This is a genomic window from Cyclobacterium sp. 10D3-21, assembly GCF_055809755.1.
The window spans coordinates 6,035,001-6,150,343 of the sequence record NZ_CM147924.1 but is presented as its reverse complement, the minus strand read 5'-3'; the positions used below and the strand labels follow the sequence as shown (position 1 = coordinate 6,150,343).

Here is a 115,343-nt window from a genome sequence, read left to right as displayed (position 1 = left end):
AGCCTGAATACGAGGAATTGAGGAGGAGTTTATTTGCAGCGCTTCAACAACTGCAGGGACGATTAAATGATAAGTTGGAATTAAATAATATGGATTATGTCTTTTAAAAAGGTGGTTATCGGCTCTTTCTTTCCTACTCATTTTACTTTGAATAAATCACTGTGGGTATTGATCCTTTTATTTTCTTGTAATAGGGGGAATAATGAAGGCTCAAAAGAAATCAATCCACCGAATATAATATATATAATGGCTGATGATCATACCAGCCAGGCATTTGGGGTATATGACAGTCGATTGGCAAGTCTCAATCCGACACCTACATTGGATAGTTTGGCCAAATCAGGTATGCTCTTTGAAAATTGTTTTGTTAACAATTCTATATGTGTACCCAGCAGGGCCGCAGTCCTGACTGGTCAGCGTGCCCAAACCAATGGCGTCATAGATTTAGAAGGAAGCCTTCCACCGGAGAAACAATTTTTGCCGATGGAATTAAAAAAACTAGGCTATCAAACAGCTATAATAGGTAAATGGCACTTGAAGGAAGAGCCTGCTTCCTTTGATTACTATAAAGTGCTTAACCAACAAGGGACTTATTTTGACCCGGTTTTTAGGGTTCAGGGAAATGAATCCTGGCCATCGAATGAAGTTCAATATGAAGGGCATTCTTCTGATGTGATCACAGATCAGGTAATCAACTGGATTGAAAAAGAAAGAGAAGAAGACAAACCCTTTTTTCTAATGTATCATTTTAAAGCGCCACACGATGATTTTGAAAATGCTCCCAGGTATGAGGATTATTTGGAAGACGTATTTATCCCAGAGCCTGAAAGTCTATATGACAATGGCAACAATGGTTCAGAAGCTACACGAGGAAAAAATGATAGTTTAACGAGATATATAGGGTCTTCTGTTTCACATAGGAACTTGATAAGAAATCAAGCCATGAATATTTGGCAAGGGCCAAATTATAAAAACTATCGAAATGCAGAAGACATTTCACCCAATGAATTGGTGAAATGGAAAATGGATGAAGAAGAAAAAAAATACACTTCAGAAGTCTACCAAAGCTACCTGAAAAAATACCTGCGATGTGTCAAAGGTATTGATGACAATATGAATAGGTTCCTGGCCTATTTGAAGGCCAATGGATTGCTTGAAAACACAATAATTGTATATACCAGTGATCAGGGTTTTATGTTGGGAGAGCATGACTATATTGATAAACGCTGGATGTACGAGGAGTCTTTGAGAATGCCTTTTTTCATCAGATTTCCTGAAAAGATTAAAGCCAACACGCGGACAGATGCCATTATTAACAATACTGATTTTGCGCCTACTTTAATAGAACTTGCAGGTGGAGTGAAACCAGATTATATGCAGGGTAAAAGCTTTAAGGCTATTCTAGAAACAAATCAAGAGCCTGACGATTGGCAAAAATCTACCTACTACAGGTATTGGATGCATTTGGCACATAGACATGGAAACCCTGCACATTTTGGAGTGAGAACCAAGGAATATAAATTGATTTTTTATTACGGGAAATATTGGGTGGACACCGATAATCCCGAGGCGGATTGGAACAAGGAAAGCTGGGGGAATGATTTCACCACGCATACCCCAGTTGCATGGGAGTTTTATGATTTGAAAAATGATCCCAAAGAGATGAATAATTTGTATGGTAATCCTGATTATAAGGATACCATAGGTCATTTGAAAGAGGAGTTGAAAAGGCTAAGGGTGGAGCTAAATGAAACCGATGAGAATTATCCGCATATACAAAAAGTAATAGACAAACATTGGAATGACTAATTCCCAGTAGAAATTAGTACAGTTTTGCTTCTTGGGGCATTTTCCTAAGAATTGTATTTATGAAAAAACGGAATAAAATGAAAGCCATAGGATTTAGAAAATCACTTCCAATATCTGATAAGGATAGCTTTATCGAGTTTGAAACCGATCAGCCAAGCCCCTCGGGGTTTGATTTGTTGGTGAAAGTGGTTGCTGTATCCGTGAACCCAGTAGATTTTAAAGTAAGGCAAAATGCTGCAAAAGAGAATAGGTTGGATGATCCCAAGATTATCGGTTATGATGCCGTGGGTCAAGTTGTAGCAATAGGTGACAAGGTCAGTCTTTTTAAGGAAGGCGATGAAGTTTACTATGCCGGAGATCTTACCAGAAGTGGGAGCAATGCAGCTTTTCAATTGATAGATGAGCGAATTGTAGGGGCAAAGCCTAAAACTTTAAGCATGCCCGAAGCCGCAGCACTTCCATTGACAGGATTGACTGCCTGGGAGGCTATTTTTGACCGAATGAAAGTGGATCCAAAAACAACTAAAGGAAAGTCAATTCTTATTCTTGCAGGAGCTGGTGGAGTGGGCTCCATTGCCATACAAATTGCAAAACAGGTAGCCGGGCTGACGGTGATTGCAACAGCTTCGCGGGTAGAAACCGAAAACTGGTGCAAATCTATGGGAGCGGATTTTGTTGCGAATCACCATGAGCTCAAATCAGGTTTAGAGAAGATTGGTCACAAGGAGGTGGATTATATTTTGGACTGTGTGGACATTAATGGATACTGGGAAACCCTAATTGATATTGTTAAACCGCAAGGCCATATTGTCACCATTACTGGTAGCAATGAACCGTTAAACCTGATGTTGCTTAAAAACAAAAGTGTGTCCTTTTCCTGGGAATTCATGTTCACACGCTCCATGTACACTACGGACGACATTATCAGACAGCATGAAATCCTTAGTGAGATTGCTGATTTGGTGGATAAAGGTCTTTTGAAGTCAACCTTAAAAACAGAACTGAAAGGGTTCTCAGTGGAAAACTTTAAAAAATCACATGAGATGCAGGAGTCGGGAAAATCAATTGGCAAAACTGTCATAACGTTTTAGGAAAATTACTCCAGATTTGGGACTGGATTTTAATTTCCACTATTTGAAAATATGGCTTCAATCAAAACAAAACTAGCAAGGGCTGGGATCAATACATTTTTCTTTTTGTTGCTTTTCACTATTTTATTGGCCTACCTATTCCCTGAATGGGGAGCATCTAATGGTAGTATTAGCATAGATAGGTTGACCTATTATGGGGTTTCATTAATCTTTCTCTTTTATGGAATGAAAATTAGTCCTTCCACCCTGAAAATAGGCTTGTCAAATTGGAAACTCCACCTGTTGATACAAAGCACTACTTTTGTTATTTTCCCCCTTTTGATTTTAACACTTTATTGGTTTTTCGGACATGAAGGTAATTTATTTTGGTTAGGGACTTTCTACTTAGCTGCGCTTCCTTCTACTGTTTCTTCCTCTGTAGTGATGGTGTCCATTGCCGGTGGGAATTTACCCGCAGCTATATTTAATGCCAGTATCTCAAGTATTATTGGGATATTGATTACTCCGTTATGGATGGGGCTTTTTCTGAGTGCTGAAAACGCAAATTTTGAGCTTCTCAATACGGTTTGGGAACTCGTGCAACAAATCCTTATTCCAGTAATCATTGGTATTATCCTGCATAAATGGTTATTTAAATGGGTGCAGCAATACAATAAAATGCTTAAAAACTTTGATCAATTGGTAATCTTATTGATTGTTTTTTCGGCATTCTCTCATTCATTTGGGGGGAATATGTTCGAAGGTCAAAACATACTGGCCTTGGGTTTTTTAATGTTGCTTTTATTTTGCTTTATGGCTACAGGGATGTACTTATTGGGCAGATGGCTTTCCTTTGATAAAGGAGACCGGATTACGGTTTTGTTTTGTGGATCCAAGAAATCCTTGGTCCAAGGAGCTGTAATGGGTAAAATTTTGTTTCCTGATCCGGTCGTTTTTGGGGTGGTATTGCTCCCATTAATGCTTTACCACACTTTACAGCTTATCCTTGGTAGTGCACTGGCAGAAAGAATAGCCCTTTTAAAGGATGGTCAGAAGAAATAATTTTTCTAGGGTAAGGTCTGATGGTAGTTGTGTTGCGGACTATCAATATTGGCCAGCCACGTCGGTGATTAGGTAAAGGACTTATCTCCAGATGCTTCAGCAATTATTCTTTCTGCGATTGATTTACCCAAGTAACGGTCAATTAGTCCATGTCCTACATAAAGTAGCGGCGTCAAGGCTATTGCCACCGAGAATTTATAAATGTAGTTGATTATACCTACGGCAATGATTTGTTCAATAGACCAATTGCCAAACACATAAAAGGCAATTCCTAGCACTACAAAAGAGTCAATAAACTGGGAGACTAAAGTAGAACCTGTTGCCCTAAGCCATATCATTTTTGAACCTGTAATGCTCCTTAATTTCTGGAAAATATAAACATCAAGTAGCTGGCCAATTAAAAAAGCGATAAGAGAACCGATGATAATACCGAGGCCTTGTCTAAATATGGTATTGAAGGCATAATCTATATTGAAAGGATTGCCGTTGTTATCTACTTTATTTACTTCAAGCCAGAATGTAGCCGGCGGAAGTTTAGTGACGAGTGAGATTACTATAAAGGCATAGGCAATTAAACCTACTGTTATGAAGCTGATTTTACGCACCCCTTTTTTACCGAAATATTCATTGATAATATCAGTGGTGATAAATACCACAGGCCAAATCACAGCTCCTGCAGTCAGATTGAAATCCAAAACATAATCTCCAAAAAAAGTCCAGTTGGCAGGTGCTAATCCTAATGTATCCTCGCCAGAAAAGATTTTTACACCTATAATTTCTGCCAAAATCGCATTTGTAAGGAAGATGCCAGCTAGAATTATAAATAAATTAGTTTTCTTAGATTGGTAAACCTTTTCGCTAATCTCCATATTTATTTGATAGTGTAAGTGGTCCCTTCCTCACTCAAAAAACTGGGTTCAAAAGTTTCTTTGGCCTCATTTAGTAGTAAATCCAACTTTTCGTATCTACTTGAATAATGCCCCAGCAAAAGCTTTTTAACATTAGCAGCTTTGGCAATTATGGCTGCTTCTTTAGATGTACTGTGTTTGGTGAGTTTTGCCCGTTTCTTTTCTGCCTCCATAAAAGTGGATTCATGGTAGAGTAAATCTGCGTCTTTAATAAAGGGGACTAAATTGAGGTCAAAGGCTGTGTCAGAACAATAACTGTATTTCCGAGGAGCTGTTGTTATAACAAAATCTGAAGCCTTATGGAGCAGGTTACCTGCCTTGTCTTTTACATCTAGTCCTTTTTGAAGGAGATGTATGGCAGCTACTTCAGGCCGATATTTGGCCATCATCTCTTTATTTAGGTGTATCCTTGGTTTTTTTTCCTCAAAACTAAAGCCTGTGCAGGGTATCCTATGTTGTAAAGGGAAGGAATAAATCACCAAGTCCCGGATTTCTACTAATTTTATTTTTCCTTGTGGAACAGTAGGGTGGAAAATTAAAGGGTAGTTCAGGATTGAAGCGGAGTACTTCATCTGAATGGTGATGATATCATCAAGGCCTTTTGGGCCATAAATATGTAAAGGTAACTTTCTGTTGTTTAGGCTGTAAGTGTTTATTAGCCCCATCAAGCCCAGGTAATGGTCTCCATGAAGGTGGGAAATAAAAATATGGTTGATTTTGGAGTATTTTATTTTGTATTTTCTCAGTTGTAATTGGGTAGACTCTCCACAATCAATCAAAAAAGATTCACCATCCCAGGAAATCAATTGAGATGTTTGGTTACGGCCATGCGCAGGAATGGCCGAATTGGAACCCAGAATGGTGATATTAAAATCCAAAGTCTTTTATCGGTTATTCTTCTTCATCTTTCTCAGCACCATTCTCTATTTCATGAATGAAAATAGCCTCTGCTGCTGCTTCGTTATCATCTACTACCGTAAAGACTTTATCAAGCATAGATATTTTCAATAATTTCACTACATGCTCCTGAAGGGATGACAATACAAAAACACCACCAACTTCGTTAAAAGCTCTATTCCCAACCAGTAAAGCACTTAATCCGCTGGAATCAGCATATTTTACACTTTCCATGTCCAATATTAGGTTTTTATACCCTTCAGCATGTACGGTAAGTAGTTCTGATTTTAATTGTGGAGAGAGTGTGCTGTCGAGCTTCTCTTCCATTAATGTAAAAACGACAAATTGTTCTTTTTTATCTACAGCGTATTTCATTATTTTTTATGTATTTACCTATCTTGAACATAAGTGAGGAATTTTTGTTCCATTTGTTCCAAATAGGTGGTTATTTTAGATACCGATTTAAAATTAGCTTAAAAATTGATGGGGCCAAAATGTTCGGTTCAATTAAATATTTGCCAGTATCGCGTCTTTGATCCTTTCAGGTGCACCGTCACTTTTTGCTGGCTTAAAATCATGTCCGGTGATATGTTCATAAAGCTCAATGTATCTTTTTGAGATAGATTCAATTATTTCTGGCGTCATTTCTGGAATGGATTGTCCTTCCTTGCCTTGAAAACCATTTTCAATCAACCATTGTCGGACAAATTCTTTAGAAAGTTGTTTTTGTTCAGCTCCTTCCTGCTGGCGTTTTTCATAGCCTTCCAAATAGAAATACCTGGAAGAATCCGGAGTATGTATTTCGTCTATAAGGAGAATTTGATCTCCAAACTTACCAAATTCATATTTGGTATCCACCAATATCAACCCTTTGCTACGGGCCATTTCACTACCTGATTGAAATAGTGCTCTGGTATATTGCTCTAATTGCAAGTAATCTTTTTCGCTGACAATGCCTTCACTGAGGATGTCTTCTCTGGAAATATCTTCGTCATGTCCTTGGTCTGCTTTGGTGGTAGGCGTGATAATAGGTGTTGGAAGAGCATCGTTTTCTTTCAAGCCTTCAGGAAGGGCTACTCCACAAATACTTCTTTTTCCATCCCTATATTCTCTCCATGCATGACCTGCCAGGTACCCTCTAATTACCATTTCCACCTTGAAGGGGACACATCTTTTTCCAATTGTGACGTTGGGGTCAGGTGTGGCCGTAACCCAATTGGGGACGATTTCGGCCGTTGAGGCAAGAAAATAAGAGGCAATTTGGTTAAGTACCTGTCCTTTAAAAGGAATTGGCTTTGGCAATACCACGTCAAAGGCTGATATGCGATCAGTTGCAACAACAGCGATTATTTTCTCAAATATATATACATCTCTTACCTTCCCTTTGTAAAAGTCTACTTGCCCTGGGAATTCGAATTGTGTGCTTTTTATACCTTGGTTCATCGTGCCTTAGATTTTAAACACAAAAATAGAAAATAATCTGATGCTTGTTCTAATTTTTCAATGTTACTGAAAATCTATCATCAAAATTGTCTGCATCAGGAAATGGATAATCAATCACTTATTTCGGATTAAAGTTAGACTCACTGTTCCTTTTCACCTGACTTGTAGGATATTTCTTTTATGATGACGCCAGACTTGTCTCTAGAAATATATTTCCCATGTCTTAAACCACGATTATAGCTTCCTTCTACGGCTACCATTCCATTTTCATGGTACTCGGTATAATCGCCATGCCTAATTCCGTGTTTGTAATTGATTTCAATAGCTGTGGAGCCATCAGGAAAATAGGTAATAGAAAGCCCTTGCAGACTTCCTTTGCTATAACTTTTTTCTTCAATAATTTGTCCGGATTCAGAATATTCCAGCTGGATCCCATCTAAAATGCCATCCTTAAAGGATTGTTTTTCATGAACTCCACCATTTTCGTAATAGCTAATATTGGGCCCATTTGGTTTCCCTTTTGCAAATTCCGTCTTGCTCTTCAGTTTTCCTGAAGGAAAATAACTTTCTAATAACCCTTCAATATTTCCGTCTTTAAAAGTGGCTATCTGTGAAAGCTGGCCATTTGGATAAAATGACCTAACTTCACCATGTGCCAGATCATTCACAAATGGAGTTATTTTAACTGTATCCTGAGTTATTGGGTGAATGTCAATGAAATTTGCCTCTTTTCTTCCATTTTCATAACGGCCGACTTGAATTAATTTACCAAATTGGTCATAAAGCCGGTAGGCACCATGCGCCATTCCCTCTTTTGTTTCAAACTTTTCCTTAATCATGGTTTCTCCAGAATCGTAATAGGTAGTGTGAACCTGAGCGAATCCAGCATTGGCAAAAGTGATCAATAGAAAAAGGATAATAATGGAAGAGAATTTCATTTGTTGTCGTTTTCCTATTATAAGACTGGTATAAATAATGGATAGTTACCTCTTTTCTATGACCATGGCAGAGGCACCACCACCCCCATTACAAATTGCAGCAACTCCCAGTTTTCCATTTTCCTGGTGAAGGATGGAAAGTAAAGTAGCAATGATTCGGTTTCCTGAACATCCCAGTGGATGTCCCAATGCTACTGCTCCCCCGTAAACGTTTAATTTTCTTTCGGGGATCTGAAGCAATTGCTGATTGGCCAGGGCAACAGCGGCGAAAGCTTCATTAATTTCAAAAAAATCGATGGCATTTATATTTATACCGGCATTTTTTAAAGCCTTTGGAATGGCCAATGAAGGTGCAGTTGTAAACCACAAAGGATCACTAGCAGCATCTGAAAAGCCTAGTATTTTACCAACTATCGGTAAATTTAAGGATAATGCAGTTTTTTTGTCGGCTAAAATCAGGGCGGAAGCACCATCACTAATATTGGATGCATTGGCTGCAGTAACTGTTCCGTCAGGTGAAAAAACAGGTTTTAATTTTGGTATTTTTTCGAAGTTGACCTTTTTGAAACCTTCATCTTCAGAGAGGATGCTCGTATCATTTCCTCTTCCTTTAATCGATATTGGGCTTACCTCGTTATTAAATGAACCTTTTTTCCATGCCTCAGCAGCCAATTGATAACTCTTTATCGCATACTCATCTTGAGCCTCACGACTTATTTTCATTTCCTTGGCTGTGTTTTCAGCACAATTCCCCATAGGAAAGTCATTATATACCTCGTAAAGCCCATCTTTTTGGAGTCCATCTACTAGATTTCCATCGCCATATTTGTAACCAAAACGAGCTTTGGGAAGATAATAGGGGGCATTACTCATGCTTTCCATACCTCCAGCTACCACTAATTCAGCTTGTCCACAAAGGATGGCTTGTGCTCCTAGCATCACCGCCTTCATCCCTGAAGCACACACCTTGTTAATTGTAGTACAGGGGATCGAGACAGGTAATCCTGCTTTTAATGCAGCTTGTCTGGCAGGAGCTTGACCTAGATTTGCGGAGAGCACATTCCCCATTAATACTTCACTTACTCTTTCTGAGTCTTGTAAACCAGATTTTTCCAAGACAGACTTAATTGCAATCCCTCCTAATTCAGTGGCGGAGAGTGACGACAATTGTCCTCCAAAACCACCGATTGGGGTTCTTGTGGCTGCTATTATGTAAACTTCTCTCATCTTGGTTAATATGGTTTAATAATCAGGTAGCCCTCGTTTGGGCTGTTGGCTAGGTTTCTTTTTGTTTTGTTGTATATACCTAAGCTCATTGCTGTTCATGGCATCCAAAATTTGAGCAGCTTGTTCTGGTGTGATGTTCATTTGTTCCAATCGTTGCCTAAGTTCTTCCATCGCTTTTTCCCTTTCGCTTAGATCACTTTCCATACTGTTCTTTTCGTCAGGATTTTCGTTTTCCTCCGTTTTCTCCCCTCGTTTTTCTTCCATTTCATCAGACTTGTCAGCCCCATCCTCCTGGGTTTGCTCTTCTCCTTCTCCACTCTCTTGTTCTTCGCTATCCTGCTTTTCCTGCTCCTGCTGGTCTTGTTCCTGGTCCTGCTCTTGTTGCTCTTCGTTTTGTTGGTCCTGATTTTCCTGGTCTTTTTTCTCTTGATCTTCCTGGTCTTTTTTTAATTTTTCCCAAAGAGCATTTAACTTGGCATCCTGAGGGTATTTTTCAAGCCCTTCTGCCAATAGTTGACTGGTGCCTTGAATGTCCTCGTTTACATATTGTTTTGCCGCTTTATTAAAGTAATCCAGTTCGGATTGGGATTTTCCTGTAAAAGGAAACAAAACGATTAAAAGAAGGACTATTAAGCAAGGGTTATTTATTGATTTCATCGATGTCCTTTAAATGGTCTATAAATTGCTGGTAGGAAGCTACTGTTTCGTCGATTTCCAAGGCTCGATTCATTGTGTTTAAAGCCTCATCAAATTGAAACCTATCCACAAATTCGTCGGCTTGCGCTTTCATCCTTTTGGCATAGTTTGAAGGTTCAGGTTTGTCTTCCTGATCTTGATTTTCCTCATTTTCCTGGTTTTCTTCATTACCGTCCAACCATCGACTTAGTAGTTCATAGTTATAACGTGCCTTTTCATTATCAGGGGCATTTAGTAAGGCAGTTTTAAAGTAGGCAAGCGCTTCCTTGTATTTTTTTTCATTGCCTAGCATCACTCCTTGTTGGTTTGAGGCAAAAGATGAAATTTCACCATAGGTATTATTTGCCAGCGCTTCATAAGTTTTTTTTGCATCTTCTTCCTGCCCGTTGCTTTGATAACTTAAAGCAAGATTAAACTTGATTTCAGGCTGGGATAATCCATGCTCATCAATCAAGGCAAGATGATTTCTGACAGAATTTTCATAGTCAGCTTCCTTAAAGGAGCGTTCTGCAGTAGTAATTGCCTCATTTGTAAGTGCTATATTTTTCCAGTCACTTGGTAACAATAACAAAATCCATAGAACATATCTGGATACCATTGTATTGATTGTTTTTCAGTTGAATTAAAATGATAAGGTTTTGACGGGCAAGATCGCATCGATAACCGCCAATAAGAGCGCTGCCAAAAGGAAGTAGAAATATTTATTGGACGACGCTTCTACAGTTCTGCTAGCCATTACAGTGCCTTCTAGTTTAGAAATCGTGTCAATCAAATGAGGAATGTCATTTTGGTCCCCACTTAACTCAAAATAATCTCCTCCTGTATCATTGGCTATTTTTTTGAGATTGTCTGAAGTAAGCCTTGAAATGGCAGGTCTGTTAGTGGTTTGATCTATTACGACGCCACTTCCTCTTGGGATGGTACTGCCGTTAGCAGTGCCAACTCCCATGCTAAAAACCTTGATACCTACTGAATTGAGCTCAGTTAATGTTTCTTCCAAGCCATCTCCAAAATCCTCTCCATCACTAATTAAAATTATAGCTTTCGATTTTGGTTCCTGACTTTCATCCGTTTGAAACTTGCTTAAAGCCAGTTTTAGAGGGGCTGCAATGTCTGTCCCAGAATTGGGTACAAGACCACTATTTAACCCATCTAAGTGTAATTGAATTACATTTTGATCAAAAGTTAAAGGGCATTGGATAAATGCTTCCGAAGAAAAGATGATGATACCCAAACGGTCAGAACTGAAATTCTTCACCAAATTCTTCAATTCAAATTTGACCCTTTGCAGTCTGCTCGGGTTAATGTCCTCAGCATTCATGGACCTGGAAAGGTCAATTGCCAGAAATATGTCTTTTCCCTCTTGCTTGATTTCTTTCATGGCGTTGCCAATAGACGGGCCTGCCAAAGCAATAAGAAACAATGCAAAATACAAACTTCTTAAAACCATTTTCCAGATCAATCGCCGTTTTTTAACAGTGATCTTCTGATTAATTTTCCAAAATCGATATAAATATAATCCATATAGCAAAATAAATACTATTGCCAGGATTGCCATAAAACTATTGTCAGGATATGCCCAAATCATACGTTGAAATTAATCATTATAACTTAAAACGAAATGGTTGAAGAATAATTATTGATTTTTTCAAACCTATACGTCAATTTTTGTTAAATTTTCAATGCAAACTTAACTATTTTGTTGTGATACCGTTAGTTTCGTAGATCCTTTAATTTAAGTTTTTGGGATGTTTTACCAACTAATCTTACGAATAAAATAATGCTCGGTTTTAACGATGTGTCCTTCAAGTATGTATGTTTTTTAATTGTTTTTTTGGTTTTCTATGAGAAACACGATTCAATTGCTCAGAATATAAGTAAAGTCAATGGACAGGTGCTTGATGGTGAATCTGGCGAACCATTGCCCGGAGCAGCTATTTATTGGGAAAACCAACCCGCTAGAGGTACAGTAACCGATCAAAATGGGCTTTTTTCACTCCCAGTAGAACCATTCCCGAATAATTTAAACATTAGCTTTTTGGGTTACAAAATCGTCACAAGGTCTTTTAATGATAAAGATGAATTGGCCGGATTAAAGTTTTTTCTGAGCCCTGAAGAATTAAATCTCTCTGAAGTGGTGGTTTCCGAACGGAGACAAGATTACAATGTTAAAAGTACAGCCATTGGTAAGAATGAAATTTCAGGAGAGGAATTGCGGCGAATACCAGCACTATTTGGTGAAGTAGATCTTCTAAGGAGTATTCAACTTCTTCCTGGTGTGAACACAGCAGGAGAAGGCACAACGGGCCTTTTTGTCAGAGGTGGTTCCTCAGATCAAAACTTAATTCAAATAGATGGAGCACCGATTTACAATCCTTCTCACTTTTTTGGGTTTTTCTCTGTTTTTAATCCTGATGCCATAAGTGATGTGGCCTTGTATAAAGGGAATATACCTGCCAATTTTGGAGGGAGAGCATCTTCTCTAGTGGATATTTCTTTGAAAGAAGGCAATACGAAGAAATTGAAGGGCAGTGGTGGTATAGGAAGTATTAGTTCTCGATTAACAGTGGATGGGCCCTTGTTTTCAGAAGATGCTTCTTTCTTAGTATCTGCAAGGCGGACCTACGCAGACGTGTTTCTAGGATTGTCTTCCGACGAGTCTCTCAACCAAAATCAATTGTATTTTTATGACCTGAGTGGAAAGCTAATGTGGCGGAATGGGCAGAAAAATAAATTTACCTTGTCCACCTATTATGGAAGTGATTACCTGGGTTTGTCTGGACAATTTGGGCTTGGATGGAATAATTGGATCAATTCTTTTAAATGGGACAGACAAATTAACGATAAATGGTTCTTGGATGCGACTGCTTATTATAGTTTTTACAAATACAGAATAATGGTTTCAGACGAAGACAATGGCTTTGATTGGTCAAATTATTTTTCTGAAACTGGAGGCAAAGTAGCCTTTACGTATATACCACGAGAAAATACAGAAGTTAAATTCGGTGTTCATAGCCAGCTGTACTATTTCGCGCCAGTTGACCTACAATTTAGTGATTCGGAAAATATTCAACCCTTTGAATCCACTACCAGAGTTGGCTTTCAAAACAGTTTCTTCGTTGCGACAACCTCCGAAATTTCAGAGAAGTTAAGTGTGGAGGCGGGGCTTCGCTGGAGCGCCTATCAGCAAATAGGTAATGGTGTGAATTATCTCTATGAAAATGATGAACCAAGCGATGGTGTGGTATCCGATACTATAAGTTATAGTTTTGGAGAAAGGATGAAGTTTTTCGATGGGCTCGAACCAAGAGTTGCACTTCGCTATCTCCTCACGGATGGATTGGCCATGAAAGGAAGTTATAATCGAAATTATCAATACATTCAAGTGGCTTCTAATTCTTCTGCTGGCCTCCCCATCGACAGATGGATACCTGCAGGTGAGTACATTAAGCCTATTCGAAGCGACCAGGTTTCAGTTGGCTTCTTTAAAAACTTAAATGACAACAAGTGGGAACTGTCTTTAGAGGGGTATTACCGTGATTTTAGGAATGTCATTGACCTCAAGCAGAACGCCGATGTCTTGTTTAAAGACAATGTAGAGACTGAAATTCGTACTGGGAATGGCTGGGCCTATGGTTTGGAATTTCTATTGAGGAAAAATGTTGGCAAGACTACTGGCTGGCTGAGTTATACATGGTCAAGGACTTATAGAAAAATAGATGGAATCAATATGGGATTACCTTATAATCCGAGGTTCGACAGACCCCACGATGTGAGTCTGGTGTTAACCCATCAACTCAATGAACGATTGTCTTTTTCAGGTACATTTGTTTATACCACGGGTGTGGCCGTTACCTTTCCTGTGGGTTCGTATGTGTTGGATAACCAACGTTTGCCAATATATGACGAATACCGAAACAATAGTCGTTTTCCTGATTACCATAGGATGGATTTGTCATTGACCCTAAAAAATAAAGACAAGGGCAGATGGTGGAAGGGGAGTTGGAACTTTAGTGTTTACAATGCCTATGGGAGAAAGAATCCGTTCTCCTACGAATTTACAGACATTAAGAACAACGATATAAAATTCGACACTAATGAAGGATTAGAAGTATTCTCCCAGAGACCGGGAGTGATTAAGACCTATTTATTTGGGATTTTACCTTCAGTAACTTACAATTTTACTTTTTAAGAAAAATGAAAAAATTAGGAATAATTATAAGCCTTGTTTCACTTCTGAGCTGTCAGGAAGAAGTGAAACTTGATTTCGGAAACACGCCAAAAAAGCCTGTAATTGAAGCGATTTGGACAGATGATGCCTCGGAAAATCACGTTAAGATTACTTATACCAGGGACTTTTATGACACCTTGGACAATGAGGTGGCCAAGAATGCATCTGTAAGCATAAAAGACAAGGACTCAGGAGAAACAGTTGACTTTATGTTTGTAGAAGAATTGGGTTATTATTTACCATTAAATAATCAGAAAGCCGTTACAGGACACCAATACACCTTACAGGTATTATTAGAGGACAATGAGTATACCAGTGAAGGAATAACGCAAGAACCACCCATTCTAGACAGTATAACTTATGTTTTTGAGGAAGAAAGATTTTTTGCAGATGAAGGTTATTTTTTAACATTATATGGTAAAATTCCTTTTGAAGAGGGGAATTTTTACCGATTGCTTCTAACAAGAAATGATACGCTTCTAAACAGTTCAGATGATTATTTTCTTTTTGATGATACCTTTGGAAACAATATACTTGACAATGGATTTGAATTGAATGGATTCGCTTTCGAGGAAAATGATAAGGTAAAACTACAATTGATCAGATTAAATGAAAATGCCTATGATTACCTGAACCAGTTTGTTTCCCTACTTTCCAATGATGGTGGTCTTTTTAGTCCTCCTCCCGAAAACCCAAAATCCAATATTGTTGCCTCTAATGGTGCAGGACAGGTGTTGGGGTATTTTATGACGGGTTCAATAATATCCAAAACCATTACCATTGAAGCCAGCGAATAAAATTTAGGTTTTTTATGATGGTTAATTCAATTTTCCCAATCACTGGAATCCTTTTATTACTATTTGGTTGGCGGCTTGTTCTCTAAATTAGGTCTTCCAAGGCCTATTTATAGGAAACAAAACTTTATTTAGGGATGGTTTCTGTTAGAAAAGGTTGAATTTCGGCTAAGCTGTATTCCCAAAGTAGATCTCTTAAAGGCTTGGAAGAGGCTGTAGCATTTGTTTTTGTGGCTTTTGAATTTTTGAAGTAAGCCCCATTGTTACTCGGGACTTGTTCAGTTGTTGCCAGGAAAATCCCTGTTTGTGCCCCCTTTTTCGGACCAATCATAAAGGGTTTGGCGAAAAAGAGTAAGAATTTGAAAATACCACTGCTTTGGTTTCCAAAGTTAGTATTGACTACTCCAGGGTGTAAAGCATAAGCAGATATATTGTCATGGCTATATTTCTCTGCCAAAGACTTTATAAAGAGAATATTATACAATTTCACATTGGCATAGGCTTTAAAAGAACTGAATTTATCTTTAAGTTCGAGGTCTTTATTATCGACCCCAGCGGCTTTGTAAGCCTCTGAACTTACACTGATGACTTTTGCCCCTTTTCTCTTCCTCAGCAAGGGAATGGAAAGATAGGTCAGAAGAAAATGACCCAAATGGTTTACAGAAAATGTCAGCTCATGCCCATCGGCTGTTATTTTTTTTTCTGGAAATATACCACCAGCATTATTTATGAGTACATCCAGCCTTTGAGTTTTTTTGGATAGAGTAGCGGCTGCCTTGGATACAGATTTTAAGTCCGAAAGGTCACAGTAAATTACTGTGCATTTGTCATTTAGAGAAGGCAGTGATTGGATAAGTTGTCTGGCTTTTTCTTCATTTCTGACCAGAAGGAATAGATGTTCACATAATGGAGCCAATGCTTTTACTTTTTCTGCGCCAATTCCTGAGGTGGCTCCTGTTATTGCTATTTTCATGAATTAATCTTTTTGGGTTGTTCAATCGCTAAAATCGAGAAAGAATAGAGTTGGAATTCAATATACTAAATCTTTAATTAAATGGTCGTAGCAAAAAAATCCTAGGGGTGAATCATGAATGAATTGAAACTGACAAATTTATTTCTGTATTTTTGTTTTTAATTTTAATCAGGAAATCCACTGGTTGCTATTTGAAATTCATCAGTATTAAACTTATTGAGCTGAATTTCAAGTGTATACCTTTTGGGCGCAATAATGCAATTCTATTAATTAAACAGGTTATACGTGACAAAGGAGAAATTCGTTGAAATAGAGAAAGTAATTGGTAAAAAGAATCCTGGTTTACTGAAGTGGATTCCCGGTTTTTTACTCTCTTATATCAAGAGAATTGCTCATGAAGATGAGGTCAATGAGATTATGGCTCGAAATGATGATTTGAAAGAATTAGCATTTGTTAATGCCTTAATAAAGGAGTTTGGGATGGAGATAGAGGTGAAACATGAAGAAAACATCCCATTAGAAGGAAATGTTATTTTCGCATCCAATCATCCACTTGGAGGATTGGATGGTATCGTATTGATGCATGTTTTAGGAGCATATAGAGAAGATTTAAGGTTTTTGGTCAATGATGTATTGATGAATATCCCCAATTTTGGTAAATTGTTTGTGCCCATTAATAAACATGGAGGGCATGGCAAAAGAGGTGTTGAGCTTATAGAGGCTACCTATGCCTCAGATAATGGGGTTATTATCTTTCCAGCAGGCTTGGTTTCTCGCAAGCAGGAAACTGGAATTGAAGATTTAGAATGGAAAAAAAGCTTCATTAACAAAGCAAAGAAATATAAAAAAGATATTGTTCCTATATATATAGAAGGGAGAAATTCATCTTTTTTTTATAATTTGGCCAACCTTAGGAAAAAGTTGGGAGTAAAGGCTAATATTGAAATGTTTTATTTGGCAGATGAAATGTTTGCCCAAAAAAACAAAAAAATTGTTGTCCATATAGGAAAACCGATTTCTTACAAGTATTTTGATGCTTCTAAAACGGATAAATATTGGGCAGAAGAGGTCAAGAAAATAGTTTACAATATTGTCCAAGACAAGTAGGATTTATGCAAGACATTATCAACCCGATTGAAAGGGATGCTATTAAAAATGAATTGATACCCGATCGATTTTTAAGATATGTAAACAATGGGGAAAATGAAATCTATTTGGTCAATCAGCACAATGCACCAAATGTGCTGAAAGAAATCGGTAGGCTACGTGAGATATCCTTTCGTGCAGCGGGAGGAGGAACAGGATTGCCTTTGGATTTAGATGAGAACGATACCTGCGAAAAATGCTACGATCAGCTGATCGCATGGAATCCTGAAGATGAAGAAATCATTGCGGGGTATAGATTGATCAAATGCTCTGATGCGGGATTGACAGAAAAGGGTTCAGTGAATCTTTCTACAGCACACCTTTTTAATTTCTCAAATGCTTTTATTGAGGATTACTTACCCTCTACTATAGAATTGGGAAGATCATTTGTTCAACCAAAATACCAACCAAGTATAGACAATAGGAAGGGAATCTTTTCCCTTGACAATTTGTGGGACGGTCTGGGGGCAGTTGTAATGATCAATCCGGACATCAAATATCTATTTGGAAAGGTGACCATGTATCCGCATTATAACGCAGAGGCAAGGGATTTATTGATTTATTTTATGCATCATTACTTCCCAGACAAGGATGAATTAATTTTACCAATAAAATCATTGGGATATAAAACTGACGTAAATAATTTTAAAGGGATATTTGACGGAGTAGCGTATAAGGAAGGATATAAAATACTCAATTCAAAAGTGAGGTCCTTAGGTGAAAATATACCCCCATTGATCAATACCTATATGAACTTGTCCTCCACAATGAAAATTTTCGGCACTGCAATGAATTATGAGTTTGGAGCCGTAGAAGAGACGGGGATATTGATCACCATTGCGGATATTTATGAATCAAAAAAACATCGTCACCTCGAAACATTTACCAGGGACAGACACTTTGGTATAAAACAAAATTAAACCTTTGATACGCCTTGAACCTTTTGAGAAATGATTACGAAGCCATTTGGTAAAACAGGCTTATATTTTCCATCAATCATCTTTGGGAGCAGTGCGCTGGGAAATCTATTCCAGACCTATTCAAAAGCAGAAAAAAAAGCTATCCTAAAGGAAGCTTTCCACAAGACCAGCCCATATACCGTCTTTGATACTGCAGGTAAATACGGGGCAGGCTTGGCACTGGAAGTATTGGGTGAGTTTTTAAAGGAAGAGGGCATACCACGCAGTAATGTTATTATTACCAACAAACTGGGCTGGACAAGGATCCCCCTTACTACCCCTGAACCACTTTTCGAGCCCAATATATGGAAAGGTATAAAACATGATGCTGTTCAGAAGATTAGTTATAACGGCATTTTGGAATGCTTCGAAAAAGACAATTCACTTTTAAATGCTTATGTTCCACAGTTGATATCTCTTCATGACCCAGATGAGTTTTTGGCCAAGGCAAAGACAGAAGAAGAGAGAGAAGGATTGTGGAAAGAGCTCTTAGGAGCCATTTCAGCCATGAAGGAATTGAAGGAGGCGGGCAAAGTGAAAGGAATAGGAGTGGGAGCGAAGGACTGGAAAATAATCAGAGAAATATATGATCAGGTACCGCTGGACTATGTAATGGTTGCCAATAGTCTTTCACTCATTCATCATCCCCCTGAATTAATGAATTTTATGGAGGTTTTGAAAAAGGATGAAGTAGGAATCATCATAGCAGCCATTTTTCAATCAGGTTTTTTGACAGGGGAAGACTTTTTTGATTATAAAAAACTTGACTCAACAGACCCAGAAGATCAAATAAAAATTCAGTGGAGAAGTTTGTTCTTCGAGGTTTGCAAGCGGCACAATGTCGCCCCTTTTCACGCCTGTATCCAATTTTCATTGACAGTACCTGGGGTAAACAGTGTGGCGCTAAGCGTTAATAAACCCGAATTGGTAGAAAAAAACATCATTGCTTCAGAAACACCCTTGCCCCAAGGATTTTGGAGGGAATTAAAAGATAAATCCTTAATTTCGGATTTCCCTTATTTATGAGAAACCAAATAATCTAAACCACCAATGAGTCAAACAATAAACCCAGTTAAGGCAGAATTAATTTCTAAAAAGAATTTCTGGCCATTTCTATTGCTCACCTGCTTGTTTATGTTGTGGGGGGTCGCCCACAATATGACGGACACCCTTCTGGCAGCTTTCAAAAGAATCATGAGCATGACAGATTTCCAGACCTCATGGATTCAGTTGGCCTTTTATGGGTCCTATTTTTGTCTCGCTTTGCCGGCAGCAATTTTCATTAGAAAGTATTCTTATAAATCTGGAATCCTTTTGGGATTAGGGCTTTTTGCCTTGGGATCTTTGCTTTTTTATCCCGCTGGAATGATGATGTCATACGGGTTTTTCTTAGTTGCATTGTATGTGCTTGCAGGAGGTCTTTCCATTTTGGAAACAGCTGCCAATCCGTATATATTGGTAATAGGGCCACCCGAAACAGCCACTCAAAGGCTTAACCTGGCGCAATCCTTCAATCCAATTGGATCTGTAATAGGTGTTTTTTTAAGTAAAATATTTATTCTATCTAAGCTTAATACTGCTGAGGCAACAGATCGAACCAATATGACACCTGAAGCACTTGAAGCAATGCAGGCAGATGAATTGGCTGGGGTAGTAAGTACTTATGTTGGAGTTGCTTTGTTTCTGATCGTGGTATGGTTTATCATTCGTGCGGTAAAAATGCCCGTAGCTTCTGAGGAGACAGAGAAAGATGGCGTGATCAGTGGCTTTAAAAGACTGTTTAAAAATAAAAATTATGTAAGAGGTGTAATGGCGCAGTTCTTCTATGTTGGCGCTCAGATTGGGGTCTGGTCCTATACCATTAGGTATGTAATGACAGAGCTTGACGTCATGGAAAGTGGGGCCTCGGATTACTATTTGATTTCTTTGGTGCTTTTTGCCGGGAGTCGTTTTCTTTTTACAATATTGATGAAGTACTTTAAACCTTCTATTCTATTGGCATTTTCTTCGCTATTAGCGATTCTACTTAGTTTTATAGTGATTTATGCCAGTGGAATGACCGCTGTTATAGCGCTTGTGTTGATATCGGTGTGTATGTCGCTGATGTTTCCTACTATCTATGGACTGGCTGCAGAAGGACTAGGCAATGACACCAAGCTGGGAGGTTCTGGTTTGATTATGGCCATACTAGGAGGAGCACTTATTACAGCGATACAGGGACAAGTTTCTGATATTAGCGGAAGTATTCGCCTTTCCTATTATGTTCCGATGCTATGTTTTGTCGTAGTAATGTATTTCGGACTTGCTCATTATTTCCATAAACCTGAAAAAAAGCAAGAGGAAGCCGTTTGATCTGGATTATATCCTTGATCTAAACAAATAAAAGCTCCATGCAATCAATTTGCATGGAGCTTTTTACTTTGGCCAGTTCACTCTCAATAAGGTTACTTTACCTATTAAACGGTTTAGTGTTTAGGTATTGCCAACCACACTCATTCGGTTTAATAAAAACCGAAATAATTCCGGGCATTTCTGTAGCAAATGTCTTCTACCATTTGACCCAACCATTCTTCATCAGCAGGCAGTTCACCATTGGCAACATCCTGACCGATTAGATTGCATAAAATTCTTCTAAAGTACTCATGGCGAGGAAAAGAGAGGAAGCTTCTGCTGTCCGTTAACATCCCTACGAAACAACTAAGAATTCCCATATTGGAAAGGGTATTGATTTGCTTTTCCATGCCATCTTTTTGGTCAAGGTACCACCATCCGGATCCGAACTGTACTTTTCCTTTTACAGAGCCATCGTTAAAATTCCCAACCATAGTAGCCATTACCTCATTGTCTGCAGGGTTTAAGTTGTATAAAATGGTTTTTGACAATTGATCAGTACTGTCAAGGTTGTTAAGGTACTTGGCAAGGGCTACACTTTGCGAAAAGTCCCCAATTGAATCAAACCCTGTGTCGGGGCCTAATATCCTTAGCATCCTCTCGTTGGTGTTCCTTAGGGCTCCCAGGTGGTATTGTTGCGTCCATCCCTTAGCATGATACATTTTGCTTAAAGCAGTAAGTGTTTTGAATTTGAAAAATCTCACCTCATCGGGTTGGATTTTGTCGCCCTTCTTAATAGTCGCAAATAAACTGTCAATGGAATATTTGTCGTTATCGTAAAAATACAATTGCTCTAGTCCGTGGTCGGATAGTCTTCCTCCATTTTCATGAAAATAGGCGACACGATTTTCCAATGAGGCCAATAAATCATCAAATGTATTAATGGAAATACCACTTACTTCCGTAAGCTTTTCCAGGTATTTCAGGTAGTTACCGGGGTTTTCAACAGCGTAGGCTTTGTCTGGACGAAATGCAGGAAGAAGTTTGATTGCAAGTTTGTCCGCTTTGGCTTTTTGGTGATAAACTAAGCTGTCAATTGGATCGTCTGTGGTACAAACTACCTCTACGTTCATTTTAGAAAGCAGTCCACGAGTACTGTATTCTTTTTGTTGAAGGAGATCAGTGGTGTGGGCATAGATATCAGAAGCGGTATTTTCATTCAGCAATTGATCAACACCAAAATAACCCTTTAACTCCAGGTGTGTCCAGTGAAACAAGGGGTTTCTCATTGTTTGAGGGACAATTTTTGCCCAGCTTTCAAATTTTTCCTGATCAGTTGAATCGCCTGTGATGTATTTTTCATTGACGCCAAGTGTTCTCATAGCACGCCATTTATAGTGGTCACCATGGAGCCAGATGGAAGTCATGTTGTCAAACTGACGGTCTTCAGCGATGTCTTTAGGCGAAAGATGACAGTGGTAATCAATAATAGGCATTTTCTTAGCGTGATCATGATAAAGCCCTTTGGCAAAATCATTTTTTAGAAGAAAATCCTCAGTTAAGAAGGTGTTATTTGAAGGTTTTGCTGTGTTTTGCATTATCTATTCTTTTAATCTAATAGTAATATTAAAAATTTATTTTTGCTTATTCCAGATTTTTAGGTGATTTAGCCAATCGATTGCATAAATTAAAATTGCCCCAATTTTCATGAGAATCCTATTTTGTTGTTTATATTAGTGTGAAAACGGTGCATTTGTTTATTAAAACATCAATTAACGGTAATAATATTCGTCTTGAGCGAAATTCCCCAATTAAATAATCATTTACTTAAATACCATGAACCATAAAGCAAGAAGAAGTTTCTTAAAGAAAGGAATGGGTTTGGCGGCTCTGCCACTTTTGGGTTTTGCCCCTATTTCAACGTCTCCACAAAATCAAAAGAAAAATCTTAAGCTCAGTTTAAATGCTTTTTCTTTCAATGCCTCATTGCGTGACAAGACGCTTTCGCTCGAAGGTTTGTTTAAGTTTTGTGCTGAAAATGGAATTCCAGCAATTGACTTGACGGCTTATTATATTGCTTCCTATCCAGCTGTTCCAGAAGATAAGGTTCTTTTTGGCATCAAGAAACAAGCGCATTATTGGGGCTTGGATATAAGCGGTACGGGTGTAAGAAATGATTTCACTTTGCAGAATGCAGACGAAAGGAGGAAAGAAATAGCATTGGTAAAAAACTGGATAGTGGCGGCAGCCAAAATGGGTGCACCAGTACTAAGGGTTTTCGCAGGGAAGGCAAAGGTGGAGGGCGCAGTATGGAAAGAAGTGGCTGATGGGGTAATTACTGCCATGCAAGAGTGCGCTGCTTTTGGTGCTGAAAATGGTGTAATAGTGGCCATGCAAAATCACAATGATTTTATTAAGTCTGCTGACCAGGTGAATTATATAATGGAGAATGTAAGGGAAGAATGGTTTGGTTTGGTATTGGATGTTGGGAGCTACTCTTTGAAAGATCCCTATGAGGAAATTAGCAAAAATATACGCTATGCTGTCAATTGGCAAATTAAAGAAAATGTAAACTACTTAGGTGCTCAAAAACCTGTGGATTTGAAAACTTTGATGAAAATAATAAAAAGTAGTGACTATAATGGTTACCTGCCTATAGAGACATTGGGGCCTGGAGACCCTTTTGAAAAAGTAAAGGAATTCCTTAAATCTGTCAGGAAAGCCTTGGATTAAATAAAGGTTTTTTTAATTTTTGGTTCTGGCCTGCTGTTACATTCTTTTAAAAAAAAAGGTAAGCCGTTGAGCTTACCTTTTAGTTTTTTATACTTCCTTTATTTTAATTCTTTTATTTTGATGTTCTTATAATGAACTTCATCGCCGTGATCCTGAAGCAAGATATGGCCTTGCTCCGCTTCCCCGAAATTTTCCCACTTCGCGTATTTACTCTCAGCCACCAATGCCCTGAATTCATCAGATCCTCTGGTGTATTCTACCACTTTTAAGCCATTGATGTAATGTTCAACCCTATTGTCTGGATAAACGATCAAACGTCCTTTGTTCCATTCTCCCACAGGACGAACAAATCGGTCTTGCTTGTCAGCTTTAATCAGGTCATACAATGAAGAGAGGGTTCTGTTTCCATCTTTGCCCATTTTCGCATCAGGATGTCTTTCATCATCAAGGATTTGGTATTCTAATCCTATAGCAGAACCAGAATTATTTTCATTTAGGGTAACAAAGTATTTGACACCACTGTTAGCACCTTCGGTGATTTTAAAATCAAAAGCCAAGTCAAATGCACTGTATTGATCTTTGGTTACAATATCACCAGCATTTGCAGACTCTCTGCCATCTTTTCCTTCAATTGTCAATACGCCGTCATTGATTGTCCAGCCACCTTCAGGGAAATTTTCTCCTTTAGCACTTCTCCATCCATCACTTGTTTTACCATCAAAAAGAAGTTTCCATCCTTTGTCTGCTTCGTAAGAAGTCAATACATTATCGATGGTACTTACTACAAATACATCCTTTTCAAAAGGTGTTGGCGTAAGGTTTTCTGTCTGAATCCTGATATTTCTAAAGTAGGTCTTTTTACCTGCGTTTTCCGGGTTTTTGCCTACTCCATGAACTTGAAGCGCGATAAAGCCAGTTGCATCCATGTCATCAACAAGATAAGCAACCTCTTGACCATTTACCCAAGTTTTAAGGTTGTTGCCAATAAATTCAATTCTATAGGTGTTAAATTCACCTAATTTGAAAGCACTTCTTGCGTCAGGGTTGTAGGTCAAGGGATAAAGCCATCCTCGTCTGGCTTCATCATAAATACCACCTGACCATGCTCTTTCTTTTGGGTCACATTCTACTTGATAGCCAAATACTCTTCCTGCGCCATCATTTCTTTCAGGGTCATGCTGGCCTCTTGCCATTACTCCCGAATTACTTGATTCATCATCAACTCGGATGTCTAATTCTAGTATGAAGTCACCATAGGTCTTGTCTGTAGCCAGAAAAGAATTAGGTGTATTGGGAACAGATGTTCCGACGATAACACCGTCGACTACTTCAAATTCTGCTACTCCATCCAGCTGATGCCAGCCTTCTAAGGTTTCTCCGTCAAATAAGTTAGTCCATCCGTCTTCAGTTTCTACCGCTGGTTTTGCACAAGATGCCAGGAAGAAAATAGACAAAGCAAAAAGACTTAAAATTTGTTTGTTCATGGTATGGGTTTTTTTTGTATAATATTTTAATATGGTGCTATTTTTGTAAACTATAATAGGACCATAAAGATAAGCAATATCTTATAAAATTATAATTATTAGGCAATCGATTGCAATGGTGATAAAAAAGGAAAATAATCTTTTAACCAAATGGTGCTTAGGCTGTAGATGGGCAAATAGAAAGAGGTAAATGTTCCTTAATTCAAAATCCTGAATTAAGGAACATTTATCTGTAAATCTATTTCTGTGGGATCTTTTATTAATTTGTGACCAAACACTGGCCTGGTCTTGGCGTGTCGAAAAGAGTGAAAATATAGTTATAACTAAATCAATTAGGCCATGCATTTTCCCTTATAAAACTGTGAATCTATAGTTGATAGGATGCGTTTGTTATTCAAACTTTAAACTTAATATTGGGATATCAGTTTTGTAGAGAAGGGTGTCAGTAACGCCTATCTGGTAAGCAGTGTTTGATTTTCGTAGATTGGATGCGATGGCAATAATGCCTGCTTTTTCTTTTTCTGCAAAAGCGATGATACCTTTTTCTACTTCCTCATGGTTGTAAATATGGTGATGGATCAATAGCTCTTCTTGTCCATAGGCATATTCGGCCATACGAGCTTCCGCTTTGCCCGTGTCGATAAAGTTTTCGGGTGTATTGATAAATAGAAAATGCACTACTGTCCGAATGCTTTTAATGAAGGGTTTCAACCTAACAAATGCTGGCTTGCTAGCTTCATTGAATAGGGAGGCAAAGACCAATTTTTTCATGGCCCTGCCATCCACTATGTTTTTAACTGCCAAAACGGGACATGGTGCATTCCTGAAAACTTTTTGAGTAGTGGATCCAATGAATTTTCCAGGTTCACGATTTTTACCATAAGCACCAATGACTATTAAATCAGCTTTTTGCTTAAAAGCCAGGTCTATAAGCACCTGAAAAGGAACCCCTACTTCAACCACTGCCTCAACAGGCGTATTTTTAATTTTATGGGTAGCCACAAAAGCTTTCAATTTATCCTTTGCCTCTGCTTCTAAATCTAAAATTTCTTGATTTTTAATTTTTTCAGAAGTAGACAAATTGTTCCAATCCAAATCAGATTGGATGACGTTTATGCAGGTAACCGTTGCATCACCTTTACTTGCAATTTTTGCGGCACTGTAAAATGCATTTTCTGAATAAAGAGAAAAATCGATTGGAACAATAATTCGTTTCATGATCAGTTTATTTTAAAGTCTAAATACCTTGCTATTTCTGCCAAACTGTTGTAATAACGTTTATGATTTGGCATTTATTCAAAATAAGCAAATATTAAAACAACAATACATGATATAAATCATCTTGTCCTATGATATTTTTCGTGCTCGGAAAAAACATTATAGGGTATTATAATTTACCTACTTTAATATTTTTAAAATCAATACTCATTTCATTGCTTGGATGTAACTGGAGTCCTATAGGTCCTTTTTCAGGCATGTTCTCTGATTGATAAGTCACTACTTCCTGGCCGTTTAACCAAACTGTATAGGTTTGACCTACCACTTTGACCTTCATTGTGTTCCAGTCATTTAATTTTAATAAATCCTTTACTCCACTGGCCTCTTTAGGATAAGATTTTCCAGGGATATAGGGAGAACCGGTCATGTCTCTTTTTAATGAGCCAGAAATACCGATTTGTATCTGGTCTTTATCAGACCTTAAGAAAATACCGGAATCTACTGTTCCTTTCCCCATTAAGAAGTCCATTTCAACGATGAAATCACCATATTCTTTATTGGTCCAGAGGGTAGATCCCGTTTTTGTAGGGTCATTTTCAGTGTGGATTTTGCCATCTTTAACTTCCCACCAAATATTGTCTTCAGGGTTAACAGTCCATCCTTTTAATGTTTTCCCATTGAAGATGGATTTCATTTTGACCTTTTGGGCAAAACCCTGGTTGACTATTAAAACAATCATTAAAAGGCTAGGGAGTAGGTATTTCATTTTCATTGCGGTTTTATTTTGGTTTTGATAGATAATATTTCTTTTCGCCCCTCTTTATTACCTATTGAGGGGAGGATTTTAAAATTTTGGTAAACAATAATAATAAAAATTACTTAGAAAAATCGGCCACTTAAATAAGATGCTTATTTAAACGACTGTATGAAGGCCTTAATTATGACCCGAATTTCACGGCATTTAAAAAAATGTGGTGAGTGAGGTAGGGTGGGAGATATAAAGCTTTTTATTTATCACAAATACAATCCAAGTCCTATTTAGGCTTTGCTATTTTATTTATAAGCATAATCACTAAGCCATTTCCGATAGGTAACTTTAAATAGACAGTAAGGATTTCCTTTTTGAAACGAGAAAAAATGGATTAAAGTTTAAGGCAAGATGTGATCTGTCAATTGATGCGGCAACCACAAAAACAGTGACTGATATTGAAGGGGGTATACTACACAATAGGTTTGTCTATTGTGGCTATTTTGGGTTTAAGCTTAAACGTATTGTCTTATCCTTTATCTTTAAGATAAGCGGCCACTGCTGCCCCGATTATACCAGCTTCATTTTTATTTTCGGCTGCGATCACAGGGATATCTACTGTGATTTGGTCTTCAAATTTATCCATTTTTTTACTAGCCCCTCCACCTAAAATAAATAAATCTGGAGAGATTATTCTTACTGTGTGTTTAAGGAATTTATTGAAACGTTTTCCCCATTCCGCATAAGTAAGGTTATCCTTTTGTCGGGCCGAATCTGCAGCGAAATATTCAATAATTTCACCATTTTTATAGTAAGTTCTTCCCAATTCAAAATTCGGAATTAGGATACCATTATAAAATACGCCAGTGCCAAGACCAGTACCTATCGTTACAGTGACTACCAGACCTTTTTTGTTTTTGCCTGCTCCAAAGGTCATTTCAGCCAAGCCAGCAGCATCAGCATCGTTAATTACAGTTACTGGCAAGCCGGTTTTCTCTGAAAACAATTGATCCACCTGCACGCCTACCCAGCTTTTGTGAATGTTGCTTTTGGTCATGCATTTCCCATTGTTTACAACAGTAGGAAAGCCACAACCAATCGGGCCAGTCCATTTAAAATGAGCTACTATTTCCTTAACAGTATCAGCGACACTTTCGGGCTTCGTAGGTGTTGGTGTTGGGATTCTGAATCTTTCAGCGGTCAATTGACCAGTTTCTATATTAACTGGGGCGCCTTTAATACCAGAGCCTCCAATATCCAATCCTAAAATATCCATTAAAACTGCTTTTATCGCTTTATAATATGAGTTTATCTGTATTGACTATTAAAGTTAGCTATAATTAAATTGATTACATTCTTTTAAAGATCGAAAAATTCAAAAGAAAGTTTTTCCATTTTTCAAGTGGTATAAATGCCTACTAAGGAAATTTCAAATAGTTGATGGAAAATGACAGTGTTTATGAATCAGTTATAAGAAGAAGACCATTTAATATGAAATCAGCCCAGTTTTGTTTGGCTACAAAAATGTGATAGATGTAATAACTGGCCTGAAAAAACGCCTAGTATGTTTTCCATAGTTGCACAGCCAGAAGGAAAAGACATGAGGCTAACCTTGTAATCTTGTATTTCGATTAAAAAAATAAACCAATTTATGTGCCGAGGCCCTAAGGCGGTTATGGTGAAAAGGGATGTTAGATAACTTGCTGGCCCGAATAGAAACGGGTAGTTTATCAAACTACCCGTTTCATTTATTTATTTTCCACCTTTCCATCGGCATGGATGGCAAATCTTCCCTTGGCTTTGTCATGTACATTTTCATAACTGTCCCATGGCCAACCGCCAAATTGAGTCCTTTGAAATTCCCCAACAGCTTCTTGAATTTCCAGATTACTATTCATTACGAAAGGCCCATGCTGAACCACTTTTTCATTAATGGGTTTACCCTGTAAATATAGAAAATGGGCTTTTTGATTGTCATTTTTTATGGTGTAGGCTACCTGATCTCCCAGCTCAATCGCCTGTCCTTTTGAGACACTTTGTCCATTAATCTGTATTTCATCACCCTCATAGAAAAACAATGTTCTATTGGTACCCGAAGTAACCTCAGGTATAGTAAATGTAGCATTCGCATCCGCCTTGATTAGCCAGATGGCTATTTCATTTGAAGGGTCGGCTGCATAGGAATCTGGAGCAGGAGCCAGAGCTTTTGTTTCACCTAATTGCCCAGCTATAATTTTGAAGGATGTTTCAAATCCTTTTTTGTCCTTATTATTGATAATTGGAATTTGTTCATTCCACATCATTTTAAAGTAGGCGGGCACATTCTTTTTGGATTTAGGTAAATTGAGCCATATTTGAAATAAAAGCACCTCGTTTTTGTCCTCTTCATTGAGAAGCGGGAACATTTCAGCGTGCATTACTCCTCCTCCTGCAGTCATCCATTGGGTGTCTCCATTTCCAAATCTACCTGCAGCGCCTAATGAGTCTGAATGATCCACCAAGCCTTTTTCTGCAATGGACACCGTCTCAAAACCTTTGTGAGGGTGTGCAGGAAAACCTGGAACTTTACTTCCGTGATACATACTCCAGCCGTCTTTACCAGAAAAATCCTGTCCTATATTTCTGCCTGAAAGAGCTGTTTTCGGGCCCATTTCAGCATTTCCTTCAGGGAATACATCATGGTGATAAGCACAGAATAAAAATGGGTCCTGAGTTGGCCATTGAGTACCTAAAGGTCGAATTGATTTTACAGATGATTTCATAATATATCTAAATTATGTGTATATACATGTAATAATCAATTTAAATGATAATAAGTTCATTTACGAATGTCTATTGGCCTTTAAGTATAAGAATTAATGGTGTTGTTGTAAGGAGGGGAGGCTGATTTAGTCTTTGGTAAGTTGTTATAAATAAGAGAGCAAATAAGGACTGTGATTTATTTGGATTGAGGGCAGCAGTTGAAAATAAACAATTCTTCAATCAGTGGAATGAAATCACCTGGTATTAAATTGTCGAAAGGGACTGGTGTAAAAATCTTTCCTTTGACTATTTTTTTTTAAAAAAAGTATAAAAGCCAAAAGTCGTTATTAGGGAATGACTTTTCCTCCTAAAATGAAGACTTTGATATTGGATAGTTTTAACCTGTTCAATAAGCTTGAAAACTTAATAAACTGGTTTAAATGGGTTGAGGTATCTTCTTATTACAATCTGTCCAATTAAAGGATGGTCATTGAGTCGGTTAAAACCTTCATTGCCATCAAGTGTATCAGAAAAGGTAAGCATCAATGTGCCTTCCAAAGCAATGTCGGTGTAAATGTCTAGACGATAGCTTATCCCACCTCTAAATGGGACATAGCTAGTAAGTTGAGTGTCTTTATGATTACTGGTACCGTCAAAATGTACCTTTGTAGTTTGATTAAAATTCATAAGTACACCCAAGCCGGCTCCACCATAAACATTTATTTTTCTTCTTGAGGTGTGATTGTCTGATCCAAAAAGATACAAACTTGGGATAACGTCAAAAAACAAAAGATTGTTCTTACTTGTAATTGCCTGGTCGTTGGAGATCCATGATTGTAAGACTATTGGACTATAATAGTCTAAATCCTGGCTTCGGTACCTTTGGTAACCGATATTGGCTCTCACGTCCAGGTTCCTTAGTAGTTTTCTACCATAGGTAAATGACACACCGGGCCTTACTATAATGTCAAGATTCCTTATGCCGCCGGCATTGTCGGCATAAATTGTTCCTAGCCCCACTCCTGCTTGTAAAAAATTGTTCCTTGGGATTTTTTCTTTATAAAAGTTTTGTCCGTGGGCAGAATTGACATGCAAACCTGTTAACAATAAAAGAAAGAGACAAGACGTAATTAGGGAATTATTCATACTATTTTATAAAAACTGATTAAATTAATTGTTAATCAAGTATTTCTTTAAACGCACAAAAGTACCAATTCTTGCATGGAATTAGTTAAGTTGATGTAAATAAAAATAATTCTTGCAGAAATTCTGCTCTTTATTTAGTAACTTGTTAAGTTTATTATTTGTTTGAAATAGGTATTATATAGTTTAAAAATAGTTTTTATGTGTTTTTTTTAGTGGGTTAGCACCAAAAACCTTTTTTTTTATTTTGTGTGTAATTTTGATATTAATAGCGATAAACTACAGTATTTATGAAAGGAATTATTTTAGCGGGTGGTTCGGGCACTCGTCTCTATCCATTAACCATTGCAGTAAGTAAGCAGTTAATGCCGGTTTATGATAAACCAATGATTTATTACCCATTATCAGTGCTGATGATGGCAGGAATCAATGAAATAATGATTATTACTACGCCAGAGGACAATGAGGCATTTAAAAAACTTCTTGGGGATGGAAGTCAGCTTGGTTGTGAATTTACCTTTGCCATTCAGCCTAGTCCTGATGGTTTGGCTCAAGCCTTTATCATTGGGGAGGAGTTTATAGGTAAAGATAAAGTAGCCCTTATCTTAGGGGACAATATTTTTTATGGTACTGGCTTACAAAATACGCTAAAGGCACACACTGATCCAGATGGAGGTGTGGTTTTTGCTTATCATGTCAATGATCCTCAACGATACGGTGTTGTTCAATTTGATGATGACAATAATGTATTGAGCATAGAAGAGAAGCCAATAACTCCAAAGTCTAATTTTGCAGTTCCTGGCCTCTATTTTTATGACAATGATGTTGTGGAAATTGCCAAAAATATAAAACCAAGCAGTAGGGGCGAGTTAGAAATAACAGATATTAATGTAGCCTATTTGAAAAAGGAAAAACTAAAAGTAGGCATATTGAATAGGGGGACTGCATGGCTGGATACAGGGACGCATCAGTCCTTGCTTCAGGCAGCACAATTCGTCGAAGTAATAGAAGAGAGACAGGGTTTAAAAATAGGTTGTATAGAGGAAATCGCCTTTAGAAATGGGTTTATTAATGCAGAAAACCTTTTGAAAGCGGCAGAAAAGCTAGGTAAAAGTGGGTATGGAGTTTATTTGAGGGGATTGCTTAATAAATAGAGTTCTATTTTAAATGTATTCTTTCAATTGGCTTACCGCTATTAATTGTGTCTAAATACAAAAAACAGTATTTGAATAGCAAAATAAATGATAAAAAATCACCTCTATGTTTGGAGGTGATTTTTTTTTGATTAATTTTACACTATATAAAATGAGGTTTAGTATAGTGTAATTGTATTTCGATGTTGGAAATAGTAATAATTGATGATGATAGGGTAAGTACTTTTGTTACTGAGCAATACATTAAAAAAAGTTTAACTGTACCTTTTAAAATCCATAAATTCTCATCAGCAGTTGGGGTTTCAGGTCAGGTTGCTGCTATCAATCCTAAATATTTGTTTTTGGATTTAATTATGCCTCAAATGACAGGATGGGATTTTTTAGATGAAATAAAAGAAGCTGATATAACTTCTGAAGTATATATATTAAGTGGATCTATGGACTTTTCCGATGTAGAAAAGGCCAACAATAATTCACTGGTAAAGAAATTCCTTCCTAAGCTTACTGTTAAGGAATGTATACCTGAAATTTTCAGGAATTAAAGATTTTTGTAGGGTTTAAGATTAATTATAATCGCAAGCACATAGGCTCTGAACTTTGTTCGGAGCCTATGTTATTTGGTATTATAATTACTTTGCAAGGCGTATGGGCCTAACTTCTGAAGGCTTTTGGCATCTAAATTTTTCTCATAATAAGTGCTAGCTGTATGGGTGTCTAAAAAAACATGGTCTTCCCCTATGGATTCTATCAGGTGCCATTTTACCAATACATCTCTCACAGGACCTTTGGCACCTATAATATAAAGGTCAATGTCATTGTTCCTCCATTCTTTAATCCAGGATTGTATTGACTGTACTCCGGTGCTGTCCAAGCTTGTCACACTTTCCATGTTTAAAAATATCATTTTAATGGGGGCTGCTCTTTCTTTACGCCATTGATTGATTTTATCATTGATATAATCCACATTGGCAAAATAAATTGGCCCATCTATTCTTACAATAAGGAGGTCTTTATTTATTTCCAGATCATTAAATCTTTGAATGTTTCTGAAATTGTTGGTCCCTGGAACTCTGCCCAACTGTGCCATGTGGGGCCTTGAGGCCCTGTAAATCACTAGCATTAAAGAGAGGATCATGCCAGTAAGGATTCCAAACACAATACCCATTGTTAGGGTTACCAGGAAGGTAGCCATAAACATGTAGAAATCTTTCCTGTCTTTGGTCCATAGCTCTATTGGCCCTTTAAAATCTACGATGCTAGAAACCGCCACAATGATTACCGCAGCTAATATAGCATAAGGTAAGTAATAAAAATAGGCGGTAAAAAACACCAAGGTCAGCACAATTAATCCGGCGCTGATTATGGAAGATAAAGGCGTTTTTGCTCCTGACTGATCATTCACTGCAGACCTCGAAAGACCGCCAGTGACAGGGAAACCCCTGATAAAGGAAGTGCTAATATTTGCCATCCCCAAAGCGATAAGTTCTTTGTTCGCATTGATTTGATAATTTTTATGCCTGGCCTGTAAGGTCTTGCCAATCGAAAAACTTTCTGCAAAGCCAACCAAAGCAATTGTAAGGGCAATAGGGAATAAGCTCATCCAGGTGTTCACTTCAAAAGTGGGAAGAGAAAAACCCGGTAACCCACTTGGTACTTCTCCCAAAACAAGTACACCTCTATCTGAAAGCCCCATGAATTTCACCACAACAATACTCAGGACAACTGCAATCAATGACCCGGGAATGGCAGGATGTATTTTCTTTGCATATTTGATGATAACTATCCCTACCAGGCCAATGCCCATTGTCAGCCAGTGGGTTTGGTCAATTGTAGAAAATATACCACTAAAGATGTTTTGGATATGGTTGCTGTTGGGGAAATTAAGTTTTAATAAATTTTTGACTTGACCGAAACCTATTATAAGCGCGGCAGCGGAAGTAAATCCTTTAATTACTGGTTGGGATATAAAATTGACCACAAAACCCAACTTAAACACGCCCATCGAGAATTGAATCAAACCAACCAGAAAGGCTAGGGTGATAGTATAATAAAAATAAGAAAGGTAGCTATCAGGTGACAAGCTACTTATACCGGCCCCTACAAGTAAGGAAATCATTGCACCTGGACCTACTGCTAGTTGCCTGGAACTACCCAGAACTGCATACACAAGCAAAGGTAGCGTCACAGCATATAATCCATGTATTGGGTTCAATCCAGCCAGCATCGCATAGGCCATGCCTTGAGGTACAAGTAAAACGCCTACAATAAGCCCAGCCGATACATCGCCGAATAAATTTGACGCCTTATAATTGGGGAGCCATTGTAATATTGAAAGGTTCTTCTTAATGTCCATACCCATCTTTAATTGTCTATCCGCAATATAAATTAAACTCCGCCCAGATTGTGCCAACAAGAATATAAAATGTACGATGTATAGCTTGCTGAAATCAGCCAATTTTGGTTTTAACCAGGGATTTCCTACTGTCTTATTTTTTTGGCGAAAACATACAATTGTCTACAAATTTCGTGTTGTTTTAATGGCTATTGCGTGATTTTTATAACTTGGGTATTCAATTTATCCAACCATTAATACAATATCCTTCTTTAAATACTTCGCCAAGGTGTCTGCATACCGTTGAGCTTCCCAGATCTCAAGGTCCATGTTTTCTTCACCAAAGACTTTTATTTCCAATAAGTCCGCCTTCTCCTCACAGTGAATATTTTGCACCCATTGGTTTTTTGTTTTGTCCAAGCCTATTGCAATCCTAAGAATTCCGGCCAAAAGTTTAAGCTTTTTCTTCTGAGGTTTATCCAGTTTTCGGTATTTTTTTTGGCTTTTGCCAGGACCTTTTTTCCTGTGGTACCTTGCCAGGTGTCCCAATAAGAACACCTCATCATTGGTGAAGCCCCTAAGTTGACTATTTTTGATCAAGTACCTGGAATGCTTGTGATAATCCTGAAAGGTCACAAATAAGCCAATGTCATAGATAAGCGCCGCATGGGAGATCAGGTCTCTTTCATAATTGTCCGCTTCATGCAGGTGCTTGAGCTGATCGAATAATTGCAGCGCAATTTTCATGACATGCCTTTTCTCCATGAGGTCTGTATCGTATTTTATCGCCAAACGAATACAACTTTTCTCTTTAAGGCTTTTTCCCTGACTTACTTCTTCAATTAGTATACCATGCTTCTCTAGGTAGTTAATAATCATTCCATCTCTAAGGGATGCGTCTGAAATGGTAATGACCGAGGCATTAATTTGTGTTAATATCTCTACAAGTAAGATTGCTCCTAGGTGGATTGCATCAGCTCTATTGCTACTTAATCCTGGGATTTCACCACGTTCTTCGGGGCTTGCATCCAGCAATCGATCCCTTAGCTTGATGAGGTCTTTCAATTTAACAGTTTCAGCGTTCACTATTTCTGGTGCGAGATTGTCAACTTTTATCAGACAGGCTTCAGCCAGTGCACGTATGGTTCCAGAGGTGCCAATAACCCTATCAAAACCGGTCTGATTGATTTTTTCCACTACGGCACTAGCCGCTTGCTTAATGTGTGCTTTTAGTTCCTTTTGGGTCTTGCCGTTTATCTTCGTTTGGTTTCCAATAAAGTCCCATAAACGCAAAACGCCCAGTTTCATGGAATTGCCATAAAATATTTGGTTTTGATCACCGATGACGGCTTCAGTACTTCCTCCGCCAATGTCTATTACCAATAATTTCTCGTCTTTTATAGCGATAGCTTCTCTTACGGCTAGAAAAATTAATTTAGCTTCCTCTTTTCCGGAAATTAACTGGGGTGAAACACCTGCCTCATGAATTAATCTGTCCAAAAATTCTCTGCCATTTTTTGCTTCCCTGGTGGCACTTGTGGCGGAGACTATAATGTCATCTACTCCATATTGATCTGCTAACTGAACGTATCTCTGGACAGTGGCCACTCCCATGTCCATGGCTTCCTTGCTGAGCTCCTTATTGGCAAAAACACCTACACCAAGCTTTACCATGTTTTTTTCCTGCATAAGGATGTCAAAATGGGTCCTGGATTGAACCTTGACTATAATCATGTGGATACTATTTGTGCCAATATCGATTGCAGCAATATTCATAGGAGGGTGGGTTATCTGAGGAAGGACTTGTTCATAAAGGCAATGTTACTGATGGAAATACCTTGGGGGCATTCTACCTCACAAGCTCCAGTATTTGAGCAGGCACCAAAACCCAATTCATCCATTTTATTTACCATGTCATTTGTTCTTTTATGGTGCTCTATTTTCCCTTGTGGCAATTGGGCCAAATGACTGATCTTGGCAGCGGTGAACAGTGAGGCGCTTCCATTTTTACAAGAGGCAACGCAAGCTCCACAGCCAATACAGGAGGCCGCATCAAACGCTGCTTCCACTGTGTCGCTACTGATTAAGGTTTGGTTGGCTTCCGGTGATTGGCCAGTATTAACCCCTATATAACCTCCTGAAATAATGATTTCATCCAAGGCACTTCTATCCACCTTCAGGTCTTTTTTTACTGGAAATGGACCAGCTCTGAATGGTTCAATATAAATGGTTTCACCATCCTTAAATGAACGCATGTGCAACTGACAAGTGCTGGTATGTCCTCTAGGTCCATGTGCCCTTCCATTGATAAACAGGCCACATTGACCACAAATTCCCTCCCGACAATCGGAATCGAATGAAATGGGATTTTGTCCACTAAGGATAAGGTTTTCGTTGAGCTGATCTAGCATTTCCAGAAAGGACATGTCCGGTGAAATGTCTTTGACGGCATAAGCCACCATTTTTCCATTGACGGCTGTCTGTTCTTGTCTCCAGATTTTTAGTTTGAAATTCATTATTTATAGCTCCTTTCTGTAGGTTTAGTAAATTCAAAATCCAGCACCTCTTTTATTAATATGGGGGCCTTTTCTGATCTTTGCCAGCAAGAGATAAAGTTAAACTCCTCGTCGTTCCGGATGGCCTCTCCATCCTTAGTTTGGTGTTCCATCCTGAAATGTGCACCGCAAGACTCTTCCCTGCTCAATGCATCGATGCACATAAGTTCACCTATTTCAAGATAATCGGCGACACGTCCTGCTTTTTCAAGTTCTTCATTGATGCCATCGGTTTTCATGGGGACTTTTAAGTCCTTATAGAAGGAAGCCTTTAAATTTTTGATAGCCTCAATTGCCATGGTTAAACCTTTCTCCGTACGTGTTAATCCACACTTGTCGTAAAGGATCTTTCCTAGCTCTCTATGGAAATAATCCACTGTTTTATGGCCATTAATTTTGCCAAAATCCTCAAGTTGCTGTTTGACTTGTAGTTCGCTTTCCAGGAAAGCTGGGTCCTCACTGTTTATGGCTTCGGGTTTTCCAGATTGAGCGAGGTAATGGGGGAGGGTTTGAGGCAGGATATAGTAGCCGTCTACGCAAGCTTGTAATAGGGAGTTGGCACCCAGTCGATTGGCACCATGGTCTGAGAAATTGGATTCTCCAATACTAAAAAGGCCAGGGATATTGGTACTTAGTTCGTAATCCACCCAAAGACCTCCCATGGAGAAATGGGCAGCGGGAGAAATTTTCATTGGTTCCTTATAAGCATTGATGCCGGTAATTTTTTCATACATATCGAATAAATTCCCATACTTTTTAGCAATGGCGGCTTTTCCTTGATTGGCCAGGGCGTCTTTAAAATCAAGATAAACGGCATTTTTTAAAGAACCCACGCCATGTCCTGCATCAATCCTTTCTTTTGCAGCTCGCGAAGCGATGTCTCTTGGGGCGAGATTTCCAAAGGAGGGATACCTTCGTTCCAGGTAATAATCCCTTTCTTCTTCAGGAATATCAACCGCTTTTCTATTCTCATTTTTTGTCATAGGCACCCATATTCTCCCATCGTTCCGGAGGGATTCTGACATTAGGGTGAGCTTAGATTGGTAAGCACCGGATTGGGGAAGGCAGGTAGGATGAATTTGTGTCCAACTGGGGCAAGCGGTCCATGCACCTTTTTTATGGGCCCGCCAAATGGCCGATCCATTACAGCCCATTGCCAAAGTGGATAAATAATAGATTTTCCCAAATCCACCTGTTGCCAGTACCACGGCATTGGCAGTATGCCTGGTGATTTCTCCAGTGTCAAGGTTTCTGGCGATAATGCCTTTGGCCACCCCATTGATTAAAACGAGATCCAGCATTTCATGCCTGGTATAGCTGGTGACTTTTTTGGCTTTTACTTGCCGCATCATGGCCTGGTAAGCTCCAAGTAGCAATTGTTGCCCGGTTTGTCCCCTGGCGTAAAAAGTACGGCTTACCTGTACGCCACCAAAAGAACGGTTGCTCAGGTAGCCACTGTACTCCCTGGCAAAAGGAACACCTTGTGCCACTGCCTGGTCGATCAAACTGGCAGAACACTCTGCCAATCGGTAGACATTTGCTTCCCGAGCTCTAAAATCACCTCCTTTCAGTGTATCATAAAACATCCGGTGCACACTGTCGCCATCATTTTTGTAATTTTTCATCGCATTCACCCCTCCCTGAGCGGCTACTGAATGTGCCCTTCTGGGAGAATCCTGAAAACAGAACGTGGAAACATTGTAGCCTAATTCAGCAAGGGATGCCGCAGCGGAAGCTCCTGATAGTCCCGTGCCTACAATGATCACATGGTATTTATTCCGATTATTGGGACTGATGAGCTTTGCCTGGTTTTTAAAATTTGACCATTTGTCTCTTAAGTCACCCTGAGGTACTTTGCTATTGGGGATTTGCTTATTATCCGTACTGAAATACATGCCTGAAAAATTTAGCTATCTGTTTCTACTAGTTAATAATAACAATTTTATACTTTGATCCGATGGCTTTTGCCCTTTAATAATAAGAATTAGTTCAAAATGTGACATTTGTCACGATTATATAGTATAAATCAAGGTAACCTTGTGTAGGGAAATCTGGAACTTGGTACAGGTTTATTTCGGAATAAACCAAATCAAAAAAAAATAGGTTATAAACCTGTCAGTTAATAAGTGAGTTGCCATGTTGATATAAACAGCTTTAATTGATGGGAAAAGTGTTGGGTGTTAAACAATGGAAAAATACATTAAAATAATCGGGGATGCTTATTATGGGTATTTCAATTACCTGCTCAATGAGATTATGTACCCTTCCTGGGAAAATTATTTCTGGTGGCTGGTAGGGCTTTCATTGGTTGTGTGGCTACTGGAATTGGTGTATCCTTGGAGAAAAGAGCAAGCCGCATTTCGAAAAGATTTCTGGTTGGATGGCTTTTATATGTTTTTTAATTTCTTTCTTTTCTCGTTGATTGCTTTTAATGCCATTTCCAATGTTGCCGTGGAGGCATTCAATGATTTTTTGGGGCTTTTTGGTATTGAAAATGTTGTGGCTATAGAAATTGATACCTGGCCTGTTTGGGCGCAATTTTTAACCCTTTTCATAATAGCGGATTTTATTCAATGGAATGTACACCGACTCTTGCATAGGATTCCTGCATTCTGGGAATTTCATAAGGTGCACCATTCGGTGGAGCAAATGGGCTTTGCCGCTCATTTAAGATTCCATTGGATGGAGACTATCCTTTACAAAACAGCGCAATACCTGCCCTTGGCCATGATAGGTTTTGGCCTGACCGATTTTTTTATTGTGCATATTTTCGCAACAGCCGTTGGGCATTTAAACCATGCCAACCTAAAGATAACCTATGGCCCGCTTAAATACCTGTTCAATAATCCCACCATGCATATCTGGCATCATGCCAAGGTGCTACCAAAAGGTCGGTACGGCGTCAATTATGGGCTAACCCTAAGCATATGGGATTACCTATTTGGTACTGCTTATATTCCGCATAACGGGAGAGATATCGACCTTGGCTTTGATGGCATGGAGAAATTCCCCAAAACTTTCTGGCAACAAATCAGCTACCCATTTACCAAGAATAAGTAGGGGATTAGAGGCTTATTGTTCCAAGAATTTTTGTGGTAAAACCGCTGTGATTTAACAGGGATGCTACTTAGTTAAGCTTCAATCGGACTTGTCGATTATTTCAAGTCCCTTAAATAAATGTTTTTCAAACGAATCATTGCCTCAACATAATAATAGTCTGCATAAATGAGCGGCACATCAACTTCTGAATTTGCGGGGAATGCACCAACACTGTGTTTAAGGATGAAACAAGCGTTTTCACCAAGCTTTGCCTGATATGCTGGTGATGAAAGACTTTTTAATTGCTGTTCAGAAAGGGACAGGTATTTTAACGATAGCCTGTTCTCAACATGTTGGCTTAACTCAACCAAGGCAGAACAAATAATTGCAGCAGCTGAGGCATCTTTGGTGGCGTTTGGAATATCGGGCGCATCAAAATCCCAGTACGGAATTTTGTCATTAGGCAAGCGGGGATGGTTTACTATGAATTCAGCAATCGACTTTGCTTGATCTAGGTAACGTTGTTTTCCAGTTTCGCGATACATCATGGTAAACCCATATAATCCCCATGCCTGACCTCGTGCCCAGGAAGAATCATCCGCATACCCCTGAACTGTTTGTTTTTTTCGTGCCTCACCTGTCAAGGTACCGTAATCAACTACGTGGTAGGAGCTATTATCCGACCGAAAATGATTCTTCAATGTTTTATCTGCATGTTCGATCGCAATTTGTAAAAACATAGCGTCGCTGCTGATCCTATAGGCCTTTGTTAGCAACTCCAGGTTCATCATATTTTCAATGTTCACAGGAAATTCCCATCCGTTTTTCTCACTCCGGTCTGACTTGTCCCATGATTGAATGCTACCAACTGTTGAACTATATCGGGTAATTAATGATTTTGCCGTTTGTAAAATCACATCCGCATCATGTCTTTTTCCATTTATCCGATAGGAATTACCAAAGCTACTATTGATTATCCATCCAATATCATGATTGTCAGTTGAAAATTGCAGTGGTTCTAACTCAGATGAAAGCTTGTCAGCCAGGATTTTTAATTTCTCATTTTGTGTATCCGCATACAGGAGCCATAATGATCCAGGAAAAAAGCCAGTTGTCCACCAATAACCACCAATGGTAAGAAGGTTTCCATTCTCATCAGCTGTTCTGGGGAATATATTTGTACCGTCTGCTAACAAATCTCCCATAAGGATGGATTGCTTAACAGCAAAATCTATATTGGCATCTAAATCTTTTACTGTAAAATGCTGTTCCTTTTTAGGTCCCTTGCACATTGAAAAAAGCAGTAAAAAAACACTTAAATATAAATATTTCATTTTAGATTAATTTGTGAGAGGTATTATCAAGGCTGTTTTTAGATTGTCGTTTTACAGTAGATAACAGTTCGTAATTTAAGGGAAAGTTCGAAAATTCAATACCTCAAAAACACGTAAAGTTTCATTCGCCAATTTTCCCATTACAATTCCTGAATCGCTATTTTCTAATAATTTTGAGAACATTTAACCAGGGGGCTGATCTTAAAGCGTTTCACTAAATTATGCCATGGGCTTTTCAAATGTACTTGGAGGAATTTATAACAGCAGTCATTAAAGCTGCTGGGATTTCGCCAATGGAGGAATATTACAATAGATAGAGGCTAAAGGCATAGCAAATGAAATTGGCAAGGCTACGAGGGGTTGGTGATCTGTATAATCCTGAATTTTTGTATCTTGTGGTAATCAATTTTTTCAACCATATGCGTAAGACCATTATTTTGAAAAACGATAGGTTTCAAAAGCTGCCTGTTATACGGCTGGAATTTCCCTATGATTTCGAGTTAAAAGAAACCGTTAAAGGATTTCCGGAATGTAATTGGCACCTAAAAGAGCGGGTTTGGGCTGTTCCTTATACGCCTACTCAGGTATCTGATTTACTACAGTATTTCAAAGAAAAAAAGATTTGGCTGGACTATAGCCAGATTCAGAAGGTAGATTTGCCTGAAAAGAATCCTGACTTACCTGTATTAAATGCTTTTTTGCAATCAGAGATTCAGAAATTTAAAGAATGGCTTCGAAACAGGCGTTATTCCGAATCCACGATTAAGACCTATTCCGAAGCAGTGGCGTTATTTTTTAGGTTTTTGGATAATAAGTCGCCCAGTTCTATTACCAATGAGGATTTGGAGGTTTTTAATAGGGATTACATCATCAGACGGAAGTATTCAGTTTCCTACCAATCCCAAGTGATCAATGGCGTGAAGTTGTATTTCAATATATTGGAAGAGAGGGTATTAAATCCCGAAATTATCAAGCGTCCAAAACAAGCCAAGAGTTTGCCTAATGTATTAAGTAAGAAAGAGGTAAAGGACATCTTACAGTCCTTATCCAATCTTAAGCATCGTTTTATGTTGGTGCTGCTCTATTCATGTGGATTGAGAAGAGGAGAGGTGTTAAACCTACAGGTTGAGCATATTCAATACGATAGGGGTATCATTTTGGTTAAAAATGGGAAAGGCAAAAAAGATAGGATTGTGCGGTTTCCTGAGATGTTACATGGTCTGTATAGGGAATATTTGAAAGCTTATGTACCAAAGAAATATCTGATCGAGGGAAGAGGAGGAGGTCAATACAGTGAAAGAAGCCTGGCAGAAGTATTAAGAGCCGCTGTGGAAAAAGCTGGTATTAAAAAGCCGGTTACTCCGCATTGGTTACGGCATTCCTATGCCACTCATCTACATGAAGGGGGTACGGATATACGGTATATACAAGAGCTACTAGGGCATCAAAGCAGTAGAACCACGGAAATTTATACGCATGTAAGTAACCGGGAAATTAAAGAGATCCGGAGTCCAATAGAGGACATGGATATAAAAATATAAAGCGAAATAAAACTGCGCATATAAACGAGTTCTCACCAATTAAAACTTAGAAAATGAAAAAAAACATCTTCAATTTACTTTTCAATCTAGGCGTCGTTCTTTTTATTTTTCCATTTAGTTTGTTTGCTCATAATGGAGAAAGAGCCGTTGCTTTACCTGTATCAAAAATTACCATTGATGGAAAATCTGGGGATTGGCCAAGTCGCTTAAGTAGGTACGGAATTACAAGGAATAACCCGGAAAATGAAAATGATTTTAGTGCGTTTTTTCGGGTAGGATACAATTTAGAAGAGCAGTCATTATATGTAATTGTTGAAGTAATAGATGATCAACACATTTTGTCTTCTGAAATGGATGTTAAGCTCTTTGGACAAGATGCTCATTGGCTTTTTCTAGATGTAAAACACGAAAGAAAAGGTTCTGGTGTGGCTTTTTACGCATTGAGTGAAAACTCTTTGAATTTAATGCTTAGCAAAAATAGTTGGGACGAGGACGTTCGCGAAGAAAACTTAAATAAAGTTGACCATGCTGTTCATAGAGATGGAAATACTACGACATATGAATGGAAAATCTTTCTGGGCGATGAATTGTATGTGAACAGAACAATTGGTATGGACCACGAAATTATTGATTTGGACAATGATGGTTATTCAATCAAAAGCTGGGGAATATTTGGAGGAAAAAGTTCTATTTCCAATAATTTGGGTGATGTGTTTATAATGGAAGGAGATGCGAAAGAAATGGGAACATTAGAGGGAGCAGTCCAATTAGAAGCTCCTTTCTCTGATATAGTACCATACGGTTTAGAATTGGTCAATATGGACTATCCTGATATGTGGACGCAGTTCCCTTTACTCAGAAAAAAAGAATATGAACTAAACCTTCCGCAGGGAAGGTATCGTATAAGATCAGCATTGATAGGCAATGTCACTAATAAAGATTTGTATTTGAGTTCGAGAGACGATAAGGGTATTGAAGTAGAAGTTGTAAATGGGAGAATAACAACTGCTCCAAATTATGATATAAAAGCTCAAAAGGCTCCTTCATTTTTTTCGTCAAAACAAGGAATTCTTCCTAATTTCAATGCAAATGACACCCTTAAAGTAGATAAATTCTTTAAAGAAGTTATACATCACTATGCCATTCCAGGATTACAACTAGCTTTAATAAAAGATGGAGAAGTTGTCTATTTAGAAAACTACGGAGATGCCAATGCTTATGAAAACGAAAGGGTCACTGAAGATGCCCTTTTTGATGCTGGATCGGTGACAAAGCCTGTTTTCGCGCTTCTTGTTATGAAGCTGGTTGAAGAAGGCGTAATTGATTTGGATTATCCTCTATATAAATACTTACCCTATGATGATATAGCTCACGATTCCGCTTATCATCAATTGACAGCTCGTCACTCACTTACTCATCGTACTGGGTTTCCAAACTGGAGAAATGGACAGTTAAATTTTGTTAACCCTCCAGGTACATTTGGATATTCAGGAGAGGGATTTGTTTATTTATCAAAAGTGGTAGAGAAATTGACCGAAGAGAATATTGAGTCTTTACTGTTAAAATACATAGTAAAACCTTTAGGTATGAAAGATACTTATTTTTCAACTAATAAAGCCTTGATGAAAAAATTAACATTCGGACACGATGATAAATACACTAATGCTTTAAGAATAACAGAGACTCCAAATATGGCTTACTCTATGCATACCAATGCAAAAGAGTTTTCAAAATTCATTATTTCACTTATGAATAGAGATTTATTGGACAAAAACACTTACGATAAAATGTTTGCAAAGCAAGTTGACATTCCAGAAAATTGGTCTGAGGCAAACACTGATTGGAAACAAGGTTTTGGTTTGGGATATCAATTAAAGTACTCACCATTAGGCTTTGCATATGGGCATAGTGGAAGAAATGGCGGCTACGATTGTTCCTTTGAAGTGTATGATGATGCAGGTGTTGCCTATGTTTTCTTTACCAATAGCAGTAATGGTTTTAGGATAAAAAACGTAGTTAGGGAATTCCTAATATCTGGAAACAAAAATAACTAGTGAGAATAACTAAGCATTCTGACGGCTGGAACAGCCTAGTCTGAATGCAATGTTGAACCCTGAGAAATGTTCAGGGTAAACTTCAATGAAACATTGAAGGGGTGTTGGGAGCTTGGTTTACTATGGGGAATGATTTTCTTCTTTTGCTTTTTTAGCGATGTGAGAATGAAAAAGTTTCTGATTTTAAATTGTTCTTTGTCCTAGGGTTCCTTTTTTTAGTATTTATTATTGAATAGGTAAACGGTTTTGGAGTGAATTTTGGGCTGTTATTACCATTTGGACATACCTGTCCCTTTAAGCTAATTGATGCTTATTATTTTGTTTCTTGATTTTGTTAAACCAGTTGGCTGGTGGCCCTCTTTGGTCGAAGCACGCCACTGTATGCAGTTCTCCGGTTTTGCAATAGGAACACTTTTTGAACAGGGAAGCCGGTTTTTTTCCTACTTCTATTACGACCTGACCGATCTGACTGTCGATATTGACCTTATGTGTTGCCTTGAAGGCACTGGCCAGGATTCCATAATGTCTGATCCGGGTAAAACCCTTGGGTAAGATCCCGATTCTCGGGACAAGTTATGTAATGAAAATCTTCTTAGGAATTCAGGAGCTGTTAACCTACAAGTTTCTTTTTTGCCCTCTTTCCGGTAGTTCTTTACCGTAAATTGAACCTCACCGTTTTCAAGTGATCTGATCCGCTGGTTGCTGATGGCAATTTACCCCGTAGGATTTTATTAAATTACGTCAAAAAAAGTATGAGCAAATATTTTTATGTTTACGTTCTTCTTAGTGATTATGATGGGCAGTTTTACACTGGGTATACCTCTGACTTAAAAGCAAGGGTTGAACATCATAACCAAGGTAAAGTGCCATCGACTAACAGGAGAAGGCCATTAAAGCTAATCTATTGGGAAGGATGTTTAAATCAACAGGATGCAACGAGAAGAGAAAAGTATTTGAAGTCAGGAAACGGTAAAAAGTATTTAAGGAATAGAATTTCCAATTACTTCAATAATCCAACGGGGTGAATGAGAATACCTACCCAGGTATTCAATGACCTGTTTTGGGCCGAAGAATGGTTTTTTGCAGTAGATGACCCATTTCTTGGAGAACAATTGCCTTGCAGTGTTCGGGTCCAACAACTTCTTTTCCCTTAGTGCCTGCACCATTCTTGCTCTGAATACGGTAGACATTTTCTTTACCGGAAAAAGAAATCGCCCTTTGGAGAGAGAAGCCTTCCATTTACCGGAAGGTGTTAGACCACCAGCAGGAACAATGCAGTGCAGATGAGGGTGTAAGCTTAGGTTCTGCCCCCATAGCCTGTCCCGAAGCGAAGCGTATCGGGATATGTAACACACTTACCATTCCAGTCTTTGCACCTAGCAACTTGGGGTTGGCAGCAAAGTCCCTGACGACTGACCATGCGGTTTGAAACAGCAGGTGGTAAAGCTCAGAAGGCTTGGTCAATGCTAATTCATTGAGCGTGTCAGGCAAGGTGAACACGACATGAAAGTAAGACGCATTCAACAGATCCTTTTCCCTAGTCTGGATCCAGCGTTCACGTAGGTGTCCTTGACAGCGTGGACAGTGCCTGTTTCGGCAACTGTTATAACTCAGGTGTAGCTTTTTACAATCAGGATTATCGCAACGATCAATATGCCCTCCCATCTCAGCGGTTCGGCAACGCATCAGCGCATAGAGGGTACGGGCTTTCCAAGCATTGGGAGCTATTGCAGGAATATCGTTGTGTAAGGCTCTGATAATATCAGCAAGCTGACAGGCAGAATGCTTATCCCTCATAAAGTTTCTCCAATGGACTAAAAGGAGCCTGCCTGCCGACCCTTGCCATCCCGAGAACGGGACAGGCTATGCAGATAAATTAGCGTTGTATTAATGTCCACATGGCCGAGGAGTTCTTTGAGCGTAAAGATGTCAGTACCCATTTCGAGCAGGTGGGTAGCATAGCTATGCCTAAGAGAGTGAGCGGTAACTTGCTTGAGTATACCACTAGCTCGTCTGGCTTCACGTGCGGCCCACTGCACACCCCTTGCACTAATGGGAACAGTTTCACCAGCACTGTTCTTGCCGTTAAAGAGATATTCGACAGGTTTTTCTACTTCCAAGTACGTTTTAATCCCTCTTGTAAGAAGATCGCAGAGAGGAACATAGCGGTCTTTTCGGCCCCACCCGCAGCCTGGCCCCTTACTAAAACTGTCCACAGGACAGTTTCTTTACGTTCGGTCCTCTTCCCGGATATGGAGCATTTTTCGGTCAAGATCGATATCCGTTATTTTGAGTTTACAACATTCAAAGTTCCGTAGTCCACAGCCATAAAGTAAAGCAAGGATTAGGCGATGTTTGAGTAGCTTTGGGGCTTTTAATAGCTCCTTAACCTCTTGCTGGCTAAGGACGACAGGGAGTTTTTTTGGTCGTTCGATGGAGGGCAGAATGACGCTGCTTTCTTTTCGGTCAAAGATTCGAAAAAGGTAGCGCAGTCCGTAAACGGTGTGTTTAAAGAAACTGTCGGAGGGAGTATTGTGCTTACGCTTGAGGAAATGGAGGTAGTCCTGTATGACTTCGTCGTCAAGTTCAAGCAGATCAGAGTTGAGATGTAGTCCCATATGGGCCAGGCATCGAGCGTAATTGTTGAGAGTGCTTTGACTTTTCCCCGAAATGGTTATTGATCTTCGGAGCCTTTTGAGTTGTAAATCAAATCCCGGAACATTTTCACAGGCTTTTTCAATGATAGATTGCTTTTTTTTTCATAGCTTAAAATGTTTAATATTAACGATAAGTCTAATGTAGGAAGAAACGGCAACAACTGCCGGCTTCCTGCCTTAGCAGGATTCGTTCAACATCACCTCGAATCCAGCGGGCGGTACCGAGTAACTATAAAAATCATTATCTTTAAGAAGTTAGGTGTAGGTTGGAAGAGAACGTTTTCAAATGCCCGCCGTCTCAAAGCTGAATCACGTTACTACACATTTGAAGAAAAATGAAACATAGAATTCTAATAAGTATTTTGACCTTCACTTTTTTCTTGTTCTATCTAAATGTGAATTCACAGAACAATGAAAGGGCTTCGTTAAAATGCAATACAGAAAAAGTCCTTGAGACACATGAGAATATTGACAATATCTCGGAAGACTTAATGTTGAGATTCTTAAAAACATTTGGAGAAGAATGTAAAAACAATGTTGAATTCAGTGAATTTAGTAATGAGACATTATTCAAAGTCATTCAAAATGAACCTGAACTATTTTGCAAGGTCATAGAAAAAAATAATGACCAAATTGACTTCGGATTAATAGTTTCTGAATTAAAAAGCCCACTACATGATTTAATTGACCTCGAATTGGCAATAAAAAAAATTGCAGACACAAAAACCAGTCCTTCCTTGAAAAGTCAAATGATACTTGCAATTAATTCAGCCAATTGGGATGAATCAAAAAAAATAGAGCAATTACAAAATCCGACATTATTATTTTTTCAACCTGACTCGATTCAATTTTATTCAATTGCAAACTCTGAAAACGCTGAAGGTATTTATGAAGTGTCAAGTGACTTTGGATATTATGCAAGTAAAATCCTTGAATTATATCAGGACTCATCATTAAATGTAAATATCAGCGACAATCGACTTTTTATAGCAAACAATGAATTAATAGACAAGTTTGAACAAGAAAGTCTTTATGGAATCATACTCGTTAAAGAAAATGAATTTAAAATTAAAACCGGAGTATTTACAGACATTGGAATACAACAAATGATAAGTGAATATTTTAAAGAGAAATAGAAAAAACGTGTGGTAACAAAATGCAAAATTCATGCGGCTAAAATTTAACAAAACAATATTAACTTCGTAGTAAGTTGCCCACGGCCAGACAGTCTAAACTTCGTTTTCCGGAGCGCCGCACGCATCTTGCATTAAAATTTGGACACAATTAAATTAATACAAAAGCGATAATGAAAAAACTATTTGCAATTTCAATCTTGACACTTGTGTTAACATCCTTCACTTCTGACAAAGAAACTTTTGTAGGAAAAATTCTTTACAATTATTCGTTCACGGACTTAAAAGGTAACGACATCACAGACCAATTAGTACCTTATTTTGGTCGAGAGCAACACTACTTCATCGACAACTGGAATTACAAAGCGTATGATGAAAAAAATTCGTGGATGCAACTATACAATAGTGAAACAAATAGTTACTATTATTTTAATAAGGACAATACCGCTAAAAAATATGACGGTTCGACACAAACTTCACAGAAATTCACAGTAACCAAACTTGACAAAAAGGAAAAAATTGCGGGTTACGACTGTGAATCCATTCAGGTAGAGACAGACAATGCAACCACAATTTATTACTTCAACAAGACCATCAAAACCGACCGTAAGAATTTCATTAAACATAAATTCGGTGAATGGAATAAATATTTAGAAGCGACTGAAGGAGCCTTAAGCTTGAAGTTTGTAATGACTGATCATAAAAATGGTTTCATCTGGACAAGTGTTGCGACCGAAGTATCAAAACAAAATTTGACATCAAGCGACTTTGTATTTCCGACAGACATCAAACTAAAAGATTAACTGTGCATAACATCACCTTGGATACAGCGGTCGGTTCAGAGTAAATAGAAAGTTCAGTATCTTTAAGAAGTTAGGAGTAGCATGGAATAGCACGTCTCTGAAAGCCCGCCGTCTCCAAGCTGAAACACGTTAGCGAAAATTGAATAAAATCCATGGAAAGCAATAATCTCTATCACCACTTTCTGAAATATCTGTTTCTTGGCTTGGGAATAATATTGTTAATCACGAGTATCTTGTCTTGGTTCTTTCCCGAGTTATTCTGGGTAAATGGTGAGAAAATGGAACAAAGCTTCGTTACCACCTTAGTTTTTGGAATGATAGGAATAGTTTGCTTCCCAATATTTATTGCGCTTAAGGATAAGTTTGTAATAGTTAAATTGGGAGGTCAAAATGTAACAATTAAAAAGGGGGAGAATAAAAGAAAAATAAATTGGATGGAAGTAGAATCCCTTTCTCTGATACAGTTTGTTTTCCCTCCTTTGTATAAAATAAAAGTGAAAGGGGATAATAAAGTCTATTGGTTTAACACGGAAAATAAATTTATCATGGCATCAGGATTTATTAAAGATTTAAGTGAGATGGGACGTTTAATTCAGAAAAAGAAAAGAGAATTAGGGGTTTAATTTTCCAAATCATTTGACCATCAATCCATTAATTCCGAAAATTGAAGAAAAAACATGGCAACCCTTACTTTAAATAATAAAACATTGGAAAAGTATTTTGGTATGTTGAAGGGTTTAGATAATCTTTCCAAGAAAAAACTTATCATTAAATTGACCGAGTCACTGGATATAAAAGAAGAGAAGGTGGATTTGCGAACACTTTTTGGAGCCTGGGAAGACGACAAAGATTCTGATGAAATCATTAAAAAAATTAGAGAATCTAGAGTTGAAAAAACAGAAGATCTTGATTTCGAATGAAATATCTATTAGACACAAATATCTGCATCCATTTTTTTAGAGGGAAGTTTGGGATGATAGAAAAGTTTCAGGAGATAGGAACGGAAAATTTTGCTATTTCTGAAGTTACGTTTGCTGAACTAGTATTTGGAGCAGAAAACAGCACTAATCCCAAAAAGAATCTTGAGTTAATAGAAGTTTTTACCAATCAAATTCTAATCCTTCCGATTTTCAGTGCCATTTACATTTATGGAAAAGAAAAAGCTCGATTAAGGTCAATAGGACTGATGATAAGCGATTTTGATCTATTAATCGGATGTACCGCAGTGGATAAGGGGATGATCATGGTGACAGAAAACCTAAAGGAATTGAAAGAATTTCTGAAATTCAATTAGAAAACTGGGTAAAGAGATAAGATAAACTTTCGCTAACATCACCTTGGATACAGCGATGGGGGTCGATTAAATATGAAAATCAGTATCTTTAAGAAGTTAGGTGGGCTGGAAGGGAACGGCTCCTAAAGCCCGCCGTCTTCAAGCTGAATCACGTTAGGGCATATGTATAAAAAAGAAGAGACCTTTCTAGAGTAGGTTATATTTGTAAATAGGTAAATTGAAGAATGATCGAAAAAAGTAATTTTCATCCAGAAATTATTTTGTATAATGAAATCAGTAACCTCATTGAACAAGGCCATTCTAAGGCACTATCTCAAGTAAATAGTACGATGACGTTACTATTTTGGCAAGTAGGTAAGCGGATAAATGATTTCATTTTAGAACATAAACGTGCTGAATATGGTAAACAAATTGTCGTTACACTGTCCCGACAATTAGAAGAACGTTTTGGGCGGAACTTTGAGGAAAAGAATTTAAGGAGAATGCTTCAATTTGCTGATACTTTTCCAAAAACAGAAATAGTCGTTACACTGTCACGATATTTAAGCTGGTCACACTTCTTAGTTTTAATTCCATTAAGATCCTCTGAAAAGATCAATTTTTATGCTCAACGGGTAATAGAAGAACAATTGGGGGTGAGAGGTCTTAGGAAGCAAATAGAACAAAAAACATATGAAAGAACAGAAATAGCAAATACCCAACTGCCAGATAAAAAGCATGATTTATCTAATAAGTTCAAGGACCCTTATTTACTCGATTTTTTAAATCTCCCCTATGGTTATCTAGAAAATGACCTAGAAGCTGCAATCTTAAAGGAGCTTGAGAAATTTATTCTTGAAATTGGAAAAGGGTTTGCATTTATAGAACGACAAAAAAGAATGATAGTTGATGGGGAAGATTATCACCTAGACCTTCTTTTCTATCACCGAAAATTAAAAAGATTGGTTGCTATTGAATTAAAAATTGGAAAATTTCAAGCAAAGCATAAAGGACAAATGGAATTGTACCTAAAATGGCTAAATAGACATGAAAGACAAGATGGTGAAAATGCTCCAGTCGGACTAATTCTTTGTGCAGAAACAAGTAAAGAACAGGTGGAACTTTTAGAAATGCATAAAGATGGAATTATGGTATCAGAGTATTTAACTGACCTACCACCTAAACATGAATTAGAGAAAAAATTACATAAAGCATATATAGAGGCAAAGGAAGTTTTAGGGAAACGTAAACTTATCTGATACAAAGAAAAAGGATGCACAATGCCCTAACATCACCTTGGATACAGCAGGCGGTTCAGAGTAAATGGAAAGTTTACTATATTTAAGAAGTTAGGAGTAGATTGGAAGAGAACGGCTTCGATTGCCCGTCGCCTCCAAGCGGAATCCCGTTACGGGCAAGGAAAACAGTACTGACATTATGCAAAATAAATAATTTAAGTCATCAAGAATATGAAAAGGAAATTTGTACTATCTAGTATTATGTTGATAATCTCTTTACAATGCTTTGCTCAGTGGGAATTGAAAGACACAACTGAATTTTCAGCAAGACAAGGTCTACCTAATTTCTTTGATAAGGTAAATACAAAACAAGACGTTAAAATTGGATTTATAGGAGGTAGTATCACTGCGGCAAATGGTTGGCGACCAAAAATAGTATCTTGGATAGAAGAGCAATACTCCGTAAAAGACTTATTCAGCTACAGTGCCGCAATTGGAGGGACTGACTCTAAATATGGCGTGTTTAGAATTGATGAACAATTACTGAGTAAGTCCGATTTTGACTTGATTATCATCGAATTTGCAGTTAATGATGGCAGTGCAAGTTCCGCTGATGTAGAAAAAAGTATGGAAGGAATGGTGCGTAAAATATGGTCAAAAAATCCATATACAGATATTTGCTTCGTTTATACAGTTAATGCAGCTTCATTATCTGACGGTGAAAACGGTAAAATGAATATGTCTGCGACCAAACACGATTCAATAGCGTCATATTATGACATACCGTCAGTTTTATTGACTCCTCAAATTTTTAATATGATTGAATCAGATTCTGTTGTTTGGTATGACAGCGATTATGACAAAACTACTTTCTTAAACAGTTCTGGACAGTACGTTTTTACAGCAGACAAAGTTCATCCAACAGATTTCGGACACGAAGTTTATAAGGATATTTTAGCAAAATGTTTATTGAAGATAGATACGTTGAGAGGTGTAAAAGAACATATAATAAAGCCTGTATTGATTACTGACAATTATGAAAATACAACGATGATTAAAGGTATAGTAATACAATCAAAAAATTACGATTATGTTGATTCAACTGGACAGTTAAGCTATCTCGACAAATTTAACCCATTAGAAAATCCCTATTTTGTTTCCCAAGACACAAACGCTACTTACCAATTTTCCTTTATAGGGAATGAAATGGGTTTAGATATATTAGTTGGTCCAACAGGAGGAAGGTATATTATTGAGGTCGATGGAGTAAAAAATGATTTTGCTAACTGGGATGGTTATTGTTCTTATTATAGAAAGCAGTCAAGATTTGTGAAATTGAATGAAACGAAGAAGCATATTGTGAAAATTTATCCATCCAGTCAACCTTTAACTTTAGAAGAAAAAAGAAAGTCATTGAATAATGATAGTAGAAAAGCGGACTTTGACGCTAATCCTGAAAAATATGATAAAAACGAATTGATTTTTTCACATATATTTCTGAATGGAACATTGTCTGATTAGTCAACTGATAATAGGTCAAGGAGACCCCATTGATTGGTCGGGGGATAAATATTTTGAAGGTGTTTTTTTATGATGTATTTCCAATAAATTATGGCATTGACAGTATCGCACAATTACAATTAAATGTTAATCCTTCATATCTGATTCAGCAATATGACACTATAAACCAAAATTTAATATTCGACTGGTATAGCGATACCTCGTAATTGACGACAACGTACACGTTGGAATGACTTTAAAATTGTTCATGGATAAATACCCGAATGCAACAGTTCATATTGACATGATTGACAAGAGATATGAGTATTTACATGTTCCAAGTATTTCATATCGACCAGAATTTCTGACAACCGACACTACACGAGTTGCTGACTACGACTATGACCAACCTGAACCTGAATTTAAAGGAATTACAAGACCAAACGTACTAATTGACAGAATTTCAGTGAATTAAAAATAAAAATACTGTACCTAATAACTAAGTATTCTGACGGCTGGCCCTTCGACAAACTTAGGGTACACCTCAATGAATCTGCGACATGCTCAGGGTACACTTCAGTGCCTTGGGAATTAGAGTTACTATGGGGAATGGTTTTCTCCTTTTGTTTTTTTAGCGTTGGGAGATTGAAAATTTACTGCTTTTATTTGTTCTTTGACCTTGGGTTCCTTTTTTCAGTAGCTATTATTCAAAAGGTAAAGGGTTTTGGAGCGAACTTTAGGCTGTTTTTACTCTTTGGACATACCTGTTTTTTTAAGCTAGCTAGCGCTCGTTATTTTGCTACCTGATTTTGTTAAATCAGTTGCCTGGAAGCCCTCTTTGGACGAAGCATGCCACTGTATGTAGTTCTCCGGTTTTGCAATAAGAACACTTTCTGAGCAGGGAAGCTGGTTTTTCCACTACTTGAAGCTTACAATCTTCTAAGCCTTATGCGCTGTAAATCATAGACTGGCACATTTTCACAGGCTTTTCCATTAATAGATTCTTTTTTTTTTAGCCTAAATGTGTAATATTTACAATAAGTTTAGTGAAGGAAGGGACTGCAAAACTTGCCAATTTACTGGCTTAGTAGGATTTGTTAAAACATAAATTTGTATTAAGTCGGGTAGTTGATTATTTATTTTCCTTGACACCGTCTTAATAAATTCAGGATGAAATATTAATGAGCTAAAAAATAATGATTGAAGCTTATACTCTATTATTAAGGACTTAAGATTTGCTTATTTATGGTGTCTTAATTAAATCAACTTTTTCAGATTCCATTTAGATAGCATTGGGATTTTAAAATTCAAATAACCTTTTCAGTATGGATAAAAATTACGTTTCCTATTCAAGTATTTTGATACAATTCATCAAACCTCTTCTCAACGGTTCCGAAACAGAAGAAGAATATTTGGAGAAGGCTAAGATGGGTATAATTGCATGGAATTTTCATGTTTCTGACCAAAACAAATTGCCTTACGATAAAGAGATGAAATCAATTTTGAAACAAATGACTAAAACCAATAGTGAAGGTAGGAAAATGTTGAACTTTCTTGTTTTGAGAAAAGAGGCAAGCTTCTTTAATTATAAGCAGATATTGACAAAGGTGGAGATAAGAAGAAAACCTGATAACTCAACGACGCTTTATATAGAATCCTTTCCTTCCGATAAAATTATGAAATAGCACTTTATCCGGCTTAGGTCAATGTTTTGCTTATTTATTTTGCCATCAATTGGCTGATATCAGAAGGTCTTTATGAACATCGAGAGTGGTACCGCCCCTTATTCCAGCATTATTTGGCCGATATTCTCTTTGTCAGTAATAATTAATGTATTGTTCTGTATTTCGTAATATTTGATTCAGGTAAAACTATTGGTATTTCACTTTTTTTCAAATATTTGAGAACCTGACTATTTGTGATTACCACAATTTATGAAATAAGTTCGAAATTTTTTTGCAAAATGCCGCGTAAACATATAACTGCATAATTTACTACCTTAGAGGGGCCACTAAAGAAACTATCAAAAGCACCTAACGGCAGGTATCAGCTTAAAACCCTTGAAGAAGGTCACCATAAAGGATTTGAGTATCATGCGATACCTTAACGTTAGACTACCTTATTTACAATGCCGGATACTACCACCATACAGGATGTCATTAAAGAACTTGATGTAATTATTGATGAGAGCATCATTACCAATAGCAGACTGGGTTTGTTCGCATATATCTATAGACGTACAACTTTTGAGATCGCTTCCGAGATTGCTTTAGGGCACTTTGAGAACAATGCGCGCTTAGAAACTTTAGATGTGGCTTTCGCCAAATTGTATCTGGATGCTTACAGCGCCTATAAAAAAGGCGAAACTATAAGTGCTTCCTGGGCTTATGCTTTTGATCATGTAGAAGATCCATTGACAATTGTGCAACATATAATGTTAGGGATGAACGCACATATAAACCTGGACCTTGCAGTGGCCACAGCAGCAACAATGTCTGGAGGAGAAATCCGTGATATTGAAAATGATTTCAATAAAGTGAATGACATCCTTTTTCAGATCACCAATGAGTTGCAAGACCGACTTAATCGAGTATCACCTTTCATGTTTATTTTAGACTTAATAGGGAAAAGTAATGATGAAAAGATCATAAATTTTAGCATGCGTAAAGCGCGTAAACAATCTTGGAATTCGGCAAAACTTCTATGGTCATTAGGCGAAGCCCATAGTGGAAATACCAGAAATAAGATTGACTATTTTGTCCTTAAGTTAAGCGAACACATTCAGTCCCCCAAGTCAATAGGGATTCGAATTTTACTCAAGTTTATTCAAAAATTTGAAACAAAAGAAGTGAGTGCCGTCATTTCTGAATTAAAAGAAGATTAGGTTAATCTGCGATTCAAAGAATAAAACTGACAAGGAAACCCAGCTAGAGGTTTCCTTTCACATCATTGAAGGTGAGTACTTTGAATAAAAAAAAATGAAATCCAGAAAAGATTGAATTTTGTTTTGTAGGAGGTGGATTCTTATTAAATTCAGGTAGTTAAAATTATTTATTACTTTGTGTGGACTACTGAACACCATAGTTTAAGGCAATAGGTTCCAGCTATGCTTTCCATTTTACTTTGAAGAAAGTGTAACTCCAGATCAGATAAGCTCTAAAGGAGAATGCCGAAGGAAACAAGCGAAACCAACCAAATAGTATCACTACTGAAGGGTTGGCTCAATTACCTCAGAAAGGGTAGTTCCAACCTAAGGCATCAAGCCATAAAATATATGAATGTTTATAATTGTTAAAAACCTTTCATATTAGAAGAGTAGGCAAGTTTACCATATACAAAACCATAGATTAATCCATAAGGTAAAAGTAGTGTAAACTTAAGGGTTATTGTTAAACTAAAGTTAAGCATGCATGAAAGAGGCTGAAAATAAAACAGTACTCGAAACGGATTATTTGGTTGTGGGATGTGGAGCGGTAGGAATGGCGTTTACTGATACCATATTATCAGAGACCGATGCCAACTTGATCCTGGTCGATAAATTTCACAAGCCAGGAGGTCATTGGAACCTGGCTTACCCTTTCGTAAGGCTTCACCAACCTTCCACTTACTATGGGGTAAGTTCGACTGAATTGGGAGGAGAAGGTAAAGACAAAGTAGGGTATAATAAGGGCCTCAATAAACTGGCTTCCGGATCGGCTATTAAAACCTATTATGACGATATAATGCACGATAAGTTTTTACCAAGCGGTCGTGTTAGATTTTTCCCATTGTGCGAATACATTGGTGGAGGAGAGTTTAAATCTCTTCTAACGAATGAACGCCATCAGGTGAAGGTAAAGAAGAAATTCGTTGATGCTACCTACATGAAAACCAAAGTGCCGGCCAACCACCAATCTAATTATACGAGAGATGCCAAGGTGTACTGTATACCTATTAATGGCTTAGTTAACCTTAAGCAAACACCTACAGGTTTTGTGATAATTGGCGGTGGGAAAACTGGAATAGACGCTTGTTTATGGCTTTTAGAAAATCATGTTCATCCTGATGATATCACGTGGATTGTCTCCAGAGATGCATGGTTGATAGATCGAAAGAACCTCCAACCTACTGAAGAAGACTTAAAGTATTTTTTGAACGACCAGGCTTCTACATTTGAGGCCTTGGTACAAGCAGAATCGATCTCAGATTTATTCCTCAAACTCGAAAAGGCTGGCGTTTTGCTAAGAATTGATACAAATGTGAAACCAAAAATGTTCCGAGGTGCTACTGTCAGTAAATTAGAATTAGAGCAGCTTAGGAGAATAAAGAAAATAGTTCGAAAAGGCCATGTGGAACATATTGGTGAGAACAAAATCACTTTTGAAATTGGCTCAATCGACACCAAACCCGGAAATGTTTTTGTGGACTGCTCTGCCAATGCACTTAGTCACGGAGAGTCAAAATCTGTTTTCTCTGGGAATACCATTACCCTACAAACAATTAGAGGGGGTCAAATAGTATTTAGTGCAGCATTAATTGCCCACATAGAGGCTTCTTATCCTGAGGAACATCATAAAAATGAATTATGCAGTGTAGTGGAATTGCCTAATCATGATACTGATTGGATAAAAATGCTATTGGGTTCTATGATGAATCAACATCGGTGGAATCAGGACCCAAAACTATCAAAATGGCTTTGTCATAATAGGTTGGATGGTTTCAGTCATTTAGTGGCAAACATCTCAAAGGACAATATAGCCTTACAGTTGATTTTAGAACGTTTACGCAAAGGTGTTAAACCAGCCATGTTGAAACTTCATCAATTTGTTTCCGAACTTTCATAATCAAACAGTTTTAAGCGTAAAAATATGAATTCATCAAATACCTAAGTAAAAATTATCCTGAAAAGATAACCACAGCCTGTAGTCAGATGGAAAAATATAATTGGATCAAATAATACAATATATGAACCTAGAACAAGCATACTTATATGCAGAGATTATATCAGCTGCAGCCGTAGTTGCATCTTTAATTTATTTAGGGGTGCAAATTAAACGAAGCAGGATTCAGTCTGAAAATGAGGCGATTGATGTAATAACCAGTAGACGTTCTGACTTTATAGAATTAATAGCTACAAATAAAGAACTGTCCTACATAATTGCGCAAGGACTTGCATCAAGAAAAAAGTTAACGCCAAATGAACATTTCAGGTATACAAGTTACTTGTACACTGTTTTTGTTGGATTAGAAATAGGATATATTAAATGGAATAGGAAAGGGGTTGATAAAGAAATGTGGCGCGCATGGGATGAAGTAATTCGATGGTGGCTATGTTTTCCAAGTGTGCAGAAATGGTGGCAGAGCAATTCAATTAATGGATTCACTATAAATTTCAATAAATATGTGCAGCATTTAATCATTGAATTACAAGAAGCTCCACCAAAAGAATTTGAAGGGTTGATGGACTTTTTGGAAAAGGCAGGGGTTAAAACAGTTAAATGAACTATCCCATTATCTTCAAAAATAATTCCCCCATCTGATGGAAGGAATAGTAGGTCTTGAAGCAATATTGAGCCAAGCGATATTTTTAAAACCTGATATAGAAAGTGATCTTTTCCCATTTTTATAAACTTAACATCTTCTGATATTATTTAAATGGCTTTATTAATTTTTTTCATAAGTTAATAAATTAGGCCTTCTTTTTGTGGAAAAAAACTAAGCTGGACAAGGATTGTAGGTCCAGAGGCATAAACCTGAGTTAGGCTGTAAAACATTGAGCGGAGAAAGTTGGGGGAATCCTTGGCAAAGCAAGGCATCCCTCCTTTACCACCCTTAGCAGCCCTCCACAAAAGGGCTGGTTATGATGATTAGGTCGGTTTTAAACTCGCATTATGCAAAAGAGGTTTATGATTGGTGTAATGACAAAAAATCAAGCTATTTGAAAACTGAGCGATAGCACCGCTATGGTGAACCTGTATACCGTCATGTAGAGTGGATAATATCAGTTAAGTGGATGATTTTGAAGTGGGGCTATCACCTAATAGAAGGTTTAATGCATATTTCAGGTAAAATCATCAAAACTCAAACTCAGTTTTTAAAGAAAATTTTTATTAATAATTAGATAACCATGAGTAGAGGATTTGTAAAAGAAGACGATCAGGAAGAAATTCCAATGGTTCCCCCTAGAGCCGACTTACCAGAGGGAGTAACCAATTACGTAACCCGGATCGGTATGGATGAACTTTTGGAAGAAAAGGAAAGGTTGATAGCGGAAAGAGAGCAGTTGGACCACAGCAATGAGAAAGAACGGAGAATTGCCTTTAATCATATCAACGCAAAATTGCAATTGCTAAATAGCCGTATAAATTCTGCCATAATAGTGGATTTGGGCAAGCAGCCTCAAAATGTTGTGCGGTTTGGAGCAATGGTAACCTTCAAAATAGGGGATGAGCGCAAACTCAATCAATATCAAATTGTAGGTGTAGACGAAGCGGATGTTGCCAAAGGGAAAATCTCCTTTATTTCGCCAATTGCAAGATTATTAATAGACAAGAAAGTTGGAGACAAAGCAATTTTGAAACTGGCCAAAGCAGATAGGGTTTTTGAAATCATGGAGATAAGCTATTAATATTTTAACCATTTATCCCCTCTTTGGATTCAGGAATTGATTTGTTCTTGGTTTAGACCGAGTTATACCTTTATGTCTGAAATAATTTTATGGAGATTCTAAAATAAAACCACACGCTTTCTTTTTATAAATAAACATCATCTTATAGCATTTTTAAGTCTACCTTCGATAAAAAATAATGTCTATAGAGCGAAAAGTGGAATTGGTGGAAAAACTTTTTCACCAATTGGAGCAAGAAAGCGCTCAGTTTGAACAAGCATCAGGAATGGGCTGTGTTTCTGGTTGTGGTAAATGTTGTACCTACCCTGATATTGAAGCCTCTCCTTTAGAATTTTTACCTTGGGCTTTTCACCTGTTTTTAAATGGTGAAGCAGAAAGCACCCTCACCAAGCTTGAGGAAACGCATAGTCCCTCTTGTTTTATTTATAAACCACTAACCATTAATGGTCAGGGTCGTTGTAGTGATTACAAATACCGGGGTTTAATTTGTCGGCTGTTTGGGTTTGCTGCCAATAAGGATAAATATGGCAATTTAAGATTGGCTACCTGTAAAATTATCAAAGAAGGTCAAGCCGATCATTATAATGCTACGGTCGAGGCCATTGCAAAAGGCTTGAATGTGCCGATTTTTACTGACTATTATATGCAATTGAATCAAATAGACTTTCACATGGGGAATAAAATTTTACCCGTAAACAAAGCCCTCAAAATGGCACTGGAAGAAGTTTTACAATATTATGCCTATAGACCTTCTCCTGAGATTAAGAAAAAGGTTGTTTAGATCAAGCAACTATTGTATTGGTTAATTCTTCTTTCGTTAGAACAAAAATAGCCCACAATATCGATTATGGGCTATTCCTTAAGTCGATCTGTGATACAAATCGGCTAGTTTTCGTATACTTACTCGGCACTATGGTCAACATTATTGCCCAAATGATCTTGTAAATAATGGCTTTGAAGCAGATCTCCTCCGAAGTCATTTTGAAGGTCTCTTACCACTGCATGTACGTGATTGGCATTGTTTTGAACATTGTCATACTCAATTAGTAGTCCAGCACCCTGAATGCTATAATAGTGAGGATGGCCAACGCTATTCGTTTCTGCTCCTGCCCAGGCAAAAGACATTTTTTCCCAACCTGAATTTTCAATTCGCTTCAATAAGTCCGCATGGTATTCTGCTGTGTATCTGGAAAGATAAACTTCTACAAGCTCCTTAAGTAAGGCCAGTTGCTTGGGTTGAAGGTCACTTCCTTTTACACCCGTCTGATCTAGAATTTTCGCTTTTCGGTCATTGGAAGTGATAATGTCTGCTGGCGCCTTGTTGGCAAAAACAGCCTGTTTCTTTTGGGTATCATTCAATGAATGCAATAATTGGAATCCTACGTTGGTTTCATCTGCCAGAACCTGCCTGTTCATATGAGGCCCTTCCAAAATGATACCTGGGTTTGACCCCATAAAAGATGGGGTGGAGGAGGTGATGGTTCCTTTGGCAGAGGAAAAATTTAAAGACAAATGATGCCCTTCCAATCTCCAGCCCCAGGCTTTGTCAGCTGAAGGTTGACCAAAAACACTGAAGTGGTAATTTAATGGATCCCGGTAAGTATCATTTTCAGGCCTGTTTTCAACGGCTCTCAATACATTTTCCAGTTCGATAATAGCCGCAGCTTTTTCTTGACCGGAAGTGCCCAAGGAAGCCCTCATCAAATTCAAGGCATTCGTGGTTTGTGTTTGGTCAAAGTCATGAAAGGTAGGGCCATTCCTTTCCCGAGGAACAAAGTGCCAATTGAATCGCTCTGAGTGATCAAAAGGGAAGCAAGCTTGCTTTTTTAATTCAGGACTTAAACTTTCTATAAATGTATTTGCCAATGGTGAAAGATCCTGCGCAGAGCTGAGTAGTACGATTCCCATTGAAAGTAGGAGTGTCGCTGAGATGCTTTTTAGGTATTGATACATGAGGGGGCTGTTTAGCTTGGGTTTATTTTTATTGTTAATTTTGGATCAATAACTTTTGTTCCAATATATTTTCAAATTCTTTGTCGCTCTTCCTGAAGCTATAATTTCAGGTTTGCCATCACCGTCAAGGTCTGCTACTTTCAGGTCCTCACAAGCCATGTCATTTTTGTCCAGCCAGTGTTTCTCCCAAGAACCATCTTCTTGTGGAACAAACATTTTTATACCCAGGTCGCCATCGTCATTGGCTTCTCTCCAGCCAACTACAATCTGGTCTTCACCCATATTGAGCAAATCTGCTGTGGCAAGCCCATGTCCCTGCATCATAGCGGAAGTTAGGAGGGTCCGATTTAGGTTTTCCATGGCAAAAGGCTTTTTGTCGACAGTATAAACGGATAAGGTTGGCCCGTGAAAGGGTTCCACACCAGTTAAAAAGGAGTTTCCTACTGCATCTTTTCCAACACGAATTTCACCAAATCCGTATTCATTAATCAGCCAGCCTTCTTTGTATTTTGATGTCCATTTACCATCCTGAAAAGAGAAGGCCTTGACGCCTTCTTTGCCACCTATGTACAATGTTTCACCTGTTTCACCGGGAGAAGTCTCCATGTTATGGGTAACGTGCATGCTTTGATCCAAGACCCAATGTTTCCAGTCCCGACCTTCTTTGTCTATTTGCTCATAAGCGATCACTTTAACGCCTTCCCCTGAGCCTCCTTTATTACCTCTTCCATGGAGGGGGAGCATGAGCAAATGAAACAAGTTGTCATTGGCCTTTACCCACCGCATACGATGAACGGTAGGTTCATGGTGTAACTTTACAGGTTCCCAGGCTTGGGTTGGGTCATCTGGTCGGATAAGGTAATGTACCGATCCGGATTTTTGTTCATTTGAGGTTTCTCCCGGATTCCATTGGGCTCCTACTGCCACTTCTACCATGCCATCGCCATTGATGTCCCTTGCGGCAATACAGACATTGTCATATTCGGTAAGGTCTTTGACCATTACAAAACGTTTCCAATCGCCGTTCCTGTACCAGACAAACTCATTTTTGTCAGCCAATAAAATGTCAGGTTTTCCATCACCGTCTACATCCCCAATGGCGAGGCCATAGCCGATTTGAATATTGTCATCCAGAATTTGGGCTATAAATTGTGGTTCTGGAGAGGTGTTTAATAAAACAGTGGTAAACAAGTAAGAAAGCCAGTGAATCATAGTTTGAGTTATTGGGGTTACTGTTCCAATAAATTTAACTAAAAAAATGATAAATGGCTAAAATCTTTAAAATAAGAAATATTATGTTACTTCCTGACCTGTTTTAAGGAATAAACGTATGGCATCTTCAATGTCTACCTTCCCTCCTAAAATCTCAAAAACCTGTGTTCCATCTATTCCATGATCGAGCATGTGAATCAAAACAGCTGCTACATCAGCCCTGGAAATGTCACCTTTTTCATTGAAAATATCGGCTACTTTTATCTTTCCAGTATAAGGGCCATCCGTTAAACTCCCTGGTCTTACAATGGCATAGGGAAGGTTGGTAGCCTTTAAGTGTTCATCAGCTGCTTTTTTTGCCAGAAGATAATGCTGCATGGATTCGTCTGCCTTTTCTGCGTTCTCTGCTCCTCTTGAACTTAGCATTACAAATTTCCTCACGCCATATTTAATCGAAAAATCAACACTTTTTATGGCTCCCTTTTTGTCTACCAGATCTGTTTTGTCTTTTCCAGTTTTAGCTCCTGATCCAGCAGCAAAGATAACTTTGTCAATCCCCTGAAAGGCATGGCCAAAATCTTGTTCTAAATCGGCAATAACGGTGGATATGCCCTTGTTTTTAAAATGATCTTCTTGAGCTTCTTTCCTAACCATTGCCACAGGGGTATAGTTAGGGTGGTCTGAAAGTTTTTCCGATAGTATGCGTCCTATATTTCCGTTCGCACCAATAATTAATACTTTTTCCATAATTGCTATGTTTTTAATCTAAGCAATCCAAGAATTGTTCCAAGAAGGAATTTTTACTTAAAGAAGTAACAATAATGTTTTTTGAGTCAAACCCGAGATACTCAATTGCTGTACTATAGGAGGTGAAAAAAACATCGCCTAAATATCCATTCACCTGATTTTCATTTAGAACCGGGTTTGGCCTCCGAAGGCTAAATTTTCTTTAATAGTTCCAGAATGGTTTTACGCATATTAGGTTCTGCCTTGGCAGCTGCCTGTAGAATATCAGGAAGGTAAACCTTCTTAATATTTCCAGGGGTACAAAGATCTGTGATGGCCGATAGCGCAAAAACGTTCATTCCGGATTGAACAGCCACGATTACCTCAGGAACTGTACTCATCCCGACCGCATCTGCGCCAATAGTTCTCAAGTATTTGTACTCTGCCGGCGTTTCCAGGTTTGGCCCCTGAACTCCAGCATATACTCCCCTTTGTAGTTTTATTTGGTTTTGTTGAGCAATTTCAAATGCCAATTGGATCATTTTCTTGTTGTATGCCTCACTCATGTCGGGAAATCGGTCCCCAAAATCCTCTAAATTTGGTCCTCTTAGTGGGTTTTCTGGAAAAAGGTCTATATGATCTTCGATGATCATAATGTCTCCGATTTTAAAATCAGGATTTAGTCCTCCCGAAGCGTTGGAAACAATCAGGGATTTGATTCCCAGCATTTTCATTACCCGGATAGGAAAGGTTACCTCTTTCATGGAATAGCCTTCGTAATAATGAAAACGGCCCTTCATAGCGAGAATAAGTTTGCCTTCCACCTTTCCTAGAACTAATTTGCTTTGATGTGAAACAACTGTTGGGATAGGGAAATGCGGAATTTCTTGGTAAGGGATTTCGGTGATCACCTCTATGTCGTTGAGCAAACTTCCTAATCCAGTACCAGAAATTATACCTATTTCAGGTTTACCATTAATTATACCTTTTAGGTGAGTTACTGCCTGGTGGATTTTGTCCAGGTAGGTGATTTCGAGCTCTTTATGCATATTGTTTTGGTGATTCAGTGATTGTAAGTTAATTGTAGTTTTAACTAAAATAGGCAAAATCCTTGTATTTAGTGTTGAAATTGCCACACAAAACAGGTAAATTGCCTCTTTGACATTGCTTATCCACCTGAAGTTATGGATTCCTTTCTTTTATAACTTTGTAGATATAACTATATCGTAGGTGAAATTTTTGGCAAATTTAGATTGGGGTTCTGCGAATTAAAATGCTGATTTTTTCATTAAGGTTTACTTGCCATTTGCAGGAATTGATTTCATTTAGTAATCATTTGTCTGGTGCCTATTTCGGGTTAAAATAAAAAATAAGAAACTTTATATGCCCCTTGGTTGTAATAATATAATCAAATTAAAGCCTTTATGATTAAAATAATAGTTGGTACCAATCGTAAAAATGCAATTTCGGAGAAAATCGCTGTTGTTTATAAAGAGATTTTGGAACAACATGGTGCCAAAGCAGAAATCATCAACCTTTCGGAACTTCCAGACGACTTTATTTTTACCGCTTTGTATGAGCACAATGGCAAAAATAAAGCATTCAATGCCATTCATGACAAAATTAAAAGTGGGAACAAGTTTGTTTTCATCGTACCTGAGTACAATGGTTCTTTTCCTGGAATTTTAAAGTCCTTTATTGATGGGATGACCTATCCAAACAGCTTTAGTTCTAAGAAATGCGCCTTGGTTGGTATTTCCTCAGGTATCGGCGGGGGTGGCATCGCACTTAGCCACCTTACCGACATCTTCAATTACCTGGGTATGCATGTTTTGGCCAATAAAATTAAACTGGCAAAAATAGAGGAAAATATGTCAAAGGACCATGTTACCAACAGGTTGTATATGGCACTTTTAAATGAGCAAGCAAAATCGTTGATTGACTTTTAAAGGTCAATCAACATTGTCATGCAAGAACCTGTTATTGCTAATGATTTCATTGTCATCATTAAGGTTAAATTTAGAAATACTCCTTTCAGAACTGTGTTGAACTTCTTGAAGTTTGATCTTTTTTCTTAGATAAGCAGGCACTTCAATTTTTTCTTTGAATTCTTCTGGAGTCTGATTCACAGATCTCATTTGCCTTAACTTCTCAAACCTGTCATGGGCTCTTTTAAGTGCTTTCACCTTGATTTGTTCAAAATAATCCACTTGATTGACAGCTGGTGCTTCTGTTTCCTTTTCTTCTTGCGGATATTGCTCTTGACCAGGTTTGTCAAATAATGACAGTACTTTTTTAGGTTCCTGTTTAGGTTCTGGAGACACATATTCAAAATCATTGTCATCAGACTCAGTCGCTTTACTTTGCTGAGGATTTACCTTTGGGGCGACATCATTGATTACAGGTTCTTCCTGTTTTGTTTGATCCTGAACAGGCATGGGCGGTTGCTGTACAGTGAAAGTTACGGATTGTCCAGAGACTGTAGCCTCCTCCTCTTTCGAGGTTTTACCCGATTCCAGATGAATCACCTTTTTTGTGGGCTCTTCTTCATTATCCTTATTGTTTTTGGCTGCTAAGGATTTTGTTTCAAAACCAGTGGCTATCACCGTAACACGTATAGCTTTTTTAAGGTCTGGATCTATACCTTGTCCAAAGATCACATCCGCCATGTCGCCTGCTCTTTCCTGGATGTATTCTGTGATTTCTACCAGTTCGTCCATAGACAACTCTTCTTCTTCTCCAGACATGATAGATAGCAGAATTTTTTCTGCACCTTTTATATCCACATTGTTTAACAATGGTGAAGAAATGGCTTTTTCGGCGGCCTTTATAGCCCTTCCTTCGCCTTCTTCCATTGCAGAGCCCATTACTGCTGCTCCGGCATCTTTCATGACAGTTTTCACATCTTCAAAATCCACGTTTACATCCTGTGTTTCTGTGATGATTTCTGCGATGGATTTTGCAGCGGTACTTAGAATATTGTCTGCCTTACCAAATGCCTGGCGAATAGGTAAATTACCATAGATATCGCGAAGCTTATCATTAAGGATAACAAGCACGGTGTCACAACTTTCTTTCAAGGCTTCAATTCCAGCCTGTGCAGAGGAAGTTTTTTTCCTGCCTTCAAATATAAATGGCGCAGTGACAATGCCTACAGTCAGGATGTCCATGTCCTTGGCTATTTTAGCAATGACAGGAGCAGCACCGGTACCAGTACCACCACCCATACCAGCGGTGATAAATACCATTTTGGTATTGTCTTCAAGGAGTTTTCTAATTTCGTCCTTGCTTTCCAATGCCGCATTTTTGCCTCTTTCAGGGTTTGCGCCTGCACCCAATCCTTCAGTAAGGTGAACGCCTATTTGAAGTTTTAGCGGGACAGGACTGCTTTTTAAAGCTTGGGAATCCGTGTTGACTACCACAAATTCCACGTCTTTTATCCCCTGGTTAAACATGTGATTCACGGCGTTGGAACCACCTCCTCCTACACCAATGACCTTGATGATCGATCGGTGGTTTTTTTGAATATCAAATTTATAGTCTTTCATGATGCTTGACATTTTTCCTCTTTGAATACTGATTTTTTTTCTTACTTCTGATATTAATATTGTCCGGAGTCATCTCCTATATCATCAGTAATGAATCTTTTTAGCTTTTTAGTGATTGACCCGAAAATATCACTTCCTATCTGATCTGTTCTTAACCCTCTCTTTCCTTCCGGGATTTTCAAGCTTTCTTTCAATCGATAGGTGTCCTCTCTATCATCTAACCCTCTAAATCCAGCCAATACCAGACCTACGGTAGTAGCATACATTGGACTTTTAACATCATCTACTTTGGACTTGCCCAAGTGTTCATTTGGATAGCCTATCCTAGTGTCCAGTCCCGTGATGTATTCAAAAAGCGGGCCGACTCCATGAAGCAATGAACCACCACCGGTCAATACTATGCCGCCAGCGAGTTTTTTGTAAACACCACTGGTTGCTATTTCTGATTGAACCATTTCTATAATTTCCTCCATTCTTGCCTGGATAATTGAAGCAAGATTTTTAACGGAAATTTCTTTTGGTGGTCGGTTTCTCAATCCAGGTATAGATACTATTTCATTTGGATTGGCTTCTTCGGCTATTGCCTTTCCAAATTTTGTTTTTAACAATTCAGCCTGATGTTGCATGACCATGCAACCTTCTTTTATATCTGCTGTAATGATATTTCCTCCGAAAGGAATTACAGCAGTATGCCTGATTATGTTGTCGTAAAATATGGCTACATCTGTCGTACCTCCGCCAATGTCTACCAAGCATACACCAGCTTCTTTATCCATGTCACTAAGGACAGATAAAGAACTTGCCAATGGCTCAAGGATCAAAGATTTGGATTGCAGGTTGGCTCGCTTTACACAACGATCAATATTATTTATAGCAGCAGACTGAGCAGTGATGATGTGAAAGTCTGCTTCCATTCGCGCGCCGGACATTCCAACAGGGTCACGAATGCCTTCTTCATAATCCACCGTATAGTCTTGTGGCATCACATGAATAATACTATTGCCTGGAGGAACGACTATGTTTTCCATGTCATTGGACAACCTGCGGACATCCTCAACAGTAATTTCTTCGTCCTTAGGGTTTCTGATAATCACACCATGGTGTATAGAGCTTCGGATATGTTGGCCTGCTATACCCACAATCACCTCACCAATGTCCACATTTGACATTTCGGATGCTTCATTTACTGCTTTAGTAATTGCATTTACCGTTTTGTCAATATTGGTAACGATGCCCCTGATTACGCCATCAGAAACTGCTTTACCCATACCCAACACCTCTAGCTTTCCATATTCGTTCTTTCGGCCTATAATGGCACATATTTTTGTGGTGCCAATATCCAGTCCTACAATGAGTTTTTCGTTTTCCATAGCGCTAACAATTATTCACAAATAATTTGATCCTTATATTTTACATTGACCCGGTCATAAGTATTCCATCCTTTTTCTGGTAGGATTTTCTTATAATAGGTTTTTATTTTTCTAAACTTTATTTCAATATCTTCAGCCTTACCAAACTCTATCACCTGTTTCCCTACTTGTTGGTACATATTGATGTCTCCATTAGCAAGTAGTTCCAAAGCACTGATTTGAGCCAACCAGAAAGGGTCTGAATTGATGAATTTTATTAATTCCATCAATGGCGCATTTTTTATTGAAAGGTCACTTTCCTTTAACAATGCCTCCGCTTTGCTACCTGTCAGAATTAAAACCCTGGTGGTGTAGTTGGATGAGGTGGGGAGAATTTTGCCAGAGGAACTGATGTATCCATCAGCAGCCATTGGGCGAACAATCCTTGCAATGGGCACATGTTGGCTCACTTTTACCATTAAAGTGCCCTTTAAATTTTCAAACACCTCTGCCTTTTTCACAAAAGGATGTGCTTCTACCTTTTTTTCTACTTCATGAATGGAGATCCTTTCCTTTGCCGTATTGCTAAGTAAGCTGGGGAATGCATTCGTCAATAATTCAATAACTTCTTTTTCATCAACAAAGTAAACATCACTCACTCCCTCTACAAAAACGTCCAGTTCAGAAAGTGCACGACTTTCTGTCTTATGCTCTGTAAAAGCAATAAAGCCAACCAAGGTCATCCCCAATATTATCATCAGGAAGGACTTTTTAAGTTTCCATCCCTTATTTATCATCATCTCTTATCCATTTTTCAATTGGTTTTACCAAACGATCAATATCCCCGGCACCAATGGTTACTAAAACCTCCGGGGTATGTTGAACCAAATGGGTTATTAAATCATCTTTTGAAATCACACATTTATTAAGACTTGTGATTTCAGGAAGTAACATCTCTGAAGTAATACCTGCTATAGGTTGCTCCCTTGCTGGGTATATGTCTAGTAAAATGACTTCATCTGCCAAGGACAAACTTTCAGAAAAACCATTGGCAAAATCTCTTGTACGTGTAAATAAATGCGGCTGAAATACAGCGGTTATTTTCTTGTTTGGATACATCGCTTTTACCGACTGCAAAAAGGCTTTGATCTCTTCAGGGTGGTGTGCATAATCATCGATATAGGTGATGCGATCACTATTGTATATCTTTTCAAATCTTCTTTTCACGCCTTTATAGGTGCCAATACCATCTATTATTGCCTCCTTTGAAAGCCCATAATGAATAGCTACGGCCACTGCCGCCAATGCATTCTCAATATTGTGAAAGCCTGGAACCCCTAATACAAGACCATCAATTCTTTGGCCTTCTGCTACATAGTCAAAGGTAAAAGAAGTCGTACCTACTTTAATATTGTCTGCATGGATGTTGCCGGAATGCAAGCCATACAGGTAAACCGGAGCAGCACCTAATTCTTTTTGTTTGATTTTTTCGTAAGCATTCTGATGGATGATCAATTTGCCATCCGGGTTGGTAAGCCTTATAAAGGCGGCGAAACCCTCCATCAATTGTTCTGCATCCCCATAGATGTCCAGGTGATCTGGATCTATGCTGGTGACTATACTCAGGTCAGGGTGGAGGTGTAGAAAAGAACGATCAAATTCATCGGCTTCCACTACCACTACTGGAGAATCTGTACTTCCCTCGTCATGAAGGATAAGGTTGTTTTTATAATTTTGAGTAAGGCCACCTAGAAATGCAGCAGTATTATATCCTGCATGTTTTAGCAAATGTGCGACCATGGAAGAAGTAGTGGTTTTTCCATGTGTGCCTGCTATGGCTACAGACTCCATATTTCTTGTGATCAGACCCAAAACCGCAGCTCTCTTCTGAATAGCAAATCCATTTGTTTCAAAGTACTTGTACAATTTGCTGGTTTGAGGTACAGCAGGGGTCCAAACCACTAATTTGTCGGCACCCGAAGTTTTAAACGGTTCAGGAATACTACTACTCTCATCTTCGTAACTTATTTGCATTCCTTCCGCCTCAAGCGCTTCAGTTAATGGAGATGGCGTTTTATCATAACCATACACAGGAACTCCAATATGATTGAACCACCTGGCAATGGCACTCATACCTATTCCTCCAATCCCTAGAAAAAAGACGCTATGTAAGTTTTTTAAATTCATTGTATCAGTGCTTCCATTACTTTGACGATATCTTTGGCTGCCTCAGGCTTTGCCAGTTTTTTTATTTCTTGAGACAATTTATCTCGTTTCCCTTGGTCATTAAGCAAGGAGTGTACCATAGGGCCTAATTGTTCAATTGCATCATCATCCTGAAGGATTAATGCTGCTTTTTGCGAAACATAGGCCATGGCATTTTTGGTCTGATGATCTTCAGCCACATTCGGAGAAGGGATAAAAATCACTGGTTTTCCTACCAAGCTTAGTTCGGAAACCGATAAAGCACCAGACCGGGAAATCACCAGATCAGCAGCAGCATATGCGAGATCCATGTCCTTGATAAACTCCAAAGGATAAATCCCTTTGACACCAGAGGCTTTTACTTGCTCAATGGTTTTTTCATAATAGAACTTCCCTGTTTGCCATAAAACCTGGTAGCCCTTGGTTTCAAAATCTGCCATTGAATGAAGCAGGGCCTGATTGAGTGTTCTTGCGCCCAGACTCCCTCCAATGGATAGGATTACAGGTAAATCAGGGTTAAGCCCAAAATGAGTCAATGCTTTTGCCCTCTTATCTGCTATCGAGAGGATGTCCTTTCTTACAGGGTTGCCGGTGTACTTGATTTTAGCGGCAGGGAAATAGCGCTCCATGTCAGGGTAGGCCACACAAATGGCACTTGCATTTTTTGCCAATAGTTTATTGGTCAGTCCTGCATAACTGTTTTGTTCCTGTATTAACGTAGGTAGGCCTTTTCGTTGAGCGGAAAAAAGGACAGGGCCACTGGCATATCCTCCAACTCCAACCACCAGGTGCGGATCAAAATTTCGAATTATTTTTTTCGCTTTTTGGAGACTACTCAACACTTTAAAAGGAAAGCTTAAGTTTTCAAGTGTCAATCTTCTTTGTAACCCGGCTATCTTTAATCCTTCTATTTTGTAGCCTGCTTCAGGCACTTTTTGCATTTCCATTTTGCCTTCTGCTCCTACAAACAAGACTTCACTTTCTGGATATTTTTCGTTCCAAGCCTTAGCAATGGCAATGGCAGGGTAGATATGTCCACCAGTGCCTCCACCACTAATTATGATTCGATATGTTCCTCCAGTGTTATTCAATTCTTTATGCTACTTTAACTTTTCTATTGATCGATTTTTGTTCATTTACGAAGGCATCTTCATGATCACCCCGGCTAATACTTAATATAATCCCTAAGGATATCCCTGTGAATATCAGGGAAGTCCCCCCCATACTCACCATGGGCAATGGCAATCCAGTAATAGGAACCAATCCTACGGTTACCCCCATGTTTATCATGGCCTGTATTACCAGAGAAAAACTCAGGCCAGCCGATAACAAACCGCCAAATGGCCGGGTGGAAATGGCGACCACCCGCATACCTCTATAGAGTAGGGCCAGGTAAAGAAAAAGCACAAATCCTCCCCCGATCATGCCATACTCTTCAATGATAATGGCATAAATAAAATCTGAATAAGGGTGGGGAAGAATATTCCTCTGTTCACTATTTCCTGGACCTTTGCCAGAAATGCCTCCGGTGGCAATGGCTATATAAGAGTGCTTGGCCTGAAATGGGATCCCAGCAGGATCATCATCCATAAATTTCTCTATTCTCGAAAAGAAAACACCACCCCTTTGCCCCATCAAGATAGCAGTAGAAAGCACCAATGCGCCTACCATGCCAACTACCATAAGGTATTTTAAAGGAACCCGCCCTATAAACATTAGCAACATGCAGGTGGCAAGGAGCATGACGGCTGTGGACATATTGGCTATCGCAATAAGTAAACAGATGATGCCAATCCAAATGATGATAGGAATGAATGTTCCTTTTATATCTGTAATCTTCCGTTGTCGTTTTGCCAACATTCCAGCTACTGCGGATATAAGGGCTAATTTGGCCAAATCAGAAGGTTGGAATGCCTGATTAATTATTGGGACAGTTAGCCATCTATTGGCTTCATTGATGGTAGAGCCAAAGAGGTAAGTGATCATAAGTAATGGCACACTTACCCAAAGTGCAAATAGGCTCAACTTGGAAAAGTATTTGTAGGGGATATTGTGCACCGCCCACATAACAACCAAACTGGCAAGAATCAAAGCGCTGTGTTTAAACAGGTATATTTCCGTATTCCCTCCCATCCTTCTATAAGCAAGAGAACCTGTAGCTGAGTAAACAGCCAGAATACTGATTAAAGACAATAGAAGGACGATTCCCCAAATAATTAGGTCGCCTTTTAAGTTGTCTTCCAGCCAGATTTTTACCTTCGTCATTAATTTTTATCCTTTAATCTTAATACCGCCTCTTTAAATTGATCACCTCTATCCTCGTAATTTTTGAACAAATCAAAACTTGCGCAAGCAGGAGATAAAAGGGCTACATCTCCTGATGTTCCATAATCAGAAGCCCATTGTACGGCTTCCCTTATGTCTTCTGTGCTTAGGATAATCGGTATTTTGCCTGAGAAAGCTATTTTTAGCTTTTCATTTTCCTTCCCAAGGCAAATCAACACTTTGACATGATCTATTACCTTCTCATCCAATAAGCTGTAATCATTTCCTTTATCCACTCCTCCAGCTATCCATATCAATGGTTCCTGAAAAGCACTCAGTGCAAAGGCGGTAGCATCCACATTGGTACCCTTACTGTCATTGATAAACTTTATGCCTTTGACTTCCGCCACTTCTTCCATTCTGTGGGCAGCATTCACAAAACTTTTAAGCGCAGGCCCTATTTTCTCCATAGGTGCGCCTGCCAATATCGCTGCCGATGTTGCTGCCAGCGTATTGATTAAATTATGTTCTCCATGGAGCACCATCTCGCTTGTTGGCCAGGACCATTCTGACCCAGAAAGTTCGAGGTGTAATTCATTGTTCTGAATATATCCCTTGGTTAATGTTTGTTTTTCCAGGGCAATGGGCACTAGGCTTGGTTTGCCTATCCTATTTTCCATGGCGCTCAAAATATTATTATCCGCCACATGAAAGATCAAATGGTCTCCTTCAACCATTTTGTCAGTAAGTTTCACTTTTGCGGCAGCATATGTTTCCAGCTTATACTGATACCTATCCAGATGATCAGGTGTAATGTTCAATAGAATGGCGATTGTAGGTTTCAAATCAACAAATCCCTCTATTTGAAAACTACTCACTTCCAAAACCCACCAACTGTAATCCTGCTCAACCAATTGTAATGCCCAGCTTTGACCAACATTTCCACCCAGCCCTACATCCATACCAGCACTTTTCATCAAGTGATAAATAAGCAGGGTAGTAGTGGTTTTTCCATTGGTGCCGGTGATGGCTATCACTTTGCCTTTAGAAAAGGTATGGGCAAATTCCAGTTCATCTATTACGGCTATCCCTGCGGCCATTAATTTTACAACAATCGGGGCTTCAAATGGTATACCTGGCGATTTGATGACAGTTTGCGCATCCAAAAGAAGATTTAAACTGTGTTGGCCTTCCTCAAAAGCGATGTTTTTTTCTGAAAAAACGCTTTTTTTCTCTTCTTTAATCTTTCCCGCATCAGACACAAAAACCCTGTGCCCATGCTTATGGGCCAATAAAGCAGCGCCAAAGCCACTTTCTCCGGATCCTAAAATTACTGTCTTCTGCATTTACCTTAATTTTAATGTCGCCAATGCCATGATGGCAAACAAGATTCCCAAAATCCAAAACCGTACAGTTATTTTGGCTTCAGGGATATTTCTTTTCTGATAGTGGTGGTGTAAAGGAGACATTAAAAAGACCCTTCTTCCCTCACCATATTTTTTCCTTGTGTATTTAAAATAACCTACCTGGATTATGACAGAAAGCAGTTCGATAAGAAAAATTCCACACAAAACTGGAAGGAGCAATTCCTTTCTTAAGGTCAGGGATAGCACTGCTATCACACCACCAATCATTAAGCTACCTGTGTCCCCCATAAACACCTGAGCTGGGTAGGAATTGTACCATAAAAAACCAACACATGCCCCTACAAAAGCCGAACAGAAAATCACCAACTCACCAGAATTAGGGATAAACATTACATTCAGGTATTGAGAAAAGGTAACATTTCCACTTATATAGGCATAAATGGCTATGGTTAGGCCAATGATTGCCGAAGTTCCTGCAGCCAATCCATCTATCCCATCCGTAATATTGGCGCCATTGGAAACGGCTGTAACCACAAAAATCACCAAAAGGATATAGAGAAATGGGGTTAAGCTTTCTCCCAGAAAACCAAAGACGATATCATAGTTTAGCTCATTGTTTTTGAGAAAAGGAATCGTTGTCTTCATGGACTTTACATCCTCAAAAGAGGGAGTAGCCACCATTCCTTCTTCTATAGATACGCTGTCGTGAAATTCTCTCACCACTACATCCTCATGAAAATAGAGGGTGGTACCTACGATGATACCAATACCGACCTGGCCTACAATTTTAAATTTTCCAGCAAGGCCTTCTTTATTCTTTTTAAATACCTTGATATAATCATCCAGGAAACCGATGGCTCCCAGCCAAAGTGTTGTTACCAGCAATAGAATGATGTAAATATTATAAATATTAGCAAAAAGAAGGGTAGGAATAACAATGGCAGCCATAATCATGACTCCACCCATTGTGGGGGTACCCTTTTTTTCCAATTGTCCTTGGAGACCCAGTTCTCTAACTGTTTCTCCAATAGATTTTTTTCTGATCCAGTCAATAATGGTTTTACCCAAAGTAATGGTGATCAACAAGGAAACCAATGTAGCCATGCCTGCCCTGAAGGAAATATATTTAAATACTCCAGCTCCAGGGAAATCAAAAGTTTTGTCGATATAGTCAAAAAGGTGGTATAGCATCTTAATCCTTGAATAAAAGCTTTAAAAGTTCACTTACTATTTGTTTGTCGTCAAAAGGATGTTTTACACCCTTTATTTCCTGATATGTTTCATGGCCTTTACCTGCAATCAGAACAATGTCCCCAGGTTGTAATAAATGGCAGGCTGTTTTAATAGCTGATTTCCTGTCTTCTATTGAAAGCACCTTTCTTTGGTCTATTGGGCTCAGGCCTGCCTCCATGTCCTTAATTATAGCCATTGGCTCCTCATCTCTTGGATTGTCAGAAGTAAGGATGACCTTATTGCTGAATTTGCAAGCGATTTTTGCCATTACAGGCCTTTTGGTTACATCCCGGTTGCCACCGCAGCCTACGACTGTAATAAGGGTCTCAGTTCCAGTACGGAGTTTTTGGATCGTCTTAAGAACGTTTTCCAGTGCATCTGGTGTATGGGCATAATCGATAATAGCCGTGATGCCGTTTTGTACCAGAAGATCAAACCTACCTACAGCTCCTTTTAGCATTGAAAGTTGACGCAATATCTCTTCCTCATTTTCTCCAAGAAGCTGGGCAATACCCAATACCCCTAAAAGATTGTAAGCATTAAATTCACCTGTAAGTCTAAACCAAACAGATTTTCCATCAAGATCCATTTCAAGTCCCTGGATAGAGTTGTCGATGATTCTGGCTTTAAAATCTGCTGGGTACTTCAAAGCAAAAGTGTAAGGCCTTGCTTTGGAGTTTTGAAGCATCACCAAGCCTCTTTTGTCATCCGCATTGACCAAAGCAAAAGCCTCCTTTGGCAATTCGTCAAATAGTTTTTTCTTCGCTTTGATATAATGGTCAAAGTCCCCATGATAATCCAGGTGGTCATGGGATAAGTTGGTAAACAATGCTCCGGCAAATTTTAATCCTGCCGTTCTTTCCTGAACGATGGCATGGGAACTTGCTTCCATGAAGCAATGGGTACAACCCTCTTCAAGCATTTTGACCAGAAGTTCATTGATTGAAATGGTATCTGGTGTAGTATGGCTCGCAGGTATTACCTGTTCTTTAATTTTATTCTCAACAGTTGATATCAAACCGGCAGAATAGCCAAGTTCTGTATACAACTGGTGCAATAAGGTAACTGTGGTGGTTTTACCATTGGTACCTGTCACAGCGACTATTTTTATTTTTTCTGAAGGATGGTTGTAAAAATTGGCAGCCATCAAGCCCATTGATCTTGAAGCATTTACTACTTGTACGTAAGTGATCCCTTCCTCCAGGTTTTCCGGAAGATGCTCACAAACAATAGCTTTCGCTCCCTTTTTTATGGCTTTTTCAATATAGGCATGACCATCCACCTGGGTTCCTGGAATTGCGATGAATGCGGCACCTTCACTGACATTTCTACTGTCGAATGTCAGTTGTGTGATACCCACTTCCATATTCCCCTTGGTAGAAACCAGTGAAACTTTGTACAATATGTCCTTTAACTGTTGGCTCAACTCAATGATAATTTTATGATTTGGTCGCTTTTGTAGGCAGTTCCTTTGGATAGGGATTGGGTGCTTACCCTTCCTGTTCCAGAGAACTGTACCCTAAGCCCTTTATTTTCTAATATATAGATGGCATCTCTTAATGTCATGCCGATAACATCCGGTACTACAGGTTTTTCAACTGCATTGCTTACCCATTGAATGGACTTATTAGAAATGCTGGATTGTACCCAGGTATTGTTACCTGCATAATGATTGGAGATGCCCATGCTGTTACAAATCATTTGCAACTCCTCAGCTTTCCCCGCCCTTATGTAAGGGAATTCATCATTGTTAACACGTTGAAAATTGCCGTTTTCTGTCTCCTTTTGCTGAATATTCAAGTCTTGCGCATAAATTTTATCAGCGATTTCTTTAAAGACTGGGGCAGAAATATCTCCTCCATAGGCATTGTATCCTTTGGGACTGTCTATTACCACGATGGCACTATATTTCGGTTGATCTGCAGGAAAATAACCTGCGAAGGAAGTATAGTACTTTTGGGTGTATCGCCCATTTATTAATTTTTGCGCAGTGCCAGTTTTACCTGCAATGGAATAAGTGTCTGTGGAAATATTTCGAGCAGTTCCTTTTTCAACTACGCCTTCAAGCAATCCTTGAAGTAGTTTTATTGTCTTCTTTGATGCGATATTTCGGGATAAGGTTTCTGTTTTAAATTGCTTTTCAATAGTATTACCTCTGGAAATCTGCTGAACAATCATGGGCCTTACCATGTTGCCACCATTAGCAATGGCATTGTAAAAGGCTAAAGTTTGCAAAGGAGTAATTTTTAATTCATACCCTATGGACATCCAAGGTAAGGTCGTTCCGTACCAGTTTTTATCATTGGGATGCTTGAAATAAGGAATGCCTTCGCCCTTCAACTGAAATCCCAGCGGTTTGTCAAGATTGGCTTTTTCGATGTAATCGATGAAACGCTGAGGTTGGTGACCAAAATGTTCATCCACCATTTTTGAGATGCCTACGTTGGACGATTTTTCAAACACATCTCGGACCGTGAGCATGCCATACCCCCCACGTTTTGCATCTCTCATGTATCGATCATAGAATTTATAGACACCATCTCCAGTATCGATACTGTCGTTCAAATTGATTTTCCCTTCTTCAAGTAAGGCCATCATAGAGAGCAATTTGAAAGTTGAACCCGGCTCTGTTAAGCCTTGTTCGCCTACTGCATAATTATAGTACTCACCATAACCATAAGATTGTTTGTTTCTTTCTAGATTAGCGATGGCTTTGATATGACCCGTGGCTACTTCCATTACAATCACTGAGCCAAAAGCGGCATCCTTGTTGATCAATTGCCTCAATAGGACGGATTCCGCTACATCTTGAATATTTACATCCAATGTGGTGACGATGTCAAATCCATCGGTAGGTTTAATGTCATCAGCATCGTGCAATGGTTTCCAGCTACCTCCCACAATCTTTTGGAACAGGGCTTCGCCGTTTCTTCCTTGCAGGTATTCATTAAAGCTGTATTCCAAACCTGCTCCATATTGGTCTTCATTCAAAAAGCCGATTGTTCTTCCGGCTAAATTTTTAAATGGGCGATATCTTTTGTCGATTTTCTCGAAAATCACTCCGCCTCCCATTCTTCCTTTTTTAAAGACAGGCCAATTGGACATGGTGATTTTTTCCTGATAATTGATTTGGTGTCTATTTAAAATAAGGTACTTTTTTCCATCATTTCTGGCATCGAGAATCATTCTTTTATAGGCACTCGCCGACCGGTCCTTATAGAAAGCAGCCAGATTTCGAGAAAGCGAATCAAAACTGGCTTTCCAATCGCTGCTCTTGTCTATAGACGGATCAATGGCTACCCTATAAAAAGGGAGACTTGTGGCCAGTAAACTTCCTTCTGTACCATAGATATTACCTCTTGTGGCTTTTACAGGCCTGTATTTTAGGTTGATGTCCTCGGATAATTGGCGCCATTTATCACCCTCGGCCATTTGGATATAACCTATTCTATAAAAAATAGAACAGGCAATAAGCAAAACTGCCAAAAAGGAAAGCCTTACACGGAGCAATATGGATTTTTTGATATTCACTTTTCCAACACTATTTTTTGTGGAGGCTCTTCTATTTCAACGATGCCCAATGGCTGAATTTTTTTTGCTACTTCAGATTGCTTACTTGCATACATGTACTCTGCTTCCAGGGTGGTCACATCTGCACGCAGGTCTTCAACTTCCTGCTGGATGCGGTCTATTTTTCTAATGGTGTTTTCTGCTTTATAATTGCTCCAGATATAGACCATAGCTAAAAAAGAAGCATACAAAAGGGGAAGTACAAATTTGACAGGTACATTCTCACCAATGAGCGAACTGATGTCCAGTTTTTGCTCAATAAAGGCAAAAGGATTGAACCTGGATTTCTTTTGATCCCGCGATGATTTGATCGGACTTTTAAAAGTATTTCTTCCCATGATCAAAGTTTTTTTGCTATCCTCAATTTGGCACTTCTTGCTCTTTTATTGATTTCGATTTCTTCCTGGTCTGCCACTATTGGCTTTTTACTGACTGGTTCAAGGGGGCGTATGGGGTTGCCATAAAAATCCTTTTCAAGATCCCCATGAAGTTTGCCCTTGGTCATAATGTTTTTGACCATTCGGTCTTCTAAAGAATGGTAACTCATGATTACAAGCCTACCATCACTTTTCAAAAGCTTGATACTTTGCTCCAACATTTCCTCTAAAGCAGCCATCTCCTGGTTTACCTCAATGCGGAGTGCCTGAAAGACCTGCGCGGAATATTTTGCATATTTACCTCGTGGAGCATATTTGTCCAAAAGATTTTTAAATTCCTGAATGGACTCAAATGGGACATTGGCTCTGGAGGAAACGATGGCTCTCGCTAGAGTTTTTGCATTCCTTATCTCTCCATAAATACCAAAAATTTTATGAAGTGCTTCCTCTTCATAAGTGTTTAATATAGTGTCGGCAGATAGGTCTCCTGATTGGCTCATTCGCATGTCCAGTTTGCCTTCAAACCTGGTCGAAAATCCCCTTGAGGGTTCGTCTATTTGGTGGGAAGAAACGCCCAAATCGGCCAAGATGCCATCTACTTTGTTTACGCCATATATCTTAAGATACCTGCGCAAATCTCGGAAATTTGCCATTACAAAAGTGAAATTTTCATCATCCGGAGCGTTTTTTTCAGCATCTGGATCTTGATCAAAACCATACAAGTGTCCCTTGTCGAGCTTTTTCAGGATTTCATGGGAATGTCCCCCTCCTCCAAAGGTCAAATCTATATAGGTGCCATTAGGATCGATGTTTAACCCTGACAAGCAGGCTTCTAGCATTACGGGAATATGGTAGGCTGTATTATGCACTTTTACCTAAGAATTTTTTATTTAAATCACTGAACCTTTTTTCTTCTTTACTCATGAATGCGTCATAGCATTCCGGGTTCCAAATTTCAATTTTTGTACCTATACCAATTACGATGGCTTCTCTTTCCAATTGGGCGTGACGTAGCATGGTTTTGCTAATCACAAACCTGCCAGTAGCATCCAAATCAACCGTAGACTCTCTCCTAAAAAAGGACCTTTTGAAAAATCTCACATCATCATCCGTGTCATCCAGGCTTGCGAGTTTATTATGGTCTTTTTTTACTTCAACCATTGGTATCAATTCAAGGCATGGTTCTAAACCTTTGCGCAGCATCATTTCCTGACCCAAGGACTCGGGAATTAAAGCCTTCATTTTTGAAGGCAATACCAACCTGCCCTTGGCATCTAATTTACACTCATATTCACCGGTGAATGACGCCATACCTCTTCTGCCTGATTACTGAATACAAAAGTAGTAAATAGCTAAACACTTTTTACCACTTTGCCCCACTTTTTACCACATTGCTATAAAAGTATCTAATACTAACTAGAAACACAATTATTTTTTAAAAAAATAATGGTAGGGACAGCTTGATCCAATTGGCTATGAATCAGCTAGTAATCATTGGTAAATCTTTGTTAAATCCAGTTTAAACCTAGATTTAGAGGGGATTTCATCTAATAAAATAAGTTAATTCACTGCTTTGATTTATAAGTGGGAGGAATTCCCGTAAAACTCCAGTGTTTCTCCAATAAAGTAGATTTAAAGGCTATTTTTTTCTTTCAATGGTATAAGTTACCAAGGTAGTCAAAGAATTTTTGAATGGAGACTCAGGAAAGTTTTCTAACAAGTCCAGGGCTTCTTGGTAATAATTGTTCATTATTTTTTGAGCATATTCCAGACCACCTGATTTTTTAACAAATTCTATGATTTCATTAATTGTGCCTTTGTGCTCACTTTTATTTCTAATCTTGTAGATGATTTTTTTCTTATCAATCCAAGTGGCATTTTGGAGGGCATAGATAAGGGGCAGCGTCATTTTTTTCTCCTTGATGTCAATTCCGACAGGTTTACCTACTACATCTTCGCCATAATCAAAAAGGTCATCTTTGATCTGAAATGCCATGCCAACCTTTTCACCAAAGAGTCTCATCTTTTCAATGTTTTCCTCAGAGGATCCGGATGTAGCCGCACCTACAGCACAACAAGAGGCGATCAGACTGGCTGTTTTTTGACGGATGATGGTGTAGTAAACTTCCTCCGTAATGTCGAGTTTCCGGGCTTTTGAGATTTGTAAAAGTTCACCTTCGCTCATCTCCTGCACCGCATTGGAAACAATCTTAAGCAGTTCGAAATCACCATTGTCTACGCTAAGTAAAAGGCCTCTGGAGAGCAAGTAGTCACCTACTAAGACAGCGATTTTATTTTTCCACAAGGCATTGATGGAGAAAAATCCTCTTCTGTAATTGGCATCATCCACCACATCATCATGTACGAGGGTGGCTGTATGCAATAACTCTATTAAAGCAGCTCCTCTATAGGTTGATTCGGAAATATTGCCACTTACTCCTGCAGTTAAGAAAACAAACATCGGTCGCATTTGCTTTCCTTTTCTACGGACTATATATTGGGTAATATGATCCAATAATTTCACCTTACTTTGCATGAAAGAGCGAAATTTCTTTTCGAAATCAGCCATCTCGGTGGCTATCGGGGCTTGTATCTGCTTTAAATCCTGATTCATTTGACCTTTAGATATTGCAATAATACAATCTATTCCACCATTGACAAAACCGCTCAATTGATAATTCTGTTTAATGAATTTTATTTTTGGTTATCTTTGATCAACTAAACTACATAAACTTGACCGACGACTATATCAAACACCAGTATGAGCCGATCCTCCCCAAGAAGGATGAATGGCCTGTGGTAAAACTAAGTAAAAGCCGTAAAGAATTTATCCAACAGGTAGTGGAGTCGAGTGTGGGGAATATTAAAGGGCTTACTGGTAATCAGTTACAGGCACTCAAAGAGGAGTTGGAAATTACGCTCTTCAAAGAGAGGATGCGGATCAAACAAAACTCATGGGCAGTTGATCCTGACGATGAGAAGGAGTTTTGGGCAGAGGTAAAAGCATCTCTACTGGCACTGGATGCTGACCAACAAATAGAGGATGAAAAAAAGAAAGAACAGTATTTTGATGTTCTTACACGAATTACCAGAAGATATGCTGAGGAGATAGCGAGTAATTTCAAACACAGTCATTACAAAATGACCCGAAGATTTGTGTCTTTTGGATTTTCACGATTGCTAAACACTTCTAGAGTCAAAGGGTTTAAATCGATTTTCAGTAATCAATACCGGCTTCAGGATAAAATACAAATCATAGGAGAAACAGATCAAATTAGAGAGCTGGCTTCAAAGGGTACCATAGTGATGGTGCCTACCCATTTCAGCAACCTGGACAGTATATTAATAGGTTGGACCATAAGTACTTTGGGTTTGCCGCCATTCATCTATGGAGCGGGGCTAAATCTATTTAATATCCAGATATTTGCCTATTTTATGAATGCCTTAGGCGCTTATAAAGTGGATAGACGGAAAAAAAATCAGGTTTATCTGGAAACCTTGAAAACCTATTCCAGAGAAGCCATTCAATTCGGTTGTCACAGCCTATTCTTCCCAGGGGGCACGCGTTCCCGAAGTGGAAATATTGAATCCAAGGTGAAACTTGGCTTACTAAGTACGGCAATAGAGGCCCAAAGAGCCAACTATCAAAAAGGAGATTCTGAGTTTGGTAAGGTCTTTATCGTCCCAGTTACCATCAATTACCATTTTGTACTTGAAGCTCCCAGCCTGATAAAAGAATACCTGGACTCTACCGGACAGGAACGATACTACAGCGAGTCTGATGAATTCTCTACTTCGTATAAAATCTCCAAATTTCTGGTAAAATTTTTCACAAAGGGCTCAGATATATCCGTATCTATTGGGAAAGCCATGGATATATTGGGCAATTATGTAGATTCTGATGGAAACAGTAGAGATGCCCATGGGCGAAGCATTGATTGCAAAGACTACTTTATGGTAGATGGAAAGGTAAATGTAGACTTGCAACGAGAGGAAGAGTACAGTAAAAAATTAGGCAAAAGAATAGTGGAGGAATTCCATAAGATAAACCGGGTTTTCAGTAGTCATCTGGTAGCTTTTACCGCATTTAGGCTGCTTAAAAAGGAGAACAGTAAACTGGACTTATTTAGCTTGCTCCGGCTTCCTGAGGAGGATCTTTTCTTGCCTTATGACACCTTCAAAGAGGCCTGTGGTTTGGTGTTAGCGAGAATCCAACAACTTAGAGACGAAGGAGCTGTCCATATGGCTCCCCATCTTAATACCGGGCTGGAGGAGATCATACAGCATGGCTTGCAAAACGTTGGAATGTATCATGCCAAAAGACCGCTCAAAAGAAATGAGGAAGGAAATATTGTAACTGAAGATATAAGTTTATTGTATTATTATCATAACAGACTTGATGGATATGAATTGGAAAAAATCATCTGAAAATAAACCGATAGGGGTAATAGGGATCGGTAGTTTCGGAACTGCAATTTCCAATTTGCTGGCAGAAAAAAACAATGTATTGGTATATGCCAGAGATGAGGCAGTAGTGGAAGCGATTAACGAGACGCATATGGTCAAGAATCGAAAATTGGCGAAAAGTATACGCGCTACGACTGATCCTGAAATGATTTGTGACTCGTGCAATGTGATGTTTCCAATGATTCCTTCTTCAGCATTTCGAGAAGTGATGGTAAGGTTTGCCCCTTATCTTCATCCATACCACTTTTTAATTCATGGTACCAAGGGCCTTTCTCTTAACCTTCCAGAAGGTAAAGACCTGGGGAATATTAAAAAGATACAGCGGAAGAATATCTGTACCATGAGTGAGGTGATCATGGAGGAAACGGTTGTTGAAAGGATCGGATGTCTGGCAGGACCCAACCTGGCCAAGGAGCTTTTAGAAAACCAACCTGGGGCCACGGTGATTGCGAGTCGATACAATGAGGTAATCAGAGAAGGCCAGCAACTTTTGCGTTCAGACAATTTTCAGGTGTATGGAAATTCTGATATTATTGGCGTAGAACTTTCAGGCGTATTGAAAAACATCATAGCCATCGCTTCTGGTGCATTGTCAGGTCTTGGACTAGGAGACAATGCCAAAGGACTTTTAATCTCCAGAGGAATGGTAGAACTGGTTTACCTTGGTAAAGCCATGGGGGGAAGCACCAAGTCATTTTTAGGTTTGGCAGGAGTAGGAGACCTTGTGACAACCTGTAATTCCACCTTGTCCAGAAATTATACCTTGGGATTTAGGTTGGCCAAAGGAGAAAAGCTTACGGATATTGTGGCCGATATGGAAGAGGTGGCTGAGGGGGTAAATACTGTAAAATTGATAAAGTTGTTTTTGGAATCTACCGATTTGAGAGCACCCATCACAGAAAACCTGTACAAGGTCTTGTTTGAAGACCTGAAGGTGGAGGCAGCGCTTCAATACCTGATGAAGTTTCCTATCTATACCGATATCGATTTCTTTGATTAGCCATTTTGTTGCCTGTTTAAAAGCATCTAAAAGGCATACCTTACTGTTCTCCAATTGCTATTCATAGGACTTAAAGAAAATTGAGATTAAATCATTAGGAGATAGAATGAATTGTTAGATTCAGGGCTTAAATCCGAAATATGCAATAGACAGTTTTAAATGACTAGTGTATTAAATAAAAAAAGTATAGTATGGATAAGGTGTTGATTTTTGGAGGAACTGGATTTATAGGGTTAAGTCTTGCTAATCACTTAAAAGAAAAAGGTTTAATGCCTATTTTAATTGCTAGAAATAAACCTGATTCATCTATTGGCCACGAATTTCGAAAATGGGATGCTGTTTCGATGGGGAGTTGGATGGAAGATTTAAACCACGCCAAAGCGATTGTAAATCTGACGGGAAGAACAGTTGATTGTATCAAAACACCAGACAATTGTGACGTTATTCTCCGATCGAGATTAGACTCAACAAAGATTATCGGAGAAGCAATTAGAAAAGTAGACCATCCACCCAAAGTTTGGATCCAAATGTCTACGGCCCATATTTACGGAGATCCTCCATTCCAATTATGTACTGAAGAATCAACAACTGGATATGGTTTAGCGCCATTTGTTGGAAAAGCATGGGAAGAGGCTTTTATGAACACCCTACCTCAAAATGTCAGAGGGGTTAGATTGCGGACTAGTTTTGTTATTGGTAAAAATGGTGGAGCATTAAAAAGTTTAAAACAGATTGTTAAATTGGGATTAGGAGGAAAGGTTGGAAATGGTAAGCAAGGCATGAGTTGGATTCATGAAGAAGATATGAACGAACTGATTTACCAATCAATATCCAATGAAAAATATACAGGTATGTATATTGCCAGTGCACCAAATCCAGTCTCAAATACTGAGTTTATGAAGCTTTTACGAAAAAAGGTAGGTATACCGATTGGATTGTCTGCACCTGAATTTATGGTTAGGATCGGAGCAAAAATGATATTTAAAACGGATCCTGAACTTGCGCTTTATGGGAGATATGTTAAATCTGAAAAACTACCAAAGGAGGGTTTCATTTTTAAATTCCCCAAATTGAAAGAGGCCTTGGATGATTTGTTGTGAAAAGGGTCGTCAATTATCTTTATTGAGGTAGTTTCCATTCTTTTGAACCTCCATTCGAACGTTTAAAGTAATTTTGAATTCTCTTCAAAAAGAAAAAACAATGCTTAATAGGGTTATGAAGATTGGATATTTATACGTTGAATAAAACCAATAATATCTTTTGATTATATTTACTTAAAGAAGAAGTGTAATAGTGCTACCTACCGTTTCTGATAAATAAAAACCTTAACGATTTTGCGTTTAAACATCTATTTAATAATTGCCGCGCTTGCCTTTAATATTTCTTGTGCTGAAAAAGCGCAGCAGCCTTTTAGTTTTGTACAGTTGTGTGATACCCAGTTGGGAATGGGAGGTTATGCACATGACATAATGACATTCAAACAGGCTGTTGAACAAATAAATGAGCTCAACCCTGACTTTGCCGTGATCTGCGGTGATCTGGTTCACAATGCAACTGACAGTTCCTATTCAGATTTTCTGGAAATTATGGAGACACTAAAAGTGCCCTGCCATTTGGCACCCGGTAATCATGATGTTGGAAACCTCCCAAATGATACCACGCTAAGTTTTTACAGAAAAACGATAGGGAAAGATTATTTTGATTTTCAAAAAAAAGGATATTCGTTTATTGTGACCAATACCCAATTATGGAAAGTCGATATAGGAGATGAATCAGCTCAACAGGACAAATGGTTTGAAGAGACCCTTAAAATTCAGGAAGCTAAAAAACTTCCCATATTCGTTATTGGGCACTATCCAATATTCCTGGAAAATCCAGAGGAAGAAGAGAAATATTACAATATACCTCCAGTAAAACGCAAATGGATTTTGGACTTGTTTAAAAGCAACAATGTTTTGGCGTATTTGTCAGGTCATACCCATAAATTGTTGGTCAACAATTATGAAAACATTCAGTTTGTAAGTGGTGAAACTACCAGTAAGAATTTCGACGAGAGGCCTTATGGTTTTAGACTTTGGGATGTTTCATCCGATACAATTCAACATCAATTCATTCCTTTAAATCTCCCGGAAGTAGAAGCAGAGTAAAAGTTTGCCGCAAGAAAGATTAATCAATTACGAGACCCTAATAGTAGAGGTGTAAATTAGCTAACCTGTTGAATTTTAGACTTTTATTTGTCCTATATAATTAAGCAAGGCCACTATGAGCGCAACCCAATACCAGCTTGTTTTTAAAATAGATGTAAATCATTCCTATTTTAATGGAGGAGAGAAACCTAATCTGTATTTTATTCCTTCCAGTTCTTCCGGCCAATCCTTGTCATGGTTGAATTTTGTTGTAAATAAAAGGAAAGGTGGTATGGATTTATTTGCAGCATCTCCCTTTCCACTGGTGGATTATTTAAAAACAATAGTTCTTGAAGATGGAATTGAGGTCTTCGATTTTGACATTTTTAGCGAGGATACTCACTTCACTTTCTATACCGACTTTCCTGTAGACGCCTTAGGCCTATTAAAGTACTCAAGTGATAATGAATTGAACCAAACCGAAAATGGTATAACTGTTCTCCACCCTGTTTTTGAGGATAGTCAAATTGCTGCTGCGATAGGGAGAATACGCGTTGGTTTGGATGACTTAATACCAACTTTAGAAGCTGGGAGAAGTGTTCATTTTAATATCAACTTCAACTCAAGATCAATCCAATGGCAATATCATTTTTTAAATGAAGGGGTACTACCTTTAACTGAAATGGCCATTGTTAGTGATTCTGGCATTCAATTTAGTGGACCTACTGAAGTATTGCTTAAAAATGGTCAAAGCGCCATGCGATTTGATAGCCATGTTTTAATCCCGCTAAGGCAAATTCCTGAATATTCATTTGATTTATTAATGGGAGGAAAAGTAATTGTTAAAGGTTTACCTAGTCCAAGTCCTACCGGTCTTTTTAAAATAGAAACCGACACTGAAACGATATTTGGCGCTGCTATATACGTTTATGTATGAAAATAATTTCCCTAAAGAAGGAAAGGTAATTTTGGAAATCGGATCTTTCTAGCCTTTGGTTTTTTGAATCAATAAATTATTACCTGTATTCAGGTTAGAATATCCTTACTGAGAAAAAAAACACATACTCCAATGACTCATAAAGCTTCCTTTAGCCCCAATAGGTAAGCGGCCTCAGTGGAAATTCGATCAAGTGTGCTTTTCTTTATAAATTGGCTTTGATTGGTTTGTTGGACTTGATCTCTTTTACAAAAATAACTATGGATTGCCCTTCTCGGTTGGGCCGTGTGGTTGGTGGTTCCACCGTGCCAGGTGTGGGAATTGAAAATGACTACAGAACCTGCTTCAGCTACTATTATTTTCTCATCGGGATGTGAATCCATTGGGTCATTCATGGCTTCGGCAGGGAGCGTGGATTGTAAATGAGTGCCAGGGACTACTCTGGTAGCACCATTTTCCTTATAAAAGTCATCCAATAACCAGATCGAATTGCATACCATAAAATTCATGTTTTGAATGGATTCTGGCCAATCCACATGAAGTTTTTGTAAGCCTGCCCCCGGAAGTGCAGCCCGGTAATTGAGTGAAGAAAGTTTGAACTGCTCACCAAGAACTAGAGCAATGGCAGCCAATACTTTGGGGTGGGTGTAAAAGATATCAAAGGCAGCACCTTTATTCACCAAGTCACCTAGTCTAGTAGCCCCTGTCTCCTTGGGATGCCGGATACTGGGAGATTGCATCAATTCATACCCGGCATTTTCACCCTCTTCTTCAAGTATTTCATCCACCCGTTGCCTTATCTCAATAAGACTGTCAACGGAAAGTAATTTTCCAAGATTGAGGTAGCCGTTATTCTTTAAAAATTGTTGCTCATCTTCAGATAACAGATCTGAATAAACACCCATTTTTTGGAGAAAATCATTCATGGTATTTTGGGTTTAATGGATTAATAAACATCAAAAAAATCAATATTTATTCAAGTTTTGCTAACCTTTTCAATAGTGGAGGGTGAGAATAATTGATAAACACATAAAGTGGATGCGGGTCAATGTCTGAGAGCGTTTTCACTGAGAGTGTTTTCAATGCTTTAGCAAGTGGAGGGCCACTAAAAGTCGTTTTGGCAAAAGCGTCCGCTTCGAATTCATTTTTTCGACTCAAATAATTCATCCCCATTCCTATGATCATAGAAATCGGTGTGAATAACATGGTGAAACCAATGATGTTGAGGTGTACGGCCATTTGATTTCCTCCAAGGGCCAAACTCAAAGGTTCACTGAAAATAAATAGGGAGAGAATATAAAGAATAAGGCCTGTTTGAAGAATTCCTACCAACATCCCTGTTTTTATATGCCCTTTTTGATAATGGCCGATTTCGTGAGCCAAAACCGCTACAAGTTCTTCTTGTGTATGTTGTTTGATTAGGGTGTCGAAAAGCACTACTTTTTTTCTTTTACCAAAACCTGAAAAGAAGGCATTTGCTTTTGACGAGCGTTTGCTGCCATCCATCACGAACACATTTTTTAAGGAGAAATTAACTGAATTGGCATAGGAGGTAATCGCCTCTTTCAGTTCTCCTTCTTCTAGTGGAGTTAGCTTATTAAACAATGGCAGGATCAATCCGGAATAAAATAAATTGGCCAATAGCATAAAAAGGGAAGCTACGATCCAGAAAATCCACCAGAAGTCTTGGCCTAACTCAAGAATGAGCCATAATAATGTGGCAAGCAATGCACCACCAATGATTATTGTAAGGAGGTACCCCTTTAATTTGTCCAGAAAAAATGTTTTTACTGTGCTTGTATTGAAGCCAAAGTCATTCTCTATTTTAAATGTCTGGTAATAGTCAAATGGAATAGAAAGAATATCTGAGCCAATAAAGATGATGGCGAAATAGGCTAGCGTGAGCAACATTGGGTTTTCTATGTATTGCCTGAGCCATTCATCAAGCCAGCCAAACAGGCCAAATCCGATGAATAGTAGGGTGATCACAAAAGTAAAAGTACCTGAAACCAGACCAAACTGATAGCCGGCTCGTTGATACGCTTTGCTTTCTTTTAATTTGTCGACATCCAGATAACCCTGAAGGGTAGGGGGAATTGGCCCCGACTTTTTACTAACATTGAGGTAGTTGATGATTTTTTCAAATATAAAATTAAAACTAACTACCAGAAGTAATAGGTATTTGATTGTCTCTTGATCCATGGGTCAAAATCATTAAAATTTAGGACATGGCAGAATGGTGTCCCTTTTTCTGGGGGCACCTGGATTTTTAGGTGGGAAAATATAAGAAAGGCTGATTTCGTGAGCCCCACCAGACTGTATGCCTAGTTTAGATACGGTGTAATCAAAACTGTATCCAATATTTAAACCAGTTGGTAAATTAAACCCTACCATAAGCACAACTGCATCTCTGTTGCTTTGCTTTTCTACTGGCTTGTAAGGGAGCCCTCTGTACCAAACGCCTAATACTATTGGTTCTAAATAGAGGTAACCACCCAAGTCAAGTTGCTCAAAAGGTCCTTGCCGTTTATAGTTAATGGTTGGAGTGAAATACCTTTCCTTATAGGTATGGGTGAAATCATTTCTAGGTGCCCCCCTTCCCAATGAAATCCGATAACCTGTGTGAATGGAATACTTGACGGGTAAGCGACTGATGCCCTCATCTAAGAAACTTTGATTGGGACGGTTGATATGGTGCGTAGAAAGGCCAAACCAGAAGTTGTCTGAAAATAACAATCCGCCAAAAGAAACTGAGAACATATTCACCGGATCTCCTAATCCGGTAATGTCATTTCCAGGAAGGATAGGACCAAATGGATCGGCTGGGTTTATTTGATTGGCAAACACCAGATTTTCATAAAAACCAATATCTCTGCGCATATAACTTGCCTGAAAACCCGGTTTGAAATACATGTTGTCTGCCAGTTTTAGCTCGTAGGACAAAATCCCTGAAACATGGGTGGATTGCAGTCCCGACACTCCTTCAGTGTCGTTCGTTACCAAAAAACCTACTCCCACATTGTATTCCTCTACATAAGTATCTGCATAAGCAGAAAAAGTAGAGAAATTCGCTTCTAATCCAGGCCATTGATTCCGGTAATTAACGCCTACTCTTGTAGCGAGTTCAGCACCAGCAAAAGCAGGGTTTAGGTATAGTGGTGCCGCATAGTATTGGCTGTATTGTGGGTCCTGCCCAAATGCATTAATTCCTGTTGCCAGAAGGACAAGGGTCAAAAAAACTGTATTAATTTGTGCCTGAAACAAAGATTTATTCGTTTATTGAATACCAATCAGTTTATTAACGTATAGCAAATATAAACTGTATGCAAAGTTGCGCCTAATTTATGAAATCTAACCATTTTAAAACCATATTTGAATTAATAATTAAAGTAATTTTTTTATTTTGGTGCTTAAGTACCCCTTTATCGATATTTGCCCAAGGCTTTAATAACAATGAATGGATCTTTGGGTATTGCGAAGGTGGAGATAATAATTACCTCTCCTTTGGGAAGGATGGCAAGGCTAAAGTAGAAAGTCTATCTGGAAATATTACCCTTGGCAAGGCCAATACAGCCATGGCGATTGACCCTATTTCTGGAGAAATATTGTTCTATACGGATGGTGCTTTGGTATACAATTACCTAAATGATGCCATGCAGGGCGTCGTTGGTGAGTTAGGGGGAGTAGAAACTGCCCACCAATCAGTTGCCATATCCGAATTTGATTTTGATCTAAGCGAAGGCGGCTCCAGAGATTTTTACATCTTCTATACCAGTCCGGATGGTCAGCTGCAATACAGTCTGGTAGACATGAACGACCAGGGAGGGGCGCCTTCCAATCAACCACCCGCAGGGGCGGTGACTCAGGGGGGTGTGATAGGGAATGCCCAAGGGGCAATTTTAGCAGTTAAATCAGGAAGTTCGCCCAATTATATTGTCAGCTATGACAATGGCAGTTTGACAGCCAAAAAGCTGGAGGATCAGGAGGGGCTGTTTACAGATACAGACACTTTATCGCTGGCTTCTGCACCGAGGACGATGCTATTTGACGAAGATGCTGGTGTATTGTATATCGTTTCCGACAGTCCAGAGGAAGGCATTTTGGTTGTCCCCTTTGATGCCGATACTGGTTTGTTTGGAATCCCAGAAACCCTTTCTGATACTGGGGGTACGGAATTAATTACAGGCTTAGCGGTTTCCCCCGATGGGGATTTTCTTTATTACGCTCAGGGAGATGAATTGTATAGGATTTTTATTAGTGAAGAGGAAATAGCTCCTGAAATTCCGGCCAGCTTAATTCCCGACTCTACAGCTGTTAACCTGCCGCTTACCTCCGAAATATTTAAAATCTATGATGTTAAGGTAGGGCCTGATGATCAGCTCTACTATATCTATGAAGAGGTAGAAGGCGGTCCCCAGCTTATTGGGAGGGTGACAAAGCCAGATGAATGGGGAATGGGTGAATTGGCTATTGAAGAACTTCCTTTCAATGGCAGCGATTTTTGTGGCACCGTTTTTCCTCAATTCTCGCCCAATATTGATTTAGAACCTACGGTTGATTTTACTTGGGATCCAGAGATGCCATGTATGAATACTTCTATTCAATTGACCAGTGAAGTAACTCCCTTAAATTACCGCCCCGTAAGTTTTGAATGGGAGATAATGCCACCTCTTACAGATGAGGACGGTGAGGAGATAGAAATGGATCTTTCAGTTGAACATCTACTTTTGCCTAAGGAAGCCACCGCAGAACAACAAGTAACAGTAAGCCTTACCGTTACCTATGCAAACGGTGAAACTGGGAATGTGACCAAAAGCATTTCCTTAACAGAAAATAATTTGACTGCACAGTTCAGTCCATCAGATACTACCCTTTGCGAACCTTCCTGCATTGACTTAATGCCCTTGGTGGAGGCTCAAAGTGAAGGTGAAGACGGAGGTCAAGGAGGCGGAGGCCTTGGAGGTGGTACAGGTGGTCAAGGCCAAGGAGAAACGAATTATGAATATTTCTGGTCGAATAAAAGAGATGAGGGTTGGGGACCGGAAGCACCTAACGAGGTGTGCGATCCAGGTTATTACTGGGTATTGGTAAGGGAACAAGGGTCTTCCTGTTATGCTTATGCGGGAATAAGAATAAAAATTTGGGACGTAGAAGACCAAAGCAATAATATCTGGTATTTTGGAGATGGAGCAGGTTTGGATTTCAATATAGATCCAGACGATCCGGATGGACCGACCCCACGGCCTATTGAAACCCCTCATCCCCAAAACATTCCTGCAGGGGTTACCACTGTTTCAGACCAAACAGGTCAGGTTTTGTTTTATACGGATGGACAGACGGTTTGGGATTTAAATGGCGATGCCATGCAAAATGGAGAAGACATTGGTGGAGACAACCTTTCTAGCGGGAGTGTTATGGCCGTTCCTATAGCATCTGATGAAACCCTCTTTTACCTTTTTACTACCCAATTAGGAGCTGGAGGTGAGAACGAGGTAAAGTATTCCCTAGTAGATATAAAAGGTGACAATCCTGAAGGAATAGGAAATGTGGTCACCAAAGACAACCTTTTATTCAGTCCCAGCACGCAACATTCAGCAGCATTTGATTCTGGAGATACCATCTGGGTGGCTTTCCATGAGCAAGGGAACAATACATTTCGCTTATATCCTGTGAATGACGATGGAATCGCCCAGCCAGTATTCAATTCGGTTGGTAGTAATTTTGATTTTGGTGATGGCTCAGGCACCATGAAGTTTTCAGATGATGGGACTAAGGTGGCTGTCACCTTTAAACAAGGGGGCTCCAATAAGCTGGAAATATTTGATTTCGATCAAAATACTGGAGAAATGACCCCTTATGCCTTACTAGATTTAGGCACAGATGGAGATATTTATGGACTAGAGTTTTCGGATGATGCAAATAGGGTATTTGTTTCTTATACCAATGGCGGACCGGGAATTGAAGAGTTTTTTATACAGGGGGTGGAAGAAACAGACAATAGTGATCCGGAAAACCCAGTGACGACCACCTGTCCTGATTGTTTTGAAGAAGCCAGTGGTCAGTCAGAGATTGAAGATTGTATTTTATCAGGAAGAGCAGTTATACCCGACACGCAAAGCCTTTCATTGGGGGCTTTACAAATAGGGCCTGATGGGCAAATTTATGCAGCTGTAGTGGGGTCTAATCAAATAGGTCAGGTACAGGTCGGTGGAGGGTGTAATCCTTCCACATTCACGCAGTCAGGTGTTGAACCTATGCCAGGAACATCGAATTTAGGATTGCCATCATTTGTTCAGAATTCCGGGAGTTCCATTCCGGATCCAAGCCTCGCTGGGCCAGACAGACTATGTTTAAGTGATGAAAGTGGTGCTGGGGGAGTTTTCGAAGGAGGAGGTGAACCAGATATTGACACTTATAATTGGACAATATTCGATGCGGAGGGAGAGGTAGTTGATGAGTTTTTGAATGGTGGAGAAGAATTTCAGGAGTTGGAATATTTCTTTATGGAAGAAGGTAGCTATACTGTTCAATTGCAGGTAGACCGATGTGGCACACCTTGGGAAGAAGTATTTACCCAGGATGTGGAGGTAGTCACTTCTCCTGTTATCACATTGCCCTCCGAAATATCGCTTTGCGGAGAAGAGATAACATTGGTGGCGGTGGATCCTGAAGATCCCCGAATTGCGGAGTACGCTTTTCAATGGGTGAATGCAGCAGGACTGGTGGTAGGCAATAGCAATGAGTTGACGGTTACTGAAGAAAGTATTTATACCGTGATAGTAGCTTATGGCTTACCGGAAGGCGAGGATCCTGAACTCTTTCAGTCTTGCCCTGTCAGTCAATCGGTTTTTGTAGGACCGCCCTTTGAGTTTACAATCGACCAGTCAGCAGCCGCAGTTTGTTATGGTGATTCGGTTCGTTTCTCTCCAGATACACCTGTGTCAGGGACTTGGTCAATACGTTTAGGAAGCAGTGGAGAATATACTGAAATCGGCGATACCCAGGAACTAAGCCTGAATACCGGAGACCTCGAAGGACCCGGATCGTTTGAGTTATTGTTTCAAACAGCTGATCCATTGAATAGTGATTGTATAGTAGAAAGGACTGCCACATTGGAAGTAAATGGGCTGCCTGAGTTTTCCGTTGCGGACGTTGCGCCTTCGGAAAGCTGTACAATATCCAATGGAAGCATTGTAGTGGAGGCCATTTCCCAATTGGATAGCTTGGTTTTGGAAGGCACAACTGAAGTGATTGTTGGTGTTTTGGAAAATACTCAGCTCACCTTTGATAATTTGGCTCCTGGAACCTATACTTTTACAGGATATATTGGCTCCTGTGAAACGACTCATTCTGCTATCGTAGAAAACAATACTCCGCCTGATGATGTTTCCTTTACGGTTTCTACTTTACCTGAATCCTGCAGTGATACTGGCCCTCAAGATGGCGCCATTGTTATTGTTTTTGATGGTGATCCTGCCTCTGGCGAATATACCATTACCAATGTGGCGACCGGAGAAAAGGTCAATGCTGATTTCACTGATAGGACAAGTATCAATGTACTGCTTCCCGAAGGATCCTATTTGGTTGAAGTTGCCAATGCGTTGGGTTGTGTTGTCCCAGCATCTGGTACCTATGAAATTTTATCGGGAGAAGAAGAGGTGTCCTTAACTAGCCCAGGTTTTTGTGGAGGAGTAGTGACTACCGAAATTACGGCAGAAATAGATGGATCATTAGTAGATCGAATTGAGTGGTACAATGTTGTCGGAGCTGCCAAAAATTTGATTGTAGGTGAAGAGTCGCTCAATTTGATCATAAGTAGTCCAGGAACCTATGAGGTTCAGTTGTATAATGCTGCTGGTTGCCTTCTTGGTGCTGAGCAAATTACAATCAACCGATCAGATTCTCTTCCACCAACACTATTCCCCAATTATGATATTTGCGCGGCTTCAAACGATTTGGTGACGCTTGAGGTAGGCACTTGGGACAGTTATGAATGGTCTCAAGGAGGAGTTTTGGTGAGTACTGAGCCATCATTTACTCCCGTAGACGAAGGTAACTATGCATTAATGGTAATCGATTCTGAAGGATGTGATTACACCCTTAATTTTACAGTCACTGAAGTATGTGAAGTAAATGTGGTTTACCCCAATGCCATTAGACCCGGTGATCCTGATAGGAATTTCTTGATTTATACCACTGGACAGATTGATACGCTTTCAGTATTTATCTATAACCGATGGGGTGAATTGATTTATTTCTGTGAGCAGGAAAACATAGCTGAGAACCTTTCTGTTTGTGTTTGGGACGGTTTACTCAATGGAAGAAAAGTACCTTCGGGAACATATCCTCTAGTTGTGAAGTTTACCAATAAGAAACAAAACATTAACATAATAAAAAGAGACGCCATTGTCGTCATTGAATAGTATATGATAGTATTGATTTCCCCAGCAAAAACCCTGGATTATAGCCCCACAAATATAACAACCAAAACACAGCCTGAATTTAAAAAGGAGATTGGGGAATTGATTGGAATAATGAAAAAAAAATCCCGTAAGTCTATCCAGGAATTAATGGATATAAGTGAGAATTTGGCGCAATTAAATGTAGAACGATACCATCAATTTTCCGATGAGTTTAATGAAGAAAATGCCAAACAAGCGCTTTTGGCCTTTAAAGGGGATGTGTATACGCATATAGATGTGGCTTCTTTTTCCGAGGAAGACTTTTCCTTTGCCCAGGATCATTTGAGGATTTTATCTGGTTTGTATGGGCTTTTGAGGCCTATGGACATGATCCAGCCCTACAGATTGGAAATGGGGATTAAATTGAAAAATAAAAAGGCCAAAGATCTTTATGGATTCTGGGGCTCAAAAATCACCAAGGCAATAAATGAGTTGGCAGTGGGTCAACCCATAATCAACCTGGCTTCCAAAGAATATTTTAAAGCAGTGAAAAAGAAAGATTTGAAATCTACCCTGGTAAATCCTGTTTTCAAGGAGTATAAAAATGGAACCTATAAAAACATTGGGATTTTCTCCAAACAAGCGAGAGGTTTAATGACGGATTTCATTATCAAGAACAAAATAGAAAACCCAGAAATGCTAAAAACTTTTAATGAAGGCAAGTACGAGTATTCGGAAAGCAAAAGCAGTACGGGGGAATGGGTGTTTATCCGGTGAGAAAACAGTAGCATCACCTCACAATAAAAAACTTACAGTAAGGTGCTAAAAGACATCAACTTTAAAAGGATTTGATTTTGTTTAGTAAAGTACTTAATTGGGAAATCGAATTTTTAAAAACATTGAATCTTCTTTCTTATTCAGTATTTTTTTCAATTTCTCAAAATATTTAGGGGGTGTTTCTCTCTTTTTTTCAGATTTATTTGGTAAACTTGGTAAATTTAATTTTTGAAATATGATAAGCGTAGACTTGATTGCAGGGGCTCGCCCTAATTTTATGAAAATTTCTCCGATAATAGATGCGATTAAAGCAGCATCAGGAGAAGGAAAGGCAATAACTTTTAGACTGATACACACTGGTCAACATTACGACAAAAACATGTCTGGAAGCTTTTTTGAACAGTTGGGGATTCCCGAGCCAGATGTAAACCTGGGAGCAGGTGGTGGTAGCCAGGCCGAACAAACGGCAGCCATCATGATAGGTTATGAAAAATTGCTAATGGAAGGTGACAAGCCCGACATCTGTCTGGTAGTTGGAGATGTAACTTCGACGATGGCTTGTGCCATCACAGCACAAAAACTACATGTAAAAGTAGCGCATGTGGAAGCTGGGATTAGGTCAGGAGACTGGTCTATGCCGGAAGAAATTAACCGAATGGTTACCGATAGCATTACCAATTATTTTTTCACTACCTCTGAGGTAGCCAATGAAAGCTTAAGAAAAGCTGGGATTGGCAATGAAAGAATTTTCTATGTTGGCAACACGATGATCGACACCTTAGTGAAACATCGCCCAAGATTTCAGAAACCCGAAGTCTGGGATGAAATCGGCTTGGAAAAAGGCAAATACATCGTGATGACTTTACACAGGCCTGCCAATGTGGATCAGGAAGAGAAACTGAAAGAACTTATACAAGAAATCATAGATCATTCTGGTGGTTTGCCATTGGTGTTCCCTGTTCATCCGAGGACAAAGAAGATGTTGCAAAACCTAGGTATTACTCACGAAAGGTTACACATGATAGATCCATTGGGATATCTTGAGTTTAACTACCTCGTAGAGAGCGCAAAAGCGGTAGTTACTGACTCGGGAGGGATCACAGAAGAAACCACAGTAATGGGGATTCCTTGCATGACCTTGAGAGACAATACTGAGCGTCCAGAAACCATCACAGAAGGTACCAACGAATTACTTGGGACGGATCCAAAAGCCATAAAGCCTGCCATGGAAAAATTGTTTTCCGGGAATTGGAAGAAAGGACAAATCCCACATTTATGGGATGGAACAACTGCCAAAAGAATTGTTAAAATTCTTATCGAAAAGCTAGGTTAATTTCTATCCGAATACGAAGATTAATTAATGCCCTTTCTGACAATAAAAGATTATTTCTTTTTCAGGAAGGGCATGTTTTTTTATCAGCGCTTCAGGAAGACGCTGGGCAAAATCATTCTCCAATACCCTTAAACCAGATTGACTGAGCCTTTTGGCATAATCTTTCCCATATTTCCTTACATGGTCACTCTGGCCAAATACTTTTTCTCTTTCTTTGGGATCTGTAATCGAATGGTCTTCAAGTGTAGTCTCATGGTCATATACAGGTGACTGAATGATCCCCCAGCCATTGGGTTTTAGAACCCTGTTGATTTCAGCACAAGCTTTCAAATCATCTGCCACATGTTCGAGTACATGGTTACAAAATACAACATCGAAGGAATTGTCAGGAAAGGGGATTTGGTGAATATCCATCTTTACCTCTGCCAAGGGTGATTCAATATCGCCAGAGATGTATTCCAGATTTTTTAATCTTTTGAAGCGATCCAGAAAGCACAACTCGGGAGCGACATGGAGGACTTTTAGGGGGGCGACAAAGAAATCAGTTTCTTGTTGTAAGAAAAGCCACATAAGCCGGTGTCTTTCCAAGCTCAGACAGTTAGGACAAAGCGCATTCTCGCGGGCAATTCTCCCGTAGGGCAAAAATTTACGAAAGCCCTTTTGACATATATTGCACGATACGTTTGAACCCGAATAAAATATTACGGCGACTTTTAAGAAAAAATGGCTAAAGAGCTGCAAGTACTTTCTGGGAATATGGCGAATTGTCCAACTAATCAATGATTTCATAGTGCAAATATATAAGGTAGCTTTGAAATGGCACTTCCTTTGTTAAAAATCATTCTTTATCTGTGTCGAAGGTTATCGTTTCAATTTAAATGTCAGGTAGACACTTACGTTATTATTCCAGTGGCTATATAAAATGCTATGTGGAGAATACTTAGGTTTCAAAATGGCTAAATTTGTTATGTATTTAACTCAATCAAAATGAAAAGGAATCTAATATACGTAGCCATTGGGAGCATATTGGTCATAGGCGCCTTGTATTTTTTCTTTGCTTCAGGAAGTACTGGTGTAGAGAATAATATTTTGGCAACTGTTGAGCAAGGAGAGTTTCGTATAGAGATCACTACTTCTGGTGAATTGGAAGCCCTACGTTCCGTGCAGGTTTTTGGTCCCGCTGAGGCCCGAAGATTTCGAATCGGGAGCTTCACCATTGATAAAATGGTGGATGAAGGAACGGTGGTACAAAAAGGAGATTTCATTTGCTCTATTGATAAAACGGAACTTTTTGGTCGGCTTGAAGACCGAAAATTGGACCTGGAACAGACCAGGGCACAATATGAACAAATCCAATTGGACACTTCTTTAAATCTTCGTGTGGAAAGGGACAACATTCTCAATCAAAAATACATTGTTCAGGAGCAGGAATTGATTTTGGAACAATCCCAATTTGAGCCACCTGCTATCATAAAACAAAATGAATACAATGTTGAGAAAGCCATAAGAGAGTTGGATCAAGCCCAGGAAAGGTATAGAATTAAAACCCTTCAGGAAAAAGCCCGGATGATGGAGATTGCCGCCAAGCTTAGGGAGGATGAATTGGAAGTAAGCCAAATGGTGGAAGTGCTTGATAAATTCGTTGTCACAGCGCCGCAAGATGGAATGGTTATCTATGTGGATTATAGAGGATCAAAAGTGAAAGAAGGTTCTCAAATCAACTCATGGAACCCGGTAGTGGCAACTCTTCCTGACCTTACTACCATGCAAAGCATTACCTATATAAATGAGGTGGACATAAGAAGAGTAAAGAGCGGTCAGCAAGTAGAATTGGGAATGGACGCCTTCCCAGACAAGAAATATACTGGAGAGGTCAAGAAAGTGGCCAATGTAGGTCAGCAAAGACCTAATTCAGATGCCAAGGTATTTGAGGTGATTATTGAAGTAAATGAGAGCGATCCATTATTGCGCCCTTCCATGACTTCAAGTAATACCATCATTGCAGATAAATTAGACGATGTTTTGTACGTACCTTTGGAGGCCGTAAATGTTGCCAACGATAGCATTAATTATGTTTACCTTAGAAATGGTACCAAGCAGGAAGTTTTGTTGGGGATGACAAATGCCAATGATGTAGTGATAGAAAAAGGCTTGACTCAGGGCCAATATGTCTATTTGAATACACCTGACTGGGGAGAGAATATAGCCATTAATTTACTTGAGGAACTAAATGGTAAAAGAAACCAAGACCAGGCGAAAGAAGAGGAAGAGCCTTTGGCTTCAGTGTCTAGATAATATTAAAGTCAGATTGTTTTTTGACAAGAAGTAAATTAACCCCCTGACAAACCAATCCATAATTTATGTTCAATGAAAGGTTATTAGCCAATTTCTACATCGCTTTCGAAGCCGTTTTGGCCAATAAGGTTCGCTCATTATTAACAGCATTAGGAATTATTTTTGGAGTTGCTGCAGTAATTGCCATGCTCGCCATTGGTACAGGTGCCCAGCAGGAAATCATGGAGCAAATCAAGCTTGTGGGGGTCAATAATATCGTAATAGAACCTATAGTAGAGCAGATCGAAGAGCAGGTAGATCAAAATAGTGGTATGGAGAGGGAGAAAAGTAAATTTTCTCCAGGGCTTAAACTTGATGATGTTATCGCCATTCAAAATATCATTCCCGGGATCAACAGAATCAGTCCTGAAATTGTCATGGATACTTATATAGTAAAAAGTGGCATACGACGGTCAGCAAAATTAGTAGGGGTAGATGTGGCTTATTTTGATGTACTCGATTTTCAGCTGAAGGAAGGCCGGATGTTTAGTGAGAAAAACCTGATTGAGGGAAATCCGGTATGTATCATCGGTAGAAATGTGGCGGCCAGATTTTTCCCAAATGAAAACCCAATTGGGAAAAGGATTAAAAGTGGAAATCAATGGCTTGAAGTAATAGGGATTCTGGAAGAAAGAATTGTTTCTGAGTCCAGTATTTCCAAGTTAGGCATAAGAGATTTTAATATGGATGTGTATATCCCTATTCAAACCATGCTGATACGCTATCGGAACAGAGACCTGGTTACAGAGTCAAGGTTGAATGATTCTGAATCGAACAGTTCTGGAAATTATCACCAAATCGATAAATTGGTGATTCAGGTATCGGATAGTGAGTTGTTGAACCCCACCGCAGAGGTATTGGCCAAAATGCTTCAAAGAAGACATTTTAATGTGGTTGACTTTGAAATTACAATCCCTGAGCTGTTACTAAAACAACAACAACGTACACAGAATATTTTCAATATAGTGCTCGGGGCAATTGCAGGCATCTCTCTTTTAGTAGGAGGAATTGGGATTATGAACATCATGTTGGCATCTGTGATGGAAAGAATAAAAGAAATTGGCCTAAGACTTTCGTTAGGAGCAAAAAAAACCGATATTGTTAATCAGTTTTTATTTGAATCTATTATGATAAGTGTTAGTGGTGGCCTGATAGGCGTGATTCTGGGAATTGTTCTGGCACATCTGGTGTCTACTTTTGCAGATTTCCCTACGGTCATTACCCTAAGTTCTATAATTCTGTCCTTTGGCGTAGCTGCCACTGTAGGATTGGTATTCGGTATCACTCCAGCAAAACGTGCGGCAAGTCAAGACCCTATAACTTCTTTACGATATGAATAAAAAATTTTTAATTGTTACGGGTATCTTTCTCTTTCTGGTTTGTTTATCTGTTCGTGCCCAGGAAGTCGTCAGTTATACACTTGAAGACATTATTGAAAGAGCTAAAAGGCAATCTCCTGCTGCATTAAATGCCGATACCAGAAGGGAAAATAGATACTGGAGCTATAAACTGTACCAGTCAGACTATAACCCACAATTGAATTTGGAAGGCACACTGCCAAGTTATTCTCAAGCTTTCAATAGTGTTGAACAGCCGGATGGCACCATTGAATTTAGAGAAGTTCGACAAAATTACGCTGACCTTGAGTTGGGATTGCAACAAGTTATAAGTCCCACCGGCGGTACCTTATCTGTAAACAGTTCTTCCAGTAGATTTGATAATTTTCTTGCTACGGGCAATGAAAACCAGACAAGGTGGAATGGGGTTCCCGTTAATGTTCGTTTGAATCAACCGATTTTTGCCTTTAATCGTTATAAATGGAATAGGAAAATAGAACCTAAACTCTACGAAGAAAGTAAAAGGGCCTATGTTGAAGAAATGGAACAAATAAGTGGTAGGGTGACCCAAATGTTTTTCAATTATTTGGTGGCTCAAGTAAACTTAGACATTGCTACCAAAAACCTTCTAAATTCTGAAGCAATATTAAAAATTGAACAAGGAAGGTACAATATAGGCACTACCTATGAAGATAAATTGCTTCAGGTAGAACTTCAGGTATTGGAAGCGAGGCAAGGGGTAGCTGAGGCACGTTTAGATATGGAATCCTCTTCTTTACAGCTAAAATCCTATATTGGCTTAAATGAATCTACAGCACTTAACTTGGTGTTGCCTTCAGAGATTCCTGATTTTGAGGTGAGGGTAGAGGATGCCATAGAATATGCTTTCCAAAACCGATCAGATGCAATAAAATTCGATAGAGAAAGGTTACAAGCCCAAGCAGTGGTTGCTCAAGCCAGAGGGCAAAGATTTCAAATGAATTTGAATGCCAGCTATGGATACAATAAAGCAGATCTGATGTGGTCAGATATTTATTCAAATCCCAATACCCAAGCATTGGTCAATTTGACTATAAATGTTCCAATACTTGATTGGGGAAGGAACAAAGCCCGAATGAGTATGGCCAAGGCGAATCAAAAATTGACTGAATTCGAAATAGACCAGGAAATCATCACTTTCGAGCAGACAATTTTCACCAAAGTCAGGAACTTTATCATGCTAAAAGACCAATTGGAAATTAGCAAGACTTCCGATTTAGTAGCAGACAAGCGTTATGAGATTTCTTTTAGGAGATATCAAAGCGGAAATGTAACGATTACGGATCTTGGTATAGCCCAACGAGACAAAGATACAAACAGAAGAAGTTATGTAGAGTCTTTAAGGGATTTCTGGTTGGCTTACTATGAGCTGAGAGAACTTACTTTGTATGATTTTGAAGCCAAGGAGTTATTGTACACTCCTGACATGGGTTTTTCAGAAGATTGATATTTCATTACGCGGTTTTCACCGGAGATTCATAGAACTATACCTAAAACGCCAAGGTCTTTTCGATAGCAATCGAACAGTCCTTGGCGTTTATTTTATATATATAGTGAAGGGGTTAACTCGATAAAAAGGAAATGTGACCCCAAAAGCCCCAAGGGGTGAAAATTTGTTGTTAGGGATGTAAGCCCCTGGTAAAAACAATGCTGACAAAAACTCCCAAGTTACCTGTCCTATGTTTCATTTTTATTGTCCTATAATTCCATCTAACTCTTTAAAGATTTAGGGTAATCATAATAGAATTGGGTCAATGTTCTCATTCATCAGCCCAGAAAGGGGGTAATATCACAGCCACGGGTGTAGCCCGTGGTTCAGTGAATGCACAATAAATGATTTTGGCGGTATTGTTGCTTTTTTTCTGCAACAATGCTGACAAAATCTTGACTTAGCTATATCTTCGAATCCGAGTTAAAGCTTTCCTGATGAATAGTATTGACCCAAAGAAGGCCACGTTTTTGACTTTCGACTCTGACTACATAAAGATAGGCGTGCCAATTATGACCTTAAGCTATCGGAGTAAAATAGCTGCATTTTAATGAGGCCAGGGCCTGGTGATCCTTTCTTTAATATAGGCCTTATAAGAATTCCCTAAGCAATAAACCCCTGCACCAAATAAGAGGGCGATGTGAAAAAGGCCATTGTTATAGACACCAATTATGGCTCCAAAGGCATCCATAAAAGAATTTGTTTGGAGAATATGGTCTCTGACCCAACCAATAGAAAAAATCAAACGGATAAAAATGGACAATAATGCCAAAGCCCCTGCTACTATTCCCAATACAGGTTTCTTATAATGAATAATTAAACCAAAAGCAGCAAAAGTCTCAATGGCAGCAAGTAGAATCGACCAAAATAGATTGTATTCCAGCGCCCCAATAAGTTTTAACTTTGTAAATCCCCCAAATAGAAGCAGACATGCAAGGGAAATTCTGATAATATGGCCTCCTATGGCCTCAGTTTTCAGGTACTTTAAGAATGTTTCCAAGTATTCAATATAAGAATTAAACCCAAATTTTGCATAATGGATGTGTTTTTTATTCTCCTATCAATCCTCACTTTTGCGCAAGCAAATTATAGATAGGAAAGAAATCTGTATTGTTTGGCGATCAAATTCTGAATCTGACTTAGAAAAAGACAATTACTCAGCTACTCTTTTAACTAGTCAACTTCAATATCTACCGGAGCTGATTGGTACATAATGGAGCCTGTCTTACCATAGACAATAATGCTTAATTCATATGCCCCAGTTGCTTCTGGTGCCCATACCAACTTTTTCTGATTTTTTGCTAATGGTATTGGCTCGTCATTCGCTATAAATAAAGTTTTCGAAATCTTCGTAGTATCCTGAAACAAGTGAGATATATGAACGCTTAAAGGGTTGCCTTTTTTAAAGGTGCTACCATCATTTGGAGAAGTGATGGTGATAGAAGATTGTTCTAATTGTTTCTTGTTCAATTGGAATCCAGGTGTGCTCATGTTTTTAAAGGCTTTATAAACTTCTGGGTCGTCATTTACTCCTTTGAACTCAAAAGGAATGTGTTGGTTTACTCCACTTTCCATAAAACCCCAAGCAGCACCATTTATTACCGAATATGCCAAAGCAGCAGCCCCTTCCTTGCCTGTTTTATCATCTTCATTACAGACAATTGGTTTACCGTATTTCTTTAATTGGTTGATTTTTTCCGAATAATCATCTAGTGAGGTGTTGTTGAAATGAATAAGTAGAAAATCTGCAATGTTTACCAGACTTTCTGAAAACATGCCATGACCAAGGCCACTTGTGCTCACCAAGAGGTCAGGATGGGCCTTTTTTGCAGTTTTCATAAGGTCAATTTGCCCTCTTTCGCTAACTAACCATTCACTATCTGCCCAACCTTGGTAACCTCCATGAGGGTATTCGTTGGCAATTTCCAATATAACATTGCTAAATTTCTCTTCGGCAATCCAGTGAGCAGTATTCTTAACCGCTTCAATAATTGCTTGCTTGTTTTTTAAAGCAAATTCATGGTCCCGCTGCCTCTGGTAAAAACAAGAAAGAATAATGACTGCACCCTGATGATCAGCTGCTTTTATGGCTTTAGCCACCCTGTCAGTGTAGGATTTTCTCAATGCCCCATTCGGTTCAAAAGCGGTATTGATGGCACCTTCAAAACCAGGCAAACCTCCTTGAAGTGAAATTACAAATGCGTTCACGCCTAAAGCTACATATTCGGGTATATGGTTGATGAAGTTTTGGGTATTTTGATCAGGGTCAAAATTTTCAACCTGTCCTCTCCATGCTTCTCCTCGATCTTCAAAAACAGCATTGACCATCCTTACATTCATCAACAATCCGGCTGCGGGAGAACCAGGGTTAGTAATTTCTCCATTGATGTGCCATTTGTCTCCTTTTATACCAACCTGGGTAAACCCTTTATAATTGGCCTTAGATTGACATGAAGCACAAGTAATTGCCATTAAAATTATCACTACGGAATAATTTAAGTGAAGCTTTTTCATGGTGGTTTATTTTCATCCTTTAAAGTATGACTTATTTATATTTCTGATCATTTAACCTGGATTAAAGCCAGACTTCCAGTATCAACAGTTGGTTTAAGGGATATTTTATCTCCTCCTTCCAAATCACTACTTGATCCCCAATTGGCATCTTCCAGGCTTATCCAAGACAATTGGTATTGTTCAGAATATTGGCTTAGGTCCAACTTAACCTCTCCACCTTCGGGGAAATAAATAAGATACGTTTCACCAACCTTTCCTGCCAAAAAAGCTTCGTCCTCTTCTCGATTCAACAAGTTTCCTATCATGGGATCCAAATCCCATAATTTTATTTTTTCTTCGATTTTCCTTATCGTTTTAATACTTTGGATGGACCAATTGCTTAGGCCTAACCCATGTGGGGGCCTATGAAATCTGCTGGATGCAAAACCTCCAAGAATATTTCTAAAAAAGGTATTGACAGCATGCTTGGTTGTAATGCCTCGGGCAAGCCATGGGCCGTGTCCATCACTTCCATATATTTTCACAGAATTCACCGGTCGTACTTCGTCTTTAATATAATCAAAAACGTATTGGGCATTGTTCCAATTTTCTTCCCCCGTTTTGTGGCTGTTTTGAGAAATGTCTATAAAATCATAGCGTTCTGGATGATCTAACGTTCTTTTGTGTTCTGCTGACTTAAGGTCCCAATGGTCCCACATTTCAGTCACATTAATTTGCGTTTCTCCTGATTTCTCCCTTAAGAATGCCGCCCAGAAGGTTGCCCATTCTTCCATTCCACTTGTTTCATTGTCTAAGCAATAAAGTACGTTGTTGTAATTTAGAGAAATGGACAGCAACTTTTCCACAAATGCTTCCTGATAAGCTAAAAGTAACTTATTGTCCTGAAGAGCTGGGACGGTAAAAAAGAAAGGTTGTTTATTTTGGCCCGGATGATCGGGGTAAATGCTATCCAAAAGCGCTTCCTCATACGTATAGGTTACATTGTTTTTGGGGTTGTAGGGATCCGTTTCCCATTGCTCTCGGGCATGATCAAAACGGTCCCAAATTTCTATTTGGACGATGATATTTCTTTCTTGGGTCAATTTTAATAAGTTTTCAAATTTTGTCCAATAATCTGGATTCCACTTCCCAAGGTCATACTTTCCTTCCTCATTTTTATAGAAGGCCTTTTCATCCGTTTCATCCCTATCACTCATGGTATTCCGGATATAATTTCCACCCACTTGGGATAGACTGTCCAGATGCGATTCCAGGTTTGGCATTTGAAACAGGTTGTCATTGTCTGTCGCTCCCAATAGCAGAACAGGTTCTCCATTGTATTCCCAATAGCCAGGGTTTTCCGACCAGGGCTGAATACCTGTCAGTTGGATTTGTTCTGCTTGCTGACTATCATTCTGGCTGTTACAACTAGATATAAGAAAGAGGAAACAAATAGGAAGGATGAAGCTGGGGAAGCGATGTTTTTTCCAGTTTTTATAAAAGCAAATGTTTTTGTGGCAGGATGGTGAAGTAAAATTTTGACGAAACAAATTCTCCCCTTTGTCCGATTTATCATACCCTTTAGTTGAGCGCTTCATGTTGAAAGTTATCATAATGCCGTATTTAATACTTCTTTGCAGGCTTGATAATTATCAGGTAAGCATAATAATTATTTTACCACAAGAAATTTAAGTAATATCCAATCTACGTTATACCTCTAAAGTAACATTTAATATTTTTTTTACTCGATATTCCCTGTATTTAAACTTCAAATAAGCTATAATTCTAAATGTAGGAATTGTTTTTAAGTCGACCTTTACTTTTTTATCCCCTAATTAGCCTCGCTTTAGCTTTCTTTCAGTTTCCTAATAGCTTTGAATTTTTATCTGATTACATACTTTTCCTTTGGAGTTGAGGAAGTCTGGACAAAAAAAATGTAATACAAAAACCAAGACTTTGGTAAATCTTATTGAAAATGAATCATCTCCCTGGTTTTATTTAATATTCAGAAAAGAAGACCTATAACAATCTTTTTGTACATTATTGAACTGTTCTATTTGAGGTATAGGAGACTATGTTGCTTAGAATATGATCGACTTGCAAAAAAGAGAAAGATGAAAATTATTTTGTCCATCTAGGGAAATAGCTTAGAGAAAAGTTTAAGTGGTTTAATATGAAGTAATCAAAAGCCCTAAGAAAAAATACCATTAAATTTTAAGATCCTTGGGCTTCTGCCCAAGGATCTTAAAATTATTATTAAAATTCTGCATTTCCAGGCGTTCTTGGAAATGGTATTACGTCTCGTATATTGCCCATTCCAGTAACAAATAGGACCAAACGCTCAAAGCCTAAGCCAAATCCTGCATGTGGGGCAGTACCAAATTTCCGTGTATCCAAATACCACCACATTTCTTCTTTGCTAATCTCCAGTTCGTCCATTCGCTGGCAAAGTTTCTCCAGATTCTCTTCACGTTGAGATCCGCCAACTATTTCGCCAATTCCCGGGAAGAGTATGTCCATGGCTGCAACGGTTTTGCCATCTTCATTTTGTTTCATGTAGAAGGATTTGATCTCTTTGGGATAGTCTGTAAGGATTACCGGCTTTTTAAAATGCTTTTCTACCAGGTACCTTTCATGTTCTGATTGAAGATCAGTACCCCATTCCTCTATGAGGTAAGCGAATTTTTTCTTTTTATTCGGTTTAGAGGCTTTTAATATTTCAAAAGCTTCCGTATAGGTAATTCGAACGAATTCGTTTTGGGTAACAAAAGCCAATCTTTCCAGTAGTCCCATATCGCTCCTCTGTTCCGCTTTCTTCGCCTTGTCTTCCTCAGCTGCACGCTTATCCAAAAACTCCAAATCTTCTTTACAGTGCTTCAAAGCAAAACCAATGATGTATTGAAGAAAATCCTCAGCCAGGTCCTGGTTGTCCTGAGCATCGAAAAAGGCCATCTCTGGTTCAACCATCCAAAACTCCGCAAGGTGTCGGGTAGTATTGGAATTCTCGGCACGAAAAGTAGGGCCAAAGGTGTAAACCTCGGACAAAGCCATTGCCGCAAGTTCCCCTTCCAGTTGACCTGAAACAGTTAGGTTGGTCGCTCTCCCAAAAAAGTCTTCCTTAAAGTCAATGTCTCCATTATCCGTTTTTGGTGCATTATTTATATCCAGTGTAGTTACCTGGAAAGTTTCACCAGCCCCTTCTGCATCTGATGCTGTGATGATAGGGGAATGAATGTGGACAAAACCTTTGTCGTGAAAATATTGATGAATCGCGAAAGAAAGTTGGTGTCGCACACGAAAGATTGCACCAAAGGTGTTGGTTCTTACCCTAAGGTGAGCATTTTCACGTAAGAATTCTAAAGAGTGTTTTTTTGGTTGGATCGGAAATTTATCAGGATCAGCTTCACCAAGTACGGCAATAGAATCTGCTTGGATTTCAGTAGATTGCCCTGATCCCTGGGAAGCAACGATTGTTCCGGTAATTTTCAGGCAAGCCCCTGTGTTGATTTTTCTGAGAATATCCTCGGAAATTAATTCAGGATCTGCCACACATTGATAATTTTGGATACAGGACCCATCATTTATGGCGATGAAAGTTACGTGCTTATTGCTCCTTTTGGTTCTTACCCAACCCATTATGGTTGTTTTTTCTTCTGGAGTAGGGTTCTCCAGTAAAGATTTTATTTTAATTCTGTTGTTAAATGACATGACGATTCTCTGTTATAAAATAAAAAACCCAAAAGGGTGCACATTTAAATTGAATGCAAAAAAACGATATAATACGCTTTTTATCAAAATTTTGATCTTATTTCCTAAATTTGAAATTCCAATCGGGTTTCTTCGGACACCAGATGGACATAACTCAACCCAATAATAGGTTTTAATATATGCAGAAACTGAATTTAAACCAGATATTATCTCAGAAATTATCCCCTCAACAGATACAATTTATCAAATTACTGCAGGTTCCTACTGCAGAGCTTGATTCTAGAATTGAGGAGGAGCTAGAGATTAACCCTGCCTTGGAGGAGGGGAAAGAAGGGGACGCTGAAAACCAACCGGATGAGTTTCCTGACAATACTGATGTGGCCGACACAAAGGATGACAAGGATGTCAATATTGAGGATTACCTTAATGAGGAGTATGGTGGGTATAAGATGCAGGGTGATGGAAACTATTCTTCTGATGAGGAAGAAAGAGACATGCCTTTGTCTAGTTACAGTTCTCTTCATGAACAATTGCTTTCGCAACTCAATTTTTTAAAATTAAGCGATGAACAGCGATTAATTGGCACTCAGTTAATCGGGAGTATAGAAAATGACGGTTATATAAGGCGGGATCTCGAAGCCATTATTAATGACTTAGCATTCAGTCAGAATGTAGAAACAGACATAGATGAGGTTGAAGAGATACTATTAAAGATTCAAACTTTTGACCCTCCGGGTATTGCTGCAAGGAACTTGCAAGAATGCCTGATTATTCAATTGGAGCGAAGAAATACAACTGAGGAACCTGATCCCTTGGTGCCTAGAGCCATTTATATTGTTCAGGAGTGTTTTGAGGAATTTACGAAAAAGCATTATGATAAAATTTTAAAGAAAGCAGGGATAAAGGAAGAGGAACTTAAGGATGTCATTCATTTGATTACCCGGTTGAATCCAAAACCTGGAGGCATTTCTGACGGTATGGTTCGGAATCATTATGTGATCCCTGATTTTATACTTAATAGTGCAAATGGAAAATTTGAGATTGTCTTAAATTCAAAAAATGCTCCTGAATTAAAAGTAAGTAGGTCTTATTCAGAAATGTTTAATGCTTACGATAAAAGTGATAAAAAAGACAAAAAACTTAAGGAGACTGTTTCCTTTGTTAAACAGAAGTTGGATTCAGCCAAGTGGTTTATAGATGCCATTAAGCAGCGGCAACAAACCTTAATGCGGACCATGCAATGTATTCTAGACTATCAGCATGATTTTTTCATTGATGGCGACGAAACTAAATTGCGGCCCATGATATTAAAGGACATTGCAGAAAGAATAGACATGGACATTTCCACTGTTTCAAGGGTGGCCAACAGCAAAGCCATTCAGACCGAATTTGGTGTGTTTCCATTAAAATACTTTTTCTCAGAGGGGATAGCTACTGATGGGGGAGAAGATGTGAGTAACCGTGAAGTGAAAAGTGTTCTTAATAAGCTGGTTGACGAAGAGGATAAGAAAAAGCCACTTTCAGATGATAAATTAGTGAAACTATTGAACCAAAAGGGGTACAATATAGCAAGAAGAACAGTAGCTAAATACAGAGAACAATTACAAATTCCGGTGGCAAGGCTAAGAAAAGAATTATAGTGTATAAAAAATTAGCATTAGGTTTATCGGTAATCTTTCAACCCTTGGTAATTCCTACCTTGATGGTGGTAACCTTGTTCTATATTGTCCCAGAAGCTACCATAGTCCCTAAATCGGCTAAATGGGCTGTATTGCTTTTGATTAGTTTCACGACGCTACTTGTGCCTTTATTGGGGCTTATGGGATTGCGGTTTTCAGCAGTTATCAATAGCCTACAGTTGCCGGATAGAAAAGAAAGGATTTACCCCTTTGCACTGGTGTCTGTTTTTTATTTGATGACCGTTTCTTTCTTTTACTGGAAACTCAATATAGACCAATTGCTGATTGTCACCCTTGGGCTAGTTACTTTATCCTTGGTATTGATGACTTTGATTACCTTCTTTTGGAAAATAAGTGCCCATCAGACAGCCATGGGAGGATGGGTAGCAATTGTTTCAGTATTATCAATAAAATTCACATCAGGGCCACTGTTTTATTATTTTATTTTGGTCATTTTGCTTAGCGGTTTGATCGGAACAGCCAGGTTGTATCTCAATGCCCACCGGCCTTCAGAGGTGTATGCCGGATTTTTATTGGGTTTTGGGACATGCTTTCCAGTCTATTATCATTATTTAATAAATTGACATAAAAAAAGGGGCGGACAATCAAATCCGCTCCTTTTATAAAATAAAGTAATTTTTTTAGTCTAAAACAGTGCCACAGAAAGACCGAAGTTGAACTGTGTGGATTCTGTACCATAAGGTCCTTTGTTTCCCTCAAATACACCATTGAGGCCATAATAGCCCCAAACGTTAAATCCTGGAAATCCCAAACGGGTATAAACACCGTAACGAATTGGATTCAATCCATAATTCTGGGTGTTTTTAATTTTTTGTTCCAAACCATCTCCGTTAGTATAAGCTATTTTGGAATGAGCATTATATAACAAGCCTATTTTACCACCCACAGCTACACGGATACCGCTATTATAGTCGTCATGATTGACATGGTATCTGAATTCAAGAGGAATGTCAAAATAGTTTAGCGCCATAGTATTGGTAGAAACGCTAGTAGCATCTTGTCCATACACATCTGTAATTGGTACGAGCATACTTGAATTAACCGATTTATCAGGGTCTGAAGTGAGTGTCATTTCATCCTTGAAAGCGAGCTTTTCAAGACCAAGGCCAAAACCTGGGTTGAACGTAAAACCTGTATTCTTACCGATAGGAATTTGCGTTTGGTAATAAACATTGACCACACGAGACGCGATAAAACGCGTATTCAAATCATCAGGCCTGTTATTTAACATATTGAATCCGAAATCCAGAAACAAGTCCCCAGTGATATTTGGTCTTCCACCTATTATAGATGTACGTTCCTCTTCTTGGGCCTGTAGCTGAAAAGTGATCAATAAAATAAAGGATATTATAGAAAGTCTTTTCATGAAAACAGATATTTTTAACTTATCGAACGGCTAAATTAGGAAATAATGCTTGATTTGATGGCCTGTTGATCTTAATTATTCTTAAAATATAATTATTGAGCAAGCAGATTCATTTTATTTTCCATCAATTCATCCTTTGTATTATTAAGGATATTCTTTACCTTTGCATTCCAATAAAAAGGAATGGCTTCGTAGCTCAACTGAATAGAGTACTTGATTACGGCTCAAGAGGTTCCAGGTTTGAATCCTGGCGAGGTCACTAAAAGCTATCTTTAATAGCGGTAAAACCATGTAGTTCTTTGGAACTGCATGGTTTTTTTTGATTTTAAGGGGTTTTTCTAACTCCTATTTTTTCTAAATCTTGGAATTTAGTCTTTGGAAGCTAGCATCCTTGTCTTGATTTTCGTTTACCTAAAGAACAGAGAGACTTAAATTCAAAATGGGGAATAGGTTAGTTATGACTTTATGAAGCTACATCCTGAAAGAAAAGGGAAACGCATACCCCACTGCAAGCCCTACTTTACAATACCATTTAGCACTATCGAATTAAAAAGATATCCTAAATCAATAGGAGCGAACGACATGCTGTGGATTAGCGCGATGTGAACATGTGATTTAAGCGGTGTTGGGTTTTTTGCAGGAATATGGCAAAGTCAGAGGGCTTATCCATGTCAGGCATCCAAGCTTGACCGATTGATTTTTGATGGAGTTTGGTTGAAATCGGGGATTTCCGTTAAGTAGTAAAACTTCGGTGTGTGGTTTTTTTGATAAAGATTGATTTTTCTCTATTGAATTACGTAGGCTATATGTAATGGACTAATAAATACTGAAACCATGAATTTAGCAATCAAACTAAGCACCTTGTTATTTATAAGTGCCAGCAGTTTATTCTTTCAAGAGGCGGGCATTTCAAAGCGCATTGAGCATTTCAATTTAGATTCAAAACAACTGGCGATTGACGGCTATGATCCTTTGGGGTACTTTACAAACGGAGTAGCTATAGAGGGGAGCAAAAAGTACAGCTTAAATTATAAAGGTGTGACCTACTACTTTTCCTCCTTAAAAAACAAAAAACTTTTTGAAGAAGACCCTATTAAATATGAGCCTCAGTATGGTGGTTGGTGTGCTTTTGCCATGGGAGACAATGGGGAGAAAGTTTCGGTTAATCCCAAAACCTTCAAAATTGTTGATGGGAAACTTTATTTATTTTACAATAAACTTTTTACCAACACCCTGATTCCCTGGAATGAAGATGAGGTTAACCTTAAAGAAAAAGCAGACTTATTTTGGCAGGACGTTATAAAGTGATAGCCATCAGATATTTGGCTTGAAAAACACCAGCATTCCTTCTTAAAAGCGATTCTGGTTCGATAACAGTAGGCAATGGGGATGAGCTTTTCTTTTTGGTACAGAAGAATCGGCTTTTTACTTCATAGGGTTTGGAATCAAAGAAGTGAGTTTCGGGGCATAACATGCAGTAGGTATTATTGTATTGAAGTCTATACGAGATTGGATTTAATGACTCTTCTGCGTACTTACATTGTAGGCTTATAGCTGTTCATAATTTTCAAGAGGTAGCCTTATTATAATTAACGATAACATAGAGGAGCAAAGGGTTGAAGAGTATCAGTCTACGGTCCGCGAGGATGGGTACCTGGTCGGAGTTTGGATTTCAGACGGTTTTTCCAGCATTAATGCTGGAAAAATCGCTCAGATTAGCTTCTTTACATTTGTCAATGTCTTCGCACCCGTGTTAAACACACTATAATAATGCTAAGCCTGAAAGCAGGTGCGATCCCTCTAATAATTATAGCATAGTAGGAGCATAACTATATAGTGGAGCGCCATACCTTTCTAGATTTACTCATTTTGGGAGAACGTATTTTTCACTACTATATAAAGGGAGCTGTTGGTGACTGCAGGCTGCTAAATGTTGCAGTCTATTATAGTGTATAAAAAGGCAAAAGAAATACCTGCTTATAGGCAAGCAGATGGTAGGGACAAAAGCGTTCTAAGACCTATGGGTTTAAATCAAGTATGGGGATGGATGGTTATTAGTAGGAAGAGTTCGGGGGGGGGCTCATTAGATGCTGATATAGGAATTGAAAGCTGTGATAAGTTCGGGTAGCTGGAATTAATAAAGGGTGGGGGCTGGAGGATTTGTGTCCTTCCATCGAAAGGCAGTGAATTAGTGTACATGTTAAGAAGTAATGCGAACATTATTATTCATTACTATAGGTAACCAATACCTTGGAAGG

General features: G+C 38.7%; 94 protein-coding genes, 1 tRNA gene and 3 pseudogenes (1 of these 98 only partly in view). 46 read left to right on the top strand and 52 right to left on the bottom strand.

What is annotated here, in order from left to right:
* The 4 genes in view from AC0L7T_RS23810 to AC0L7T_RS23795 are tightly spaced (at most 59 nt apart) and all read left to right on the top strand, a layout consistent with a single transcriptional unit that may run on beyond the window.
* A protein-coding gene (locus AC0L7T_RS23810) for a sulfatase family protein (RefSeq protein WP_473338918.1) crosses the window boundary here: on the top strand, positions 1-107 show its final stretch. 1,408 nt of this gene lie to the left of the window's left edge; 107 of the gene's 1,515 nt are visible here — the last part of the coding sequence; the start codon falls outside the window, past its left edge; it ends in the stop codon at positions 105-107.
* Positions 97-1,809: a sulfatase family protein gene (locus AC0L7T_RS23805; protein WP_473338916.1), complete on the top strand. Its 1,713-nt coding sequence runs from the start codon at positions 97-99 to the stop codon at positions 1,807-1,809. Before AC0L7T_RS23810 ends, AC0L7T_RS23805 begins: the two co-directional genes overlap by 11 nt.
* A gap of 59 nt (positions 1,810-1,868) precedes the next feature.
* Positions 1,869-2,900 (top strand): zinc-binding alcohol dehydrogenase family protein, encoded by a 1,032-nt coding sequence (locus AC0L7T_RS23800; RefSeq protein WP_473338915.1) that lies wholly within the window; start codon positions 1,869-1,871, stop codon positions 2,898-2,900.
* Positions 2,901-2,951: 51 nt separating this feature from the next.
* Positions 2,952-3,941: a bile acid:sodium symporter family protein gene (locus AC0L7T_RS23795; RefSeq protein ID WP_473338913.1), complete on the top strand. Its 990-nt coding sequence runs from the start codon at positions 2,952-2,954 to the stop codon at positions 3,939-3,941.
* A 68-nt stretch (positions 3,942-4,009) separates the two neighbouring features.
* Here the strand turns inward: AC0L7T_RS23795 and AC0L7T_RS23790 are convergent, their stop codons facing one another.
* The 9 genes from AC0L7T_RS23790 to AC0L7T_RS23750 form a co-directional block, all read right to left on the bottom strand.
* Positions 4,010-4,810, bottom strand: a complete 801-nt coding sequence (locus AC0L7T_RS23790; protein ID WP_473338911.1) for a queuosine precursor transporter — start codon at positions 4,808-4,810, stop codon at positions 4,010-4,012.
* Between the two features lie 2 nt (positions 4,811-4,812).
* The gene (locus tag AC0L7T_RS23785; RefSeq protein WP_473338910.1) at positions 4,813-5,727 is read right to left on the bottom strand and encodes a ribonuclease Z; all 915 of its coding nucleotides are present in this window, start codon (positions 5,725-5,727) and stop codon (positions 4,813-4,815) included.
* A 13-nt stretch (positions 5,728-5,740) separates the two neighbouring features.
* On the bottom strand, positions 5,741-6,121 hold the full coding sequence (locus tag AC0L7T_RS23780; protein ID WP_473338908.1) for an STAS domain-containing protein: 381 nt from the start codon (positions 6,119-6,121) through the stop codon (positions 5,741-5,743).
* 132 nt (positions 6,122-6,253) lie between these two features.
* Entirely contained in the window at positions 6,254-7,189 is a 936-nt protein-coding gene (locus AC0L7T_RS23775) for a phosphoribosylaminoimidazolesuccinocarboxamide synthase (protein WP_473338907.1), read from the bottom strand.
* Between the two features lie 140 nt (positions 7,190-7,329).
* Positions 7,330-8,127, bottom strand: coding sequence for a toxin-antitoxin system YwqK family antitoxin (locus tag AC0L7T_RS23770; protein ID WP_473338905.1), 798 nt, complete (start codon positions 8,125-8,127; stop codon positions 7,330-7,332).
* Between the two features lie 45 nt (positions 8,128-8,172).
* Complete coding sequence (locus tag AC0L7T_RS23765; protein WP_473338904.1) at positions 8,173-9,354, bottom strand: acetyl-CoA C-acyltransferase; 1,182 nt, start codon at positions 9,352-9,354, stop codon at positions 8,173-8,175.
* 15 nt (positions 9,355-9,369) lie between these two features.
* On the bottom strand, positions 9,370-10,011 hold the full coding sequence (locus AC0L7T_RS23760) for a hypothetical protein (RefSeq protein ID WP_473338903.1): 642 nt from the start codon (positions 10,009-10,011) through the stop codon (positions 9,370-9,372).
* On the bottom strand, positions 9,995-10,648 hold the full coding sequence (locus AC0L7T_RS23755) for a hypothetical protein (RefSeq protein WP_473338901.1): 654 nt from the start codon (positions 10,646-10,648) through the stop codon (positions 9,995-9,997). Before AC0L7T_RS23755 ends, AC0L7T_RS23760 begins: the two co-directional genes overlap by 17 nt.
* A 24-nt stretch (positions 10,649-10,672) precedes the next feature.
* Positions 10,673-11,638 carry a vWA domain-containing protein gene (locus AC0L7T_RS23750; RefSeq protein ID WP_473338900.1) on the bottom strand — a complete coding sequence of 322 codons (966 nt, stop codon included), beginning with the start codon at positions 11,636-11,638 and terminating at the stop codon, positions 10,673-10,675.
* A gap of 192 nt (positions 11,639-11,830) precedes the next feature.
* Here AC0L7T_RS23750 and AC0L7T_RS23745 point away from each other — a divergent pair, with 192 nt between their 5' ends.
* Both AC0L7T_RS23745 and AC0L7T_RS23740 read left to right on the top strand, forming a co-directional pair.
* On the top strand, positions 11,831-14,242 hold the full coding sequence (locus AC0L7T_RS23745; protein WP_473338899.1) for a TonB-dependent receptor: 2,412 nt from the start codon (positions 11,831-11,833) through the stop codon (positions 14,240-14,242).
* A gap of 5 nt (positions 14,243-14,247) precedes the next feature.
* On the top strand, positions 14,248-15,078 hold the full coding sequence (locus AC0L7T_RS23740; RefSeq protein ID WP_473338897.1) for a DUF4249 family protein: 831 nt from the start codon (positions 14,248-14,250) through the stop codon (positions 15,076-15,078).
* 124 nt (positions 15,079-15,202) lie between these two features.
* Here AC0L7T_RS23740 and AC0L7T_RS23735 read toward each other — a convergent pair whose 3' ends face one another.
* Positions 15,203-16,048, bottom strand: a complete 846-nt coding sequence (locus tag AC0L7T_RS23735) for an SDR family NAD(P)-dependent oxidoreductase (protein WP_473338895.1) — start codon at positions 16,046-16,048, stop codon at positions 15,203-15,205.
* A gap of 285 nt (positions 16,049-16,333) precedes the next feature.
* Here AC0L7T_RS23735 and AC0L7T_RS23730 point away from each other — a divergent pair, with 285 nt between their 5' ends.
* From AC0L7T_RS23730 to fucP, 4 genes are read left to right on the top strand one after another with little or no spacing between them, the layout of a single operon-like run.
* Positions 16,334-17,155, top strand: coding sequence for a 1-acyl-sn-glycerol-3-phosphate acyltransferase (locus tag AC0L7T_RS23730; protein ID WP_473338893.1), 822 nt, complete (start codon positions 16,334-16,336; stop codon positions 17,153-17,155).
* 5 nt (positions 17,156-17,160) lie between these two features.
* Positions 17,161-18,114 carry a GNAT family N-acetyltransferase gene (locus AC0L7T_RS23725; protein ID WP_473338892.1) on the top strand — a complete coding sequence of 318 codons (954 nt, stop codon included), beginning with the start codon at positions 17,161-17,163 and terminating at the stop codon, positions 18,112-18,114.
* 30 nt (positions 18,115-18,144) lie between these two features.
* Positions 18,145-19,179, top strand: a complete 1,035-nt coding sequence (locus AC0L7T_RS23720; protein ID WP_473338889.1) for an aldo/keto reductase — start codon at positions 18,145-18,147, stop codon at positions 19,177-19,179.
* A gap of 24 nt (positions 19,180-19,203) precedes the next feature.
* Positions 19,204-20,505 carry an L-fucose:H+ symporter permease gene (fucP, locus tag AC0L7T_RS23715; RefSeq protein ID WP_473338888.1) on the top strand — a complete coding sequence of 434 codons (1,302 nt, stop codon included), beginning with the start codon at positions 19,204-19,206 and terminating at the stop codon, positions 20,503-20,505.
* 149 nt (positions 20,506-20,654) lie between these two features.
* On the opposite strand, the gene uxaC is transcribed toward fucP, so the two are convergent.
* Complete coding sequence (uxaC, locus tag AC0L7T_RS23710; protein ID WP_473338886.1) at positions 20,655-22,082, bottom strand: glucuronate isomerase; 1,428 nt, start codon at positions 22,080-22,082, stop codon at positions 20,655-20,657.
* A gap of 238 nt (positions 22,083-22,320) precedes the next feature.
* Here uxaC and AC0L7T_RS23705 point away from each other — a divergent pair, with 238 nt between their 5' ends.
* The gene (locus AC0L7T_RS23705; RefSeq protein ID WP_473338885.1) at positions 22,321-23,217 is read left to right on the top strand and encodes a sugar phosphate isomerase/epimerase family protein; all 897 of its coding nucleotides are present in this window, start codon (positions 22,321-22,323) and stop codon (positions 23,215-23,217) included.
* Between the two features lie 98 nt (positions 23,218-23,315).
* Here AC0L7T_RS23705 and AC0L7T_RS23700 read toward each other — a convergent pair whose 3' ends face one another.
* The 6 genes from AC0L7T_RS23700 to AC0L7T_RS23675 all read right to left on the bottom strand — a co-directional run bounded on the left by AC0L7T_RS23700 (position 23,316) and on the right by AC0L7T_RS23675 (position 30,555).
* Positions 23,316-24,701, bottom strand: a complete 1,386-nt coding sequence (locus tag AC0L7T_RS23700; protein WP_473338883.1) for a 3-keto-disaccharide hydrolase — start codon at positions 24,699-24,701, stop codon at positions 23,316-23,318.
* A 390-nt stretch (positions 24,702-25,091) separates the two neighbouring features.
* Complete coding sequence (locus tag AC0L7T_RS23695) at positions 25,092-25,919, bottom strand: universal stress protein (RefSeq protein WP_473338882.1); 828 nt, start codon at positions 25,917-25,919, stop codon at positions 25,092-25,094.
* A 169-nt stretch (positions 25,920-26,088) separates the two neighbouring features.
* On the bottom strand, positions 26,089-26,685 hold the full coding sequence (locus AC0L7T_RS23690; protein WP_473338881.1) for a 3-keto-disaccharide hydrolase: 597 nt from the start codon (positions 26,683-26,685) through the stop codon (positions 26,089-26,091).
* A 511-nt stretch (positions 26,686-27,196) separates the two neighbouring features.
* Entirely contained in the window at positions 27,197-27,943 is a 747-nt protein-coding gene (gene ppgK, locus AC0L7T_RS23685; RefSeq protein ID WP_473338879.1) for a polyphosphate--glucose phosphotransferase, read from the bottom strand.
* 472 nt (positions 27,944-28,415) lie between these two features.
* Positions 28,416-29,429, bottom strand: coding sequence for a pirin family protein (locus tag AC0L7T_RS23680; RefSeq protein ID WP_473338877.1), 1,014 nt, complete (start codon positions 29,427-29,429; stop codon positions 28,416-28,418).
* A gap of 403 nt (positions 29,430-29,832) precedes the next feature.
* Positions 29,833-30,555, bottom strand: a complete 723-nt coding sequence (locus AC0L7T_RS23675; RefSeq protein ID WP_473338875.1) for a hypothetical protein — start codon at positions 30,553-30,555, stop codon at positions 29,833-29,835.
* 287 nt (positions 30,556-30,842) lie between these two features.
* Between AC0L7T_RS23675 and rfbA the strand changes: the two genes are divergently transcribed.
* On the top strand, positions 30,843-31,706 hold the full coding sequence (gene rfbA / locus AC0L7T_RS23670) for a glucose-1-phosphate thymidylyltransferase RfbA (protein ID WP_473338874.1): 864 nt from the start codon (positions 30,843-30,845) through the stop codon (positions 31,704-31,706).
* A gap of 182 nt (positions 31,707-31,888) precedes the next feature.
* A complete protein-coding gene (locus tag AC0L7T_RS23665) occupies positions 31,889-32,248 on the top strand; it encodes a response regulator (RefSeq protein ID WP_473338873.1) in 360 nt (119 codons plus the stop codon).
* 71 nt (positions 32,249-32,319) lie between these two features.
* Here AC0L7T_RS23665 and AC0L7T_RS23660 read toward each other — a convergent pair whose 3' ends face one another.
* The 4 genes from AC0L7T_RS23660 to AC0L7T_RS23645 form a co-directional block, all read right to left on the bottom strand.
* Complete coding sequence (locus AC0L7T_RS23660; RefSeq protein WP_473338871.1) at positions 32,320-34,059, bottom strand: SulP family inorganic anion transporter; 1,740 nt, start codon at positions 34,057-34,059, stop codon at positions 32,320-32,322.
* Between the two features lie 222 nt (positions 34,060-34,281).
* The gene (locus tag AC0L7T_RS23655) at positions 34,282-35,772 is read right to left on the bottom strand and encodes a Ppx/GppA phosphatase family protein (protein WP_473338869.1); all 1,491 of its coding nucleotides are present in this window, start codon (positions 35,770-35,772) and stop codon (positions 34,282-34,284) included.
* A 53-nt stretch (positions 35,773-35,825) separates the two neighbouring features.
* On the bottom strand, positions 35,826-36,554 hold the full coding sequence (locus AC0L7T_RS23650; RefSeq protein ID WP_473338868.1) for a succinate dehydrogenase/fumarate reductase iron-sulfur subunit: 729 nt from the start codon (positions 36,552-36,554) through the stop codon (positions 35,826-35,828).
* A complete protein-coding gene (locus AC0L7T_RS23645) occupies positions 36,554-38,488 on the bottom strand; it encodes a fumarate reductase/succinate dehydrogenase flavoprotein subunit (protein ID WP_473338867.1) in 1,935 nt (644 codons plus the stop codon). The genes AC0L7T_RS23650 and AC0L7T_RS23645 overlap by 1 nt, the downstream gene beginning before the upstream one ends.
* Positions 38,489-38,780: 292 nt before the next feature.
* Between AC0L7T_RS23645 and AC0L7T_RS23640 the strand changes: the two genes are divergently transcribed.
* Positions 38,781-39,653, top strand: coding sequence for a sterol desaturase family protein (locus tag AC0L7T_RS23640; RefSeq protein ID WP_473338866.1), 873 nt, complete (start codon positions 38,781-38,783; stop codon positions 39,651-39,653).
* A 95-nt stretch (positions 39,654-39,748) separates the two neighbouring features.
* Here AC0L7T_RS23640 and AC0L7T_RS23635 read toward each other — a convergent pair whose 3' ends face one another.
* The gene (locus tag AC0L7T_RS23635; RefSeq protein WP_473338864.1) at positions 39,749-40,966 is read right to left on the bottom strand and encodes a hypothetical protein; all 1,218 of its coding nucleotides are present in this window, start codon (positions 40,964-40,966) and stop codon (positions 39,749-39,751) included.
* 335 nt (positions 40,967-41,301) lie between these two features.
* Here AC0L7T_RS23635 and xerA point away from each other — a divergent pair, with 335 nt between their 5' ends.
* Both xerA and AC0L7T_RS23625 read left to right on the top strand, forming a co-directional pair.
* A complete protein-coding gene (gene xerA, locus AC0L7T_RS23630; RefSeq protein WP_473338863.1) occupies positions 41,302-42,507 on the top strand; it encodes a site-specific tyrosine recombinase/integron integrase in 1,206 nt (401 codons plus the stop codon).
* A gap of 53 nt (positions 42,508-42,560) precedes the next feature.
* Positions 42,561-44,561: a serine hydrolase domain-containing protein gene (locus tag AC0L7T_RS23625; protein ID WP_473338862.1), complete on the top strand. Its 2,001-nt coding sequence runs from the start codon at positions 42,561-42,563 to the stop codon at positions 44,559-44,561.
* A gap of 294 nt (positions 44,562-44,855) precedes the next feature.
* Here the strand turns inward: AC0L7T_RS23625 and AC0L7T_RS23620 are convergent.
* Positions 44,856-45,274 (bottom strand): annotated as a pseudogene (locus AC0L7T_RS23620) (transposase); the annotation flags it as partial.
* Between the two features lie 39 nt (positions 45,275-45,313).
* Here AC0L7T_RS23620 and AC0L7T_RS23615 point away from each other — a divergent pair.
* The gene (locus AC0L7T_RS23615) at positions 45,314-45,586 is read left to right on the top strand and encodes a GIY-YIG nuclease family protein (RefSeq protein ID WP_473338860.1); all 273 of its coding nucleotides are present in this window, start codon (positions 45,314-45,316) and stop codon (positions 45,584-45,586) included.
* Here the strand turns inward: AC0L7T_RS23615 and AC0L7T_RS23610 are convergent.
* A pseudogene (locus AC0L7T_RS23610) lies at positions 45,587-46,358 on the bottom strand (IS91 family transposase); the annotation flags it as partial.
* Between the two features lie 17 nt (positions 46,359-46,375).
* Positions 46,376-47,179 (bottom strand): annotated as a pseudogene (locus AC0L7T_RS23605) (tyrosine-type recombinase/integrase).
* A 434-nt stretch (positions 47,180-47,613) separates the two neighbouring features.
* Between AC0L7T_RS23605 and AC0L7T_RS23600 the strand changes: the two are divergent.
* The 13 genes from AC0L7T_RS23600 (at position 47,614) to AC0L7T_RS23540 (ending at position 60,553) form a co-directional block, all read left to right on the top strand.
* Entirely contained in the window at positions 47,614-48,354 is a 741-nt protein-coding gene (locus AC0L7T_RS23600) for a hypothetical protein (RefSeq protein WP_473338858.1), read from the top strand.
* Between the two features lie 206 nt (positions 48,355-48,560).
* Positions 48,561-49,154 (top strand): DUF4412 domain-containing protein, encoded by a 594-nt coding sequence (locus AC0L7T_RS23595; RefSeq protein WP_473338857.1) that lies wholly within the window; start codon positions 48,561-48,563, stop codon positions 49,152-49,154.
* Positions 49,155-49,468: 314 nt separating this feature from the next.
* Positions 49,469-49,777 (top strand): hypothetical protein, encoded by a 309-nt coding sequence (locus AC0L7T_RS23590; protein ID WP_473338855.1) that lies wholly within the window; start codon positions 49,469-49,471, stop codon positions 49,775-49,777.
* Positions 49,778-49,831: 54 nt separating this feature from the next.
* The gene (locus AC0L7T_RS23585) at positions 49,832-50,074 is read left to right on the top strand and encodes a hypothetical protein (protein WP_473338854.1); all 243 of its coding nucleotides are present in this window, start codon (positions 49,832-49,834) and stop codon (positions 50,072-50,074) included.
* Positions 50,071-50,448 (top strand): PIN domain-containing protein, encoded by a 378-nt coding sequence (locus tag AC0L7T_RS23580; protein WP_473338852.1) that lies wholly within the window; start codon positions 50,071-50,073, stop codon positions 50,446-50,448. The genes AC0L7T_RS23585 and AC0L7T_RS23580 overlap by 4 nt, the downstream gene beginning before the upstream one ends.
* Positions 50,449-50,672: 224 nt before the next feature.
* Entirely contained in the window at positions 50,673-51,686 is a 1,014-nt protein-coding gene (locus tag AC0L7T_RS23575; RefSeq protein WP_473338851.1) for a PDDEXK nuclease domain-containing protein, read from the top strand.
* A 210-nt stretch (positions 51,687-51,896) separates the two neighbouring features.
* Positions 51,897-53,186 carry an SGNH/GDSL hydrolase family protein gene (locus tag AC0L7T_RS23570; protein WP_473338849.1) on the top strand — a complete coding sequence of 430 codons (1,290 nt, stop codon included), beginning with the start codon at positions 51,897-51,899 and terminating at the stop codon, positions 53,184-53,186.
* Positions 53,187-54,490: 1,304 nt separating this feature from the next.
* Entirely contained in the window at positions 54,491-54,850 is a 360-nt protein-coding gene (locus tag AC0L7T_RS23565; RefSeq protein ID WP_473338848.1) for a hypothetical protein, read from the top strand.
* A 443-nt stretch (positions 54,851-55,293) separates the two neighbouring features.
* Complete coding sequence (locus AC0L7T_RS23560; RefSeq protein WP_473338847.1) at positions 55,294-56,049, top strand: DUF5995 family protein; 756 nt, start codon at positions 55,294-55,296, stop codon at positions 56,047-56,049.
* A gap of 526 nt (positions 56,050-56,575) precedes the next feature.
* The gene (locus AC0L7T_RS23555; protein ID WP_473338845.1) at positions 56,576-57,988 is read left to right on the top strand and encodes a type III PLP-dependent enzyme domain-containing protein; all 1,413 of its coding nucleotides are present in this window, start codon (positions 56,576-56,578) and stop codon (positions 57,986-57,988) included.
* 121 nt (positions 57,989-58,109) lie between these two features.
* Entirely contained in the window at positions 58,110-58,646 is a 537-nt protein-coding gene (locus AC0L7T_RS23550; protein ID WP_473338844.1) for a hypothetical protein, read from the top strand.
* A 625-nt stretch (positions 58,647-59,271) separates the two neighbouring features.
* Positions 59,272-59,772 (top strand): GreA/GreB family elongation factor, encoded by a 501-nt coding sequence (locus AC0L7T_RS23545; protein ID WP_473338843.1) that lies wholly within the window; start codon positions 59,272-59,274, stop codon positions 59,770-59,772.
* 178 nt (positions 59,773-59,950) lie between these two features.
* Positions 59,951-60,553, top strand: coding sequence for a YkgJ family cysteine cluster protein (locus AC0L7T_RS23540; RefSeq protein WP_473338842.1), 603 nt, complete (start codon positions 59,951-59,953; stop codon positions 60,551-60,553).
* Positions 60,554-60,672: 119 nt separating this feature from the next.
* On the opposite strand, the gene AC0L7T_RS23535 is transcribed toward AC0L7T_RS23540, so the two are convergent.
* The 4 genes from AC0L7T_RS23535 to AC0L7T_RS23520 form a co-directional block, all read right to left on the bottom strand.
* On the bottom strand, positions 60,673-61,725 hold the full coding sequence (locus tag AC0L7T_RS23535; protein ID WP_473338841.1) for a DUF3500 domain-containing protein: 1,053 nt from the start codon (positions 61,723-61,725) through the stop codon (positions 60,673-60,675).
* A 45-nt stretch (positions 61,726-61,770) separates the two neighbouring features.
* Positions 61,771-62,937, bottom strand: a complete 1,167-nt coding sequence (locus AC0L7T_RS23530) for an FG-GAP repeat domain-containing protein (protein WP_473338839.1) — start codon at positions 62,935-62,937, stop codon at positions 61,771-61,773.
* 81 nt (positions 62,938-63,018) lie between these two features.
* Positions 63,019-63,684 (bottom strand): SDR family oxidoreductase, encoded by a 666-nt coding sequence (locus tag AC0L7T_RS23525; protein ID WP_473338838.1) that lies wholly within the window; start codon positions 63,682-63,684, stop codon positions 63,019-63,021.
* A gap of 191 nt (positions 63,685-63,875) precedes the next feature.
* Entirely contained in the window at positions 63,876-64,712 is an 837-nt protein-coding gene (locus AC0L7T_RS23520; RefSeq protein ID WP_473338836.1) for a purine-nucleoside phosphorylase, read from the bottom strand.
* Positions 64,713-65,087: 375 nt separating this feature from the next.
* On the opposite strand from AC0L7T_RS23520, the gene AC0L7T_RS23515 reads away from it, so the two are divergent.
* On the top strand, positions 65,088-65,612 hold the full coding sequence (locus AC0L7T_RS23515; protein WP_473338834.1) for an NADPH-dependent FMN reductase: 525 nt from the start codon (positions 65,088-65,090) through the stop codon (positions 65,610-65,612).
* 3 nt (positions 65,613-65,615) lie between these two features.
* Here AC0L7T_RS23515 and ftsZ read toward each other — a convergent pair whose 3' ends face one another.
* The 14 genes from ftsZ to AC0L7T_RS23445 form a co-directional block, all read right to left on the bottom strand.
* A complete protein-coding gene (gene ftsZ / locus AC0L7T_RS23510; protein WP_473338832.1) occupies positions 65,616-67,211 on the bottom strand; it encodes a cell division protein FtsZ in 1,596 nt (531 codons plus the stop codon).
* Between the two features lie 53 nt (positions 67,212-67,264).
* The gene (gene ftsA / locus AC0L7T_RS23505) at positions 67,265-68,581 is read right to left on the bottom strand and encodes a cell division protein FtsA (protein WP_473338831.1); all 1,317 of its coding nucleotides are present in this window, start codon (positions 68,579-68,581) and stop codon (positions 67,265-67,267) included.
* Between the two features lie 11 nt (positions 68,582-68,592).
* Positions 68,593-69,360 carry a cell division protein FtsQ/DivIB gene (locus tag AC0L7T_RS23500; protein ID WP_473338829.1) on the bottom strand — a complete coding sequence of 256 codons (768 nt, stop codon included), beginning with the start codon at positions 69,358-69,360 and terminating at the stop codon, positions 68,593-68,595.
* Positions 69,347-70,747 carry a UDP-N-acetylmuramate--L-alanine ligase gene (murC, locus tag AC0L7T_RS23495; RefSeq protein ID WP_473338828.1) on the bottom strand — a complete coding sequence of 467 codons (1,401 nt, stop codon included), beginning with the start codon at positions 70,745-70,747 and terminating at the stop codon, positions 69,347-69,349. Before murC ends, AC0L7T_RS23500 begins: the two co-directional genes overlap by 14 nt.
* A complete protein-coding gene (murG, locus tag AC0L7T_RS23490) occupies positions 70,744-71,856 on the bottom strand; it encodes an undecaprenyldiphospho-muramoylpentapeptide beta-N-acetylglucosaminyltransferase (RefSeq protein ID WP_473338826.1) in 1,113 nt (370 codons plus the stop codon). The genes murC and murG overlap by 4 nt, the downstream gene beginning before the upstream one ends.
* A 4-nt stretch (positions 71,857-71,860) precedes the next feature.
* Positions 71,861-73,030 (bottom strand): FtsW/RodA/SpoVE family cell cycle protein, encoded by a 1,170-nt coding sequence (locus AC0L7T_RS23485; RefSeq protein WP_473338825.1) that lies wholly within the window; start codon positions 73,028-73,030, stop codon positions 71,861-71,863.
* Positions 73,030-74,376 carry a UDP-N-acetylmuramoyl-L-alanine--D-glutamate ligase gene (gene murD / locus AC0L7T_RS23480; RefSeq protein ID WP_473338823.1) on the bottom strand — a complete coding sequence of 449 codons (1,347 nt, stop codon included), beginning with the start codon at positions 74,374-74,376 and terminating at the stop codon, positions 73,030-73,032. The genes AC0L7T_RS23485 and murD overlap by 1 nt, the downstream gene beginning before the upstream one ends.
* Positions 74,377-75,588: a phospho-N-acetylmuramoyl-pentapeptide-transferase gene (mraY, locus tag AC0L7T_RS23475; RefSeq protein WP_473338822.1), complete on the bottom strand. Its 1,212-nt coding sequence runs from the start codon at positions 75,586-75,588 to the stop codon at positions 74,377-74,379.
* A gap of 1 nt (position 75,589) precedes the next feature.
* Positions 75,590-76,996 carry a UDP-N-acetylmuramoyl-L-alanyl-D-glutamate--2,6-diaminopimelate ligase gene (locus tag AC0L7T_RS23470; protein WP_473343398.1) on the bottom strand — a complete coding sequence of 469 codons (1,407 nt, stop codon included), beginning with the start codon at positions 76,994-76,996 and terminating at the stop codon, positions 75,590-75,592.
* Between the two features lie 56 nt (positions 76,997-77,052).
* Positions 77,053-79,161, bottom strand: coding sequence for a penicillin-binding protein (locus AC0L7T_RS23465; protein WP_473338821.1), 2,109 nt, complete (start codon positions 79,159-79,161; stop codon positions 77,053-77,055).
* Entirely contained in the window at positions 79,158-79,538 is a 381-nt protein-coding gene (locus AC0L7T_RS23460) for an FtsL-like putative cell division protein (protein ID WP_473338820.1), read from the bottom strand. The genes AC0L7T_RS23465 and AC0L7T_RS23460 overlap by 4 nt, the downstream gene beginning before the upstream one ends.
* A gap of 2 nt (positions 79,539-79,540) precedes the next feature.
* Positions 79,541-80,446 carry a 16S rRNA (cytosine(1402)-N(4))-methyltransferase RsmH gene (gene rsmH / locus AC0L7T_RS23455; protein ID WP_473338818.1) on the bottom strand — a complete coding sequence of 302 codons (906 nt, stop codon included), beginning with the start codon at positions 80,444-80,446 and terminating at the stop codon, positions 79,541-79,543.
* A complete protein-coding gene (mraZ, locus tag AC0L7T_RS23450) occupies positions 80,439-80,888 on the bottom strand; it encodes a division/cell wall cluster transcriptional repressor MraZ (RefSeq protein WP_473338816.1) in 450 nt (149 codons plus the stop codon). Before mraZ ends, rsmH begins: the two co-directional genes overlap by 8 nt.
* A 328-nt stretch (positions 80,889-81,216) precedes the next feature.
* The gene (locus tag AC0L7T_RS23445) at positions 81,217-82,191 is read right to left on the bottom strand and encodes a polyprenyl synthetase family protein (RefSeq protein WP_473338815.1); all 975 of its coding nucleotides are present in this window, start codon (positions 82,189-82,191) and stop codon (positions 81,217-81,219) included.
* Between the two features lie 119 nt (positions 82,192-82,310).
* Between AC0L7T_RS23445 and AC0L7T_RS23440 the strand changes: the two genes are divergently transcribed.
* From AC0L7T_RS23440 to AC0L7T_RS23420, 5 genes are all read left to right on the top strand, one after another.
* Positions 82,311-84,005, top strand: coding sequence for a 1-acyl-sn-glycerol-3-phosphate acyltransferase (locus tag AC0L7T_RS23440; protein ID WP_473338813.1), 1,695 nt, complete (start codon positions 82,311-82,313; stop codon positions 84,003-84,005).
* Positions 83,983-85,044: an NAD(P)H-dependent glycerol-3-phosphate dehydrogenase gene (locus tag AC0L7T_RS23435; protein WP_473338812.1), complete on the top strand. Its 1,062-nt coding sequence runs from the start codon at positions 83,983-83,985 to the stop codon at positions 85,042-85,044. The genes AC0L7T_RS23440 and AC0L7T_RS23435 overlap by 23 nt, the downstream gene beginning before the upstream one ends.
* 191 nt (positions 85,045-85,235) lie before the next feature.
* Entirely contained in the window at positions 85,236-86,144 is a 909-nt protein-coding gene (locus tag AC0L7T_RS23430) for a TIGR01777 family oxidoreductase (RefSeq protein WP_473338810.1), read from the top strand.
* 234 nt (positions 86,145-86,378) lie between these two features.
* On the top strand, positions 86,379-87,191 hold the full coding sequence (locus AC0L7T_RS23425) for a metallophosphoesterase (RefSeq protein ID WP_473338808.1): 813 nt from the start codon (positions 86,379-86,381) through the stop codon (positions 87,189-87,191).
* A 115-nt stretch (positions 87,192-87,306) separates the two neighbouring features.
* Complete coding sequence (locus tag AC0L7T_RS23420; protein ID WP_473338807.1) at positions 87,307-88,107, top strand: hypothetical protein; 801 nt, start codon at positions 87,307-87,309, stop codon at positions 88,105-88,107.
* A 137-nt stretch (positions 88,108-88,244) separates the two neighbouring features.
* Here the strand turns inward: AC0L7T_RS23420 and AC0L7T_RS23415 are convergent, their stop codons facing one another.
* Genes AC0L7T_RS23415 through AC0L7T_RS23405 form a run of 3 tightly spaced genes read right to left on the bottom strand, consistent with a single transcriptional unit; the run spans position 88,245 to position 91,341 of the window.
* Positions 88,245-89,033: a phytanoyl-CoA dioxygenase family protein gene (locus AC0L7T_RS23415; protein WP_473338805.1), complete on the bottom strand. Its 789-nt coding sequence runs from the start codon at positions 89,031-89,033 to the stop codon at positions 88,245-88,247.
* Between the two features lie 46 nt (positions 89,034-89,079).
* Positions 89,080-90,309 carry a M48 family metallopeptidase gene (locus AC0L7T_RS23410; protein ID WP_473338803.1) on the bottom strand — a complete coding sequence of 410 codons (1,230 nt, stop codon included), beginning with the start codon at positions 90,307-90,309 and terminating at the stop codon, positions 89,080-89,082.
* A 12-nt stretch (positions 90,310-90,321) separates the two neighbouring features.
* Positions 90,322-91,341 carry a PorP/SprF family type IX secretion system membrane protein gene (locus AC0L7T_RS23405; protein ID WP_473338802.1) on the bottom strand — a complete coding sequence of 340 codons (1,020 nt, stop codon included), beginning with the start codon at positions 91,339-91,341 and terminating at the stop codon, positions 90,322-90,324.
* Positions 91,342-91,451: 110 nt separating this feature from the next.
* Here AC0L7T_RS23405 and AC0L7T_RS23400 point away from each other — a divergent pair, with 110 nt between their 5' ends.
* The 3 genes from AC0L7T_RS23400 (at position 91,452) to wecB (ending at position 98,619) form a co-directional block, all read left to right on the top strand.
* Complete coding sequence (locus AC0L7T_RS23400; protein ID WP_473338801.1) at positions 91,452-96,530, top strand: T9SS type B sorting domain-containing protein; 5,079 nt, start codon at positions 91,452-91,454, stop codon at positions 96,528-96,530.
* Positions 96,531-96,533: 3 nt separating this feature from the next.
* Entirely contained in the window at positions 96,534-97,286 is a 753-nt protein-coding gene (gene yaaA, locus AC0L7T_RS23395) for a peroxide stress protein YaaA (protein WP_473338799.1), read from the top strand.
* A 235-nt stretch (positions 97,287-97,521) separates the two neighbouring features.
* The gene (wecB, locus tag AC0L7T_RS23390) at positions 97,522-98,619 is read left to right on the top strand and encodes a non-hydrolyzing UDP-N-acetylglucosamine 2-epimerase (protein WP_473338797.1); all 1,098 of its coding nucleotides are present in this window, start codon (positions 97,522-97,524) and stop codon (positions 98,617-98,619) included.
* A gap of 24 nt (positions 98,620-98,643) precedes the next feature.
* Here the strand turns inward: wecB and AC0L7T_RS23385 are convergent, their stop codons facing one another.
* Positions 98,644-99,408, bottom strand: coding sequence for a class I SAM-dependent methyltransferase (locus AC0L7T_RS23385; protein WP_473338795.1), 765 nt, complete (start codon positions 99,406-99,408; stop codon positions 98,644-98,646).
* A gap of 198 nt (positions 99,409-99,606) precedes the next feature.
* Between AC0L7T_RS23385 and AC0L7T_RS23380 the strand changes: the two genes are divergently transcribed.
* The 3 genes from AC0L7T_RS23380 (at position 99,607) to AC0L7T_RS23370 (ending at position 103,776) form a co-directional block, all read left to right on the top strand.
* Complete coding sequence (locus tag AC0L7T_RS23380; protein WP_473338793.1) at positions 99,607-100,914, top strand: efflux RND transporter periplasmic adaptor subunit; 1,308 nt, start codon at positions 99,607-99,609, stop codon at positions 100,912-100,914.
* Positions 100,915-100,979: 65 nt separating this feature from the next.
* Positions 100,980-102,293: an ABC transporter permease gene (locus tag AC0L7T_RS23375; RefSeq protein ID WP_473338791.1), complete on the top strand. Its 1,314-nt coding sequence runs from the start codon at positions 100,980-100,982 to the stop codon at positions 102,291-102,293.
* Positions 102,286-103,776, top strand: coding sequence for a TolC family protein (locus tag AC0L7T_RS23370; protein WP_473338790.1), 1,491 nt, complete (start codon positions 102,286-102,288; stop codon positions 103,774-103,776). Before AC0L7T_RS23375 ends, AC0L7T_RS23370 begins: the two co-directional genes overlap by 8 nt.
* Positions 103,777-104,365: 589 nt before the next feature.
* Here AC0L7T_RS23370 and AC0L7T_RS23365 read toward each other — a convergent pair.
* From AC0L7T_RS23365 to asnS, 4 genes are all read right to left on the bottom strand, one after another.
* A complete protein-coding gene (locus tag AC0L7T_RS23365; RefSeq protein WP_473338789.1) occupies positions 104,366-104,818 on the bottom strand; it encodes a hypothetical protein in 453 nt (150 codons plus the stop codon).
* A 173-nt stretch (positions 104,819-104,991) separates the two neighbouring features.
* Positions 104,992-106,332, bottom strand: coding sequence for a hypothetical protein (locus tag AC0L7T_RS23360; RefSeq protein ID WP_473338787.1), 1,341 nt, complete (start codon positions 106,330-106,332; stop codon positions 104,992-104,994).
* A gap of 47 nt (positions 106,333-106,379) precedes the next feature.
* On the bottom strand, positions 106,380-107,924 hold the full coding sequence (locus AC0L7T_RS23355) for a hypothetical protein (RefSeq protein ID WP_473338786.1): 1,545 nt from the start codon (positions 107,922-107,924) through the stop codon (positions 106,380-106,382).
* Between the two features lie 643 nt (positions 107,925-108,567).
* Positions 108,568-110,019: an asparagine--tRNA ligase gene (asnS, locus tag AC0L7T_RS23350; RefSeq protein ID WP_473338785.1), complete on the bottom strand. Its 1,452-nt coding sequence runs from the start codon at positions 110,017-110,019 to the stop codon at positions 108,568-108,570.
* A 179-nt stretch (positions 110,020-110,198) separates the two neighbouring features.
* Between asnS and rpoN the strand changes: the two genes are divergently transcribed.
* Together rpoN and AC0L7T_RS23340 are read left to right on the top strand one after the other, a co-directional pair.
* Positions 110,199-111,659, top strand: coding sequence for an RNA polymerase factor sigma-54 (gene rpoN / locus AC0L7T_RS23345; protein WP_473338784.1), 1,461 nt, complete (start codon positions 110,199-110,201; stop codon positions 111,657-111,659).
* Positions 111,659-112,282, top strand: a complete 624-nt coding sequence (locus tag AC0L7T_RS23340; protein ID WP_473338782.1) for a PA-phosphatase — start codon at positions 111,659-111,661, stop codon at positions 112,280-112,282. Before rpoN ends, AC0L7T_RS23340 begins: the two co-directional genes overlap by 1 nt.
* 62 nt (positions 112,283-112,344) lie before the next feature.
* On the opposite strand, the gene AC0L7T_RS23335 is transcribed toward AC0L7T_RS23340, so the two are convergent.
* The gene (locus AC0L7T_RS23335) at positions 112,345-113,085 is read right to left on the bottom strand and encodes a porin family protein (RefSeq protein WP_473338780.1); all 741 of its coding nucleotides are present in this window, start codon (positions 113,083-113,085) and stop codon (positions 112,345-112,347) included.
* 185 nt (positions 113,086-113,270) lie between these two features.
* On the opposite strand from AC0L7T_RS23335, the gene AC0L7T_RS23330 reads away from it, so the two are divergent.
* Both AC0L7T_RS23330 and AC0L7T_RS23325 read left to right on the top strand, forming a co-directional pair.
* A tRNA-Arg gene (locus tag AC0L7T_RS23330) sits at positions 113,271-113,344 on the top strand.
* A gap of 575 nt (positions 113,345-113,919) precedes the next feature.
* Positions 113,920-114,393 (top strand): YHS domain-containing (seleno)protein, encoded by a 474-nt coding sequence (locus AC0L7T_RS23325; protein ID WP_473338778.1) that lies wholly within the window; start codon positions 113,920-113,922, stop codon positions 114,391-114,393.
* Positions 114,394-115,343 lie beyond the last annotated feature (950 nt).

Coding starts and splice junctions, on each gene's coding strand:
- AC0L7T_RS23805 (WP_473338916.1), top strand. CDS start 97: ATGTCTTTTAAAAAGGTGGTTATCGGCTCTTTCTTTCCTACTCATTTT.
- AC0L7T_RS23800 (WP_473338915.1), top strand. CDS start 1,869: ATGAAAAAACGGAATAAAATGAAAGCCATAGGATTTAGAAAATCACTT.
- AC0L7T_RS23795 (WP_473338913.1), top strand. CDS start 2,952: ATGGCTTCAATCAAAACAAAACTAGCAAGGGCTGGGATCAATACATTT.
- AC0L7T_RS23790 (WP_473338911.1), bottom strand. CDS start 4,810: ATGGAGATTAGCGAAAAGGTTTACCAATCTAAGAAAACTAATTTATTT.
- AC0L7T_RS23780 (WP_473338908.1), bottom strand. CDS start 6,121: ATGAAATACGCTGTAGATAAAAAAGAACAATTTGTCGTTTTTACATTA.
- AC0L7T_RS23775 (WP_473338907.1), bottom strand. CDS start 7,189: ATGAACCAAGGTATAAAAAGCACACAATTCGAATTCCCAGGGCAAGTA.
- AC0L7T_RS23770 (WP_473338905.1), bottom strand. CDS start 8,127: ATGAAATTCTCTTCCATTATTATCCTTTTTCTATTGATCACTTTTGCC.
- AC0L7T_RS23765 (WP_473338904.1), bottom strand. CDS start 9,354: ATGAGAGAAGTTTACATAATAGCAGCCACAAGAACCCCAATCGGTGGT.
- AC0L7T_RS23760 (WP_473338903.1), bottom strand. CDS start 10,011: ATGAAATCAATAAATAACCCTTGCTTAATAGTCCTTCTTTTAATCGTT.
- AC0L7T_RS23755 (WP_473338901.1), bottom strand. CDS start 10,648: ATGGTATCCAGATATGTTCTATGGATTTTGTTATTGTTACCAAGTGAC.
- AC0L7T_RS23750 (WP_473338900.1), bottom strand. CDS start 11,638: ATGATTTGGGCATATCCTGACAATAGTTTTATGGCAATCCTGGCAATA.
- AC0L7T_RS23745 (WP_473338899.1), top strand. CDS start 11,831: ATGCTCGGTTTTAACGATGTGTCCTTCAAGTATGTATGTTTTTTAATT.
- AC0L7T_RS23740 (WP_473338897.1), top strand. CDS start 14,248: ATGAAAAAATTAGGAATAATTATAAGCCTTGTTTCACTTCTGAGCTGT.
- AC0L7T_RS23735 (WP_473338895.1), bottom strand. CDS start 16,048: ATGAAAATAGCAATAACAGGAGCCACCTCAGGAATTGGCGCAGAAAAA.
- AC0L7T_RS23725 (WP_473338892.1), top strand. CDS start 17,161: ATGCAAGACATTATCAACCCGATTGAAAGGGATGCTATTAAAAATGAA.
- AC0L7T_RS23720 (WP_473338889.1), top strand. CDS start 18,145: ATGATTACGAAGCCATTTGGTAAAACAGGCTTATATTTTCCATCAATC.
- fucP (WP_473338888.1), top strand. CDS start 19,204: ATGAGTCAAACAATAAACCCAGTTAAGGCAGAATTAATTTCTAAAAAG.
- uxaC (WP_473338886.1), bottom strand. CDS start 22,082: ATGCAAAACACAGCAAAACCTTCAAATAACACCTTCTTAACTGAGGAT.
- AC0L7T_RS23705 (WP_473338885.1), top strand. CDS start 22,321: ATGAACCATAAAGCAAGAAGAAGTTTCTTAAAGAAAGGAATGGGTTTG.
- AC0L7T_RS23700 (WP_473338883.1), bottom strand. CDS start 24,701: ATGAACAAACAAATTTTAAGTCTTTTTGCTTTGTCTATTTTCTTCCTG.
- AC0L7T_RS23695 (WP_473338882.1), bottom strand. CDS start 25,919: ATGAAACGAATTATTGTTCCAATCGATTTTTCTCTTTATTCAGAAAAT.
- AC0L7T_RS23690 (WP_473338881.1), bottom strand. CDS start 26,685: ATGAAATACCTACTCCCTAGCCTTTTAATGATTGTTTTAATAGTCAAC.
- ppgK (WP_473338879.1), bottom strand. CDS start 27,943: ATGGATATTTTAGGATTGGATATTGGAGGCTCTGGTATTAAAGGCGCC.
- AC0L7T_RS23680 (WP_473338877.1), bottom strand. CDS start 29,429: ATGAAATCATCTGTAAAATCAATTCGACCTTTAGGTACTCAATGGCCA.
- AC0L7T_RS23675 (WP_473338875.1), bottom strand. CDS start 30,555: ATGAATAATTCCCTAATTACGTCTTGTCTCTTTCTTTTATTGTTAACA.
- rfbA (WP_473338874.1), top strand. CDS start 30,843: ATGAAAGGAATTATTTTAGCGGGTGGTTCGGGCACTCGTCTCTATCCA.
- AC0L7T_RS23665 (WP_473338873.1), top strand. CDS start 31,889: ATGTTGGAAATAGTAATAATTGATGATGATAGGGTAAGTACTTTTGTT.
- AC0L7T_RS23660 (WP_473338871.1), bottom strand. CDS start 34,059: ATGGACATTAAGAAGAACCTTTCAATATTACAATGGCTCCCCAATTAT.
- AC0L7T_RS23655 (WP_473338869.1), bottom strand. CDS start 35,772: ATGATTATAGTCAAGGTTCAATCCAGGACCCATTTTGACATCCTTATG.
- AC0L7T_RS23650 (WP_473338868.1), bottom strand. CDS start 36,554: ATGAATTTCAAACTAAAAATCTGGAGACAAGAACAGACAGCCGTCAAT.
- AC0L7T_RS23645 (WP_473338867.1), bottom strand. CDS start 38,488: ATGTATTTCAGTACGGATAATAAGCAAATCCCCAATAGCAAAGTACCT.
- AC0L7T_RS23640 (WP_473338866.1), top strand. CDS start 38,781: ATGGAAAAATACATTAAAATAATCGGGGATGCTTATTATGGGTATTTC.
- AC0L7T_RS23635 (WP_473338864.1), bottom strand. CDS start 40,966: ATGAAATATTTATATTTAAGTGTTTTTTTACTGCTTTTTTCAATGTGC.
- xerA (WP_473338863.1), top strand. CDS start 41,302: ATGAAATTGGCAAGGCTACGAGGGGTTGGTGATCTGTATAATCCTGAA.
- AC0L7T_RS23625 (WP_473338862.1), top strand. CDS start 42,561: ATGAAAAAAAACATCTTCAATTTACTTTTCAATCTAGGCGTCGTTCTT.
- AC0L7T_RS23615 (WP_473338860.1), top strand. CDS start 45,314: ATGAGCAAATATTTTTATGTTTACGTTCTTCTTAGTGATTATGATGGG.
- AC0L7T_RS23590 (WP_473338855.1), top strand. CDS start 49,469: ATGATAGGAATAGTTTGCTTCCCAATATTTATTGCGCTTAAGGATAAG.
- AC0L7T_RS23585 (WP_473338854.1), top strand. CDS start 49,832: ATGGCAACCCTTACTTTAAATAATAAAACATTGGAAAAGTATTTTGGT.
- AC0L7T_RS23580 (WP_473338852.1), top strand. CDS start 50,071: ATGAAATATCTATTAGACACAAATATCTGCATCCATTTTTTTAGAGGG.
- AC0L7T_RS23575 (WP_473338851.1), top strand. CDS start 50,673: ATGATCGAAAAAAGTAATTTTCATCCAGAAATTATTTTGTATAATGAA.
- AC0L7T_RS23570 (WP_473338849.1), top strand. CDS start 51,897: ATGAAAAGGAAATTTGTACTATCTAGTATTATGTTGATAATCTCTTTA.
- AC0L7T_RS23565 (WP_473338848.1), top strand. CDS start 54,491: ATGGATAAAAATTACGTTTCCTATTCAAGTATTTTGATACAATTCATC.
- AC0L7T_RS23560 (WP_473338847.1), top strand. CDS start 55,294: ATGCCGGATACTACCACCATACAGGATGTCATTAAAGAACTTGATGTA.
- AC0L7T_RS23555 (WP_473338845.1), top strand. CDS start 56,576: ATGAAAGAGGCTGAAAATAAAACAGTACTCGAAACGGATTATTTGGTT.
- AC0L7T_RS23550 (WP_473338844.1), top strand. CDS start 58,110: ATGAACCTAGAACAAGCATACTTATATGCAGAGATTATATCAGCTGCA.
- AC0L7T_RS23545 (WP_473338843.1), top strand. CDS start 59,272: ATGAGTAGAGGATTTGTAAAAGAAGACGATCAGGAAGAAATTCCAATG.
- AC0L7T_RS23540 (WP_473338842.1), top strand. CDS start 59,951: ATGTCTATAGAGCGAAAAGTGGAATTGGTGGAAAAACTTTTTCACCAA.
- AC0L7T_RS23535 (WP_473338841.1), bottom strand. CDS start 61,725: ATGTATCAATACCTAAAAAGCATCTCAGCGACACTCCTACTTTCAATG.
- AC0L7T_RS23530 (WP_473338839.1), bottom strand. CDS start 62,937: ATGATTCACTGGCTTTCTTACTTGTTTACCACTGTTTTATTAAACACC.
- AC0L7T_RS23525 (WP_473338838.1), bottom strand. CDS start 63,684: ATGGAAAAAGTATTAATTATTGGTGCGAACGGAAATATAGGACGCATA.
- AC0L7T_RS23520 (WP_473338836.1), bottom strand. CDS start 64,712: ATGCATAAAGAGCTCGAAATCACCTACCTGGACAAAATCCACCAGGCA.
- AC0L7T_RS23515 (WP_473338834.1), top strand. CDS start 65,088: ATGATTAAAATAATAGTTGGTACCAATCGTAAAAATGCAATTTCGGAG.
- ftsZ (WP_473338832.1), bottom strand. CDS start 67,211: ATGAAAGACTATAAATTTGATATTCAAAAAAACCACCGATCGATCATC.
- ftsA (WP_473338831.1), bottom strand. CDS start 68,581: ATGGAAAACGAAAAACTCATTGTAGGACTGGATATTGGCACCACAAAA.
- AC0L7T_RS23500 (WP_473338829.1), bottom strand. CDS start 69,360: ATGATGATAAATAAGGGATGGAAACTTAAAAAGTCCTTCCTGATGATA.
- murC (WP_473338828.1), bottom strand. CDS start 70,747: ATGAATTTAAAAAACTTACATAGCGTCTTTTTTCTAGGGATTGGAGGA.
- AC0L7T_RS23485 (WP_473338825.1), bottom strand. CDS start 73,030: ATGACGAAGGTAAAAATCTGGCTGGAAGACAACTTAAAAGGCGACCTA.
- murD (WP_473338823.1), bottom strand. CDS start 74,376: ATGCAGAAGACAGTAATTTTAGGATCCGGAGAAAGTGGCTTTGGCGCT.
- mraY (WP_473338822.1), bottom strand. CDS start 75,588: ATGCTATACCACCTTTTTGACTATATCGACAAAACTTTTGATTTCCCT.
- AC0L7T_RS23470 (WP_473343398.1), bottom strand. CDS start 76,996: ATGGAAGTGGGTATCACACAACTGACATTCGACAGTAGAAATGTCAGT.
- AC0L7T_RS23460 (WP_473338820.1), bottom strand. CDS start 79,538: ATGGGAAGAAATACTTTTAAAAGTCCGATCAAATCATCGCGGGATCAA.
- mraZ (WP_473338816.1), bottom strand. CDS start 80,888: ATGGCGTCATTCACCGGTGAATATGAGTGTAAATTAGATGCCAAGGGC.
- AC0L7T_RS23445 (WP_473338815.1), bottom strand. CDS start 82,191: ATGAATCAGGATTTAAAGCAGATACAAGCCCCGATAGCCACCGAGATG.
- AC0L7T_RS23435 (WP_473338812.1), top strand. CDS start 83,983: ATGAATTGGAAAAAATCATCTGAAAATAAACCGATAGGGGTAATAGGG.
- AC0L7T_RS23430 (WP_473338810.1), top strand. CDS start 85,236: ATGGATAAGGTGTTGATTTTTGGAGGAACTGGATTTATAGGGTTAAGT.
- AC0L7T_RS23420 (WP_473338807.1), top strand. CDS start 87,307: ATGAGCGCAACCCAATACCAGCTTGTTTTTAAAATAGATGTAAATCAT.
- AC0L7T_RS23415 (WP_473338805.1), bottom strand. CDS start 89,033: ATGAATGATTTTCTCCAAAAAATGGGTGTTTATTCAGATCTGTTATCT.
- AC0L7T_RS23410 (WP_473338803.1), bottom strand. CDS start 90,309: ATGGATCAAGAGACAATCAAATACCTATTACTTCTGGTAGTTAGTTTT.
- AC0L7T_RS23400 (WP_473338801.1), top strand. CDS start 91,452: ATGAAATCTAACCATTTTAAAACCATATTTGAATTAATAATTAAAGTA.
- yaaA (WP_473338799.1), top strand. CDS start 96,534: ATGATAGTATTGATTTCCCCAGCAAAAACCCTGGATTATAGCCCCACA.
- wecB (WP_473338797.1), top strand. CDS start 97,522: ATGATAAGCGTAGACTTGATTGCAGGGGCTCGCCCTAATTTTATGAAA.
- AC0L7T_RS23385 (WP_473338795.1), bottom strand. CDS start 99,408: ATGAAATCATTGATTAGTTGGACAATTCGCCATATTCCCAGAAAGTAC.
- AC0L7T_RS23380 (WP_473338793.1), top strand. CDS start 99,607: ATGAAAAGGAATCTAATATACGTAGCCATTGGGAGCATATTGGTCATA.
- AC0L7T_RS23375 (WP_473338791.1), top strand. CDS start 100,980: ATGTTCAATGAAAGGTTATTAGCCAATTTCTACATCGCTTTCGAAGCC.
- AC0L7T_RS23370 (WP_473338790.1), top strand. CDS start 102,286: ATGAATAAAAAATTTTTAATTGTTACGGGTATCTTTCTCTTTCTGGTT.
- AC0L7T_RS23360 (WP_473338787.1), bottom strand. CDS start 106,332: ATGAAAAAGCTTCACTTAAATTATTCCGTAGTGATAATTTTAATGGCA.
- AC0L7T_RS23355 (WP_473338786.1), bottom strand. CDS start 107,924: ATGATAACTTTCAACATGAAGCGCTCAACTAAAGGGTATGATAAATCG.
- asnS (WP_473338785.1), bottom strand. CDS start 110,019: ATGTCATTTAACAACAGAATTAAAATAAAATCTTTACTGGAGAACCCT.
- rpoN (WP_473338784.1), top strand. CDS start 110,199: ATGCAGAAACTGAATTTAAACCAGATATTATCTCAGAAATTATCCCCT.
- AC0L7T_RS23335 (WP_473338780.1), bottom strand. CDS start 113,085: ATGAAAAGACTTTCTATAATATCCTTTATTTTATTGATCACTTTTCAG.
- AC0L7T_RS23325 (WP_473338778.1), top strand. CDS start 113,920: ATGAATTTAGCAATCAAACTAAGCACCTTGTTATTTATAAGTGCCAGC.